Source organism: Reyranella sp., from assembly GCF_004297265.1.
Taxonomy (GTDB): domain Bacteria; phylum Pseudomonadota; class Alphaproteobacteria; order Reyranellales; family Reyranellaceae; genus Reyranella.
In genome coordinates this window covers 1-111,689 of the sequence record NZ_SCUT01000007.1, presented here as the reverse complement: position 1 = coordinate 111,689, position 111,689 = coordinate 1, and the positions used below count along the sequence as shown (strand labels likewise).

General features: G+C 66.2%; 114 protein-coding genes and 1 riboswitch (1 of these 115 running past the window's edge). Of the genes, 50 read left to right on the top strand and 64 right to left on the bottom strand.

All coding sequences use genetic code 11. The features are described from left to right. Positions 1-283, bottom strand: the 5' end (the start) of a protein-coding gene (locus EPO41_RS02305; RefSeq protein WP_296319796.1) for a mandelate racemase/muconate lactonizing enzyme family protein. 854 nt of this gene lie to the left of the window's left edge; only the first 283 of its 1,137 coding nucleotides appear in the window; the start codon lies at positions 281-283; the stop codon falls past the left edge of the window. 60 nt (positions 284-343) lie between these two features. Between EPO41_RS02305 and EPO41_RS02300 the strand changes: the two genes are divergently transcribed. The 9 genes from EPO41_RS02300 to EPO41_RS02260 all read left to right on the top strand — a co-directional run bounded on the left by EPO41_RS02300 (position 344) and on the right by EPO41_RS02260 (position 8,934). Further along, positions 344-1,357, top strand: a complete 1,014-nt coding sequence (locus tag EPO41_RS02300) for an NADP-dependent oxidoreductase (protein ID WP_296319794.1) — start codon at positions 344-346, stop codon at positions 1,355-1,357. Continuing rightward, positions 1,354-2,541: a CoA transferase gene (locus tag EPO41_RS02295; protein ID WP_296319792.1), complete on the top strand. Its 1,188-nt coding sequence runs from the start codon at positions 1,354-1,356 to the stop codon at positions 2,539-2,541. Before EPO41_RS02300 ends, EPO41_RS02295 begins: the two co-directional genes overlap by 4 nt. Before the next feature lie 4 nt (positions 2,542-2,545). Beyond that, positions 2,546-3,607, top strand: coding sequence for an SDR family oxidoreductase (locus tag EPO41_RS02290; RefSeq protein ID WP_296319789.1), 1,062 nt, complete (start codon positions 2,546-2,548; stop codon positions 3,605-3,607). A gap of 100 nt (positions 3,608-3,707) precedes the next feature. Beyond that, positions 3,708-4,322, top strand: coding sequence for a TRAP transporter small permease (locus EPO41_RS02285; RefSeq protein WP_296319788.1), 615 nt, complete (start codon positions 3,708-3,710; stop codon positions 4,320-4,322). Further along, the gene (locus tag EPO41_RS02280) at positions 4,319-5,611 is read left to right on the top strand and encodes a TRAP transporter large permease (protein ID WP_296319787.1); all 1,293 of its coding nucleotides are present in this window, start codon (positions 4,319-4,321) and stop codon (positions 5,609-5,611) included. Before EPO41_RS02285 ends, EPO41_RS02280 begins: the two co-directional genes overlap by 4 nt. A 19-nt stretch (positions 5,612-5,630) precedes the next feature. Further along, positions 5,631-6,692 (top strand): TRAP transporter substrate-binding protein, encoded by a 1,062-nt coding sequence (locus EPO41_RS02275; RefSeq protein WP_296319786.1) that lies wholly within the window; start codon positions 5,631-5,633, stop codon positions 6,690-6,692. Between the two features lie 10 nt (positions 6,693-6,702). Further along, positions 6,703-7,248, top strand: a complete 546-nt coding sequence (locus EPO41_RS02270) for a HutD family protein (RefSeq protein ID WP_296319785.1) — start codon at positions 6,703-6,705, stop codon at positions 7,246-7,248. 11 nt (positions 7,249-7,259) lie between these two features. Continuing rightward, on the top strand, positions 7,260-8,183 hold the full coding sequence (locus tag EPO41_RS02265; protein WP_296319784.1) for a 2-dehydropantoate 2-reductase: 924 nt from the start codon (positions 7,260-7,262) through the stop codon (positions 8,181-8,183). Between the two features lie 7 nt (positions 8,184-8,190). Continuing rightward, a complete protein-coding gene (locus tag EPO41_RS02260; RefSeq protein WP_296319783.1) occupies positions 8,191-8,934 on the top strand; it encodes a substrate-binding domain-containing protein in 744 nt (247 codons plus the stop codon). 123 nt (positions 8,935-9,057) lie between these two features. Here the strand turns inward: EPO41_RS02260 and EPO41_RS02255 are convergent, their stop codons facing one another. Both EPO41_RS02255 and EPO41_RS02250 read right to left on the bottom strand, forming a co-directional pair. Further along, positions 9,058-10,341: an aminotransferase class III-fold pyridoxal phosphate-dependent enzyme gene (locus tag EPO41_RS02255; protein WP_296319782.1), complete on the bottom strand. Its 1,284-nt coding sequence runs from the start codon at positions 10,339-10,341 to the stop codon at positions 9,058-9,060. A 14-nt stretch (positions 10,342-10,355) separates the two neighbouring features. After that, a complete protein-coding gene (locus tag EPO41_RS02250; protein ID WP_295138471.1) occupies positions 10,356-10,706 on the bottom strand; it encodes a hypothetical protein in 351 nt (116 codons plus the stop codon). 49 nt (positions 10,707-10,755) lie between these two features. On the opposite strand from EPO41_RS02250, the gene EPO41_RS02245 reads away from it, so the two are divergent. Both EPO41_RS02245 and EPO41_RS02240 read left to right on the top strand, forming a co-directional pair. Further along, positions 10,756-11,418 carry an HAD family phosphatase gene (locus EPO41_RS02245; protein WP_296319780.1) on the top strand — a complete coding sequence of 221 codons (663 nt, stop codon included), beginning with the start codon at positions 10,756-10,758 and terminating at the stop codon, positions 11,416-11,418. A gap of 63 nt (positions 11,419-11,481) precedes the next feature. Next, positions 11,482-12,297: a MipA/OmpV family protein gene (locus EPO41_RS02240; RefSeq protein WP_296319778.1), complete on the top strand. Its 816-nt coding sequence runs from the start codon at positions 11,482-11,484 to the stop codon at positions 12,295-12,297. A gap of 13 nt (positions 12,298-12,310) precedes the next feature. Here EPO41_RS02240 and EPO41_RS02235 read toward each other — a convergent pair whose 3' ends face one another. Continuing rightward, positions 12,311-13,012 (bottom strand): SDR family NAD(P)-dependent oxidoreductase, encoded by a 702-nt coding sequence (locus EPO41_RS02235; protein ID WP_296320055.1) that lies wholly within the window; start codon positions 13,010-13,012, stop codon positions 12,311-12,313. A 68-nt stretch (positions 13,013-13,080) separates the two neighbouring features. Between EPO41_RS02235 and EPO41_RS02230 the strand changes: the two genes are divergently transcribed. Beyond that, complete coding sequence (locus EPO41_RS02230) at positions 13,081-13,752, top strand: DsbA family oxidoreductase (RefSeq protein ID WP_296319775.1); 672 nt, start codon at positions 13,081-13,083, stop codon at positions 13,750-13,752. Between the two features lie 16 nt (positions 13,753-13,768). Here EPO41_RS02230 and EPO41_RS02225 read toward each other — a convergent pair whose 3' ends face one another. From EPO41_RS02225 to EPO41_RS02210, 4 genes are all read right to left on the bottom strand, one after another. Further along, the gene (locus EPO41_RS02225) at positions 13,769-17,089 is read right to left on the bottom strand and encodes an AsmA family protein (protein WP_296319773.1); all 3,321 of its coding nucleotides are present in this window, start codon (positions 17,087-17,089) and stop codon (positions 13,769-13,771) included. An 89-nt stretch (positions 17,090-17,178) separates the two neighbouring features. After that, the gene (locus EPO41_RS02220) at positions 17,179-17,640 is read right to left on the bottom strand and encodes a YaiI/YqxD family protein (protein ID WP_296320052.1); all 462 of its coding nucleotides are present in this window, start codon (positions 17,638-17,640) and stop codon (positions 17,179-17,181) included. 30 nt (positions 17,641-17,670) lie between these two features. After that, positions 17,671-18,777: an enolase C-terminal domain-like protein gene (locus EPO41_RS02215; RefSeq protein ID WP_296319772.1), complete on the bottom strand. Its 1,107-nt coding sequence runs from the start codon at positions 18,775-18,777 to the stop codon at positions 17,671-17,673. Continuing rightward, positions 18,774-20,309 carry a carboxylesterase/lipase family protein gene (locus EPO41_RS02210; RefSeq protein WP_296319769.1) on the bottom strand — a complete coding sequence of 512 codons (1,536 nt, stop codon included), beginning with the start codon at positions 20,307-20,309 and terminating at the stop codon, positions 18,774-18,776. The genes EPO41_RS02215 and EPO41_RS02210 overlap by 4 nt, the downstream gene beginning before the upstream one ends. 146 nt (positions 20,310-20,455) lie before the next feature. On the opposite strand from EPO41_RS02210, the gene EPO41_RS02205 reads away from it, so the two are divergent. Together EPO41_RS02205 and EPO41_RS02200 are read left to right on the top strand one after the other, a co-directional pair. Further along, the gene (locus tag EPO41_RS02205; protein ID WP_296319767.1) at positions 20,456-21,181 is read left to right on the top strand and encodes an ABC transporter substrate-binding protein; all 726 of its coding nucleotides are present in this window, start codon (positions 20,456-20,458) and stop codon (positions 21,179-21,181) included. Between the two features lie 6 nt (positions 21,182-21,187). Then, a complete protein-coding gene (locus EPO41_RS02200; protein WP_296319764.1) occupies positions 21,188-21,880 on the top strand; it encodes a hypothetical protein in 693 nt (230 codons plus the stop codon). Between the two features lie 3 nt (positions 21,881-21,883). Here EPO41_RS02200 and EPO41_RS02195 read toward each other — a convergent pair whose 3' ends face one another. From EPO41_RS02195 to EPO41_RS02170, 6 genes are read right to left on the bottom strand one after another with little or no spacing between them, the layout of a single operon-like run. Next, entirely contained in the window at positions 21,884-22,630 is a 747-nt protein-coding gene (locus EPO41_RS02195; RefSeq protein ID WP_296319762.1) for an amino acid ABC transporter ATP-binding protein, read from the bottom strand. Continuing rightward, positions 22,614-23,264, bottom strand: a complete 651-nt coding sequence (locus EPO41_RS02190; RefSeq protein WP_296319761.1) for an amino acid ABC transporter permease — start codon at positions 23,262-23,264, stop codon at positions 22,614-22,616. The genes EPO41_RS02195 and EPO41_RS02190 overlap by 17 nt, the downstream gene beginning before the upstream one ends. Then, the gene (locus EPO41_RS02185; RefSeq protein WP_296319758.1) at positions 23,261-23,944 is read right to left on the bottom strand and encodes an amino acid ABC transporter permease; all 684 of its coding nucleotides are present in this window, start codon (positions 23,942-23,944) and stop codon (positions 23,261-23,263) included. The genes EPO41_RS02190 and EPO41_RS02185 overlap by 4 nt, the downstream gene beginning before the upstream one ends. Before the next feature lie 32 nt (positions 23,945-23,976). Then, positions 23,977-24,771 carry a transporter substrate-binding domain-containing protein gene (locus EPO41_RS02180; protein WP_296319756.1) on the bottom strand — a complete coding sequence of 265 codons (795 nt, stop codon included), beginning with the start codon at positions 24,769-24,771 and terminating at the stop codon, positions 23,977-23,979. A 37-nt stretch (positions 24,772-24,808) separates the two neighbouring features. After that, complete coding sequence (rpiB, locus tag EPO41_RS02175; RefSeq protein ID WP_296319755.1) at positions 24,809-25,255, bottom strand: ribose 5-phosphate isomerase B; 447 nt, start codon at positions 25,253-25,255, stop codon at positions 24,809-24,811. Then, positions 25,252-26,001: a FadR/GntR family transcriptional regulator gene (locus tag EPO41_RS02170; protein ID WP_296319754.1), complete on the bottom strand. Its 750-nt coding sequence runs from the start codon at positions 25,999-26,001 to the stop codon at positions 25,252-25,254. The genes rpiB and EPO41_RS02170 overlap by 4 nt, the downstream gene beginning before the upstream one ends. Before the next feature lie 276 nt (positions 26,002-26,277). On the opposite strand from EPO41_RS02170, the gene EPO41_RS02165 reads away from it, so the two are divergent. The 3 genes from EPO41_RS02165 (at position 26,278) to EPO41_RS02155 (ending at position 33,863) form a co-directional block, all read left to right on the top strand. Beyond that, positions 26,278-31,638 carry a HAMP domain-containing protein gene (locus EPO41_RS02165; RefSeq protein ID WP_296319753.1) on the top strand — a complete coding sequence of 1,787 codons (5,361 nt, stop codon included), beginning with the start codon at positions 26,278-26,280 and terminating at the stop codon, positions 31,636-31,638. A 23-nt stretch (positions 31,639-31,661) separates the two neighbouring features. Next, a complete protein-coding gene (locus EPO41_RS02160; RefSeq protein ID WP_296319752.1) occupies positions 31,662-33,530 on the top strand; it encodes an HWE histidine kinase domain-containing protein in 1,869 nt (622 codons plus the stop codon). A gap of 141 nt (positions 33,531-33,671) precedes the next feature. Continuing rightward, positions 33,672-33,863 (top strand): hypothetical protein, encoded by a 192-nt coding sequence (locus EPO41_RS02155; protein ID WP_296319751.1) that lies wholly within the window; start codon positions 33,672-33,674, stop codon positions 33,861-33,863. Here the strand turns inward: EPO41_RS02155 and EPO41_RS02150 are convergent. Continuing rightward, positions 33,860-35,188, bottom strand: a complete 1,329-nt coding sequence (locus EPO41_RS02150) for a histidine-type phosphatase (protein ID WP_296319750.1) — start codon at positions 35,186-35,188, stop codon at positions 33,860-33,862. The two genes, EPO41_RS02155 and EPO41_RS02150, sit on opposite strands and share 4 nt — an antisense overlap. Positions 35,189-35,261: 73 nt before the next feature. Here EPO41_RS02150 and EPO41_RS02145 point away from each other — a divergent pair, with 73 nt between their 5' ends. The 3 genes from EPO41_RS02145 to xth are packed head-to-tail and all read left to right on the top strand — an operon-like array spanning position 35,262 to position 38,311. After that, positions 35,262-35,642: a hypothetical protein gene (locus EPO41_RS02145; protein ID WP_296319749.1), complete on the top strand. Its 381-nt coding sequence runs from the start codon at positions 35,262-35,264 to the stop codon at positions 35,640-35,642. Positions 35,643-35,679: 37 nt separating this feature from the next. Next, positions 35,680-37,536, top strand: a complete 1,857-nt coding sequence (locus tag EPO41_RS02140) for an ABC transporter ATP-binding protein (protein WP_296319748.1) — start codon at positions 35,680-35,682, stop codon at positions 37,534-37,536. Positions 37,537-37,540: 4 nt separating this feature from the next. Further along, entirely contained in the window at positions 37,541-38,311 is a 771-nt protein-coding gene (gene xth, locus EPO41_RS02135) for an exodeoxyribonuclease III (RefSeq protein ID WP_296319747.1), read from the top strand. An 84-nt stretch (positions 38,312-38,395) separates the two neighbouring features. Here the strand turns inward: xth and EPO41_RS02130 are convergent, their stop codons facing one another. Then, a complete protein-coding gene (locus EPO41_RS02130) occupies positions 38,396-38,740 on the bottom strand; it encodes a hypothetical protein (RefSeq protein ID WP_296319746.1) in 345 nt (114 codons plus the stop codon). Between the two features lie 63 nt (positions 38,741-38,803). Then, the gene (locus tag EPO41_RS02125) at positions 38,804-39,226 is read right to left on the bottom strand and encodes an OsmC family protein (protein WP_296319745.1); all 423 of its coding nucleotides are present in this window, start codon (positions 39,224-39,226) and stop codon (positions 38,804-38,806) included. A gap of 138 nt (positions 39,227-39,364) precedes the next feature. On the opposite strand from EPO41_RS02125, the gene EPO41_RS02120 reads away from it, so the two are divergent. From EPO41_RS02120 to EPO41_RS02110, 3 genes are all read left to right on the top strand, one after another. After that, positions 39,365-40,288: a hypothetical protein gene (locus EPO41_RS02120; RefSeq protein WP_296319744.1), complete on the top strand. Its 924-nt coding sequence runs from the start codon at positions 39,365-39,367 to the stop codon at positions 40,286-40,288. A 28-nt stretch (positions 40,289-40,316) separates the two neighbouring features. Continuing rightward, positions 40,317-41,291: a tripartite tricarboxylate transporter substrate binding protein gene (locus EPO41_RS02115; RefSeq protein ID WP_296319743.1), complete on the top strand. Its 975-nt coding sequence runs from the start codon at positions 40,317-40,319 to the stop codon at positions 41,289-41,291. A gap of 163 nt (positions 41,292-41,454) precedes the next feature. Then, on the top strand, positions 41,455-41,604 hold the full coding sequence (locus EPO41_RS02110; protein WP_296319742.1) for a hypothetical protein: 150 nt from the start codon (positions 41,455-41,457) through the stop codon (positions 41,602-41,604). A 257-nt stretch (positions 41,605-41,861) separates the two neighbouring features. Here the strand turns inward: EPO41_RS02110 and EPO41_RS02105 are convergent, their stop codons facing one another. From EPO41_RS02105 to ugpC (EPO41_RS02090), 4 genes are all read right to left on the bottom strand, one after another. Further along, entirely contained in the window at positions 41,862-42,764 is a 903-nt protein-coding gene (locus EPO41_RS02105) for a carbohydrate ABC transporter permease (protein WP_296319741.1), read from the bottom strand. Beyond that, positions 42,757-43,713, bottom strand: a complete 957-nt coding sequence (locus EPO41_RS02100; protein ID WP_296319740.1) for a sugar ABC transporter permease — start codon at positions 43,711-43,713, stop codon at positions 42,757-42,759. Before EPO41_RS02100 ends, EPO41_RS02105 begins: the two co-directional genes overlap by 8 nt. Positions 43,714-43,778: 65 nt before the next feature. Next, positions 43,779-45,110 (bottom strand): extracellular solute-binding protein, encoded by a 1,332-nt coding sequence (locus EPO41_RS02095; RefSeq protein WP_296319739.1) that lies wholly within the window; start codon positions 45,108-45,110, stop codon positions 43,779-43,781. Between the two features lie 48 nt (positions 45,111-45,158). After that, the gene (gene ugpC, locus EPO41_RS02090; RefSeq protein WP_296319738.1) at positions 45,159-46,211 is read right to left on the bottom strand and encodes a sn-glycerol-3-phosphate ABC transporter ATP-binding protein UgpC; all 1,053 of its coding nucleotides are present in this window, start codon (positions 46,209-46,211) and stop codon (positions 45,159-45,161) included. 210 nt (positions 46,212-46,421) lie between these two features. On the opposite strand from ugpC (EPO41_RS02090), the gene EPO41_RS02085 reads away from it, so the two are divergent. The 4 genes from EPO41_RS02085 to EPO41_RS02070 all read left to right on the top strand — a co-directional run bounded on the left by EPO41_RS02085 (position 46,422) and on the right by EPO41_RS02070 (position 48,622). Beyond that, positions 46,422-46,820, top strand: a complete 399-nt coding sequence (locus tag EPO41_RS02085) for a DoxX family protein (RefSeq protein WP_296319737.1) — start codon at positions 46,422-46,424, stop codon at positions 46,818-46,820. A 106-nt stretch (positions 46,821-46,926) separates the two neighbouring features. Then, on the top strand, positions 46,927-47,910 hold the full coding sequence (locus tag EPO41_RS02080) for a tripartite tricarboxylate transporter substrate binding protein (protein ID WP_296319736.1): 984 nt from the start codon (positions 46,927-46,929) through the stop codon (positions 47,908-47,910). A 15-nt stretch (positions 47,911-47,925) separates the two neighbouring features. After that, positions 47,926-48,264 carry a Lin0512 family protein gene (locus EPO41_RS02075; RefSeq protein WP_296319735.1) on the top strand — a complete coding sequence of 113 codons (339 nt, stop codon included), beginning with the start codon at positions 47,926-47,928 and terminating at the stop codon, positions 48,262-48,264. A 13-nt stretch (positions 48,265-48,277) separates the two neighbouring features. Continuing rightward, entirely contained in the window at positions 48,278-48,622 is a 345-nt protein-coding gene (locus tag EPO41_RS02070; RefSeq protein WP_296319733.1) for a Lin0512 family protein, read from the top strand. Positions 48,623-48,638: 16 nt separating this feature from the next. Here EPO41_RS02070 and EPO41_RS02065 read toward each other — a convergent pair whose 3' ends face one another. The 6 genes from EPO41_RS02065 to EPO41_RS02040 all read right to left on the bottom strand — a co-directional run bounded on the left by EPO41_RS02065 (position 48,639) and on the right by EPO41_RS02040 (position 53,643). After that, positions 48,639-48,863, bottom strand: coding sequence for a hypothetical protein (locus EPO41_RS02065; RefSeq protein ID WP_295138524.1), 225 nt, complete (start codon positions 48,861-48,863; stop codon positions 48,639-48,641). Positions 48,864-48,932: 69 nt separating this feature from the next. Next, positions 48,933-49,460: a UGSC family (seleno)protein gene (locus EPO41_RS02060; RefSeq protein ID WP_295138526.1), complete on the bottom strand. Its 528-nt coding sequence runs from the start codon at positions 49,458-49,460 to the stop codon at positions 48,933-48,935. Between the two features lie 11 nt (positions 49,461-49,471). Then, the gene (locus tag EPO41_RS02055; protein ID WP_296319732.1) at positions 49,472-50,527 is read right to left on the bottom strand and encodes a hypothetical protein; all 1,056 of its coding nucleotides are present in this window, start codon (positions 50,525-50,527) and stop codon (positions 49,472-49,474) included. A 113-nt stretch (positions 50,528-50,640) separates the two neighbouring features. Beyond that, the gene (locus EPO41_RS02050) at positions 50,641-51,561 is read right to left on the bottom strand and encodes a LysR family transcriptional regulator (protein ID WP_296319729.1); all 921 of its coding nucleotides are present in this window, start codon (positions 51,559-51,561) and stop codon (positions 50,641-50,643) included. Positions 51,562-51,586: 25 nt separating this feature from the next. Continuing rightward, the gene (locus EPO41_RS02045; RefSeq protein WP_296319727.1) at positions 51,587-52,675 is read right to left on the bottom strand and encodes an LLM class flavin-dependent oxidoreductase; all 1,089 of its coding nucleotides are present in this window, start codon (positions 52,673-52,675) and stop codon (positions 51,587-51,589) included. A 2-nt stretch (positions 52,676-52,677) separates the two neighbouring features. Continuing rightward, positions 52,678-53,643, bottom strand: coding sequence for a tripartite tricarboxylate transporter substrate binding protein (locus EPO41_RS02040; RefSeq protein WP_296319725.1), 966 nt, complete (start codon positions 53,641-53,643; stop codon positions 52,678-52,680). A 96-nt stretch (positions 53,644-53,739) separates the two neighbouring features. Between EPO41_RS02040 and EPO41_RS02035 the strand changes: the two genes are divergently transcribed. Further along, a complete protein-coding gene (locus EPO41_RS02035; RefSeq protein ID WP_296319723.1) occupies positions 53,740-55,353 on the top strand; it encodes a gamma-glutamyltransferase in 1,614 nt (537 codons plus the stop codon). A gap of 4 nt (positions 55,354-55,357) precedes the next feature. Here EPO41_RS02035 and EPO41_RS02030 read toward each other — a convergent pair whose 3' ends face one another. Further along, positions 55,358-55,822 (bottom strand): CBS domain-containing protein, encoded by a 465-nt coding sequence (locus tag EPO41_RS02030; protein WP_296319721.1) that lies wholly within the window; start codon positions 55,820-55,822, stop codon positions 55,358-55,360. 89 nt (positions 55,823-55,911) lie between these two features. Between EPO41_RS02030 and EPO41_RS02025 the strand changes: the two genes are divergently transcribed. The 11 genes from EPO41_RS02025 (at position 55,912) to ugpC (EPO41_RS01975) (ending at position 67,508) form a co-directional block, all read left to right on the top strand. Then, entirely contained in the window at positions 55,912-57,507 is a 1,596-nt protein-coding gene (locus EPO41_RS02025) for an ABC transporter substrate-binding protein (RefSeq protein WP_296319719.1), read from the top strand. Between the two features lie 98 nt (positions 57,508-57,605). Beyond that, entirely contained in the window at positions 57,606-58,541 is a 936-nt protein-coding gene (locus EPO41_RS02020) for an ABC transporter permease (RefSeq protein WP_296319717.1), read from the top strand. 29 nt (positions 58,542-58,570) lie between these two features. Further along, positions 58,571-59,392: an ABC transporter permease gene (locus EPO41_RS02015; RefSeq protein ID WP_296320049.1), complete on the top strand. Its 822-nt coding sequence runs from the start codon at positions 58,571-58,573 to the stop codon at positions 59,390-59,392. A 10-nt stretch (positions 59,393-59,402) separates the two neighbouring features. Further along, on the top strand, positions 59,403-60,380 hold the full coding sequence (locus EPO41_RS02010; protein WP_296319715.1) for an ABC transporter ATP-binding protein: 978 nt from the start codon (positions 59,403-59,405) through the stop codon (positions 60,378-60,380). Continuing rightward, positions 60,373-61,350 (top strand): oligopeptide/dipeptide ABC transporter ATP-binding protein, encoded by a 978-nt coding sequence (locus EPO41_RS02005; RefSeq protein WP_296319713.1) that lies wholly within the window; start codon positions 60,373-60,375, stop codon positions 61,348-61,350. Before EPO41_RS02010 ends, EPO41_RS02005 begins: the two co-directional genes overlap by 8 nt. A 15-nt stretch (positions 61,351-61,365) precedes the next feature. Beyond that, positions 61,366-62,583, top strand: a complete 1,218-nt coding sequence (locus EPO41_RS02000; RefSeq protein WP_296319711.1) for an adenylate/guanylate cyclase domain-containing protein — start codon at positions 61,366-61,368, stop codon at positions 62,581-62,583. A 66-nt stretch (positions 62,584-62,649) separates the two neighbouring features. Next, entirely contained in the window at positions 62,650-63,132 is a 483-nt protein-coding gene (locus EPO41_RS01995) for a Dps family protein (protein WP_296319709.1), read from the top strand. Between the two features lie 129 nt (positions 63,133-63,261). After that, the gene (locus EPO41_RS01990; RefSeq protein ID WP_296319707.1) at positions 63,262-64,587 is read left to right on the top strand and encodes an extracellular solute-binding protein; all 1,326 of its coding nucleotides are present in this window, start codon (positions 63,262-63,264) and stop codon (positions 64,585-64,587) included. Positions 64,588-64,612: 25 nt separating this feature from the next. Continuing rightward, on the top strand, positions 64,613-65,542 hold the full coding sequence (locus EPO41_RS01985; RefSeq protein ID WP_296319705.1) for a sugar ABC transporter permease: 930 nt from the start codon (positions 64,613-64,615) through the stop codon (positions 65,540-65,542). A gap of 16 nt (positions 65,543-65,558) precedes the next feature. Next, complete coding sequence (locus tag EPO41_RS01980) at positions 65,559-66,410, top strand: carbohydrate ABC transporter permease (protein ID WP_296319703.1); 852 nt, start codon at positions 65,559-65,561, stop codon at positions 66,408-66,410. Positions 66,411-66,416: 6 nt separating this feature from the next. Next, the gene (gene ugpC, locus EPO41_RS01975; protein WP_296319701.1) at positions 66,417-67,508 is read left to right on the top strand and encodes a sn-glycerol-3-phosphate ABC transporter ATP-binding protein UgpC; all 1,092 of its coding nucleotides are present in this window, start codon (positions 66,417-66,419) and stop codon (positions 67,506-67,508) included. Positions 67,509-67,610: 102 nt separating this feature from the next. Here the strand turns inward: ugpC (EPO41_RS01975) and EPO41_RS01970 are convergent, their stop codons facing one another. From EPO41_RS01970 to EPO41_RS01925, 10 genes are read right to left on the bottom strand one after another with little or no spacing between them, the layout of a single operon-like run. Beyond that, complete coding sequence (locus EPO41_RS01970) at positions 67,611-68,465, bottom strand: HAD family acid phosphatase (RefSeq protein ID WP_296319699.1); 855 nt, start codon at positions 68,463-68,465, stop codon at positions 67,611-67,613. Beyond that, on the bottom strand, positions 68,462-69,421 hold the full coding sequence (gene add, locus EPO41_RS01965; RefSeq protein ID WP_296319698.1) for an adenosine deaminase: 960 nt from the start codon (positions 69,419-69,421) through the stop codon (positions 68,462-68,464). Before add ends, EPO41_RS01970 begins: the two co-directional genes overlap by 4 nt. Beyond that, the gene (locus EPO41_RS01960; protein ID WP_296319696.1) at positions 69,418-70,209 is read right to left on the bottom strand and encodes a phytanoyl-CoA dioxygenase family protein; all 792 of its coding nucleotides are present in this window, start codon (positions 70,207-70,209) and stop codon (positions 69,418-69,420) included. Before EPO41_RS01960 ends, add begins: the two co-directional genes overlap by 4 nt. Then, complete coding sequence (gene deoA / locus EPO41_RS01955) at positions 70,206-71,528, bottom strand: thymidine phosphorylase (RefSeq protein WP_296319694.1); 1,323 nt, start codon at positions 71,526-71,528, stop codon at positions 70,206-70,208. Before deoA ends, EPO41_RS01960 begins: the two co-directional genes overlap by 4 nt. Positions 71,529-71,530: 2 nt before the next feature. Further along, positions 71,531-72,322, bottom strand: a complete 792-nt coding sequence (locus tag EPO41_RS01950; protein WP_296319693.1) for a purine-nucleoside phosphorylase — start codon at positions 72,320-72,322, stop codon at positions 71,531-71,533. A 2-nt stretch (positions 72,323-72,324) separates the two neighbouring features. After that, on the bottom strand, positions 72,325-72,714 hold the full coding sequence (locus EPO41_RS01945) for a cytidine deaminase (protein WP_296319691.1): 390 nt from the start codon (positions 72,712-72,714) through the stop codon (positions 72,325-72,327). 1 nt (position 72,715) lies between these two features. Beyond that, positions 72,716-73,636 (bottom strand): ABC transporter permease, encoded by a 921-nt coding sequence (locus EPO41_RS01940; RefSeq protein ID WP_296319687.1) that lies wholly within the window; start codon positions 73,634-73,636, stop codon positions 72,716-72,718. A gap of 1 nt (position 73,637) precedes the next feature. Beyond that, positions 73,638-74,735, bottom strand: coding sequence for an ABC transporter permease (locus tag EPO41_RS01935; protein WP_296319685.1), 1,098 nt, complete (start codon positions 74,733-74,735; stop codon positions 73,638-73,640). Continuing rightward, complete coding sequence (locus EPO41_RS01930; RefSeq protein WP_296320047.1) at positions 74,732-76,258, bottom strand: ABC transporter ATP-binding protein; 1,527 nt, start codon at positions 76,256-76,258, stop codon at positions 74,732-74,734. The genes EPO41_RS01935 and EPO41_RS01930 overlap by 4 nt, the downstream gene beginning before the upstream one ends. Further along, positions 76,255-77,262 carry a BMP family ABC transporter substrate-binding protein gene (locus EPO41_RS01925; RefSeq protein WP_296319681.1) on the bottom strand — a complete coding sequence of 336 codons (1,008 nt, stop codon included), beginning with the start codon at positions 77,260-77,262 and terminating at the stop codon, positions 76,255-76,257. The genes EPO41_RS01930 and EPO41_RS01925 overlap by 4 nt, the downstream gene beginning before the upstream one ends. A 132-nt stretch (positions 77,263-77,394) precedes the next feature. Between EPO41_RS01925 and hydA the strand changes: the two genes are divergently transcribed. Then, positions 77,395-78,840, top strand: coding sequence for a dihydropyrimidinase (gene hydA, locus EPO41_RS01920; RefSeq protein ID WP_296319679.1), 1,446 nt, complete (start codon positions 77,395-77,397; stop codon positions 78,838-78,840). 157 nt (positions 78,841-78,997) lie between these two features. Here hydA and EPO41_RS01915 read toward each other — a convergent pair whose 3' ends face one another. From EPO41_RS01915 to EPO41_RS01900, 4 genes are read right to left on the bottom strand one after another with little or no spacing between them, the layout of a single operon-like run. After that, on the bottom strand, positions 78,998-79,693 hold the full coding sequence (locus EPO41_RS01915; RefSeq protein WP_296319677.1) for an isochorismatase family protein: 696 nt from the start codon (positions 79,691-79,693) through the stop codon (positions 78,998-79,000). A gap of 40 nt (positions 79,694-79,733) precedes the next feature. Continuing rightward, positions 79,734-80,897, bottom strand: coding sequence for an LLM class flavin-dependent oxidoreductase (locus EPO41_RS01910; RefSeq protein WP_296319675.1), 1,164 nt, complete (start codon positions 80,895-80,897; stop codon positions 79,734-79,736). Positions 80,898-80,925: 28 nt separating this feature from the next. Further along, a complete protein-coding gene (locus tag EPO41_RS01905; protein WP_296319673.1) occupies positions 80,926-81,708 on the bottom strand; it encodes an SDR family NAD(P)-dependent oxidoreductase in 783 nt (260 codons plus the stop codon). A 25-nt stretch (positions 81,709-81,733) separates the two neighbouring features. Beyond that, positions 81,734-83,185 (bottom strand): amidase family protein, encoded by a 1,452-nt coding sequence (locus EPO41_RS01900; RefSeq protein WP_296319670.1) that lies wholly within the window; start codon positions 83,183-83,185, stop codon positions 81,734-81,736. A gap of 136 nt (positions 83,186-83,321) precedes the next feature. Between EPO41_RS01900 and EPO41_RS01895 the strand changes: the two genes are divergently transcribed. Both EPO41_RS01895 and EPO41_RS01890 read left to right on the top strand, forming a co-directional pair. After that, positions 83,322-84,536, top strand: coding sequence for a CoA transferase (locus tag EPO41_RS01895; protein ID WP_296319668.1), 1,215 nt, complete (start codon positions 83,322-83,324; stop codon positions 84,534-84,536). Positions 84,537-84,712: 176 nt separating this feature from the next. Next, positions 84,713-85,672 carry a tripartite tricarboxylate transporter substrate binding protein gene (locus EPO41_RS01890; protein WP_296319666.1) on the top strand — a complete coding sequence of 320 codons (960 nt, stop codon included), beginning with the start codon at positions 84,713-84,715 and terminating at the stop codon, positions 85,670-85,672. Here the strand turns inward: EPO41_RS01890 and EPO41_RS01885 are convergent. Both EPO41_RS01885 and EPO41_RS01880 read right to left on the bottom strand, forming a co-directional pair. After that, a complete protein-coding gene (locus EPO41_RS01885; RefSeq protein ID WP_296319664.1) occupies positions 85,659-86,879 on the bottom strand; it encodes an MFS transporter in 1,221 nt (406 codons plus the stop codon). The genes EPO41_RS01890 and EPO41_RS01885 overlap by 14 nt on opposite strands. Beyond that, a complete protein-coding gene (locus tag EPO41_RS01880) occupies positions 86,876-89,116 on the bottom strand; it encodes an arylsulfatase (RefSeq protein ID WP_296319663.1) in 2,241 nt (746 codons plus the stop codon). The genes EPO41_RS01885 and EPO41_RS01880 overlap by 4 nt, the downstream gene beginning before the upstream one ends. A gap of 89 nt (positions 89,117-89,205) precedes the next feature. Here EPO41_RS01880 and EPO41_RS01875 point away from each other — a divergent pair, with 89 nt between their 5' ends. From EPO41_RS01875 to EPO41_RS01845, 7 genes are all read left to right on the top strand, one after another. Continuing rightward, positions 89,206-89,970, top strand: coding sequence for an alpha/beta hydrolase (locus EPO41_RS01875; RefSeq protein ID WP_296319661.1), 765 nt, complete (start codon positions 89,206-89,208; stop codon positions 89,968-89,970). A gap of 5 nt (positions 89,971-89,975) precedes the next feature. Beyond that, a complete protein-coding gene (locus EPO41_RS01870) occupies positions 89,976-90,695 on the top strand; it encodes a DNA-3-methyladenine glycosylase I (protein WP_296319657.1) in 720 nt (239 codons plus the stop codon). A 2-nt stretch (positions 90,696-90,697) separates the two neighbouring features. Beyond that, on the top strand, positions 90,698-91,444 hold the full coding sequence (locus EPO41_RS01865; protein WP_296320044.1) for an aspartate/glutamate racemase family protein: 747 nt from the start codon (positions 90,698-90,700) through the stop codon (positions 91,442-91,444). Positions 91,445-91,455: 11 nt separating this feature from the next. Next, positions 91,456-92,298, top strand: a complete 843-nt coding sequence (locus EPO41_RS01860) for a fumarylacetoacetate hydrolase family protein (RefSeq protein ID WP_296319655.1) — start codon at positions 91,456-91,458, stop codon at positions 92,296-92,298. Further along, on the top strand, positions 92,282-93,526 hold the full coding sequence (locus EPO41_RS01855) for an MFS transporter (protein ID WP_296319652.1): 1,245 nt from the start codon (positions 92,282-92,284) through the stop codon (positions 93,524-93,526). Before EPO41_RS01860 ends, EPO41_RS01855 begins: the two co-directional genes overlap by 17 nt. Beyond that, a complete protein-coding gene (locus tag EPO41_RS01850) occupies positions 93,526-94,365 on the top strand; it encodes an NADPH-dependent oxidoreductase (RefSeq protein WP_296319651.1) in 840 nt (279 codons plus the stop codon). Before EPO41_RS01855 ends, EPO41_RS01850 begins: the two co-directional genes overlap by 1 nt. Before the next feature lie 95 nt (positions 94,366-94,460). Further along, complete coding sequence (locus EPO41_RS01845) at positions 94,461-95,948, top strand: ABC transporter substrate-binding protein (protein ID WP_296319649.1); 1,488 nt, start codon at positions 94,461-94,463, stop codon at positions 95,946-95,948. A 7-nt stretch (positions 95,949-95,955) separates the two neighbouring features. Here EPO41_RS01845 and EPO41_RS01840 read toward each other — a convergent pair whose 3' ends face one another. From EPO41_RS01840 to EPO41_RS01765, 16 genes are all read right to left on the bottom strand, one after another. Continuing rightward, entirely contained in the window at positions 95,956-96,609 is a 654-nt protein-coding gene (locus EPO41_RS01840; RefSeq protein ID WP_296319647.1) for a heme-binding beta-barrel domain-containing protein, read from the bottom strand. Between the two features lie 67 nt (positions 96,610-96,676). After that, entirely contained in the window at positions 96,677-96,997 is a 321-nt protein-coding gene (locus tag EPO41_RS01835; protein ID WP_296319645.1) for a DUF2218 domain-containing protein, read from the bottom strand. Then, the gene (locus EPO41_RS01830; protein ID WP_296319644.1) at positions 96,994-97,584 is read right to left on the bottom strand and encodes a PadR family transcriptional regulator; all 591 of its coding nucleotides are present in this window, start codon (positions 97,582-97,584) and stop codon (positions 96,994-96,996) included. Before EPO41_RS01830 ends, EPO41_RS01835 begins: the two co-directional genes overlap by 4 nt. A gap of 116 nt (positions 97,585-97,700) precedes the next feature. Further along, on the bottom strand, positions 97,701-97,997 hold the full coding sequence (locus tag EPO41_RS01825; RefSeq protein ID WP_296319642.1) for a hypothetical protein: 297 nt from the start codon (positions 97,995-97,997) through the stop codon (positions 97,701-97,703). Positions 97,998-98,037: 40 nt separating this feature from the next. Then, positions 98,038-99,228: a mandelate racemase/muconate lactonizing enzyme family protein gene (locus tag EPO41_RS01820; RefSeq protein ID WP_296319640.1), complete on the bottom strand. Its 1,191-nt coding sequence runs from the start codon at positions 99,226-99,228 to the stop codon at positions 98,038-98,040. A 21-nt stretch (positions 99,229-99,249) separates the two neighbouring features. Further along, positions 99,250-99,876, bottom strand: a complete 627-nt coding sequence (locus EPO41_RS01815; protein WP_296319637.1) for a 2-dehydro-3-deoxy-6-phosphogalactonate aldolase — start codon at positions 99,874-99,876, stop codon at positions 99,250-99,252. Continuing rightward, positions 99,873-100,760 carry a 2-dehydro-3-deoxygalactonokinase gene (locus EPO41_RS01810; RefSeq protein WP_296319635.1) on the bottom strand — a complete coding sequence of 296 codons (888 nt, stop codon included), beginning with the start codon at positions 100,758-100,760 and terminating at the stop codon, positions 99,873-99,875. The genes EPO41_RS01815 and EPO41_RS01810 overlap by 4 nt, the downstream gene beginning before the upstream one ends. Then, a complete protein-coding gene (locus tag EPO41_RS01805) occupies positions 100,744-101,544 on the bottom strand; it encodes a YkgJ family cysteine cluster protein (protein WP_296319634.1) in 801 nt (266 codons plus the stop codon). The genes EPO41_RS01810 and EPO41_RS01805 overlap by 17 nt, the downstream gene beginning before the upstream one ends. Further along, complete coding sequence (locus tag EPO41_RS01800; RefSeq protein WP_296319632.1) at positions 101,541-101,843, bottom strand: hypothetical protein; 303 nt, start codon at positions 101,841-101,843, stop codon at positions 101,541-101,543. The genes EPO41_RS01805 and EPO41_RS01800 overlap by 4 nt, the downstream gene beginning before the upstream one ends. Positions 101,844-101,865: 22 nt before the next feature. Then, entirely contained in the window at positions 101,866-102,321 is a 456-nt protein-coding gene (locus tag EPO41_RS01795; RefSeq protein WP_296319630.1) for a hypothetical protein, read from the bottom strand. Positions 102,322-102,511: 190 nt separating this feature from the next. Then, positions 102,512-102,919 (bottom strand): hypothetical protein, encoded by a 408-nt coding sequence (locus EPO41_RS01790; RefSeq protein ID WP_296319628.1) that lies wholly within the window; start codon positions 102,917-102,919, stop codon positions 102,512-102,514. A 105-nt stretch (positions 102,920-103,024) separates the two neighbouring features. Beyond that, the gene (gene argE / locus EPO41_RS01785; protein ID WP_296319626.1) at positions 103,025-104,194 is read right to left on the bottom strand and encodes an acetylornithine deacetylase; all 1,170 of its coding nucleotides are present in this window, start codon (positions 104,192-104,194) and stop codon (positions 103,025-103,027) included. Between the two features lie 52 nt (positions 104,195-104,246). After that, positions 104,247-104,873, bottom strand: coding sequence for a GTP cyclohydrolase I FolE (gene folE, locus EPO41_RS01780; RefSeq protein WP_296319624.1), 627 nt, complete (start codon positions 104,871-104,873; stop codon positions 104,247-104,249). A gap of 26 nt (positions 104,874-104,899) precedes the next feature. Next, the gene (gene apaG / locus EPO41_RS01775; protein WP_296319622.1) at positions 104,900-105,292 is read right to left on the bottom strand and encodes a Co2+/Mg2+ efflux protein ApaG; all 393 of its coding nucleotides are present in this window, start codon (positions 105,290-105,292) and stop codon (positions 104,900-104,902) included. A gap of 60 nt (positions 105,293-105,352) precedes the next feature. Beyond that, on the bottom strand, positions 105,353-106,261 hold the full coding sequence (locus EPO41_RS01770; protein WP_296319619.1) for a cation diffusion facilitator family transporter: 909 nt from the start codon (positions 106,259-106,261) through the stop codon (positions 105,353-105,355). 14 nt (positions 106,262-106,275) lie between these two features. Continuing rightward, the gene (locus EPO41_RS01765; RefSeq protein ID WP_296319617.1) at positions 106,276-106,749 is read right to left on the bottom strand and encodes a PaaI family thioesterase; all 474 of its coding nucleotides are present in this window, start codon (positions 106,747-106,749) and stop codon (positions 106,276-106,278) included. Positions 106,750-106,827: 78 nt separating this feature from the next. Here EPO41_RS01765 and EPO41_RS01760 point away from each other — a divergent pair, with 78 nt between their 5' ends. After that, on the top strand, positions 106,828-107,277 hold the full coding sequence (locus EPO41_RS01760; protein WP_296319615.1) for a MarR family winged helix-turn-helix transcriptional regulator: 450 nt from the start codon (positions 106,828-106,830) through the stop codon (positions 107,275-107,277). On the opposite strand, the gene EPO41_RS01755 is transcribed toward EPO41_RS01760, so the two are convergent. The 4 genes from EPO41_RS01755 to EPO41_RS01740 all read right to left on the bottom strand — a co-directional run bounded on the left by EPO41_RS01755 (position 107,274) and on the right by EPO41_RS01740 (position 111,336). Next, the gene (locus EPO41_RS01755; protein WP_296319613.1) at positions 107,274-107,885 is read right to left on the bottom strand and encodes a TenA family protein; all 612 of its coding nucleotides are present in this window, start codon (positions 107,883-107,885) and stop codon (positions 107,274-107,276) included. The genes EPO41_RS01760 and EPO41_RS01755 overlap by 4 nt on opposite strands. Continuing rightward, positions 107,885-109,096, bottom strand: coding sequence for an O-succinylhomoserine sulfhydrylase (metZ, locus tag EPO41_RS01750; RefSeq protein WP_296319611.1), 1,212 nt, complete (start codon positions 109,094-109,096; stop codon positions 107,885-107,887). The genes EPO41_RS01755 and metZ overlap by 1 nt, the downstream gene beginning before the upstream one ends. 73 nt (positions 109,097-109,169) lie before the next feature. Then, a riboswitch (SAM riboswitch) is annotated at positions 109,170-109,246 on the bottom strand. Between the two features lie 70 nt (positions 109,247-109,316). After that, positions 109,317-111,005, bottom strand: coding sequence for a thiamine pyrophosphate-binding protein (locus EPO41_RS01745; RefSeq protein WP_296319609.1), 1,689 nt, complete (start codon positions 111,003-111,005; stop codon positions 109,317-109,319). Between the two features lie 16 nt (positions 111,006-111,021). Beyond that, the gene (locus tag EPO41_RS01740) at positions 111,022-111,336 is read right to left on the bottom strand and encodes an NIPSNAP family protein (protein ID WP_296319607.1); all 315 of its coding nucleotides are present in this window, start codon (positions 111,334-111,336) and stop codon (positions 111,022-111,024) included. Positions 111,337-111,689 lie beyond the last annotated feature (353 nt).

Below are 111,689 nucleotides of genomic sequence, written 5' to 3'. Positions count from 1 at the left end.
TGCCGACGCCCAGGTGATAGATAGCGTTGCGCACCCGGGCCTCAACATGATCGAAGTCGAAGATGCTGCGGCCCAGGAACATCGGTTCGAGCATGCGGAAATACTCCCGCGTCACATGAGGATTGCCGAAGGCCTCGCCGATTCCCGTCACGCCCTGGTCGGTCTCGACCTCGACCAGCCCGCCCTGTCGGCGGAAGCCGCCGCCGCGCGACATGCCGTAGGCTTTCTCCGGCGCGAAGGCATATTCGAGTCCGATGAACGAAAGACGGCGGATCGTCGGCATGGCAGCTCCTGCAAAACCCGCGCTATGGTGGGCCCCAAAGCAAATCGGAGGCAACCGCTCATGACCATCCCCAAAACGCACCGCCGCGTCGTCCTCGTGCGTCGCCCACCCGGCGAGCCCGCCGAATCCGATTTCCGCGTCGAGGAAGTGCCGGTGCCCGAGCCGCGCCATGGCGAGGTTCTGGTGAAGGTGCATTACCTCTCGCTCGATCCCTATCAGCGTGGCCGCATGCGCGATGCCGCCTCCTACGCCTCGCCCGTGGGTCTCGGCGAAGTGATGACCGGCGGCACGGTCGGCGAGGTCGTGGTCTCGCAGAACCCGGACTTCAAGGTGGGCGACATCGTCGAGGATCGTCTCGGCTGGCAGGAATACGCGATCGGCGGCGGCCCGGCCCTGCGCAAGGTCGATCCCTCGCTGGCGCCGATCTCGACGGCCAATGGCGTACTGGGCATGCCGGGCATGACCGCCTATTTCGGCCTGCTGCATGTCGGCCAGCCCAAGCCCGGCGAGACGGTCGTGGTGTCGGCGGCCTCCGGTGCGGTCGGCCAGGTCGTGGGCCAGATCGCGAAGATCATGGGCTGCCGCACCGTCGGCATCGCCGGCGGCGCGAAGAAGTGCGCCTTCGTGAAGGACGAGCTCGGCTTCGATGCCTGCATCGACTACAAGGCGGAAAAGGACCTCGACGCCGCGCTGCGCGCCGCCTGCCCCAACGGGCCCGACGTCTATTTCGACAATGTCGGCGGCGAGATCACCGACGCCGTCCTGCGCAACATCAACTTCTTCGGCCGGGTCGCGCTCTGCGGCTCGATCTCGCAATACAACGCGACCGGCGCCTCGATGGGGCCGCGCCTGCTCGGCACCTTCGTCGGCAAGCGCGTGATGGCGCGCGGCTTCATCGTCACCGACTTCGCGCAGCATTACGGCCCGGCGATGCGCCAGATGGGCGAATGGATCCGCGACGGCCGGCTCAAGTACCGCGAGGACATCGTCGAGGGCATCGACAAGGCGCCGCGCGCCTTCATCGGCCTGCTGCGCGGCGAGAACTTCGGCAAGATGCTGGTGAAGCTCGCATGAGCTACGACGCGCCCTTCGCCGGCCTAAAAGTCGTCGACCTGAGCCAGGGCATCGCCGGCCCCTATTGCGCGATGCTGCTGGCCCAGCACGGCGCCGAGGTGATCAAGGTCGAGGGGATCGGCGAGGGCGACTGGGCGCGCACCCTGGGCGTCCACTACGAGAGCCACAGTGCCTTTTCGATCATCGGCAACATGGGCAAGCGCAGCCTGTCCGTCGACCTGAAGAGCGACGCCGGCAAGGAGATCGTGTGGCGCCTGCTGAAGGATGCCGACATCTTCCTCGAAGGCTTCCGGCCGGGCGTCATCAAGCGGCTGGGCTTCGACTATGAAGCGGTGTCGGCGCGCGTGCCCCGCCTGCTCTACGTGTCGATCTCGGGCTTCGGCCAGACCGGCCCGCTCTCCGAACGGCCGGCGATGGACCCGGTGCTGCAGGCCTATACCGGCCTGATGGCGGAGAATCGCGGCGAGGACGGGATTCCCCATCGCGTGCCGGTGATCGTCGTCGACATGTCGACGGCTCTCTATGCCTTCCAGGCCGTGAGCGCGGCGCTCTACGCCCGGCGCGACGAGACGAAGGGGCGCTACATCGACGTCAGCCTGATGCAGTCGGCGACGGCGCTGCAGTCGATCCGACTCATGGCGTGCCATCTCGAAGGCGGCACGATGAAGCCGGGCGGCGTGCCCGGGGGCGTGTTCAGGACGGCGGACGGCTGGATGTCGATCCTCGCCCTCAAGGACAGCGACTGGCAGAGCCTGTGCCGCGTGATGGAGGTCCCCGCCCTGGCGCATGAGGAACGCTTCGCCACCCCGGCGGCACGGCTCGCCAACGAAGCGGCGCTCTACGCGATCGTGCGACCGATGATCGAGGCCAAGTCCTCGGCGCACTGGAGCGAGAAGCTCACCGAGGCCAGGCTGATGCACGAGCGGCTGAACAGCTACGCCGACTTCATCAACCAGCCGCACGTCAAGGAAACCGGCCTGATCCACTGGCTGGAACAGGCCGGTGTGCCGACGAAAGTACCGGTCCCCGCCCTGCCCGGCATGCTGCCGCCGGAACCGGGCACGGCGCGCGCCGAGGCGCCGGTGCCCGGCCAGCACAGCCGCGCGATCCTGGAGGAGCACGGCTATTCGGCAAGCGAGATCGATACGCTGGTCGCCGGCGGCACCGTCGCGGCAACGAGGTAGGAACATGCGGAAGAAAGCCGTCGTCGTCGGCGCCCTGGGCGTCATCGGCCGCTACATCGTCGAGCGGCTGGTGGCCGAGGGCGACTGGCAGGTCATAGGACTCTCACGCCGGCCGGAGAAGAACGGGCCGCGCTATCGCCATGTCTCCGTCGACCTGCTCGACCTCGACGACGTGGCCGCGAAGCTCGCGGACCTGCGCGACGTCACGCATGTCTTCTACGCCGCCTTCCAGCCGGGCACCGGCAACGCGGCAGGCTATGCCTCGGTGATCGCGCCCAACCGCGACATGCTGGTGAACTCCGTCACCGCCATCGCCAGGGCGTCGGCCAGGCTGCAGCGCGTCGTGCTGGTCACCGGGACGAAATACTACGGCACGCATCTCGGCCCGCTGAAGACGCCGATGCGCGAGACGGATCCGCGCCACATGCCGCCCGATTTCTACTTCGACCAGATCGACTGGCTGACCGGCTTCCAGCGCGGCAAGCGGTGGAATTGGACCGAGTTGCGCCCCCAGACCCTGTGCGGCTTCGCGCCCGGCACCGCCATGAGCATCATGCCCGCCATCGCCGTCTATGCCGCAATCTCGAAGGAACTCGGACTTCCGCTGCGCTTTCCCGGCAAGCCCGGCGCGTACGGCACGATCTACCAGGTGACGGAATCCTCGCATTTCGCCAGCGCAGCCCTGTGGGCCGCCACCGAGAAGCGCGCGGCCAACCAGGCCTACAACATCACCAACGGCGACTATTTCCGCTGGCGCAACGTCTGGCCCCGCATCGCCCAGGTCTTCGACATGAAGGTGGGCGAACTGCAGACCATCAGCCTGACCCAGCACATGGCCGACAAGGCCGAACTGTGGGCCGCGATGACGAAGAAGTACCGGCTGAAGAAGTTCGACTTCGGCCAGCTCGTGGCCTGGCCCTTCGCCGACTATGTGTTCGGTTCGGACTGGGACGTGATGTCCGATGTCACCAAGAGCCGGCTGCATGGCTTCCACGAGGTGGTCGACAGCGAGACCATGTTCGGGCGCCTGCTGACCCGCTTCCGCAAGGAGAAGATCGTGCCCTAGCGGGCCGTGCAGCGACGGACTACAAGGAAACATGGCCCGGACATTGCTCGGGTCATGATGGCCGCGGGGGCGCCATCGTTCGGGGGAGCAAATTCGCAAAATGAGTGAGTCGTCCAGCCTGCTGCCGCCCGAACCATGGCCTCAGCGCATATCGCGCATCCTCGCCTGGATCGGCGGCGCCATCATCCTCATCGGCTGCAGCGGGCTCATCACCATCGACGTCATCACCCGCTTTCTCTTCAAACGCGGCATGGTCGAGAGCTTCGAAGTGTCAGGCTACGCCCTGGCCGCCTGCATCGGCCTTGGCCTCGGCTTCGCCACCACCTCCAAGACGCATATCCGCGTCGACATTCTGCTCGATGCCTTTCCGCGACCCGTCCGCGTTGCATTCGACCTGCTCGCCGCCCTGTCGCTGGCGCTGCTGGCCGTCGCGCTCGCCTGGTTCTGCTGGGGCACGGTCGCCCAATCCATGGCGATGAATGCAAAATCGGTGTCCACCCTCCAAACCCCGATGGCACTGCCGCAGTCGATCTGGTGGGTCGGCATCTTCTGGTTCGCCTGTGTTGCCGTCCTGCTGCCCGTCCAGGCCGCGTTGCGCCTTCTGGCAGGTGACGGCCCGGGCTTCGATTCCCTGATCGGCAGCCTGCGCGTCGCCGAGGAAATCACCCAGGCCGGGGTGGAACAGGTCCCGCCAGCGAACGGATCGCCGCGATGATCGGCACGGCCTTCACGTTGCTCGTCGTCCTGGTGGGGATCAGCCTGCCGGTCGCGGTGGCGCTCGGCCTGATGGCCTATGTCCTCTCGGAGCGCTACGCCTTCTTTCCGATGACCGGCGCGATCGGCGAGCTCGCCTGGAACTCGTCGAACGACTTCATCCTGATCGCCGCGCCGATGTTCATCATGATGGGCGAACTGATGCACCGGTCGGGCATGAGCGAGCGCCTGTTCGCGGCCCTGACGCCGTGGTTCGCGCGTATTCCCGGCCGCCTCGTCCATACCAACATCGCGGCGAGCGCGATCTTCGCGGCCACCTCGGGCTCCTCCGTGGCCACGGCCGCCACCATCGGCACGGTGGCCATCCCCAACATGGACAAGGGTGGTTACAACCGGCCCCTGTTCCTGGGATCGATCGCCGCCGGCGGGACGCTCGGCATCCTGATCCCGCCGTCGATCAACATGATCATCTATGCCGTGCTGACGGACACGTCGGTGGCCGATCTCTACGCGGCAGGCTTCATCCCCGGTTTCATGCTGGCGGGACTGTTCTCCCTGATGGTGCTGGCGCTCTGCCTGTTCCGTCCGCAATGGGCCGGCCCCAGGCAGGACACGTCGAACCTCTGGCACGACCGCATCTCGGGCCTCAAGAACCTGCTGCCGCCGCTCGGCCTGTTTCTCGTCGTCGTGGGGTCGATCTATGCCGGCATCGCCACGCCGACAGAGGCCGCGGCTCTGGGCCTCATGGCCACGCTGGGCCTGGTCGCGGCCAACGGCCAGCTCACCGTACCGGTCCTGCTGCGGGCCTTCGAGGGCACGGTGCGGACGACCTGCATGGTGATGCTGATCGTGATCGCGGCCTTCTTCCTCAACTTCGTCATGGTTTCGATCGGCCTGGTCAAGGCCATCACCGACACGGTGCTGGCGCTGGGTCTCTCGCCGCTCGGCATGCTGGTCGCCATCGTCGTGTTCTACCTGATCCTGGGCTGCTTCATGGAGACGCTGTCCATGATGATCGCCACCACGCCGGTGGTGGTGCCCGTGATCGTGGCGCTGGGCTACAGCCCGGTCTGGTGGGGCATCGTCTTCGTGATCCTGATGGAGGCCGCGCTGATCACCCCGCCGGTCGGCCTCAACCTCTATGTGGTGCAGGCGGTGCGGCGCACCGGCGCCTTCTCCGACCTCTGCATCGGTGCGCTGCCCTTCGTCGTGATGATGATCGTCATGATCGGCATCCTCATTGCCTTTCCCCAACTGGCGCTGTGGCTGCCAGCCCTTCTCAAGGCCTGACTTCTCAAAGGAGGATTGCATGTCCCTGAAGAATCTCGTCACGGCGGCGGCCCTCGCCGGCTCGTTCGCCATCGGTAGTGCCGTGGCACAAACGCCGCCGGCCCTGCCCTCGACCTCGTTCAACGTCGTGGGCAGCATCGGCGGCCTGTCGATGTACACGAATCGCGAGGTGCCGTTCTGGACGGTGACCGTGCCGAAGGAATCGGGCGGCGCGATCAAGGTGCAGGTCAAGCCCTTCACCGAACTGGGCTTCAAGGGCGCCGAGATATTTCGTCTCGTCTCCAGCGGCACGCTGCAGTTCGCCACCACCGTGCTGAACTACAATTCCGGCGAAGTGCCGATGAACGAAGCCGCCGACCTGGTGGGCCTCGTCGGTTCCGTCGAGGAACTCGAGAAGGTCATCGAGGCGATCCGTCCGGCCTATGCCAAGTTCCTCGAGGAGAAGCACGGCATCAAGCTGCTGGGCTTCGGTACCTACCAGGCGCAGGTCCTCTACTGCCGCGATGCCTTCGTCACGATCGCCGACCTGAAGGGCCGCAAGATCCGCGCCTCGGGCGCCTCGCAGCAGGCGTTCGTCACCCATATCGGCGCCTCGCCGCTCAACATCGCCTTCGCCGAGGTCCAGCCGGCCCTCGCCAGCGGCGTGGTCGATTGCGCCATCACCGGCGCGCTCTCGGGTTACAAGTCGAAGTGGCACGAGGCCGCGAAATTCATTTCGCCCATGCCAGTCAATTTCGGCGTCGCCGCCCAGCTCGCGAATCTGAAGTGGTGGAATACACTCGACCCCAAGGTTCAGGCCTTCCTGCAGACCGAGCTGAACAAGCTCGAAAAGTCGATCTTCGAGCAGGCGCGCACCGAGACGCAGACCGGCCTCAACTGCAACACCGGCACCGGCCCCTGCAGCGAGGGCGCACCCGCCACCATGAAGCTGGTGCCCGTCACGCCCGCCGACGAGGCCCTGCGCAAGGACGCGCTCACCAAGGCGATCCTGCCGTCCTTCGCCAAGCGCTGCGGCCCGGACTGCGTCAAGACCTGGAACGATACGGTCGGGAAGACGCTGAACGTCACGCTCGCGCCGTAACGGGCGGCCCATGATCACCCTGCTCGATCCTGCGAGCTATCTCCGCACGCCGTGGAAGAACGGCGGCGGCACGACCGTCGACATCGCCTTCTCGGGCGATGTCTGGCGGTTCGGCCGCACCCCGATCGTGCAGCCCGGGCCCTTCTCCGACTATACGGGGTACGATCGCGTCCAGGTCCTCGTCTCCGGCAGCGGGTTGGTGCTGCAGACGCCGCAGGGCGAGATCGACGTGCGCCAGCCCTTCCGGCCCGTGCGCTTCACGGGCGAGACCCCGATCGTGAGCCGGCTGGAGGCCGGGCCGGTGGAAGTCGTCAACCTCATCGGCGCCCGCGCCCGGGTGAAGGTCGACATCGCCGTCCTCGACGAGGACCGCACGCTCGTCCTGCAGCCCGGCACGCACATTGCCTACAGCCCCCACGGTGATGCGACGGTGGCGGTGCAAGGCGAGGAGCGCAAACTGGCTTCGGATTATGCGCTGCGCCTGGACGTCACCGGGCCGACACGGCTGAGCGGCATCGTCGGCTGCCTGCTGGTCGGCAGCGTCACCCCGGCATAGGAGACGGTTCGATGCGGATTGCGGTTGTCGGCGCCGGCGGCGTCGGAGGCGGCTATGGGGCGGCGCTGGCGCACGCCGGCGCCGACGTCACCTTCATCGCGCGCGGGGCCCATCTTGCGGCGATGAAGAAGGACGGGCTGCGGATCGAGAGTGTCCGTGGCAACACCCATCTGCAGCCGACGACAGCCACGGAGAATCCGGCCGAGGTCGGCCCGGTCGACTATGTGCTGTTCTGCGTGAAGCTATGGGACGTCGAGAGCGCCGGCGAGGCGATCAAGCCGATGGTCGGACCCGACACCGCCGTCATCACCCTCCAGAACGGCGTCGATGCCCACGAACGATTGATCCCGATCCTCGGCGCCCGCGCCGTCATGCCGGGCGTCGCCAATATCAGCGCCACGATCGCGGAGCCGGGGTTGATCCGCCAGACCGGCACGGTGATGCGCATGGTATTCGGCGAGCCGGACGGCAGCCGCAGCCCGCGCGCGGTCGCCTTCCAGGAGATGTGCAAGAAGGCTGGCATCGAGGGCGTCCTGAGCGAAGCCATCATGACCGACCTCTGGATCAAGTTCGTCCTGCTGGCCTCCAACGCCGGCGTCATGGCGCTCACCCGCCTGCCGGTCGGCAAGCTGCGCGACGATGCCGACATCAATACGATGTTCGGCGCCGCTTACGAGGAAGTGGCCGCGGTCGGCCGCGCCCTGGGCGTCACCCTGCCCGCCGACATCGTCGAACGGACCTTCAACTTCAACCGCAATGCCCCGCCGCACCTGATGGCGTCGATGGCGGTCGACCTGCTGCGCGGCAACCGGATCGAGTTGCCCTGGCTGTCGGGCAAGGTCGTCGAACTGGGCCGGAAGCACAATGTCCCGACACCGACACACGCGCTGATGTATGCTGCATTGAAGCCCTACATCATGGGCACGCCAGACTGAGGAAACCATGCGCGTCCTGCTCGTCCTACTTTTCGCCCTTGTCGCAGGAAGCGCCTCGGCCGACGACCTCAAGCTGCTGACCGCCGGCGCCTATAAGCCGGCGGCCATCGAGATCGTCGCCGACTTCGAGAAGAAGACCGGGCACAAGGTGACGATCGAAAGCGGCACGACCGGGGCCCTGCAGAAGCGCGTCGCCGCCGGCGAGTATTTCGACGTGGTGGTCATCCCGCCGATCCCGATGGCGCAGTTCCTGGGAAACCGCATCGACGAGAGCAGCGCCAAGGAACTGGCCCGCGCCGGCGTCGGCATGGCCATCAAGCAGGGTGCGCCGGTGCCCGACATTTCCGAGCCCGACGGCTTCAAGAAGGCGCTGCTGGCGGCGCGCGCCATCGCCTACATCGATCCGGCCTCGGGCGGGTCGAGCGGCATCTACGTCGCCCAGCTCTTCCAGCAGATGGGGATCGCCGATCAGCTCAAGTCCAGGAGCGTGCTGGTCCAGGGCGGACTGGCTGCCGAGCAGATCGTCAATGGCAAGGCCGACGTCGCCCTGCAGCAGAGCAGCGAGCTGATGGGCGTGCCGGGGGTGCAGTTCGTCGGCCCGATCCCGCTGATGCTGCAGAACTACACGATCTATTCCGGCGGCGTGTCCGTGGCCTCCCGCAACCGCGCCGCGGCGGACACGCTCCTGCTGGCGCTGGCCAATCCCGAAAACGGCAAGCTCCTGAAGTCGAAGGGGCTGGATAGTCCGTAGGGCGGGATGAGACGAACGGTCCCTCACTTCGTTCGGAATGACTATTTTTCCGGATTGGCGCAGTGCGCCGCGGATGAAAACAGTGTCATCCCGAACGTAGTGAGGGACCTTTGAGTCAGCGGCTCACTTGATCTCCTTGAGCGCCTCCTCCCACGCGCCGATCGTGTGATCGATGTCGGCCTGGGTGTGCGCCACGCTGACATAATACTTGCTGTCGCCCTTCATGATGCCGCGGGCGCGCAGGGCCTGGTTGAAGCGCTTCAAGATCGCGGTGTCGGCCTTCAACGTGTCGCGATAGTCCTTGATCGGCTGGTCGGTGAAGATGATGTCGAACAGCGGCGGCTCGCCGATCACCTGCGCCTTGAAGCCGTGCTTCTTCAGCAGTTCCGACAGCGTGTCCATCAGCCTGCGGCCGTTGGCGAAGACGCCCTCGTAGGTGCCCGGGCGCTTCAGCACCTCGAGCGTGGCGAGGCCGGCGACGGCGGCCACCGGATTGCCCGATAGGGTGCCCACCTGGAAGATGAAATCCTCGTCGGTCATCGCCAGGCGATCGAAGTGCTTCATGATGTCGGCGCGGCCGGCGATGGCCGCCAGCGCGAAACCGCCGCCCACGATCTTGCCCAGGGTGCAGAGATCGGGCGTGACGCCGTAATATTCCTGGGCGCCGCCATAGGCGAAGCGGAAACCGGTCACGACCTCGTCGAAGATCAGCGGGATGCCGTGCTCGGCCGTCACCTCCCGCAGCGCCTGCAGGAAGCCGGGCTTCGGCGGGATCAGGCGCTGGAACGGCTCGACGATGACGCCGGCCAGCTCGTCCTTCTGCTCCTCGATCAGGCTCCGCACCATGTCGATGTCGTTGAAGGCCGCGACCACCATCTCGTCGGCCACCGACTTCGGGATGCCGGCCGAATCGAGTGTGCCGCGTGGGAAATTGCCGGGGTTCTTGGGCGCCAGGGACACCAGCGCATAGTCGCTCATGCCGTGATAGCCGCCCTCGAACTTCAGGATCTTGTCGCGCTTGCGGAAAGCGCGCGCGGCGCGCATCGCATAGAGATCGGCCTCGGTGCCGGAGCAGACGAAGCGCACCTGCTCGGCGCAGGGAACCGCGTCGACGATCGCTTCGGCGAGCGCGATGCCGTGACGGTTGTTGCCGAAGAAGGTCGTGCCGAGCGGCACTTGCGCCTGCACCGCCGCCGTGACCTCCGGATGGGCATGGCCGATGAACATCGGGCCGGAGCCCAGCAGGAAGTCGACATATTCTTTGCCGGCCTCGTCGTAGATCCGGCCGCCCTTGCCCTCCTTGAGGATCACCTCGGCCGGCATGTTGCCGAAGCTGCCGCCCGGCAGGACGCGGCGCGCCTGTTCGACGAGCTGGTTGGTGGGATCGACGGGTGTCTGGACGTTCATGGGATACCCTTACGCTATTCGATGGGGACAAAGATGGAGTGACGGAGCTGGCCGTTGATCGCCTTCGAGAAGTGGCCCTTGCCGTGCGTGTCCTCGACCAATATCACCTCGCCGGCGCCGATGATGCGCGTCTCGCCGTCGCTGGCCTGGATGGAAACACCGGCGTCGAGGTTGATGATGTACTGCCGGCGCGGCGCCGGATGCCATTCGTAATCGTAGGTGCCGGGCGTCTCGCGAAAAATGATGCCGGTCGCCGGCAGCGTCGCCGAGGTCTTGCCGCCGCGCCCTTCGTTCTTCCATTCGATCTCGATGTCGCGGAAGTGGGTCTCGCCGTCGGCGTCGACATACAGGTTATGGATACGCATGAATTTTTCTCTCCCTTGCCCTCTTCGCCGGGCAGCTTAGAACGAAAGCATGCTGAAGAAACCCGTTGAAGCCGTGCTTTTCGACATGGACGGTCTGCTGATCGACACCGAAGCCGTCTACATCGATGCGCTGCAGGACGCAGCGCGCGATCTCGAAATCGAGATGACCCTGGCGTTCTGTCATTCGATGATCGGCGTCTCGGCCCGCGAATGCGACGTCATGATCCAGAATTTCTATGGGCCCGACTTCCGCATCGATCATTTCCGCGAGCGCTTCTCCGGCCATGCCAGGCGGCGGCTGGAGAGCCATCTGCCGGTCAAGTCCGGCGTCGTCGAGATGCTCGACTTCCTGGCGGCCCGCGGCCTGCGCCTCGCCGTCGCCACCGGCTCGGGGCGCCTCACCGCGGAGCGTCACCTCGGGCGCGCCGGTCTCATCGATCGCTTCGCCGCGGTGGCAACGCGCGACGACGTCCAGAACGCCAAGCCCGCACCCGACGTCTATCTCGAAGCCGCCCGCCGCCTCGGCGTGACGCCGGAGCGCTGCATCGCCTTCGAGGATTCCAATGTCGGCCTCACCGCCGCCCATGCCGCCGGCACGATGGCCTTCATGGTGCCGGACATCCTGCCGCCGCTGCCCGAAGTCCGCGCCAAGTGCCTGCGTGTGTTCGAAGACCTGCACGCGGCGCGGCTGATGCTCGAAGAGTCGCTTTAATTCACAGCGACTGATCCACTGGCCCGCTGGGCGCGTAGAGGAGCGTCAACAGCGGAGTTGCCCGTGCGCTTGCTACGTTTTCTCGTCTCCTGCCTCGCAGTCGTCACGGTGCAAGCTGGAACGGCCCATGCCCAGCCCACGAGTATCGGCAGCGAGCCTGCGGGCCCGCCGCCGAAGGATTGGACCTTCGACATCGGGCCGGGCGTGGTGATCGCCCCGTGGTTCGAAGGCAGTGCGAACTATCGCGTGCTGCCGATTCCGAATCTCGACCTGCGCTACCAGCGCGACAAGGTCTTCATCTCGGCGCGCGACGGCATCGGCGCCACGCTGCTGGACGTGTCCGGCTTCAAGGCCGGCCCGATCTTCCGCTATCGCTTTCCGCGCAACCAGGGCGATGGCGGCTATCTCTACGGCACGGGCAACGTCCCCTTCACGATCGAGGGCGGCGCCTTCCTGCGCTACGACCAGCCCTTCTTCGCCGCCAAGGTCGAATTGCGGCGCGGCATCGGCGGGAGCAACGGCCTGATCTTCGACGCACTGGTCGACGGCAAGCTGCGGCTCAGCGACAGCGTGTTCCTGTCCGGCGGACCGCGGCTCTCGGTGACCGATGGCACCTTCAACCAGGCCTATTTCGGCATCACCGCGTTGCAGTCGATCAACTCGGGGTACGCGCAATACTATCCCGGTGCCGGGCTTCGCAGCGTCGGCGTCGGGGCGAGCGCGTTGTGGCGCATCCACGATCAGCTGAGCTTCGTCGCCTTCGGCAGCTACAACTACCTGGCCGACACGGTCGCCAACTCGCCGATCGTCACGGGGCCCGGCGGATCCCGGAACCAGTTCGTCGCCGGCGCCGCGCTTACCTGGCGCTTCTCCTGGTAGCGCGCCTGCCGGGCTAGAATCTCTCCACCCAGGGCCGCACCTCGACCTCCCAGCTCCAGGCGCTGCGGTGCTGGTTCAGCACGTGCCAGTAGGTCTCGGCGATGGCGTCGGGATCGAGCAGGCTGTCGGGCTTGTCGTCGGGCACCGGCCGCGCGGCGCTGCGGATGCCGCCGTCGATCACGAAGTGGGCGACGTGGATGCCCTTGGGCGAAAGCTCGCGCGCCATGGATTGCGCGAGGCCGCGCAGCGCGAACTTGCCCATGGCGAAGGTTGCCGAGAGCGCGAAGCCCTTCACGCCCGCGGTAGCACCCGACAGGAGAACGGCGCCCTCGCCCTTGGGCAGCATGCGCTTAACCGCCTGCTGGGAGACCAGGAAGGCGCCGAAGGCACTGATCTCGATGGCCCGCTTCACGTCGTCGGGCGCCAGGTCGACCAGCGCGCCGCGCACGCGGCTGCTGGCGTTGTAGACCACGACATCGGGGGTACGACCGGCCGCGTCCAGCGCCTCGAACAGGGCCGAAACATCCATGGGCTCGGCGGCGTTGCAGGCGTGAATGGAGGCGCCTGTCTCCTTCGCAAGTGCAGCAAGCTTGTCGGTCTGCCGGGCCGCCAGGGCGACCGATAGGCCGTTCTTCGCAAACAGGCGGGCCAGCGAGGCGCTGAGACCGGGACCGGTCCCGACGATCAGGGCAGAGCGGTATTTCGGCATGTGCAGGGGTCCTCTCGTTGCCGGGGATTCCCGGCAGGTATAGGCTTCCCGTCAATAGGGAAGGAAATAAAGCCATGGACCAGGTCCAACCGACCGGCCGCATCGACGTCATCTCCGACGTGATCTGCCCCTGGTGCTACATCGGCAAGCGCCAGCTCGAACGCGCGCTCGATCTCCTCGCCACTCAGCATTGCCGGGTCGCCGTCGCCTGGCACCCTTTCCAGCTCAATCCCGATATGCCCACCGAGGGTGTCGAGCGTACGAGCTACCGCATCGCCAAGTTCGGCAGCCTCGAACGGTCCAGACAGATGGACCAGCGCATCACCGAGACCGCCGCCACGGTCGGGCTCGAATTCCATCTCGACCGGATCACACGCACGCCCAATACCGTAAACGCCCATCGCCTGATCCGCTTCGCCGGCCCGCGCGGCGTGCAGGACGTGGTCGTCGAGGAACTGTTCGAGAGCTATTTCTGCAAGGGCGCCGACATCGGCGATTCGAAGATTCTCGCCGACATAGCGGCCGAAGCCGGGCTCGACCGCGCCGAGGTGCTTGCCATGCTGGCCAGCGACGAAGGCCGCCGCGAAGTGCTGGCCGGCGACCAGATGGCACGCAACGCGGGCATCCAGGGCGTGCCAAGCTTCGCGCTGCAGGGCCACGTGCTGTTCTCCGGTGCGGTGCCCGCCGAGGAGATGGCGCAGACCTTCCGTCGCGCCTGGGAAATCCTGAAGAACCGCGCGGCTTAGGACAGAAGCTTCATCGTCATTTCCCGCGGATGCTCATCGTCGGCGCAGAGACGGGCCCGCTTACCGTCATCACATAGTCGGTCGCACCGTTCGAACCCGCATCGAGCGCGATGGTGGTCTCTGTCGTCGCCGCGGTCAGGCTGGTGCGGCTGTTGATTCGCGCCGTCGCGTTCGGACCCTTCAACGCGTGGTTCTGCAGGTTGATCTCGCCATTGGACAGGGTGATGTCGCCTTCGATGGTGCTCTGCGCGTTGATGAAGCCCGAGATGACCGCCGAGTTGAAGCCCATCTCGGTACTGAAGAGGCTGCCGATGCCGGTCGCGAAGGAGGCGAAGCCCAGCGACCCGCCGGCGACGGAGGGATAGACGACGCCCGAGAGATGGCCCTGGCCCGTCAGGGAATCGCGGATCTGCCCGGGCGAATTCCCGTGCCCCTGCAGCGCGATCCTCATGACGTTGATCTTGCCGTCGACCGCCACCTTCAGGTGCTCGTTGCCGAAGACGTTCTGACCGGCGGCACCGCGAAGCATCTCGCCGACATAGATGCCCTGCAGCGTGCCCGCGACGTCGACCGTCATCGTGTCCTTCGAGGCGTCGACCGTGCCCGCGAAGTCGACGGCGCCGCTGTAGAATTGGCCGGTGAGCTTGGAAACCTTGAAGATGCCATTGCGCAAGGTTGCGTTCATGTCCGCATAGGTGACCTTGAGTGCCCCGACCTCGATGGCGCTGGTCTCCAGGTTGAGCGTGGCGTCGAAGGCGCGCAGGCCCGAGAGGTCGATTTGCTTGTCCGTCGCGGCGCGCTGCCCCTTCGAGGGCAGCGGCACCGCTTCGGCGTTTGCGCCGGCCGGAGCGGCCGGCAACGCCGGCGTGGGCACCGCAGCGGGGGGCCCATCGGTGACGCCCAGCCAGTCGTCGAGGTCGAGCGTGCCGGGGATGCGCAGGTTGGCCGCGAAGCTGGGCCTCGCCCCCAGGGTGGCGTCGATACGCCCCGACATCTGCGTGCCGATCGCCGTCAGGTTACCCTCAAACGAAGCCCGCTGGTCATTGCCCTTGAAGGCGCCCTCGGCGGCCAGCCCGCCCAGCCCTGTCTGCGGCTTCCCGGTGGCCACCGACACCAGCCCGCTCGCATCCTGTGCCTGCACGCTGAAATTCGAGAGGTCGAAGGCGAACTTGTCGCCCAGCACCAGCGAACCGGTGGCTCGGGCGGTCGCGCCAGCCGCGGTGACCGATGCGTTGCGCAGGGTCAGCGCCTCCGTCGTGCCGGCGACGCTGCCGCCTGCCGTCGAGGCGCCGAGCTTGCCGTTCAGGAACTTCGGCATGCCGGCATAGACCAGCAGCTTGTCGGTATCGGGCATTGTGGCATTGAAGGTGAAGTCGAATCGCGGCGCGGTGCCGAAGTCGGCGACTTGCCCCTTGAGGTCGAACTTTGCACCGAGGAGCTCCGCCACCTTGAGTGCGTTCACCTTCAAGAGATTGCCCTGCACGGAGAGGTCCGCGTCGACGCCGTTCAGCGTCCCCCCGCGGAACACGAGCTTCGCGACCTTGGCCTTGAGTCCGAGTATGGGCAGGGTCTTGTCGGGCGTTGCGGGAGCGGCGGTCGGTGCAGGCGCCGGTGCCACCGATGTGGCAGGCTCCGCGACGACCGAAGGCTCGCGAGGCTGCGGCAGGTAGGCATCCAGGTCGAAACTGTCGAGTTGCACCGAGGTCGCCAGCGTGAGCGGCCGGCCGAAGGTGATGCTGCCGCTGCCGGTCGCGCGCTGGCCGTCCAGGTCCATCGCGAGATCTGATATCTGCAGGCTGTTGGGCGTCGAGGCGACCTTGCCCTCGATCGCCAGCGTCTGGAGTTTGCCGGCCGGCACGCCCGACGTGTCGATCTCCAGCCAGGCCAGCGTCTCGCGCAAACGCGGACCGGCCAGGCTGAATTGCCCGGCGGATTGTATGGGAGGGGCGGCAGCCTGTTTGGGCGCCGGCGCAGCCGGAGCCACGGCCGCGGCGTTCGCCTTCAGAACCATGTCGCCCGGCAAGGTGGCGCTGAGGCGCGGCACGGCGATGATGCCGTTGCGGATCTCCACGGCAAGCCCGACGTCGCGCGCCAAACCCTTGCGATAGGCGACTTCCTTTGCATCGACCGACAGCAGGACGGTGAACCCGGGCGGGAACGGCGACAGTGAGTCGGAAGAGGGTGCGGCGCTTGCCTTGGCCGGGGCGGCAGGCGCGGCGGCCGGGGCGGCAGGCGCGGCGGCTGGGGCGACAGGCGGTGGCGTGGACGGAGCTGCGACGGGCTTCGGCCGGAAGGCGCCGGGGTTGGACAGCAGCGCGAGCCATTTCTCGGCATCGACCCTCGGCAGGGACAGGTGGCTCTCGAGTGACGGGTTGGCGCCGGGGACCAAAGTGACGCTGCCCGACACGCTCTCACTGCCGATCGACATCCGGAAGTCGGTGAGCGCCAGCTTCTCGGCCGAGAGGTCGATATCGCCGTCGAAAGCGAACGGGCCGATCGCCGCGGTGTCGAAGGCGGGCGCTTCCTGGCCGCCCGCCCGCACCAGGCTGGCGATGAAATCGGTCAGGCCGCCGGTGGCGAGAGAGACCTTGCCCTTGATGTCGGCATCCGGCGCGATGCGGCTGACATGGCCGTCGAAGTTCAACGTGCCGCTCTGTACCTTGAGCTTGAAGGACATATCACTGCCCTTTTCCATCGGCGCGCCGACCTTCGCCATCAGCGACAGCGGGACGCCGTTGACGGTCGCGGTGGCGTCGAAGTCGAACGGCCCCTGCAAGGAGCCGACGGACGCCAGGGCCTCCAGATTCTCCGCCCTCAGCGTCTGGCCCGTCTTCGGATTTGTGTAGCTGAGGGTCCCTTCACGGATCTTGACGGTGCCGATAGCGAGATGGAGGCCGCTGCTCGGCGCCCCGGCTGGCTGGGCGGCGCCGGCACCGGGATGGAACTCCCAGTTGGGCCGCCCTTCGGCGTCGCTCTCGAGGACGAGGGTCGGCCTGAACAGCGTGAGCCGTTCGATCTCGATACGCCCCTGCAGCAACGCCCAGAAGGACGGCCTCACGCCGACCCAGCGGACATCCACCATCTGGGCGCCCTTGGCACCCACGGCATTGGCGAAATGGACCTGCCGGGCGCTGATGCGCAGCGTCGGGAACACCGTGAGCTTCAGCGGGCCCTCGATCACGAGTTCGCGGCCGGTCGCCTCCTTCACCGCCGCGATCATGGCAGGCTTGTACTGGTCGATGTTCAGCAGCGAGGGCGCCGCCAGGCCGGCAACCGCAACGAGCGCGGAAAACGCCACGACGGCTACGCCGCTCCGGATCCAGGTTCGCTTCTGCATGGCCATCTACTCGTGAACGCCTCGTGCCCGTGAACGCCGCAAGGTGTTGCAGGATGCCTCCGTAGTCTATTGGAGGTCCCGCTCTGGGGCTATTCCAAGGCGGCGCGCCGCCTGAGATGCCTCTGCACGGCCTCGTCGAGCGCCGACAGGAAGCGCGACCGGTCGCGCGGCGCCATTGGCCTGGGCCCGCCCGTGATCTCGCCCATCGCCCGAAGGTTGGACATCAGTTCCCGGTTCGCCATCGCCATGCCGATCGAGGAGCTGGTGAAGGGCACGCCGTTCGAGCCGATGACCGAAGCACCCTTCCTGAGGCTGCGATCGGCGAGCGGGATATCGGCGGTGACGACGATGTCGTCCGGCCCCGCCCGCTCGACGATCCAGTCGTCGGCCGCGTCGAAGCCGTCACTCACGACGACGCGCTCGATCCGCGGATCGCGCGGCACGTTGATGTAGGCATTGGCCACGACGAAGACCTTCAGTCGGTAGCGCTCCGCCACGCGATAGATCTCGGCCTTCACCGGGCAGGCATCGGCGTCGATGTAGATGTCGATTCCAGCCTCCTCACGCTGTTCCCACCGAGCTCAGCTCAGGACGGCGACTTTCTTGCGCTCGATCAGGGCGAAATCGATGGCCGCTCCCAGGCCGGGCCCGTTCGGCACATGCACCATGCCGTCGCGTCCGACGACGATGTCCTTTTCGAGACCGTACTTCTGGGCGCCGTCGGGCAGCAGCACCTCGAAGAACTCGGTGTTGCGGATCGCGGCGATGACATGGAGGTTCGCGACGTTGTTCAGCGAGTTGCCGCCGTGATGGACCTCGTAGTTCATGCGGAAGGCCTCGGCGAGATGAGCCGTCTTCACCAGGGTGGTGATGCCGCCCTTCACCGCCACGTCGCCGCGCAGATAATCGGTGGCCTGCTGCAGGATCCATGGCTGGTACGAATCGAGGCCGGTCTGCGGATATTCGGTGGCCATGATCGGGATCGAGAGATGCTGCTTCAGCTTGGTGTAGTTGTAGATGTCCTGGTCGGCGAGCGGATCCTCGTACCAGTAGAAGCCCATCTCCTCGACGGCGCGGCCGACGCGGATGGCGGCCGGATAGTCGTAGCTCCAGGTCGAATCGAGCATGATCGTGTAGTCGCCGACGGCGCGGCGCACCGCCTCGCAGACCTTGATGTCCTCCTTCCAGCGCGTCGGCGGATGGATCTTGTAGGCGGCCCAGCCATACTCCTTGAACCGCATCGCCTCCTCGGCGTACTCGGCGGGCGAGGCCAGCACGGCGGAGCTCGCGTAGGCCGGCACGGATTCGCGATAGGTCCCGAGCAGGCGATGGATCGGCTGGCCCACGGCCTTGCCGACCAGATCCCACAACGCCACGTCGACCGCGCCGATGGCGCGCACGCCGGCCGAGCGCTGGCGCTTCCAGATCTCCTGGTTGACGTGCTCGCGCTGGAACGGATCCTTGCCGATCAGCACCGGCTTGATGTGGCTGATCAGCCCCTGCCCGTCCGTCGTCGCCGGATTCATCGCCGAGCCCAGGAAGGCGTGGCCCTCCAATCCCTGATCAGTAATGACACGCAGCAATCCCAGCGCGCTCTTGCCCGAGAAGCGGCCGGTATGGGCGCCGTAGGTCGTGGGCGGGATGTCGTCCCAGGCGAACAGGGTCAGCGTGACGTCGGTGATCTTCATTGCTTTGTCTCCCAGACCCGCCGCTCCGGGCCCAGCGGGTCGATGTCGAGGTGGCAGACCGTGTCGAATATCATCGTGGCCCGCAGGTGCGGCGAATAAGTAGGCCACACCGGCAGGCCGGGATGGTTCGGATCGCCGCGCTTCGCGAAGGCGATCCAGGTCCGGCTCATGGTCTCGCCCAGCGCAAGACGCCCGGGATCGTCGCCGGTCAGCTCTGCCGTATCGAGATTGGAGAAGACGAAGGGGATCTCGAGCGTATGGCAGGAGCGCAGCCTGCCGCCCAGCACCGGCGTCTCCCAGGCGAAGAGATAGACGAACACCGGTGCAGCCTTCTGCGCCAGCTTGCGCTCCGCGATCAGGAGCGACGGCGCGCGGATGCCCTGGTCGGAGACGATGGCGATCGCGATCTCATCGGGCCGGAGCCTCGGCTGCGCCTTGCGATAGACCGCCACGATGTCCGCCGCCCGCGCGCCGAGATAGGGCCTGAGCGACTCGGGCAGGCTCTCGAAGGTGGCATCGGCGACCCACGGCATGTGGCCCAGGAACAGGGTCATCTCGTCCTTGTTGCTGCCGATCATCAGCGGCACGTTGATCGAGGGCAGCGGCGCATCGGGCGCGAAAGGCCCGCCCGGGAACAGCGCGCCGTCGATCACCGGGTTGAAACCGAGCCGTCGCCGGTCGGCGAAGGCCGCGCGACTGACGCCCGCCAGCACCTTGACCTGCGCTTCGAGGAGCTTCGCCGCCGGCAGCTCGCGAAGCTTGCCGGCATCGGCCGCATCCAGCCCCAGATGGTCCAGCACCTGGCGCGCCGTCCGGGTGCCGTCCTCGCGATTGGCCATCTGCACGGCCGGTCCGCTCTGGATGATGGCCTTGTGGAACAAGCCCCTGGCCGGCGGCATGGCCATCAGCACGCTCACCTTCGCGCCGCCGCCGGATTCGCCGAAGATGGTGACGTTGTTCGGATCGCCGCCGAAGCGGGCGATATTGTCGCGTACCCACTGGAGCGCGGCGATGATGTCGAGCATGCCCGCGAGGCCCGCATGCTCGAAGCCTTCGGCTGTGTCCTCCAGATGAAGATAGCCGAGCACGCCGAGTCGGTGATTGAACGAGACGACCACGACATCGTCGAGCCGGCAGAGATTGGCACCGTCGGACCAGGGCGAGGAACCCGACCCGGTGATGAAGGCGCCGCCATGGCACCAGAACAGGACAGGCCGGTGCGCCCCTTCGCGTCCGGAGGTCCAGACGTTGAGATAGAGACAGTCCTCGTCGAGCTTCTGCTTTCCGGCGAGCGTGAAGATTCGCAGCAGGTCGTCGGGCAGGGCGAAGACGTTCTGGCTCTGCACGGCCATGTTGCCGTACTCGAGCGCGTCACGAACACCGGCCCAGGGCTCGGGCTTGCGCGGCGGCCGGAAGCGCAGCTCGCCGAGCGGCGGCTCGGCATACGGAATCCCCTTGAAGATCTCTACGCCGCGATCGCGGATGCCACGGATCTGCCCGGCAGTGGTCTCGACGACGATTTCTGCTGTCATGAGTGCCAGTCTAGCGCGAACGGACGGGCCGGCGCTGTGACTGGACCGCATCAATTTCGCCTAGCTGCACCGCAACGCGGCTCGTGAACTGGCAGGACATGCTCATCAACCTACCATCCGATGCCGGTTAGCCATAGACTGCCGGCATGAACGACAAGGTCCGAGCCCAACTTGCCCCCACCGGCGTCCTGCGCGCCGGCATCAATCTCTCCAATTTCCTGCTGGTCACGGGCCGCAGCGACAGCGGCGACCCGACCGGGGTCGCCCCCGACATGGCGCGCGAGATCGCGGCCGCCCTGGGCGTGCCCGTGAAGTACGTGACTTTCAAGTCTCCCGGCGAGCTCGGCGACCAGGTCGGCAAGGACGTATGGGACATCGGCCTGATCGGCGCCGAGCCGCAACGCGCCGAGAAGATCCAGTTCACCGCCGCCTATGTCGAGATCGAGGCGACCTACATGGTGCCCGAAGGCTCTCCCATCAAATCGATCGCCGATGTCGACAGGAAGGGCGTGCGCATCGCCGTCTCCGCCCGCTCCGCCTACGATCTCTGGCTGGTGAACAACATCCGGAACGCCACGCTGGTGCAGGTGAGCGGCCTCGACGCCGCCTATGAGAAGTTCATGTCCGACAAGCTCGAGGTGCTGGCAGGCCTCCGCCCCGGCCTCCTCAAGGATGTCGAGAAGGCGCCGGGCCTGAAGATCCTCGACGGCAAGTTCACCGCGGTCCAGCAAGCCGTCGGCACGGCCAAGCCCAATGTCGAGGGTGCGGCGTTCCTTGCCGACTTCGTCGAGAAAGCCAAGAAGTCCGGCCTGGTCCAGGGCTTCATCGACCGTCACAAGGTCAAGGGTCTCTCCGTCGCGCCGCCCGCCTGACCGTACATGGAACTGAACGTCAAGACGCTCTACCTGATCGGCGGCATCGTCACAGTCGCCAGCGCGGGCGCGGCGCTCCTGACCTGGTACCACCATCGCAATGCGCCGGGCCTTCGTGCCTGGGCAGCAGCCCTGCTGCTGACCGTCCTCGGCGCGCTCATCCTGCGCGTCCGCATCGCCCAGGCCGATCTGGCCCCCGTCCTGGCTGCCGACATGATGATCGTCGCGGGTTTTGCCGCGATGTGGTTGAGCCTGCGTTTCGCCAATCAGGGCCGCACTGACCTGGTCCGGCTGATTGCCATCGCTGTCGGCATCAGCGCAGCCTTCCTCGCTTTGTTCGTCGTCCTGAGAGCCCTCGGTGTGGGACGACAGGCGGCTTCGATCCCCTTCTCCCTGCTCCTCGGTTTGCTGGGACTGGCCTCCGCCTGGGAGATCAGGCGGGGCCGCCACAAGGACGATCTGCACAGCCGGCTGCCGGCGGCCCTCGCCTTCGCAGGTCTCGGGATCGCCCGCGTCGTCCGCGCCGGAGTCCTGGGCTGCGAGGTGGTCCACATCCTGCCGCCGGGCGCTGCAGCGGCGACGCATCCCTACACGCTCTACGCCACGATCGTGTTCACCGTGGTGGTGACCTACGGGCTCGTGATGATGGCCAACGAACAGGCGGGGCGCCGCGAGGCGATGCAGTTCGCCGGGCAGTGACAGCTAGAGTTCGCTGCCGACGAACTGCCTGAACTCGGCCGTCTTCGGATCGGCGAACAATTCGGCCGTCGGTCCGATCTCCCAGACCTTGCCGTGGTACATGAACACGACGAGGTCGGCCACGCGTCGGGCAAACCCCATCTCGTGCGTGACGGTGATCATCGTCATGCCGCGCCGGGCCAGGTCCTCCATCACGGCCAGCACCTCGGCGGTGAGTTCTGGATCGAGCGCCGAGGTGACCTCGTCGAACAGCATGACCTGCGGCTTCAGCGCCAGCGACCGCGCGATGGCGACGCGCTGCTGCTGGCCACCCGAAAGCTGCTCGGGATAGGAGAGCCGCTTGTCGGTGAGACCGACCAGGCCCAGGACCTCGGCGGCGACCTTCCTGGCCTCCTCCTTCGGTTGCTTCTTCACCAGGGTGAGCGCCAGGGTGATGTTCCGTTCGACCGTGAGATGCGGGAAGAGATTGTAGCTCTGGAACACCATGCCGACGTCGCGCCGCAACTGGGCGCGCGCCTCGCTGCCCGGCCGGCCGACCGCATGGCCACAGACTTCGATCGTGCCGCCCTGGATCGTTTCCAGTCCGGCAATGCAGCGCAGCAGCGTGCTCTTGCCCGACCCGCTGCGACCGACGATCGCCACGGTCTGCCCCCGCGCCACGTCGAAGCCGACGCCGTCGAGCACGCGCAGCGGCCCGAATTCCTTCACGACGTCCTTGATCCGGATCACGGTGTCACCCTCTACCGGCATGGACCTTCCTCTCGAGATGGCGGCTCGCCAGCGACAGCGGATAGCAGATGGCGAAATAGATCGCGCCGACGATGGCGAAGATCGCGAACGGCTCGAAGGTCGAGTTGTTGACGATCTGCCCGGCGCGCGCCAGTTCGACGAAGCCGATCACCGAAGCGAGCGATGTGTTCTTCACGATCTGCACCATGAAGCCCACGGTGGGCGGCGTGGCGATGCGCACGGCCTGGGGCAGGATCACGTAGGCATATTGCTGGAACGGGTTCAGCCCCAGGCAGTCCGACGCCTCCCACTGGGTCTTCGGCACCGCCTCGATGCAGCCGCGCCAGATTTCCGCGAGGAAGGCCGCGGCGTAGATCGTGAGCGAGAGACCGGCGGCGACCAGCGGATCGAGCTTGAAGCCCACAATGCCCAGTCCGAAATAGGACAGGAACAGGACGATCAGCAACGGCGTGCCCTGGATGATCTGGATGTAGATGCCAGCGAGGCCGCGCAGGAGGCGCGACCGGGCTACGCGCATCAGCGCCAGCGGCAGACCGACCAGTGCGCCGCCCGCGAAGGCGATGAGCGACAGCAGCACCGTCCAGCGCGCGGCCTCGACGAGGTAGAGGATATGGTTGGCGCTGAGCTGGATCACAGCGGCGTGCCCAGCCGGCGGCGGCGTTCGAACAGCACCAGCCCGATCGCCCACAGGGCGAAGCGATACAGCGCCGAAAGGGCGAGATAGACCACCGCCACGATCATGTAGACCTCGAAGCTGCGGTAGGTGTCGGACTGGACGAGATTGGCCGTGGCCGTCAGCTCCTCGGCCGAGATCTGCGAGGTGATGGACGAGGCCAGCATCAGCAGCACGAACTGGCTGGAGAGTGCGGGATAGACCCGTTCCATGGCCGGCAACAGAACGACATGCAGGATCGTTTGCATCTTCGTGAGGCCGAGGCAGTCCGCGGCCTCGAGCTGGGTGCGCTGGATCGACTGGATGCCGGCCCGCATGATCTCGGTGGTGTAGGCGCCCATGTTGACCGTGAGCGCCACGATGGCGGAGACCTCGGCGCTGAGCTTCAGGCCGAGGCTGGAGAGGCCGAAATAGACGAGGAATATCTGGATCAGCAGCGGCGTGTTGCGGATCGTCTCGACATAGATGCCGACCAGCCGCCGCAGGACCGGCCCGCCATAGACACGCGCCAGCGCGCACACCGTGCCCACCACGAAGCCCAGCGCGATCGACGCCACGGTGAGCTGCACGGTGAGCCAGGCGCCCGCCACGAAGTCCGGCCACCTGTCGGCCAGGAAGGCGAAATCGAACTTGTACGACATGGCTCAGCCCGAGCCGCCCCCCTTTCCGCTGGCTACTTCTGGGTCAGGATGACCTCGGGCAGGCCGTTGCCGTGGAACTTCTTGTAGATCTCGTCCAGCTTGCCGTTCTTGAGGTTGGCCAGGATCCACTTGTTGACCTCCTCGACCAGCCGCGTCTCGTCCTTCTTGACGCCGACGGCGAGCTTGAAGGTGTCGAGCACGAACTTGACCTCGACCTGGCGGGCCGGGTTCTTCTTGTCGATCGGCGCGACCAGCAGCTCGGCGGTGGAGAAGATGTCGACCTGCCCGCTCAGGAAGGCCTGCGCCTCGGTGGCATCGTCCTCGTAGCGCACCAGCTTCATGCCCTTGGGCCCTTCCTTGGTGAGTTGGGTGTCGTGCGTCGTGCCGCGCACGGTACCGACGGTCTTGCCGTCGAGATCGGCGAGGCTCTTCACGTTCACGCTCTTGGGCGCGGCGATGACGGTGCGCAGGACGGCATAGCCCAGCGAGAAGTCGATCACCTTGGCCCGCTCCGGCGTGATCGACAGGGTCGAGATCACGAGGTCAGCCTTGCCAGTCTGCAGCGAGGGAATGCGGGACGCGCCGGTGGTCGGCACATGCTCGAACTGGAGGCCCCAATCCTTGGCGAGCAGCTTGGCCGTCTCGATGTCGGAGCCGGTCGGCTGCATCTTGTCGTCGGTCATGCCGTAGGGCGGCACGCCGAGATCGACGGCGATGCGGATCTTGCCCGACTTCTTGATATCATCGAGTGCGTCGGCATTGGCGACCTGCACGGCACCCATCATCGCCACCGCCGCGACCGCGACGGCCGTCATCATCTTTCTCATCGTTTCCTCCATCTCTCTTTTCGTTGTTGTCCGGACTCTAGCGGCCCGCATCCATCTCTGCGAGCTTGGCCACGCGGCGACGGAACTCCTCCGCCGTCGAGAACTTAGCGTCGAGGTAGGCCGCGATCAGGTCCTTGGCGAGCCAGGGACCGACGATCTGCGCGCCGATGCACATCACGTTGACGTCGTCATGCTCGACGCACTGGTGCGCCGAATGAACGTCGTGGCACACCGCGGCGCGGATGCCCTTCATCTTGTTGGCGCCGATCGAGGCGCCGACACCGGTGCCGCACACCATCAGGCCGCGCTCGGCCCTCCCCGAGGTGATCGCCGCCGCGACCTTGCGCGCGATGTCGGGAAAGTCGACCGGGTCGGGATCGTAGGAGCCGACATCATCGACTTCGTGTCCGCGCTCGCGCAGGAAAGCGAGCAGTTCGGCCTTCATCGGAAAGCCTGCGTGATCCGATCCGACGACGATCTTCATGTATCCATGCCCTGTCTTTGATAGGTGGAGATCAGGTTGTTGCGACGCAGCCCGTCGCCGATCGCGAAATGCTCCCGCAGCCGCCGTTCGGCCTCGTCGGGGTTCCGCTCCGCCAGCGCCAGGAAAACCTGGCGATGGGCATCGACGAGGCCCGAGGTGATCGCAGGCTCTCGGAACGTGTCGCGGCGGCGCTCGACATGGCTGCGCATCAGCAGCGGCGAGATCGCCTCGTAGATCTTCATGAGGGCGCCGCTGCCGCTCGCCCGCACGATGGCAAGATGGAACGCGTAGTCGGTGCCGCCACCGCGCTCGGGATCGTCGAGCGAATCGACCAGCGTATCGAGCAGGGCTGCGATGGCCTGAAGATCGCGTTCGCTGGCCCTGAGGCAGGCCAGCCGAATGGCCTGGCATTCGATGGCGATGCGGGCCTGCAGGACGTCGTCGAGGATGTTGGGCTCGGGCGCCAGGCAGAGCGTCAGCGCCTGCCCCAGGACCGAGGCATCGGCCGAGCGCACGTAGGCGCCGCGGCCGTGGCGGATGTCGAGCAGGCCCAGCATGGCGAGCGAGCGCAGCGCCTCACGCAGCACCGGCCGGCTAACGCCCAGCGCCAGCGCCAGCTCGCGCTCGCCCAGCAGCCGATCGCCCGCCTTCAGCTCGCCCGACAGGAGTCGGTCGCGGAAGAAGGTGAAGACGCGGCCGGCGCCGGTCGACGGTTCCTCATTGTCCTGGCGGACGATATCGAGCATTTCCACCTTGGTCAGTCCGTGGTCTGACCACTCTATGATAAGAGCTGCATTCCATGCAACCCAGCGCAGCGATCGGCGTTATGAACCGTTGCGGGAGGTGTGACCGCGTGTGGAACGGGTTCCAGCGGAACCGAAATAAATCCTCACGCTGCGCTCCCATAAGATGGGGGGCTCACCAAGATGACCGCCGACGCTGGCTCTTCACTGGCCAATGGGCCGACTGCCGCCCCTCCTTCATCGCGGCGGGGCCTACCGCCCTCGAGCGACCTTCGCGACTTGCTGGCCGTGCTCGAAGCTGTTCGCGGCGGCGACTTCTCTGCCCGCCTGACCGGCGACCATGACGGCACGCTGGGCAGGATCGCCGCCGTCGTGAACGACATCGCGGCCGGCAACGAGAGCATGGCGCGCCAGCTCGAGCGCATCGGCAAGGCGGTCGGCGAACAGGGCCGCACCCGGCAGAGGGTGAAGTTTGGCCTGTCGGCGGGCGCCTGGGGCGAGATGGAGAGCTCGGTCAACACGCTGATCGACGACCTTGTCTGGCCCACGACCGAAGTGACCCGCGTGATCGGCGCCGTGGCGCAGGGAGACCTGCTGCAGACGGTACGGCTCGATGTCGATGGAAGGCCGCTGAAAGGCGAGTTCCTGCGCGCTGCCACCATCGTCAACACCATGATCAAGCAGCTCTCGGTCTTCACGTCGGAAGTGACCCGCGTGGCGCGCGAGGTCGGCACCGAGGGCAAGCTGGGCGGCCAGGCCAAGGTGAGCGAAGTGACGGGCGTGTGGCGCGAGCTGACGGAGAGCGTCAACTCGATGGCCAACAACCTGACGGCCCAGGTGCGCAACATCTCCGACGTCACCATCGCGGTGGCCAATGGCGACCTGTCGCGCAAGATCACCGTCGACGTGCGCGGCGAGATCCTGCAGCTGAAGGAAGCCATCAACACGATGGTGGACCAGCTGCGCTCCTTCGCCTCGGAAGTGACGCGCGTGGCGCGCGAGGTCGGTACCGAGGGCAAGCTGGGAGGCCAGGCCATCGTGCCGGGCGTCGCCGGCACCTGGAAGGACCTCACCGACTCCGTCAACGCGATGTGCGGCAACCTCACCGACCAGGTGCGCAACATCGCCGACGTCACCACCGCCGTCGCGCGCGGCGACCTGTCCAAGAAGATCACCGTCGATGTGCGCGGCGAGATCCTTCAGCTCAAGGACACCATCAACACGATGGTCGACCAGCTGAACGGCTTTGCCGGCGAAGTGACGCGCGTGGCGCGCGAAGTCGGTACCGAAGGCAAGCTGGGCGGCCAGGCGCAGGTCCCCGGCGTCGCCGGCACCTGGAAGGACCTCACCGACAACGTCAACTCGATGGCGACCAACCTGACGGCGCAGGTGCGCAACATCGCCGACGTTACCACCGCCGTGGCGCGTGGCGATCTGTCCAAGAAGATCACGGTCGACGTGCGCGGCGAGATCCTGCAGCTCAAGGAGACCATCAACACGATGGTCGACCAGCTGAACGGCTTCGCCGGTGAAGTGACGCGCGTCGCCCGCGAGGTCGGCACCGAGGGCAAGCTCGGTGGACAGGCGCAGGTGCCCGGCGTCGCCGGCACCTGGAAGGACCTCACCGACAACGTCAACCTGCTGGCCGCCAATCTCACCACCCAGGTCCGCAACATCGCCGACGTCACCATCGCGGTGGCGGGCGGCGACCTGTCCAAGAAGATCACCGTCGATGCCTCGGGCGAGATCCTGCGCCTGAAGGAGACCATCAACACGATGGTCGATCAGCTCAACTCCTTCGCCGGCGAAGTGACCCGCGTTGCGCGCGAGGTCGGCACCGAAGGCAAGCTCGGCGGCCAGGCGCAGGTGCCCGGCGTCGCCGGCACCTGGAAGGACCTCACCGACAACGTCAATTTCATGGCCACCAACCTCACCGGTCAGGTGCGCAACATCGCCGAGGTGACGACCGCGGTCGCCAACGGCGATCTTTCCAAGAAGATCACCGTCGACGTGCGCGGCGAGATCCTGCAGCTCAAGGACACCATCAACACGATGGTGGATCAGTTGAACGGCTTCGCCGGTGAAGTGACGCGCGTGGCCCGCGAGGTCGGCACCGAAGGCAAGCTGGGCGGCCAGGCGCAGGTGCCCGGCGTCGCCGGCACCTGGAAGGACCTCACCGACAACGTCAACCTGCTGGCCGCCAATCTCACGACCCAGGTCCGCAACATCGCCGAGGTGACGACCGCCGTCGCCACGGGCGACCTGTCCAAGAAGATCACCGTCGATGTGCGCGGCGAGATCCTTCAGCTCAAGGACACCATCAACACAATGGTGGATCAGCTGAACGGCTTCGCGGGCGAAGTGACGCGCGTCGCCCGCGAAGTCGGCACCGAGGGCAAGCTCGGCGGCCAGGCGCAGGTGCCGGGCGTCGCCGGCATCTGGAAGGACCTGACCGACAACGTGAACCTGCTGGCCGCGAACCTGACGACACAGGTCCGAAACATCGCCGAGGTTACCACCGCCGTGGCCACGGGCGATCTGTCGAAGAAGATCACGGTCGACGTGCGCGGCGAGATCCTCCAGCTGAAGGAGACCATCAACACGATGGTCGATCAGCTGAACGGCTTTGCCGGCGAAGTGACCCGCGTGGCGCGCGAGGTCGGCACCGAGGGCAAGCTGGGAGGTCAGGCGCAGGTCCCCGGCGTCGCCGGCACCTGGCAGGACTTGACCGGCAACGTCAACCTGCTGGCCGCCAACCTCACCACCCAGGTGCGCGCCATCGCCGAGGTGGCGACCGCCGTCACCAAGGGCGACCTCACGCGCTCGATCCAGGTCGACGCGCTGGGCGAGGTGGCCGAGCTGAAGGACAAGCTCAACACCATGATCGACAATCTCCGTCTCACGACGGAGCGCAACACCGAGCAGGACTGGCTGAAGACCAACCTCGCCAAATTCACGAACATGCTGCAGGGCCAACGTGATCTCGGCACCGTCGGCCGCATGATCCTGAGCGAACTGACGCCGCTCGTGGACGCCCATCAGGCGGTGATCTATCAAACCGTGGACGACGGCAAGGCCCGGCTGCGGCTTCTTTCCGTCTATGCCGATGCGGTGGGCAACGGACATCCGGAGACATTGCGGGTCGGCGAGGGCCTGATCGGCCAGTGCGCCGCCGATGGACGGCCCATCCACATCTCGACCATGCCGGACGCAGCGCGGCCAATTGCGTCGGGCCTGTTCAGCGCCTTGCCGAAGAGCCTTATCGTTCTGCCCGTGCTGTTCGAAGGCCAGGTCAAGGCGGTGATCGAGCTGGCCTCGCTCAGCACCTTCACCGAGCTGCAGGTCGCTTTCCTCGAGCAACTCACCGCGTCGATCGGCATCGTGCTGAATTCGATCGAGGCCACGATGCAGACCGAGAGCCTGCTGCAGCAATCCCAGAAGCTCGCCGGCGAGCTGCAGAGCCAGCAGGGCGAGCTGCAGCAAACCAACGAACAGCTCGAGCAGAAAGCCGCCCAGCTCGCCGAGCGCAACGCCGAGGTCGAGCGCGCCAACCAGGAGATCGAGCAGGCCCGCCGCGCCGTCGAGGAGAAGGCGTCGGAGCTGGCGCTGACGTCGCGCTACAAGTCGGAATTCCTGGCCAACATGAGCCACGAGCTACGGACCCCGCTCAACTCGATCCTGATCCTTGGCCAGCAGCTCGCAGACAATCCCGAGGGCAACCTGGCGCCGAAGCAGGTCGAGTTCGCCCGCACGATCCATGGCGCCGGCACCGATCTCCTGAACCTGATCAGCGACATCCTCGATCTCTCCAAGATCGAATCCGGCACCGTCACCGTCGATGCCGAGGAGATCTACTTCGCCAACGTGCTGGAAACAGTGGCCCGGCCATTCCGCCACCAGGCCGAATCTCAGGGCCTCACCTTCGAGGTCCAGGCCGATCCCCACCTCCACCGCTCGATCGTCACGGATTCCAAGCGCCTGCAGCAGATCCTGAAGAACCTGCTGTCCAATGCCCTGAAGTTCACCGCCGAGGGCAGCGTGAGGCTGCGCGCCGTACCGGTAACGGCCGGCTGGCGCCCCGACAATGTTGCGCTGAACCAGGCGAGCTCGGTGGTGGCCTTCGAGGTGACCGATACCGGCGTTGGCATCCCGACGGAGAAACAGAAGATCGTGTTCGAAGCCTTCCAGCAGGCCGACGCCAGCACCAGCCGCAAGTATGGCGGCACGGGCCTCGGCCTTGCGATCAGCCGCGAGCTGGCGAGCCTGCTGGGCGGCGAACTCACCCTGCGCAGCACGCCCGGCGTCGGCAGCACGTTCACGCTCTACCTGCCGATGATGTACACCGGCCCGCGCACCGCCGTGCGGCAGCCGGCCCAGGGACCGGGCGCGCAGCCCCTGCCGATCGTGGCGCTGCCCGAGCATCTCGCCGACCAGTTCCCAGACGACCGCCACGAGCTGCAGCCCGGTGATCGCACCCTGCTGATCGTGGAGGACGACCCCAACTATGCCGGCATCATGGTCGACGCCGCCCATGCGGTGGGGCTGAAGGCGGTCGTGACCTCGCGCGGCGCCGAAGCGCTCGACCTCGCCCTGCAGTACAAGCCGGTCGCCATGTCGCTCGACGTTTTCCTGCCTGACATGCTGGGCTGGAACGTGCTCAGCCAGTTCAAGCGGACACTGGAGACGCGCCATATCCCGGTGCAGATCCTCACCATGGACGAGGACCGGCAACAGGGCCTTTCGCGCGGCGCCTTCTCCTATCTCAGCAAGCCCACCTCCAGCGAAGGGCTGAACGCCGCGCTGGCGCGCATCAACGACTACGTCCGCCCGCGTCGCAAGAGGCTCCTGATCGCGGAGGATGACGAAGGGGAACGGCTGAGCATAGCGACCCTGCTCGATCATCCCGACGTCGAGATCACGACGGTAGCCTCGGGCGAGGAAGCGCTGGCGGGACTTCGCACCGAACGGCACGACTGCATGGTGCTCGACCTGCGCCTGCCCGACATGTCGGGCTTCGAGGTGCTGGAGGCCATCCAGGCCGACCCGGCACTCGCAGACCTGCCGGTCGTGGTGTTCACCGGCCGCGACCTGACCGCCGAGGAGGAAGGCCGGCTGCATTCGATGGCGCGCAGCATCGTGGTCAAGGGGGCCGCGTCGCCCGAGCGGTTGTTCGACGAGACCTCGTTGTTCCTGCACCACGCCGCAGCGGCGCTGGCACCGGAGAAGCAGCGCATGCTGGAGCGCCTGCACGGTTCCGACGAGGTGCTGGCGGGCCGCACCGTGTTGGTTGTCGACGACGACGCGCGCAACATCTTCGCCCTGTCGAGCGCGCTGGAGCGGCGCGGCATGCGGGTGCTGACGGCGACGACCGGCCACGAAGCCATCTCGATCCTCGAATCCTCGCCCGACGTGTCGATCGTGCTGATGGACATCATGATGCCCGAGATGGACGGCTACGAGACCATGGCACTGATCCGCAGCAAGCCGGCCCTGCGCCGTCTGCCCATCATCGCGCTGACCGCCAAGGCGATGAAGGGTGATCGCGAAAAATGTCTTGAGGCCGGCGCGTCGGACTATCTCGCGAAGCCGGTGAACACCGAGCAGCTCTTTTCGGCGCTGCGCCTCTGGCTGCATCGCTGATCTTGGCCGAGGCACCAGCCCCCATGGACAAGGTCGACATCCTGCTGATCGACGATCAGCCGGCCAAGCTGCTGAGCTACGAGGTCATCCTCGGCGAGCTGGGCGAGAACCTCGTGAAGGCCAACTCGCCGCACGAGGCGCTCGGACTGCTGCTGAAGCTGGAGAACGTCGCGGTCGTGCTGATCGACGTGGTGATGCCGCAGATCGACGGCTTCCAGCTCGCCGCCATGATCCGCGAGCATCCGCGCTTCCAGAAGCTCGCCATCATTTTCGTCTCGGCGGTACAGATCGCCGAGACCGACCATCTGCGCGGCTACGAGATCGGCGCCGTCGACTACGTGACGGTGCCCGTGGTGCCGGAGGTACTGCGCGCCAAGGTCCGCGTCTTCATCGAGCTGTATCGCAAGACCCGCGAACTCGAGGCGATGAACGAGGAACTCGAGAAGCGCGTCGCCGAACGCACCGCCGAACTCGAGGCGCAGACCGAGCAGCTGCGCCGCAGCGAGGAGCGCCGGTCGATCGCGCTCAGCGCCGGCGACATGGGTTCGTGGGAAGTCGATATCGCCTCCGGCCACGTCGAGTGGGATGACGGACCCTATCGAATCTTCGGCGTCGACCGCGCCACCTTCGAGCCCACCGTCGAGCGCATCGAAGCGATGATTCATCCCGAGGACCGCGAGAAGAACGCGGTCGCCACCATCGTTGCAGCGGGTGACAGCCGGTTTCAGGTCGAGTTCCGCGTCATCCGGCCGAGCGGCGAGGTCCGCTGGTGCTACGGGGCCGGCGTGATCACGCGCGATTCCGACGGCATCGCCGTGCGCATGAACGGCGTCACCGTCGACATCACCGAGCGCAAGCGTGCCGAGGAGCGCCAGCTCGTGCTGGCGCGCGAGGTCGATCATCGCGCCAAGAACATGCTGGCCGTCGTCCTGTCGGTGTTGCGCCTCACCAAGGCCAGGAGCACCGCGGAGTTCGTCTCGACCGTCGAGGGTCGCATCCATGCGCTCGCCGCCACGCACAATCTGCTGTCGGCGACGCGCTGGCAGGGCGCCAATCTCAGCCAGATCGTCGACGAGGAACTGGCGCCCTACCGTACCGACCACCGCCAGCGCATCGAGTCCGGCGGTCCGCCGGCCATGCTGCTGCCGGCAACCGCGCAGGCTGTGGCGCTCGCGGTGCACGAACTCGCCACCAACGCCGCCAAGTATGGCGCCCTGTCGACGGAGAACGGCCACCTTCGCCTCGTCTGGAAGATCGACGATCAGGCTTTGGTCATCGACTGGATCGAGACGGGAGGGCCGCCGGCGGTCGAGCCCAAGTCGCTGGGATTCGGCCTGTCGATCGTGCGCTCCTCGATCGAGGCGCAGTTCCGCGGCGGCGTATTCTACGACTGGCGGCCGGAGGGCCTGCATTGCCGCCTCTCCATTCCACGCGCCCAGATCGTCGGCCCTGCGCCGGCGCAGAAGCCGTTGGTGGAAGGCCCACGCGAGACGCCGAGCCATCGGCCGCGCAGCCTCGCCGGCCGGCGGCTGTTGATGGTCGAGGACGAGGTGCTGGTGGGCATGATGGCCAAGCGCATCCTGGAGGACCTCGGCGCCACCGTCATTGGGCCCTATGGTGGCCTGGCCGACGGATTGGCCGCCGCGCGCAGCGAACGCTTCGACGGCGCACTGCTCGACTTCAATCTCGCGGGCGAACTGGCCGATCCGCTTGCCGACCTGTTGATCGCGCGGGGCATCCCCTTCGTGTTCATCACGGGATACCAGCGCGACAGCATCGACCGGCGCTATGCCAACGTTCCCGTCCTGGCCAAGCCGCTTGAAGCCGAGACGCTGGAACGGGTGCTGGCGTCGTTGCTCGAGCCGCGCTCACACCTCGCGCGCAGAGGTTAGGCGGCACCGCCGGCGAAACAGGGCGAAGTCGGGGCGGTTCCCGGCGTAATCGAGGTCTGCGCCGTCAACTTTCGCATCGCCCTGCCGTTATCACCGTCCAACACGGAGGTGATAGCAGACATGGCAAGAGATATCCGAACTATGCCCAAAGGCCTGATCGCGCCGCTTACCCAGGCCGCTCTTGCCTCACTGCGTGCGCTGGCCGAAGGCACGGCCCCGTCGATGCCGGATGAGCATCGCGCACGCCTCCTCCACCTGGCGCTGATCGAAACCGGCGCGGAAGGCGATGCGATCACCGCACTCGGCCGCGAACGGCTGATATCCGATCGCTAGTAATTGCCGGCCGTCGCTGTCACGCACCCGGGATCGACAGCCGCCTTCACGATCTTGAGAAAGGATTCGAGAGGGCAGGCATTGTTCACCAGGTCCGCCGAACAGGCCGGCAGCGCAACCTGCACCATGCCGGGCGGATCGCGGTAGTTGAGCGGCGCCCGACGGCGCATCTCATCCAGCGTCTGCGTATAGTAGGCAATCCGCACGTAGCGCTTTTCGCTCCTCACCTCGCGAAACTGCTCGAAGGCCAGCGCGCCACCCGGGGAAGCTTCGCCCGGGAGGAAGCCTGGAATCTGCCAGGTGAGGTCGAGCAAGGCGGCGACGTTGTGGATGTTGCTCTCGTGGCCCACCAGGAAGCCCAGGCGCACCGGCTGCCCGGTGGCCGCGTGGCCTGGGAAGTTGTGACCGTTGACCAGGATCGAGCCGATCAACGAGAGGAGGTTCGAACCGCGCTGCTGGGCGATGGGTTTCGTCTTCTGCGTGAGATCTTGGTCCAGCTGGTGGAGCGTGAGGAGTTCGCGCAGCGTCGCATCGTGCGCGAGCCGTCCCCAGGCGACTTGATCCTTGGGCATGCCGTCAGCCGACTGCATGAGGAAGTTCTCTGCCGCCGTCGAGGCGTAGCCGATCGGACCACGCAGCCGCACCCCGTCCTCTGTGCCGCTCACGATGCTGGTCGGCATGCCGGCTTCGCCGCAACTGCCGCCGCCGGCGCCCTTGGTGGCGGCGGCCGGACAGAGGACCGACTGCATCATGGAAATCGAGGCGGCGTAGTCGCGCCCTATCGATGCGAAGCTTCCCCCCAGGCGCGAAAGGACGGCGGCGCGATTGGCCGCAAGATCCATGGGGCAGGACGCGGTGGGCTGCGGATTGAAGAGGGGATCCGGCACCGTGAAGTTCGCCTGGTTGCGCAGGGGCAGGTTGGCGCAGCGTGGATACATGCCGGCCAGCAGCGCCGCGCCCGACGTGCGTGTCCGCTGAGAGAGATCGGTCCAGGCCGCGACGGTTCCGACGGTCGGGCAATCGTCCGCCTGGACCAGCCCGCGCCCGCCGTACAGCACACGGTAATAGGTCCCCATCAGCCGCAACAGCTCCTCGCCCCGGGGCGACAGGAAGCCGGGTTCGACCGGCCAGGTGGGCCAGGGCGTCGCACTGTATCTGTCGAGCTGCTCGTTGGGCTCTGTCGGCGAGCGCACACCGTGCCGGTTGACCAGGATCGCCCGTTCGATCTGCCAGCCCGGCGGCGTCGGCAGGATCTCGGCGCTGGCCGGCGCCAAGGCAGCCAGAAGCGAGGCAACGAGGACGACGGTAAAGACTCGGATGCTCATGATACTCCCCCGGAGGCCGCACTATGCCGTCTCCGGGTCCCGCCCGTCATCCGTTCCGTGCTAGAATTCCCTCATGCCCGTGCAGTGGACGATCTCGCATGCCGACCGGCTCGTCGTCGCCGTCGCCAGGGACACGGTGACGGTCAGCGACATCGAGCGCTATTTCGCCGGCATCACCACCGACGGCGCGATGGGCTATCGCAAGATCTTCGAGATCACGAAGACGCCCGGGGCGCTGAGTGACGAAAACCTGCGCGCGCTCGGCGCCCGGGTGGTGCTCTATGCCCAGCATGGCCAGGTCGGGCCCCTGGCGATCGTCGCCGCTTCGGACAGCAGCTTCGAGCAGGCAAAGACCTTCGCCGCAGCCGCCACGGCGCGGCGGCCCCTCGCCATCTTCCGGGAGCTTCACCTCGCACGACAATGGCTGGATGCGCAGCGCCTGCCGGATGACTGAGTCGGAACCCGCGCCCGCTTCCCGGGGTTGAGCCGGAATGCCGTCACCGTCGACGATTGGCGCCAGCTCGTTCCGCGAGCGCGTCGGCGCACTCAGGAACCTGCGGCCCTTCCTCGCCATGGTCTGGACCACCAGCCCGCCCCTGGCGGCGACCACGATCGTGCTGCGCCTGATGCGCGCCCTTCTGCCAGTGGCGACGCTCTACATCGGCAAACTGATCATCGACGACGTCGTGATGCTGGTTCAGCTGCCCGACAAGCCGGCGACCTTGCAGCAATGGCTGGACAGCGGCCATCTCAACCGGCTCGGTCTGCTGCTCGGAGCCGAGTTCGCGGTGGCGGTGCTGGCCGACGGGCTGGGCCGTATCGTGTCCCTGCTCGACGGGCTGCTGGCCGAGCGGGTAAGCACCAGCTCGAGCGTTCGGCTGATGGAGCATGCCGCGACGCTCGACCTCGAGGATTTCGAGGATGCGGAGTTCCAGGACCAGCTCGAACGCGCCCGCCGCCAGACCAGCGGCCGCATGACCCTGATGAGCCAGCTCTTCTCCCAGGCGCAGGACCTCGTCACCGTGGCCAGTCTCGCCGCCGGCCTGATCGTCTTCGCGCCGTGGCTGATCGTGCTGCTGATCGTGGCGCTGGTGCCCGCCTTCCTCGGCGAGGCGCATTTCAACGCCAAGAGCTATTCACTCGACTTCGGCCGCACGCCAGAACGTCGGGAGCTGGACTATGTCCGCCAGACCGCGGCCAGCGTCGAGACCGCCAAGGAAGTGAAGATCTTCGGCCTGCACGACTTCCTGGTCGACCGCTATCGCCGGCTCGCCGCGTCCTTCTACGAGGCCAACCGCCGCCTCGCCTTGCGACGGGCCGCCTGGGGCGGGCTGTTCACCACCATCGGCACGATCGGCTACTACTTCGCCTACGCCTACATCGCCTGGCGTACGCTGACCGGCGAGTTCTCCGTCGGTGACCTGACCTTCCTCGCGGGCTCGTTCCGTCGCCTGCGCACCCTCCTCGAATCGCTGCTGAGCGGCTTCTCCTCGGTGGCCGGCCAGGCGCTCTATCTCGACGATCTCTTCTCGTTCTTCGAGGTCCAGCCGGAAATCCTCTCGCCGCCCAATCCCCTGCCCTTTCCCAAGCCGATCCGCGAAGGCTTCGTGTTTGAGGATGTCGGTTTCATCTATCCCGGCGCCGAGCGCTGGGCGGTGCGCCACCTCTCCTTCACCCTGAAGGCCGGGGAAGTCGTGGCGTTGGTCGGCGAGAACGGCGCCGGAAAAACCACGCTGGTCAAGCTGCTGACGCGGCTCTACGACCCTGACGAGGGCCGCATCCTGCTCGACGGCCGCGACCTGCGCGACTACCGGCTCGACGAGCTGCGCGGCAGCATGGGCGTCATCTTCCAGGACTTCGTCCGCTACAACCTGCCGGCCGGCGACAATATCGCGGTCGGCCGGATCGAAGCGCGGGCCGACCGCGAAAGGGTCGCGCGCGCCGCGAACCGCAGCCAGGCCGACGAGGTGATCGCCCGCTTAGCCCGCGGCTACGACCAGATGATCGGCAAGCGCTTCAAGAACGGCGTCGAACTGTCGGGCGGCGAATGGCAGAAGATCGCCATCGCCCGCGCCTACATGCGCGAGGCCGAAGTCCTGATCCTCGACGAGCCGACCGCCGCCCTGGACGCGCGCGCCGAATTCGAGGTCTTCCAGCGCTTCAAGGAGCTGAGCCGCGGCAAGACCGCGGTGCTGATCTCCCATCGCTTCTCCAGCGTCCGCATGGCCGATCGCATCCTGGTGCTCGCCGAGGGCAAGGTCGAGGCGCAGGGCACGCACGAGGAGCTGATGGCGCAACAGGGCCGCTACGCCGAACTCTTCGAGCTGCAGGCGGCGGGGTATCGCTAGCACCATGAAGATCGCCACCTTCAACGTGAACAATGTGAACAGGCGGCTGCCCAACCTGCTCGCCTGGCTGAAGCGCGCCAAGCCCGACATCGTCTGCCTGCAGGAACTGAAGGCGGCCGACGAGGACTTTCCCGCGGCCGATCTGCGGCGAGCGGGCTACCCTGCGGTCTGGCAGGGGCAGAAAACCTGGAACGGCGTCGCCATCCTGGGGCGCAGGTCCGAGCCGGTCCTGACGCGCAAGGGCCTGCCCGGCGATCGCAGCGACGTGCAGAGCCGCTACATCGAGGCCGCCGTAAAGGGGCTGGTCGTCGGCTGCCTCTATGCACCCAATGGCAATCCGCAGCCCGGCCCGAAGTTCGACTACAAGCTGGACTGGCTGCGCCGCCTGCAGCGGCACGCGAAGTCGCTCCTGAAGAGCGGCGCGCCGGTCGTGCTGGCGGGCGACTACAACGTCGTGCCGAGCGACTTCGATATCTATTCGATGCGATCCTGGAAGGACGATGCGCTGGTCCAGCCGGCGCCGCGGGCGGCGTTCGGGAAGCTGCTGGCGCAGGGCTGGACCGACAGCCTGCGCACGCTCCATCCCGACGAGCCGATGTACACGTTCTGGGACTACAAGCGGCACCGCTGGGAGCGCAACGCCGGCCTGCGCCTCGACCATCTGCTGCTCAGTCCCGATCTCGCCCCGCGCCTCGTGCGCGGCGGCGTCGACCGGGAAGAACGCGGGCGGGACAGTCCCAGCGACCATGCGCCGGCGTGGATCGAGCTAAAGTAGCGCTGTGGTCGTTCTTTCGTCGGCGCTCCCGGACATTGCCAAAGGCAATGTCCTGCCGCTCCTCGGGCTGAGCCTTGCTCAGCCCTACATCGCCGGCGGCAGTTCCTTCAGGGCCTGCGTGGCGATCGGCATCATCTTCTCGCAGAAGTCCTTCTTGTTCTTCTCCGCTTCCCTTTCCATCGTGTCGTAAGTCTTGTCGAGCTTGCGGTCGGCGATGTCGAGCTGCTTCTCGGCCCATTCGATCCAGAATTCGAGTCGCGTTTCCTGATCCTTGGTCATGTCGAGATCGCAGGTGTCGACAGCCACGGAAATCGCGTAGAGGCCAATCACCATCTTCTCGGCATCTTCCTTCTTGAGCGTCGTCTGGGCGGTAGCCGCGGCGAGCGGCAGGACCAGCAACGCCAGAAAAGAGGCCAACGCACGAACCATCGAAATCTCCCCCCGGTTGCGGGGCGCCGCTCGAAGCGGCGCGCCCGTTTTGATGGCCGGAGACTACTTCAGAGTCTTGTGGAGCGTAATCTCGGCATTGAGCAACTTGGAGACCGGACAACCCTTTTCCGCCGCCTCGGCCAGCTTGTCGAAGGTCGCCTGGTCGAGGTTCGGCACCTCGGCCACCAGGGTGAGGGCCGACTTGCTGATCTTGAAGCCCGCGCCGTCCTGGTCGAGCGAGACGGCCGCCTCGGTCTCGAGCAGGGTCGGCGTGAAGCCCGCGGTCTGCAGCTGGAACGCCAGCGCCATGGTGAAGCAGCCGGCATGCGCGGCGGCGATCAATTCTTCGGGATTGGTGCCCTTCTCGCCCTGGAACCGGGTCTTGAAGGAATAGGGCGTCCCGGACAGGACGCCGGAATCGCTGGTGATGTCGCCGGTGCCGTCCTTGCCGGTGCCGCGCCAGTGGGCCTTTGCCTTGCGGATCATCTGTCGTCTCCTTGGGTGGTCGATGGCGCACCATGCCCCGCCCGTATGACAGAAGCGATTCCTCCCTTGGTATAGGGGGAGCCGCTCAGGGACCGGATCGTCTGTGCTATCCTCGACCATTGGCGAGGAGATGAGTTCATGCGGATAGTTTTCGCGGCGCTGTTGTCGGCACTGCTGTTGATCGGGCTTGCGACCGGCACCTGGGCGCAGAACGGGCTGGAGCGCTTCGAAAAGGAGATCAAGCCCCAGTTCGAGCTCAAGACGCTGAGCTATGCCGGCGCCGAGCCGCTCGGGCCCTCCGGCTTCGTCCTGAAAGACGTCGTGGCCGTCGTCCCGGCCAACGCCGCGACCGGCGACAAGGAAAGCACGATCAGGATCGACAGGGTGACGGTCGAGGACCTCGACTTCGACCGCCTCAGGAAGGATTCCAAGGACGATCGTGCCCCGCGGTTCGCCAGGCTCAGGATGGAGGGCATGACCGGCGACGACGAGATGTTCACCGCGCTCGAGCCCTACGGCGTGCCCAAGGTGCCGTTCGACATCGCCCTCGACTATCGAATCGATCCGGCCGCCAAGGTCCTGACCGTCAACATGCTGGAAGTGACCCTGCGCGGTCAGGCCAGCTTTGCCCTGTCGATGATCGTGGATGGGGTGAGCGACGACACCGACATGGACACCGCCAAGGACGAGGGCCGGCTGCGCCGCGCCTCCTTTACGATCGACGACAAGGAACTGCTGGGCAAGTTGGTCCCCGCCGTCGCCAGCGAGGAAGGCATCAAGTCCGAGGAGCTGATCACCACCGCGCTCGACGCGCTGGCCGGCTTCGCCCAGGCCCAGACCGGGGAGACCCTGAAAGCGCTCGACGCCCTTGCTTCCTTCGTCGGCGACTGGAAGGCGCCCAAGGGCCCGCTGGTGCTGGGCGTGAAGCCCACCAAGACAGCGGGCCTCGACGACCTCGACAAGATCATGGTGCCCGACGCGCTCTCGACCCTCTTCGGCTTCACCGCGACCTATCCCGGCACGCGGGGCGGTGCGGCCAAGGCAGGCTCCAAGGGCAAGTAACCAATCAAAGACGCGAATGGAGGAAACGATGAAGCGGCGAACCCTTCTGACCGGCGCGGCGATGCTGCCGCTCGGCCTTCCGCTCCAGGCCCAGGAGGCCTATCCGTCGCGGCCGATTACCATGATCGTGCCCTTCCCGCCCGGCGGCGTGGCCGACATCACCGGCCGGCCGACGGCGCATGTCATGGGCAAGCTGCTCAAGCAGTCGGTCGTCGTGCAGAACAAGGGCGGCGCCGGTGGCTCGGTCGGCACGGCGCAGGCCGCGCGCTCCGCGCCGGACGGCTACACGCTGCTGATGGCGCTGTCGTCGATCTCGGTCCTGCCGGTCGCCGATCGCCTGCAGGGCCGCGCGCCCGCCTACGAACTCGACCAGTTCGCGCCGATCGCCCTGATCAGTGCCGACCCCACGGTCCTGGTCGTGCGGGAGGACGGACCCTACAAGACGCTGAAGGATCTGGTCGACGCCGCGAAGGCCAAGCCCGGGACCATCAATTACGGCTCCTCGGGCGTCTACGGCACGCTGCATGTGGCGATGGAGATCTTCGCCGACGCCGCGGGCATCAAGCTGTTCCATATTCCCTATCAGGGCGGCGGCCCGGCGGTCGCGGCGCTGCTGGGCGGCCAGATCGACGCCCTCGCCTCGGGCCCGTCGGCGGCCATCGGCCAGATCAAGGCCGGCAAGATGCGCGCGCTCGCGGTGTGGGGCGACAAGCGCCTCGCTTCGATGCCGGATGTGCCGAGCATGAAGGAGCTGGGTTACGACGCCACCTTCTACATCTGGTCGGGACTCTTCGCGCCCGCAGCCACGCCGTCACCTGTCCTCATGACGCTGCGGGACGCGGTCCGGCGCACGGTCGAAGACCCGGAATTCAAGGAGGCGATGGCCAAGGTCGAAACGCCAATCGCCTACCTCGACGCGCCCCAATTCAAGGACTTCCTGGACAAGGACGCGGCTCGTCTGAAGGTCGCCGTGGAGCGCATCGGCAACGTGCCGGAGAAATAGAGGCGCAACGGCGTGGACGCGTGTGCGTCCCCATATGGCACCCTGAATTCTCTCGAGCCCTGCAGATCCAGAAACGGCAGGGCGTGCAACCCCCTTCCCGAGGGAGGCGTTCTCTAAACAGCGATCGTCATTTCGGCGGTCGCGGCGAACATGGAGAAACGCCATGAACGACCAGAAGCAGAATCCCTCGCAGCAGCAGGATCGTGATCGCCAGCAGCGCGAGCAGGCGCAGCGCGAGCAGCAGCAGCGGCAGAACCAGCAGCCCAACCAGAAGCCTGGCCAGCCGCAGCAGCCGCAGAACAAGGACCACTAGTCCCTGCTTCGCCGAAGCCGAATGCCCGCCTCACGGCGGGCATTCGTTCTTCCGCTCTTCAGGAAAGGCTTACAAATGAAGTTGCATGCAGCGGATCCGCCGCGCGAAGTTCCCGCCGTTCCACCGGCTCCGGGCAAGGTCGACCCCATCCCGCCCGAGATGCCGCTTCCGCCGGGCACGCCTGCGCCGGAGGACATGCCTACACCCGTGCCTCATCCACAGGGCCCGCCGGGTCCCGTTGCCTGAGGCGAAGGACGCTACTCCTTCACCGCCCCGGTGAGGGAGGAGACGTAGTAGTCGACGAAGAAGGAATAGAAGATCGCCACCGGAAGCGATCCCAGCAGCGAGCCCGCCATCAGGGAGCCCCACTGATAGACGTCGCCCGACACGAGTTCGGTCAGGATGGCGACCGGCACCGTCTTCTTCTCGCTGCTCTGGATGAACGCGAGCGAATAGATGAACTCGTTCCACGACAAGGTGAAGGAGAAGATGCCGGCCGAGATCAGGCCGGGTACGGCGAGCGGGAGCGTGATGCGCCGCAGGATCTGCAGGCGCGTCGCGCCGTCGATCAGGGCGCATTCCTCGAGCTCGTACGGGATCGACTTGAAGTAGCCGATCAACAGCCAGGTGCAGAACGGCACCAGGAAGGTCGGGTAGGTCAGGATCAGCGCCAGCGGCGTGTCGAACAGACCGAGCTGGTAGACCGTCGTCGCCAGCGGGATGAACAGGATCGACGGCGGAACCAGATAGGCGAGATAGATGCCCAGGCCGACATACTGGCTGCCCCTGAAGCGCAGGCGCTGGATGGCGTAGGCCGCCAGCACGCTCGACAGCAGTGACAGGAAGGTCGAGCAGACCGCCACGCCCATCGTGGTCATCAGCCACTTCGGGTAGGAGGTCTGGAACAGCAGCTTGTAGATGTGGTCGAGCGTCGGGCTGCCGATCAGGAACGGATTGTAGGTCTTGTAATCGTACAGCTCGGCGTTCGGCTTGAAGGCGGTGATCCCCATCCAATAGAACGGAAAGAGCAGGATGATCACGAAGCAGATCAGCGGCAGGTAGATCGTCACCATCCGCCGGCCGCGGCTCTCCCAGACCATATCCTCGGCGGGAGCGGTCGAACTGGCCGCAGTCGGTGCCGTCGAAGCGGCGTCAGTCATTGGCCTCTCCCTGCTGCCACTTGCGGCGCGCGAGCGCGAAGTAGCTGAACAGCGTGGCGAACACGAGGAACGGGATCATGGCGACGGCGATCGCGGCGCCCTCGCCCAGCTCGCCACCGGCGATGCCGCGCTGGAAGGCGAGCGTCGCCATCAGATGGGTCGAGTTGATCGGACCGCCGCGGGTGATGGCGTAGACGAGCTGGAAATCGGTGAAGGTGAAGATGATCGAGAAGGTCATCACAATCGCCAGGATCGGCAGCAGCAGCGGGAAGGTGATGTAGCGGAAGCGCTGCCATGCCGTGGACCCGTCGAGCAGGGCCGCCTCGTAGAGCGACGGCGAGATGGTCTGGAGGCCGGCCAGCAGCGAGATCGCCACGAAGGGGATGCCGCGCCAGATGTTGGCGGCGATCAGCGACCAGCGCGCCGGCCAGGTCGTGCTGAGGAAGTCGAAGGGCTTCTCGCGGACGCCCAGCACGTCGGTGGCAAAATAGGAGATGATCGAGAACTGCGGGTCGTAGATCCACCAGAAGGCCAGCGCCGACAGAACGGTCGGCACGATCCACGGCAGCAGGATGATCGCGCGCAGCAGATTCTTGAGCGGCAGATGGCGGTTCAACAGCAGCGCGAGCCAGAGGCCCAGTGCGAACTTCCCGAACGTCGCGACGGCCGTATAAAAGACGCTGTAGAAGACCGCGGTCCAGAACTGCGGATCCTCGAGCAGGTATTCGAAGTTCTCGAAGCCGATCCACTTGCCGGTGCGGCCGATCTTGGTGTCGGTGAAGGACAACCAGATGCCGAGCCCCAGCGGATAGGTGAGGAACACCGTCAGCAGGCCCATGGCCGGCAACAGGCACATGAAAATCAGGAACGCCTTGTTGTCGAACAGGCGCGCCAGCCGACCCTGCTGTATCCGGGTCCGGTTCCAGTCGGTCATCGTGGCGACGGTCATCTTCCCTCCGGAGAGCGGGAGAGCGGCGCGACCGGCGAACCGGTCGCGCCCTTCCCTGTCAGGCCCTAGCGGTAGTAGCGGCGCGTGCGGCGCTCCGCTTCCTTGGCGGCATCGGCCGGCGTGGCCTGGCCCGAGGCCACGGAGGCGAACATCTGCACCAGGATGTATTCGGCCGCGACAGTGCCGGCCGCCTGGGTGATCGGACCCTTGTAGCCGCTCCAGAAGCGGTTGTTCATGGTGCTGCGATAGATCGCGATCTTGGGATCGCTCGTCCACACCTTGCTCTTGTCGTAGGCGTTGAGCGGATGCGACCAGTAGCCCAGGCAGCCGGTCAGCCACGGATCGTACTGCTCGGCCTCCATCATGAAGGTCAGGTAGGCCTTGGCGGCGTTCGGGAACTTGGTGTGCTTGAACACCATGGCGTTCAGCACCGTGGCGCTCATCGGCGCCGAGCTCGCCACGCCCTGGGTCAGCAGCGCGTGCTCGGTGTCGTCGGCGATCGCCTTGGTGGCCGGGTCGTTCTTCAGCGCGAAGTACATCGACACGCCGTTGGCCGTGAAGAACAGCTCGTTCGACGCATAGGCCCGGTTGTTGCTGATATCGTTCCACGACATCGTGCCCGGGATGAAGGTCGGATAGAGTTCCTTCACGAAGTTGAGCGCGTTGACGGTTTCCTTGCTGTTGATGATGACCTTGCCGTCCTCGTCGACCAACGCCCCGCCATGGCTCCACAGCATCCAGTTGGCGAAGCCGTTCGCGTCGCCCACCGCATTGCCGAGCGCGAAGCCGGCCGGCTTCTTGATCTTCTGCAGCTGCTGGCAGAGCTTCAGCAGGTCGGGAAGCGTGGTCGGCACCTTGTCGAAGCCGGCTTCCTTCACCGCCGAGGCGCGATAGACCAGCGGGCCGCCGGTGCCGCCCATGGGGATGCCGATCCAGTTGTTGGTCTTGGCCTTCTTGCCGAACTTCTCGCCGAGGAACATCCAGCCGCCGTACTTCTTGCCGAGATACTCGGCGACGTCGGAAAGCTCGATCACCTTGTCGGCGTAGATATGCGGATCTTCCGCCCAGCCCAGGACGATGTCGGGACCGGCGCCGGTGTTGGCCGAAACGGCGGTCTGCTGGCGAATGTCCTCCCAACCCACCAGGTCGACCTTGACCTCGACCCCGGTCTCCTTGGCGAACTTGGCGCTGTTGGCGCGGAAGATCACTTCGTCGGGCTCGACGAAGCGCGCGGGCCGGATCAGGCGGAGCGTTGCGCCCTTCTCGATCGGCAGCTTGGGCGCCGGCACGTCCGCCTTGGGAATCTCCGACTGCGCGTTGGCCTTGCCGGCCATCGCCATCGCCGCCGCGGCAGCACCGAGAATGATCGACTCACGACGCTTGATGATGAACGCCATTCTTGTTTCCTCCTGATTGACCTTTGGTTTGTCTTCTTTTCCCCGTTCTCAGAGGCGTTGGCCCGACTGCTGGTCGAACAGATGGACCAGGGCGGGATCGGGCCTCACGGGCAGGATCTCGCCGGGCTTCGCCGTGACACGCTCGCGGAAGGCGCCGATTACCGACTGGCCGCCGATCCGCATCAGGACCTGGGTTTCCGACCCGGTCGGCTCGACCACCTGGACGGTGGCCGGGATGCCACCGGGATCGAGCATGAGATGCTCGGGCCGCACGCCGTAGACGGCGGGGCCGTCGGCCGCACGGCCGCCATTGGCGGGTAGCGGCCAGGCCGTGCCATCTTCCATGCGGAGCGCGCCGTTCGAGACCGTGCCCTTCACCATGTTCATGGCCGGCGAGCCGATGAAGCCCGCGACGAACAGGTTTGCCGGCCGGTCATAGAGTTCCAGTGGCGCACCGATCTGCTCGATATGGCCGTTGTTCATGACCACGATCTTGTCGGCCATGGTCATGGCCTCGATCTGGTCGTGCGTGACATAGACGGTCGTGACCTTGAGTCGCTGGTGCAGCTCCTTGATCTCCGAACGCATCTGCACGCGCAGCTTGGCGTCGAGATTCGAGAGCGGCTCATCGAACAGGAAGACCTGTGGGTTGCGCACGATGGCGCGGCCCATGGCGACCCTCTGACGCTGGCCGCCCGAGAGCTGCCGCGGGAAGCGATGCAGGAGCTGCTCGAGACCGAGGATCTTGGCCGCTCGGCCGACTTCCTGGTCCATCACCGATTTCGGCGCCTTCGCCAAAGTCAGCGAGAAGGCCATGTTGTCGTAGACCGTCATGTGCGGGTAGAGGGCGTAGTTCTGGAACACCATCGCGATGTCGCGATCCTTGGGCGGGACCGTGTTCACCACCCTCCCGCCGATCGCGATCTCGCCCGAGGTGATGTTCTCGAGCCCCGCCAGCATGCGCAGCAGGGTGGACTTGCCGCAGCCCGAGGGGCCGACCAGAACCACGAACTCGCCATCGGCGATGTCGACGCTTACGCCATGTAGAATCTCTACGGGCCCGAACGCCTTCCGCACTGTGCGGACTTCGACCGTCGCCATACTTCCTCCACGCGCGCGGCCTCTGGCCGCTTATTACTTGTACAACTGCCGGTTCTTTCGACCGGTCGCGCGGGATCATAGGCAAACCGCGCACGAAGCGCGAGTGCTCGCTGACGAATTGGTAACCTGATTACCAGCAATCGCTTGTCGAAAGAGAGGACCGCCTGCAGGATGCTGGAAGTGCAATTTAATCCTGGGAAATTTCTGCAAATGAACCTCGACACTCTAGCTGCGGCATGGGCTCCGCGCTTGCTCAGCATGCTGCGGATCATGAGCGGCCTGCTCCTGCTCCAGCACGGCACCGGCAAGCTGCTGAAATTTCCGGCGGGCGTCGTCCCGGCCAACTTCAACCTCATGTCGATGCCGGGCTATGCCGGCATCATCGAGTTCGTCTGCGGCATCCTGCTGGTCGTCGGGCTGTTCAGCCGCCCGGCCGCCTTCGTCGCTTCCGGCATGACGGCCGTGGCCTACTTCATGGTCCACGCCCCGCTGGGCTTCTATCCGATCCTGAACAAGGGCGAGCTCGCCGCACTCTACTGCTTCGTCTTCCTCTATCTTGCCGCCGCCGGTCCCGGCCCGTGGAGCATCGACGCCGCGCGCAAGAAGTAGCGCTTAACGCGCCTTCCCCGAAACGGTATGGAACGGACGGACGGCTGCCTCGTGCAGCCGTTTCGTTGTGTGCACGACCGACAAGAGAGAAACAGGAGGAGCGTTCATGTCCCAGCCGGTCTCGATCAACCGTCGCCACTTTACCGCCCTGGCCGGCGCGACGGCGCTCGGCCTGCCGATGCTGGCCCGCGCCCAGACCCGCTGGAAGCCCGAGAAGCCGATCACGATCTACAATCCCTTCGCCGCGGGCGGCGTCACCGACGTGCACATGCGTCTGCTCGCCGAGGCCGTGGGCAAGATCCTGGGCCAGCAGATCATCATCGACATCAAGCCGGGCGCCGCCGGCACGCTGGCCCCGGCGATGCTGCTCAACGCCAAGCCCGACGGCTACACCCTGGCCGTGATGAGCATCAACACGCTGCGCTATCCGCACTACCAGCAGACCAGCTGGAATCCGCTCACCGACTTCACCTACATCACCGGCCTGTCGGGCTACACGATGGGGATCGTCGTGCGCTCCGACTCTCCCTGGAAGACCTTCCAGGACATGATCGCCGCCGGCAAGAAGGACCCGGACAAGTACAACTACGGCACCTCGGGCGTCGGCGGCACCGGCCAGCTCATGATGATCGAGGTCGAGCAGGCGACCGGCGCGAAGTTCACCCACGTCCCCTACAAGGGTGGCGCGGAGTGGATGCAGGCGTTGATGGGCGGCGAGATCCAGTTCATTGCCGACGCGGCCCAGTGGGCGCCCTTCGTCGACGACGGCAAATGCCGCATCCTGGCCTTCGCCACCGAGAAGCGCATCCCGCGCTATCCCGACGTGCCGACAATGATCGAGCTCGGCGTCAACGTGGTGGGCCAGAGCCCCTACGGCCTGCTCGGCCCCAAGGGCATGCCGCCGGCCATCGTCGACACGCTCTACCAGGCCTTCAAGCAGGCCTCGACCGAGCCGAAGGTGATCGAGTATCTCGCGAAGTTCATCCAGGTGCCTTGGGAAAAGAATCCCGCCGAGTTCCGCGCCTTCGCCGAGAAGTATTATGTCGACGTGAAGCCGCTGCTCATCAAGGCGGGCCTCGCGAAGTCCTGAGAAGGAGTCATAGCCATGGCGTTGAAGAAGGTGGCCCTCGAGATCGGCATGGGCACCGATATCAGGGGCGGCGACTACACCAAGGCCGCGGTCCGCGCCCTGCGGGACGCGCTGTGGCACAACTCGCTCACCATCGCCACGGCACTCGGCAAATCGAGCGACGACATGGTCGTCGAGGTCCTGATCGGCGTGCCCAAGCCCGATCAGGTCGACACGGCGCAGGTGCTGGCGGTGCTGCCGCACGGCACCGGCACGGTGAAGGTGTTCGAGGGCGGCCTCGAGATCGAGAACGAGGCCGGCACGGACAAGACGGTGATCGCGCAGGCGGCCGCCATCGTCCGCCTGGACCTGTAAGAGGACCAAGACCATGACTGCCAAGCGCGTAATCCTCGAACTCGGCACCGGCAACGACCTGCACGGCGGCGACTACACCAAGGCCGCCCTGCGCGCGGTGCAGGACGCCCTGCACCATTCCTCACTCGCCATGATCCGGGCGCTGAAGATCAACACCAGGACCGGCATGTTCGTCGACGTCACGATCGGCGTGCAGCAACCCGACAAAGTCGACGCGGAGAAGGTCAAGGCCTCCCTGCCCCACGGCATCGTGACCGTGAAGGTGGTGAAGGGCGGCCTCGACATCGCCGATCCGGAAAACAACGATCCGGCGGTGATCGCCAGCGCCGCCATCGCGGTCCGGATGGAGATCCCCTGACGGAGGGAAAGCGCGCTCAGCCGCGCGCGGCACGGCCCATGAACAGGAGGCCGGCACCCGCGATCACGGCGACGATGCCGGCGATGGTGGGAATGGGGATGGTGCGCTGTTCGTCGGCCGTGACCTTCAGCGGGCCGGCATCGACGATGGTCTTGCGCTCGGTGAAGGAGATATTGTCGATCGCCAGACCGGCAATGCCGATCACGATCAGAAGAACACCCAAAATCGCCATCGGCTTCATGCCGTGAACTCCCGTTATTGGTTCCCTCGGGCAACGCAAAATGCTGCCCGAGGTTGCCTTTTGGGGAGTTCAGGCCTTCGGCCGGACCAGCATCGCCAGGCCCTGCTCGATGGCCGTGCGCGCCATGTCGCGGAGCTGGTCGTCGGTCGCGCTGCTGACCGGGTGACCGATCTGGGCGAAGGCATAGCCCGGCATACCGAGCACGCGGCTCATCATCTCCGCCGCGCTGGCAAACCGGGTCGTCATCACGCTGAAAGCAGGAACTTCCAGTCGTTCAGCGGTAACTGAGTCGTGCAGACTGCACGATGAGCAGGACCCTCAATCCCCCAAGCCGGAGACGACGGCATCCCAGCCCTTGATCTCCGCCACGATGTGCGGGTCGGCCGGCGCGCTGTAGTTCGACTTGGTGCGGCTCACCACGTTGGCGACGCCATACTCCTCGCGCAGGATCTGGTCGAGATGCCGGAAGAAGCCCTTGGTGCCTTCCTTGCCGTTCGAGATGAAGCCGACCGTCTTGCCTTCCAGCGTGTCGAGACGCGGGGCGAGCCGGCCGGCCGGCGGGGCGGTGCCCGGCGTGGGGTCGAGAACTTCGAACATGGTGTTTCCTCCTACTTCTTGGGCGGTTCGCAATCGACGCACACGCCGATCGGCAGGGTGACGGCATAGCTCTTGTTGCCGAGCCAGGGCGGAATGACGGCGCCGAAGCCACCGGCCGGGCCGCCGGCCGCCACGACCAGGAGCTGGTCGGGCGAATCCATCGCGGTGTAGACGCTGTCGCCGCGATCACGGACTACGGCGCCCTTGCCGACATCGGCCCATTCGCGACGATGGATGCGCGCGCGCTCGTGGATGAAGGTCGCGATGTCGGCCTTGGTCCAGCCGCCCGCCTGCAGATGCTCGCGCAGCTGCTTGGGAATGATCAGCGCGTAGTTGCCGGGATGGATCGAGTAGTGGCGCATGTTGGCGCGCATCTCGGCCGCGAAGGTCTCGAGGATCTCCTCCGGCTTCGTGGTCCATTCGTTCATGAGCTGGCGCGGCGCGCCCGCCGCCATCACGGTGACCGACGATGCGCCCTTCGGCACGCCGCGATGCTCGGCCAGCGGCAGCCACGTCGTATCTTCCTCGTCCTCCGCGACGCAGTAGCTGAACTTGCCGGGATGGCCGAGGGTCGAGCGGTCGATCACGCCCGGCCGGTCGTCCAGGAGGTTGATCAGGCAGAGCCGGATGGCACGTCCGATGACCGCCGTGGCGCGATCGGAGTTGGCAAGCGCGTTGAACGAGCCGCTGGCGCCGATCTCCAGGCGAATCGGGCCGTTCAGGATGACCAGCACCGCGCAGCCGCCGGTGCTCGCCGTCGCGCCGTGCATCAGGAATTCCTCCTGCATCATGGCGGTCCAGGCCGTCACGACGACCGGGAAGTGCATCGGCAGGCAGCCCGCCATGACGGCGTTGATCGCGAGCTTCTCGGCTGTGATGGCGAGACCGCGCACGGGCTCGATGCCGATCAGCTGGTCAGGCGGCATCATCACCCATTCGAGGCATTCCTGAACCGCCTCGCGCGTCGGCGGCACGATGGGCAGGCCGTCGGTCCAGCCGTTGGAATGATAGAGTTCCTGGACCGCCGAAATGCTGTCGGCCGAATAGGACCTGGATGCAAACTGCATGGCGTTCCTCCGCCGCTCCGCGCACGGGACGCCGGAGGGCTTTCGGCCAGAATAGCCTTCCGAGCGCCTATGCCAACCGCAACCTGATAGCCGGCATTATTCCACCTGATGCATCAAAGGCGAACCGCCTTGGGCCAGGACCGCCGCGCAAGGGCGAGGAAGCCGGCGGCTGCGGGGGAAGGCTCGCGTTCCCTCAGGAGCACGATGCCGAGACGGCGCGAGAGTTTCGGTTCTCCCAGCGGAATGGCGCGCAGATCGCGACCCAGGAGGAGGCCGGTGGCGCCGGTCGGCACGATGGCGAGGCCGACGCCGGCCCGGACGCAGCCCATCAAGGTGGCGAACTGGCTGACGATGACGATCTGGCGCAAGGTCAGGCCTGCCACCGCAGCCGCGGCGTCGACCGTGCGGCGGGTCCGCGAATCGCTGGGCAGAGCCACCAACGGCTCGTCGCGCAAGTCGGCGAGCAAGACGTTGCGTCGGGCGGCCAACCGGTGGCGGCGCGGCACGACCAGGCAGAAAGTCTCGCGCTGCAGCGCTTCGCCCGAGATCGCGTCGGGCAGTTCGTCGACATAGGTGAGGCCGAGATCCGCGGCGCCGCTGCGCACCGCCTCGAGCACGCTGCCATGGACGCCTTCCTGGACATGGATCTCGATGCCTGGCCTGTCGGCGCGGTAGGTCGCAAGCAGCAACGGCAGCGTCCCGCTCGCCACCGACATGATGCTGGCGATGGCGAGCCTTCCGCGCTGCTCCTCGGCGACCTCGCGGATGGAGCGCACCGTGATGCGCAGGTCGTTCAGCATGCGCTCCGCCACCGCCGCGAACTCGCGACCGGCCGGCGTGATCTGCACATGCCGCGTGCTGCGCTCGAACAGGCGCACGCCCAAGGCCGTCTCGATCCGCTTGATCGTGCGGGTCAGCGCCGGCTGCGAGATGCGCAGCCGCGACGCCGCGGCGATGAAGCTGCCATATTCCCCGACAGCGAGGACGGCCTCGAGTTGGCGGGCGCTGAAATCCGGCAGGGTCGGCTGGGCCATGGCCGCCACCCTACGCAGACGGAAGTTACGCCGCCAGCATGCGCTCGCGATTGCGCTCGCGCAGGATCGGCATGATCCATTTGCCGAACCGCTCCGCCTCCTCGTCGTGCAAGTAGCCCGACAGGCAGAAGGAATGGCAGCCGAGGTCAATGAACTTCTGCAGCGTGTCGGCGCACTGCTCGGGATCGCCGACGATGGCGATGCCGGCGCCAGGGCGGACCTGGGTGATGCCGGTCCACAGATGCGGCTCGATGGTCTCGCCGATCGCCGCCAGCTCGCGCACGCGGCGGTTGGCTTCTGAAGTCGCGAAGCGTTCCTTCACGAAGGCCTTCTGCGCCTCGCTCGCATGCTCGACCAGCCCGTGGGCGAAGTCCCAGGCCTCCTTCTCGGTCTCGCGGCAGACGACCTGCAGGCGCATGCCGAAACCGATCTCCTTCTCGCGCCCATGGCGTGCGGCCATCGACTTGATCTCGGCCATGTTGGCGCGGATGCGCTCGTAGGTGTCGCCCCAGAAGAGATGCACGTCGGAGTGCTTCGCCGAAATCTCCCAGGCCTGCTTCGAACCGCCGCCCAGATAGAAACGCGGATGCGGCTGCTGCAGCGGATAGGGGCGGATCTGCGCGCCCTTCAGCTGGTAGAACTTGCCGTCGAAATTCACCGGGCCCTTCGTGGTCCACAGCGCCTTCAGGATCGAGACCTCCTCGTCCATGATCTCGTAGCGCTCTTCCTTGCCCCACTTGATGCCTTCGGAGGCGTTCTCGGCCTCGCTCTGGCCGGCGATCAGGTTGATGCAGATGCGGCCGCCCGAGAGCTGGTCGAAGGCCGTGATCATCTTCGCGAGCAACACGGGGTTGATGTAGCTCGGCCGCGCCGCCACCAGCATGCGCATCGACTTGGAGCGCGCCACCATCATCGCGCTGGTGATCCAGGCCTCCCAGCAGGCCGTCTGGACCGGCACCAGCATGTACTCGAAGCCCGCCGCCTCGGCCGCGCCGACGATCTTGTCGAACAGGTCGAGCGACGGCGGCACCTGTGCGCTCGGCAGTCCATAGGCGGTGGTGTCACCCGCGGTGGGCAGGAACCAGCCGAATTCGAGGCGCTTCTTCTCCATCATCTTCATTCCTTCTCGATGCCGGCGGCTTTGGAGAGCCGGCCCCATTTCTCGATCTCGGACTTGATGAAGGGCCGGACATCCTCCGGCGCCTTGCGCTGCGGCTGGAACGAGATGCCGCGCAGGCGCTTGATCACCTCGGGATCGGTCACGATCTCCTGCACCGCCGTGTCGATGCGCGCCACGATCTCCGGCGGGGTCTTCGACGGCGCCATGATCACGAACCAGGCGTCGAGCGCGAACTGGCCGAGCCCCGCTTCCTGGAAGGTCGGCACCTCGGGCAGCAGCGACGAGCGGGAATCCGACGCCATCACCAGCGCCTTCACCTTGCCCGCCTTCACCTGCGGCACGGCGATGGCCACGTCGGCAAAGGTCATGTCGATCTGGCCCGACAGGAGGTCGGCCAGCGCCTGCGGCGCGGACTTGTAGGGCACGTAGGTGATGTCGGTGCCGAGACGCTCCGCCAGCGTCGCCGTGATCACACGGGCCGAGGGTGTGCCGGCACCGGAAGTCAGCGGCGGCCTGGCCTTGGCGCGCTTGATGAAGTCGGCGAGCGTGTCCATGCCGGCATCGGCCCGCACCAGCAGGACGAACTGGATGAAGCCGTAGAAGCCGGCCGGCGCGAAATCCGTCAGCGAATCGTACGGCACCGACTTCATGAGGTTGGGATTGCCGGCATGCGTCGCGGCCGTCGCGATCATCAGCGTGTAGCCGTCCGGCGGCGCCTTGGCGACGTAGTTGGCAGCGATCGAGCCGTTGCCGCCGCCCTTGTTGTCGACGATCACCGGCTGGCCGAGCTTGGGCGCCAGGTATTCCGCCATGACGCGGGCCAGCGTGTCGGTGGCGCTCCCCGCCGCGTAGGGCACAACGATGCTGAGCGGCTTTGCCGGCCATGATTGAGCGCGTACGGGAGATGCAGCTGCGGACGCTGCGGCGAGGATCGTCAGGGCTTGGCGCCGACCGATTGTCATGCCGGCCTTTATGCTAGCGGCAGCACCGATGCGCAATTGACGCTGGTCGAAGCGCGAAAGAGGCGGCACGATCCGCGCGCCTCAAAGGGAGATCTCATGCTGCAACACGGCAGGCGTCCGACAATCGCATCGCGGCACGGCATGGTGGCGGCGGCCCATCCACTCGCGGCGGCGGCCGGCGCGCGCATCCTGTCGAACGGCGGCAACGCCTTCGATGCGGCGGTCGCGACTGCAGCGGCACTGAACGTCGTCGAACCCTATATGTCCGGCCTCGCGGGCCGCGGCGTCGCCACCTGCTACATCGCCAGCGAGAAGCGAGTCCGCACGCTCGACTTCGTCGGCCCGATCTCGAAGAACTTCCCGATCGACAAGCTCAGCAACCGCGCGCAACTGCAGCGCGGCGCGGTCGCCGTCGGGGCGCCGGGCAATCTCGCCGGCTGGTGCGAGCTGAACAGCAGCCACGGCAAGAAGAAGCTGCCGGAACTGTTCGCGCCGGCGATCGCCATCGCGCGCGACGGCTTCCAGCTGATCGAGTTCAACCTCGAGGAAATGCAGGCCGTCGCGGGCGACCTCGCGGCCCACAAGGCACTGCATCCGGAATGGTCGCGGGTCTATACCGGCGGCGCCGGCACCGTGAAACCGGGGTTCGTGCTGAAGCAGCCCGACCTCGCGCGCACGCTCGAGGCGCTGGCGAGCGAAGGCCCGGGTCTGCTCTACGGCGGCGCGCTCGGCCAGAAGATCCTCGACCGGCTGACCGAGCTGGGCGGCTGCATGATCATGGACGACCTGCTGGCGGCCAAGGCGACCTGGCGCGACCCGGTCTCCGTCGCCTATCGCGGCCGCACCGTCCACGTGCCGCCGCCGCCCTGCGAGGGTTTCCAGTTCCTGCTGACCCTACGCATCCTGGAAGGCTTCGATCTCGCTGCGATGAAGCGCAATTCGACCGAGCATCTCGACACGGTGCTGCGCGCCGTCCGGCTCGCCGCCGGCGTGCGTATCGCGGCGGGCGTGCCGGCGCCGCAGAAGCTGGCCGAGATCCTGTCGGACGCGCATGTCGAGACGCTGCGCGCCCGGGTGCGCGACGGCAAACCGGTGATCGGCCCGACCGAACAGTGGACCCCGCCGCAGCAGCCCGTCTCGCCCACCGACGAGAGCCACACGACGTCCTTCTCGATCGCCGACAGCGAGGGCAACCTGATCTGCCTGACCCAGAGCCTGGGCAGCGTCTTCGGGTCGGGTGTCGTGGTCCCCGGCACCGGCCTCTGTCTCAACAACTTCCTCTACTGGGCCGACGTGAACCCGCAGAGCCCCAACCGCGTGAAGCCGGGCGACCAGCTGCCGATGTGCATGGCGCCGTCGATCTCGACGAAGGACGGCGCCCCGATCCTCGCGCTGGGCACGCCGGGCAGCTACGGCATCCTGCAGACCCAGCCGCAGGCCATGGTCCAGTACGTCGATTTCGGCCTGCCGCTGCAGCAGGCGATCGAGGCGCCGCGCGGCCGTCTCACCGACGGCGCCGCGGTACTGCTCGAATCGCGCCTTTCGCCCGAGGTCCATGCCGATCTGCGCAAGCTCGGCCACGACGTCACCACCGGTCCGGAATGGACCTGGAGCGTGGGCGGCATGCAGGGTGTCGCGATCGACCCCGTAACCGGCATCTTCGCCGGCGGCTGCGATCCCCGACGCGACGGCTACTGCGTTCCGGCCTGAGCCGCTACTTGAGCGGCCGCGACGGCTCGGAAATCTCGGCCACGGCGGCGCCGACACGACCCGCCGCTGCCGCGTCCGGTTCCGTGGCGATGTCGCCCAGGGCCACGATGCCGGCGAGGTTCTTGTCGCGGTCGAGGACGGCGAGGCGCCTGATCTGCAGCACCTTCATGCGTTCGAGGACTTCCTCCGTCTGCTCGTCGCAGAAGGCATAGGCGACGTCCTCGGTCATGCAGTCCTTTACAAGGGCGTCGACCGGCGACCAGCCGGCCGCCACGGCGCGCACGACGATGTCGCGGTCCGTGATCGTGCCGACCAGACGCTTTCCGTCGCAGACCGGCAGCGAACCGACGCCGATGGCCTCCATCGCCTCGGCGGCTGCCTGGATAGAGGCGTCAGGCGCGATGGTCTCGACCTCGCGGGTCATGATCTCGGATACCTGCATAAGCGGGTAATGCGACTCTTCAGACATGGTTGCGGCCGTCCTAGGCATTCCTCTTGCACAGAGGCGCAAGGCACGATGGAATGCGTTCCAACGAAAACGTCATGAGGGGATGGTTGATGCGTAAACTGGCATGGCTCGCGGCCGCGGCGATCGCCGTCATGGGCGCCGGGGCGGCGGACGCCCAGCAGACACCACGCAAGGGCGGCACGCTGCGCATGACGGCGCCCTACGCCGCAAGCTTCGGCAGCCTCGACCCGCACGTGACGCCCCGGGCCCAGGACGACATCGTCGGCAAGTCGTTGAACCGCACGCTCTACAACTGGAATACCGCCGCCAACAAGCTCGAGCTCGAGCTGGCCAAGTCGGTGGCGGTGTCGGCCGACGGCCTCACCTACACCTACAAGCTGCGTGACGACGCCTTCTTCCATAACGGCCGCAAGATGACGGCCGACGACGTGATCTTCTCCTTCACCCGCATCATGGATGGCAGCAAGGGCTATCCGGGCGCCCGCTATGTCCGCCTGATCAAGGGCGCGGTCGATGTCGAGAAGGGCGCGGCCAAGGAAATCTCGGGCCTGAAGAAGATCGACGACTTCACGCTGGAGATGACGATCACCGATCGCGTCGACCCCGGCTACTACTTCTTCGGCGGCTCGACCGCGATCCTGCCCAAGGAAGAGGTCGAGAAGGGCAATTATGCCTCCAATCCGGTCGGTCTCGGTCCCTTCAAGTTCAAGGAGCACATCCCGGGCTCGCGCGTCGTGATGGAGCGCTTCGACAAGTTCTACAAGCCGGGCAAGCCCTATCTCGACAAGCTCGAGGTGCTGATCATGGCCGAGGCGGCCGCCCGCGACGTCGCCTTCCGCAACAAGGAGATCGACACCTCGATCCTGGGTCCGGCGCAGTACGTCGCCTATCGCGCCGATCCGCAGCTCTCGAAGGGCATCCTGGAAGTGGCCGAGATGTTCACGCGCTCCATGCACATGAATCTCGGCTCGATCAAGCCGTTCCAGGACAAGCGCGTGCGTCAGGCGATCAACTATGCGATCGATTCCAACCTGATCATCTCGCGCCTGGTCAAGGACAAGGCCTATCGCGCCACGAGCTGGCTGCCGCCGTCGTCCGCCGCCTTCGACAAGACCATGAAGCCCTATCCCTACGATCCCGAGAAGGCCAAGAAGCTGCTGGCCGAAGCGGGCTTCCCCAACGGCTTCGAGTTCGAATGGACGACCAGCCAGAACGAGAGCTGGGGCCTGCCGATCGTCGAGGCGGTGATCCCGATGCTGGCCAAGGTCGGCATCAAGGCCAAGCCCAAGCTGGTCGAGGTCACGGTGCTGACCGAGCTCCTGATGAAGGGCGACCACCAGGCGCTGATCGCGTCGAGCCTGACCGGGCCGGATTCGCTGGCGACCCTGCGCTGCTACTACTCCAAGACGCCGCGCACGGCCTGCAACTACACCGGCTTCAACAACGCCGACTTCGACAAGCTGCTCGACGATGCCGCCCAGGAAGGCGACATGGCCAAGCGCGACGAGATCCTGAAGAAGGCCAACAACCTGCTCTACGACGAGGCGCCGGTCTGGTTCTTCAACTACAACAAGGCGGTCCTGGCCTTCCAGCCGTGGGTGCACGGCCTGCAGGCCAACCCGACCGAGATCACGCATCAGTACCCGGAAGACATCTGGGTCGACGCAAGCTCGCCGGCGAAATAACGGCGAACGAAGAAAGCTGAAGGATTCCTCGCTGCCGCTCGGGATGACAAAGGCGCTGTCATCGAGAGCTGTGGCGAGGGTCCTCTAGAATCCCTGCAATGCTTCTTGTCCTCGGCCGCCGCCTCGCCAACGTCATTCCGACGCTCCTCGCCGTCGTGGCACTCGTCTTCCTGCTGTTCTCCGTCCTGCCCGGGAGCTTCATCTCCGGCATGAACGAGGACGGACGCTCCACCATCGACCCCGCGGTCATGGAACGCATGCGCAAGGAAATGGGCCTCGACGATCCGCTGGTCGAGCGCTTCGCCAAATACGTCGCCGCCACCGCCACGGGTGACCTCGGCACCTCGTTCCGCACGCGCGAGCCGGTCACCAAGATGCTGGCCGGACGCATCTGGCCGTCGCTGAAGCTGGTTCTCGCGGCCATGGTCTTCGCCATCCTGGTCGGCGTCACCCTGGGCTTCCTGGCCGCGCTGAAGCCCGGCAGTCTCATCGACACCGCCGCCATGGTCGGCGCCATTTCCGGCCTCTCGCTCAGCCAGTTCTGGTTCGGCCTGATGCTGATGTACCTGTTTGCATTGAAGCTCCAGTGGCTGCCGAGCTTCGGCTATGGCGACGGCGGCCTGCGCAACCTCATCCTGCCGGCCATTGCGCTGGGCGTCGGCCCGATGGCCCTGCTCGCCCGCACCACGCGCGCCGCGGTGCTCGACGTGCTCAACGCCGACTTCGTCCGCACCGCCCGGAGCAAGGGCATGAGCGAGCGGCGGGTCGTCGAATGGCACGTGCTGCGCAACGCGCTGGTCCTCGTCATCACCATCGTGGGCCTGCAGTTCGGCTCGCTGATGGGACAGGCGGTCGTCGTCGAGAAGCTGTTCGCCTGGCCGGGCGTCGGTTCGCTGATGGTCGACTCGGTGTTCCAGCGCGACATGCCGACGGTCCAGGGCTGCATCCTGATGATCGTGCTGTTCTTCCTCGTCATCAACACGCTGGTCGACATCGCCTATGTCGTGATCGACCCCCGGATCCGGTACCGATGAGCCTCGCTCTCAAGCTTCCCCGACTGCGCCTGAAGGGCGGCGCCTCCCTCTGGGTCGGCGGCGGCCTGGTGGCCATCGCCATCCTCTCGGCGATTCTGGCGCCGTGGATCGCGCTGACCGACCCGGTGCTGGACGCCAACCTGATGAACGCCGAGATCCCGCCCTGCTGGGAGTTCCCCTTCGGCACCGACGCGCAGGGCCGCGACATCTACTCGCGCATCGTCTGGGGCGCCCGCGTGTCGCTGAGCGTCGGCATCATCAGCCAGATCTGCAACAGCCTGATCGGCGTGACCCTCGGCCTCACCGCGGGCTACTGGGGCGGCTGGTGGGACGATGTGGTGAGCGGCCTCACCAACCTGATGCTGGCGATCCCGTCGCTGGTCTTTGCTCTGGCCATCATGGCCATCCTCGGGCCCGGCCTCGTCAGCCTCGTCATCGCACTCGGCCTCACCAGCTGGTCCTATTCCTGCCGCATCGCGCGCGCCCAGGTCCTGTCGCTGAAGAGCCAGGGGTACATCCAGGCCGCGCGCATCCTGGGCTATGGCGACCTGCGCATCATGTTCACGCAGATCCTGCCCAACATCCTGGGGCCGCTGATCGTGATCGCGACCCTGGGCATGGGCGGCGCCATCCTGGCCGAAGCGGCACTGTCCTTCCTCGGCCTCGGCATCCGCCCGCCTTTCCCGAGCTGGGGCAGCATGCTGTCGGAGGCGCGCGACCAGATCACGACGGCGCCCTGGCTGTCGGTGTTTCCGGGCCTCGCCATCTTCTTCACCGTCCTCGGGCTCAACCTCCTGGGCGACGGGCTGCGCGACTATCTCGACCCGCAGTCGACGACGCGGCGCGGATGAGGACACGCGCATGACCACGCCCCTTCTGAAGGTCGAGAACCTGCGCATCGCGCTGGCGGGCGACGGCGTCACCTATAACGCCGTCGAGAATGTCTCGTTCGAGATCGGCCGTGGCGAGGCCTTCGGGCTGGTGGGCGAATCGGGCTGCGGCAAGAGCATCACCGCGCTGTCGGTGATGGGCCTGCTGCGCCGGCCGCTGTCGCTGGCGGGAGGAAAGATCGTCCTCGACGGCCAGGAGATCCAGAACGTCTCCGCGGCCGAGATGCGGCGCCTGCGCGGCAGGCGCATCGCCATGATCTTCCAGGAGCCGATGACGGCCCTCAATCCGCTGTCGCCGGTCGGCCGGCAGATCGCCGAGATGTTCGTGCTGCATCAGGGCGCCAACTGGAACGAGGCGATGGACCGCGCCGAGGACGCGCTGCGCCAGGTCCGCGTCCCCTCGCCCGAGCGGCGCATCAGGGACTATCCGCACCAGCTCTCGGGCGGCATGCGGCAGCGGGTGATGATCGCGATCGCGCTCGCCTGCGGCCCCGACCTGCTGGTCGCCGACGAGCCGACGACGGCGCTCGACGTCACGGTGCAGGCCGAGATCATCGACCTGATGGCCGAGCTCTGCGCCGCCAAGGGCACGGCGATCCTGATGATCAGCCACGATCTCGGGCTGGTCGCCAACATGTGCAAGCGGGTCGCCGTCATGTATGCCGGCCGCATCGTCGAGAGCCAGGTGGCCGACGCGATCTTCGCCACACCGACCCATCCCTATACGCAGGGCCTGATCGATTCGCTGCCGCGGCTCGGCGAGCGGGCGCGCCGTGGCCGCCAGAAGCTGCGCGAGATCTCGGGTGTCGTGCCCTCGATCGCCAATTATCCCTCCGGTTGCCGCTTCAATCCACGCTGCCCCGCCGTCACCGAGGTCTGCCGGTCGGTCGTGCCCGAGGCGACACCCCTGCCGGCCGAAGGATTCGTGAGGTGCCATCACCATGGCTGAGGGCCTGCTTTCGCTCGACGACCTGGCGGTCCATTTCAAGGTCGGCAACGCGCTGGGCGGCGGCATCAAGACCCTGAAGGCGGTCGATGGCGTGACGCTCGACGTGAAGCCCGGCGAGTGCCTGGGACTGGTGGGCGAATCGGGCTGCGGCAAGTCCACGCTTGCGCTCGCCATCATGGGCCTGCTGCCGCCGACGCGCGGCACGATCGGCATCGACGGCCAGCAGATCTCCGGCAGCACGCCGCCGGACCGCATGAGGATGGCGCGCACGGTGCAGATGGTCTTCCAGGACCCCTACGCCTCGCTCAATCCGCGCCAGACGGTGCGGCGCACGCTCGCCGATCCGCTCCGCCTGCACGGCGTCACCGACAAGGCGGAGGTCGAGGCGCGGGTCATCGACATGATGGCCAAGGTCGGCCTGCGGTCCGAGCAGGCCGACCGCTATCCGCACGAATTCTCCGGCGGCCAGCGTCAGCGCATCGGCATCGCCCGCGCCCTGATCCTGAAGCCCAAACTGGTGCTGTGCGACGAGCCGGTGTCGGCGCTCGACGTCTCGATCCGCGCCCAGATCATCAATCTCCTGCTCGAACTCAAGGACGAGATGGGGCTGGCCTACATCATGATCAGCCACGATCTCGGCGTGGTCGAGCATGTCAGCGACCGCGTGGCCGTCATGTATCTCGGCCGCATCGTCGAACAGGGCGGCTGGCAGGAGATCTTCGAGAACCCGCGCCATCCCTATACGCGCGCACTGATCGCGGCGATCCCCGACCCGTTCCATCGGGCCGCCATCAGCGCCGACGCCAAGGCGCGCGGCGAAATCGCCAGCGCCCTCAACCCGCCGCCGGGTTGCCATTTCCATCCGCGCTGCCCGCTCAAGGCCGACATCTGCACGGCGGAGTATCCCGCGTTCGGCGAAGTGTCTCCGGGCCATCGTGCGGCTTGTCATTTCCGCGACCGCGTGAGTTGATGGGGCAATAGCCCCATGACCCTCCTCGACACCGACATTCTTCTCGACTGGCTCCTTCGCCGTGGCCTCGACGGTCTCGACGAGGCCGAGTTGCTGCGTGAATTCTGCGAGAAGTGCCGCGAGGCCGGGCTGATGGTGTCACGCGCCCTGTCCTTCATCGACACGCTGCACCCGGTCCACGAGGGGCGGATCTACCGCTGGAGCGACGATTCCATCGAGGAAGAGGCGGCTACAGACTATGCCCGCACCGACCAGGGCGGACCCGCCGCCGAATCCTGGCAACGCAGCCCATTCTTTCATCTGCTGGAAACCGGCGGAGAAGAACTGCGCCGCCGCATCGGCTTCGGCGAAGAGCCGGACTTCCCCATCATCCAGGAAATGAAGGACGCCGGTCACACCGACTACATCGTCTTCATCCATCGCTTTGCCGGGAACACCAAGATCGGCGACATGGACGGCGTCTATTCGGCGTGGTCGACACGCCATTCCGAGGGCTTCAGCGACGCCAACATCGTCGCGCTGCGCCGCCTGGTGCCGGCGCTGGCGCTTGCCATCAAAAGCGCCGCGCTGGCACGCGTCGCCGACACGCTGGTCCAGGTTTACCTGGGACGCGATGCCGGCCGGCGCGTGCTGGAGGGCAGCATCCAGCGCGGCGTCGCCGATCGGGTCGAAGCCGCCCTCTGGTTCTCCGACCTGCGCAGCTTCACCGCCATCACCGACACTGCGAAGCCCAGCGAGATCATCCCGCTGCTGAACGACTATGCCGAGGCGGTGATCACCTCGATCCACGAGGCCGGCGGGGACGTGCTGAAACTGATCGGCGACGGCACACTGGCGGTCTTCCGCGCCGACGACGCGGCCGAGGCCTGCCGGTGCGCGCTTCGCGCCGAGGAAAACCTGCGGGCCCGCACGAAGGAGCTGAACGAGCGCCGCCAGGCCGAGGAGCATCCGATCACCAACGTCTATATCGGCCTGCATATCGGCGAGGTCTTCTACGGCAACATCGGCAGCTTCGACCGTCTCGACTTCACGGTCGTGGGGCCCGCGGTCAACGAGACCAGCCGCATCGCCTCGATGTGCCGCTCGGTCGACCGGCCGGTTCTCATCTCGTCGACCTTCGCCGAGGCTCTTCCCGCAGAGGAACGCGCCCGTCTGGTCTCCGTCGGCCGCTTCGCGCTGCGCGGCGTCGGCAGGGCGCAGGACCTGTTCACCATCGATCCCGGGCTTCTCTGATCTTTGGTATGCTTGCCGATATCGCAGGCACTGCTACGTTCGCGCCTGATTTCAGAGGAGCAGCCCATGGCCAAGTCACCCGCCATCTCGATCGGCATCAAGGAAGTGGACCGTAAGAAGATCGCCGAGGGTCTGAGCCACTTGCTGGCCGACACCTACACGCTTTATCTCACGACGCACAATTTCCACTGGAACGTCACGGGGCCGATGTTCACGTCGCTCCACACGATGTTCATGACCCAGTACACCGAGCTCTGGAACGCGGTCGATCCGATCGCCGAGCGCATCCGCTCTCTGGGCTATCCCGCTCCCGGCTCCTACGGCCAGTTCGGCAGGCTGAGCTCGCTGGCCGACGCACCGGCCAAGCCGCCGAAGGCGCTCGAGATGGTCAGCATCCTCGTCACCGGCCACGAGGCGGTGGCGCGCACCGCGCGCGGCATCTTCCCGGTGGCCGACAAGGCCGGCGACGAGCCGACCGCCGATCTGCTGACCCAGCGCCTGACGGTGCACGAGCAGTCGGCCTGGATGCTGCGTTCGCTTCTTGAATAAGATTCGACAGGCGATATTAAATCCCGCCTGTAAAAATTCCGTATCCCGGCTTGCGCCACGTCCTCCCGGATGCCTACGATGTCCGCAATACAAAGCCGTCCAATGAGGCGGCAGTCCTGGGAGGACAACATGGCCAAGACCAAGCGTCGTAGCGTGCTTAAGCTTGCCGGCGGCGCTGCCGCTGCGTCCATGGGCGGCATGGCCGCTATTCTGGCAACGGGCCGCATGCCGGCCTTTGCCCAGCAGAGAACGGTTCATTGGCTGAAGTGGGTCGACTTCGTGCCGGCGACCGATGCGCTCCTGAAAAAGGAGATGATGCCCGAGGCCGAGAAAGCGCTGGGCATCAAGATCAATCTCGAGACGGTGAACGGCAACGACCTGCAACCGCGGATCACGGCTGGCATCCAGTCGGGGGCCGGGGCCGACCTGATCATGTCGTTCAACAGCTACACCCACCTTTACGCCAACAGCGTCGTCGACGTCAGTGAGATCGCCGAGGAAGTCGGCAAGCGCGAAGGCGGCATCTTCCCGTACGCAAAGGCGATCTGCAGCAACGGCAAGATGTACATGGGCATGCCGTGGGCCGTGATCGGCGGCATGATCGCCTACCGCAAGTCCTGGTTCGAGGAAGTCGGCGTAACCGCCTTCCCCGACACCTGGGAAGGCTATCGCGATGCCGCCAAGAAACTGAAGGCCAAGGGCCGTCCGTTCGGCCAGACCCTGGGTCATACATTCGGCGACGCACCGGGCTTCACCTACCCCTACCTCTGGTCGTGGGGTGGCAAGGAAATCGACGCCGGCGGCAAGGTGGTTATCAACAGCAAGGAGACCGTCGAGTCGGTGAAGTTCATGCAGGCCCTGTGGAAGGAGGGCATGGACGAAGGCGGCCTCGCCTGGGACGACACCAACAACAACCGGGCGTTCCTGTCGCAGACCATCTCGGCCACCCTGAACGGCGCCTCGATCTATATCGAGACCCTGCGCAAGCCCGATCAATATAAGACGGAAAAGGGCCTGCCGATGAACAAGGACATCCTGCATGCGCCCCTGCCCAAGGGCCCGGCGGGACAGTTCGGCTTCCATCTGCTGCAGTCGAACATGCTGATGAAGTACTCCAAGAACCAGGATGCTTCGAAGGCGTTCCTCAAATGGATCCACGCCGAGGCGAACTACAGGAAGTTCTTCGAATCACAGAAGGGCTTCGCGACGCCATGCACCGCCAAATGGGAAACCGACAAGCTGTGGGACGTCGATCCCGTCATGGCGCCGTTCAAGGTGGCGGCCCGTCTCGGCCAGGCCATCGGCAACGCCGGGCCGCCGGACGCCAAGGCCCAGGAGGTCCTCTCGAAGTACATCGTCACCGACATGTACGCGAAGGCTGTCCAGGGCATGCCCGCCGAGGAAGCGGTGAAGTGGGCCGAAGCCGAACTGAAGAAGGTCTACGTCTCAAGCTGAACAACCGCGCTCGAGGTAACCTTCCATGGCCGTGACGGCACTTTCGGCGGCGGAGAGCAAACGCCTCTCCCCGCGCTTGCGCAGGCTCGAGGACGAGCGCTGGCTTGCGATGGCGCTCCTGACCCCGACCGCGGTCCTGCTCGGCCTGTTCATCGCCTATCCCTTCTTCGAAGGCGTGCTGCTGTCGCTCAGCAGCACGCGCGTCGGCGATCCCGGCCATTTCGTCGGACTGAAGAACTTCCACAAGATCTGGGACGACAGCATCTTCCGCACGACGGTGTGGAACACCTTCTGGTACACGGGGGTGACGACCGTGTTCAAGCTGGCGCTGGGCCTGTGGCTGGCGATCCTGCTCAACCGGCATTTCAAGGGCAAGGCGATCGTTCGCGCCTTCATCCTGCTGCCCTTCATCATTCCCACGGTGCTCTCGACCTTCGCCTGGAAGTGGATGTTCGACCCGACCTTCAGCGTCATCAACTGGACGCTGTTCCAGCTCGGTTTCATCACCACCCGCATCAACTGGCTGGGCGATCCCGACCTCGCCATGACGTCGATCATCGTCATCAACATCTGGCGCGGCGTCCCCTTCTTCGCAATTACCCTGCTGGCCGGCCTGCAGACCATCAGCCCCGAGCTGCACGAGGCCGCGGCGATCGATGGCGCCCGTCCGTGGGCGCGCTTCTGGCACGTGACCTGGCCACTGCTGATGCCCGTCACCCTCGTCGTGGTGCTGTTCTCGGTCATCCAGACCTTTGCCGACTTCCAGCTGGTCTACGTCATGACCGGCGGCGGTCCGGCCAACGCCACCCATCTCTTCGCCACCTATGCCTATCAGCTCGGCATCGGCACCGGACTGCTGTCGGAGGGCGCCGCGATCTCGCTCGCGATGTTCCCTTTCCTCTTCGTCATCGTCGTGGTCCAGCTTCTCTACATCCGCAGGGTGGAAACCAGATGAGCCGGGAGACCCGCTGATGATCGAGGGCGCCCTCTGGAGACGATGGGTCTTCTACAACATTCCGTTGATCCTGTTCGTCTTCGTGCTGCTGTTCCCGTTCTACTGGATGATCGTGACGACCTTCCGGCCCGACGGCGAACTCTACCTGCCCTGGAACGCGCCGAACTACATGCCGTTCTGGACCAACAACCCGACGATCGAGCACATCCTCTATCTGTTCGAAGAGACCAGCTTCATGCGCTGGATGTTCAACACCATGTTCATCGCACTGGTGTCGACGGTGATCTCGCTGTTCTGCGGCGTGCTGGCGGGCTATGCGCTGGCCCGCCTCAACTTCCCCTATGCCGGAGGCCTCGGCACCGCGATCTTCATCACCTACCTGGTGCCGCAGACTCTGCTGTTCATTCCGCTGGCGGAGATCATCCGCAACTTCCAGCTCGGCGACACGCCGTGGTCGCTGATCCTCACCTACCCGACTTTCCTGATCCCCTTCTGTACCTGGCTGATGATGGGCTACTTCAAGGCCATCCCGAAGGAGCTGGAGGAGTGCGCGCGGATCGACGGCGCCTCGCGCTGGAAGGCGATGCTCTACATCGTCATCCCGGTCGCGGTGCCCGGCATCCTGTCGTCGGGAATCATCGCCTTCACGCTCTCGTGGAACGAGTTCATCTACGCCCTCGTCTTCCTGTCCTCGCCGGACCAGAAGACCGTTCCCGTCGGCGTCACGTCAGAGCTGATCCGTGGCGACGTGTTCTTCTGGGGGCCGCTGATGGCCGGCGCCCTGCTGGGCTCGATCCCGGTTGCGATCGTCTATTCATTCTTCGTCGAACATTACGTCTCGGGCCTCACCGGCTCGGTCAAGGGGTAGCGCATCATGGCCGAGGTCAGTATCCGCAAGCTCAACAAGATGTTCGACGTCACCCATGTGGTGAAGGACGTCGACCTGGAAATCCGCGACAAGGAGTTCGTCGTCCTGGTCGGCCCCTCGGGCTGCGGCAAGACCACGACCCTGCGCATGGTGGCCGGGCTCGAGGCCATCAGCTCGGGGCAGATCCTGATCGATGATTCGGTGGTGAACGAGGTCCCACCGATGGACCGCGACATCGCCATGGTCTTCCAGAACTATGCGCTCTATCCGCACATGAGCGTGGCCGGCAACATGGCCTTCGGACTGAAGATGCGGAAATTCGCCAAACCGGAGATCGAGACCCGGATCAAGCGCGCCGCCGCCATCCTCGGCATCGAGAACCTGCTGGAGCGCAAGCCGCGGCAACTTTCCGGAGGCCAGCGCCAGAGGGTCGCGCTGGGCCGGGCGATCGTGCGCGATCCCAAGGTCTTCCTGTTCGACGAGCCGCTCTCCAACCTCGACGCCAAGCTGCGCGTGCAGATGCGGGTGGAGCTGAAGAAGCTGCACGAGCGGCTGGGCACCACCGCGATCTACGTCACGCACGACCAGGTCGAGGCGATGACGCTGGGCGACCGCGTGGTGGTGATGAAGGACGGCTGGGTCCAGCAGGTCGGCGACCCGCTCGAACTCTACAACACGCCGGCCAACCGCTTCGTGGCGGGCTTCATCGGCTCCCCGGCCATGAACTTCATCGAGGCGACGCTCGGCGAGAACAACGGCACCGTCATCGCCGAGGCGCCCGGCCTGCGCCTCACCTTGCCCGGCTCACTGGCCGCCCGGGCCCGCACCCGGGCCGGCCGTGCCGTCACGCTCGGCATCCGGCCGGAGGACGTTCACATCGCGACCGACAGGGATTCACCCGAGTTTTGCTTCGATGCCACCGTCGAGGTCGTGGAGCAGCTCGGCTCCGAGATCCTGCTCGACACGCGGGTCGGTCCGGCAACCGTCGTCGCCAGCGTCGAGCCCACGATGCGCATCCGCAGCAACGACCGGCTGCGCCTGTCGCTGAAGCCCGAACGCCTGCACCTGTTCGACGCGGAGACCGAGGCGGCGATCTGAGTGGTCAAGGGAGCGCGCAACTCCAGTTGCGCTCATACCTTGCTGACCGACGGCGCTTGAGCGCCACTGGAGTGGCGCGCTCCGATGAGGACGCTTGCCCGCCTACGGCGTCGGCCCGCTCCACGACTCCAGCACGTCCCACTTCGCCTTGCGCTGCTCCTCGCGCGGCTTCTTGAAGTCGTGACCGTAGGGCGACGTGTCGAACGAACCATAGGTCGGGTTGGCCAGCATCAGCCACTGCTTGCCCCAATAGGGCATGCCGGCCTCGAATGCCTTGATCCGGTCGGCCTCGCTGCTGCGATAGCGGTCGTCGAAGTCGCCCAGGTTGTCGCCGATGTTCAGCAGGACGCGATAGTCCTTCGCGATCGCCGCGCGGCGCGTGCTCTTGGCGCCGGCCCATTCGGGCTTCTCGCCCTGCATCAGGAACGTGTCGACGTTTCCACCCATGGCAAAGCCGAGCTTCTGCATGTTCTCGCGCGTATCCGTCTCGGTCTCGGCGCCGCGGTTGGTGACGTAGAAGACCTTCACGCCCTTCGACTCGGCGTACTTCGTGAACTCGACGGCACCCGGGATCGCAGCCGAAATCCGGGCCGCGCAGAACTGGTTCCAGGTCTTCGTGCTGAAGCTCTGGTCCGCCCGCATCAGCCAGACCTCGTACTTGGAATTGTCGAGCACCGTCTCGTCGACATCGAGAACGACCGCCGGCGGCAGGTTCTGGAAGTCGCCTTTCTGCTCGCCCGGCGCCGCCGTCCAGCTCCGGTCGGCCAGCGCTTCGTCGAGCCGCAGGCGCGCCAGGGCATACACGGTGAGCGCATTGGCCTTGTATTCGACGGAACGCTGGATCCACAGGTTCGCCAGCAGCATGTCGTGCGCTGGCGGGACATCCTGGGCACGGACCGCGCCCCCGGAGAGGACGGCGAGCAGAAGACCAAGGATCAGGGAGGTGCGTGCGGTCATGGCGATATCCTCTCCAGCAGTTGCCGCCTGGTCGCCTCGTCGGCAAAGGAGGCCTCGATCGTGGTGCGCGCGATCGCCGCCAATTGTCCCTCGTCGAGCCCGGCCAGATCGTATTCGGCGCCGAGCGTGGTGTGGAAGAAGGGTGGATCGTCGGAGTTCAGCGTGACCCTGACGCCTGCCGCGATCAGCCGATGCAGCGGATGCGAGGCCCGGTCGGGATAGAGGCCCAGGGCCACGTTGCTGCCCGGACAGACCTCCAGGACGACGCCGCGCCGCGCCAGCTCCTCCATCAACGCCGGATCGTCGGCCGAGCGCACGCCATGGCCGATGCGCGTCACCGGCAGGTCGCGGATCGCGGCCCATACGCTCTCCGGCCCCACGACCTCGCCGGCATGGACGGTGCAGCCATAGCCGTTGTCGTGCGCGAGACGGTAGGCCGGCGCGAAGTCGACGGGCGCGAACTTGGCCTCGTCGCCGCCCATGCCGAAGCCCACGACATAGGGATGCGGCTCGGCCAGCATGGCGCGGACCATCGCTTCGGCCCGCTCCGGTCCGAGATGGCGGATGCAGATGATGATGATGCGACCGACGATACCGAACTCGCGGCGCGCGTCGTCGATGCCCTGCGCCAGCGCCTCGAGCCAGCTTGTGTAGGAGATGCCGAGCGCGGCCGGCCGCTCGGGCGAGCAGAACATCTCGACATAGACCGCGCCCTCGCGCGCCGCCCCGGCGAGGTAGCTGTAGATCACGTCGCGGAAGTCGCGCGCCTTCTTGAGGGCGGTGCAGACGCGGTCGTAGGAGTCGAGGAAACTCCAGAAGTCCTTCCAGGCGTAATGCCCCTTCTCGTCAAACAGGTTGGGCGGCAGGATGAGGCCGTTTCGTTCGGCCAATTCGACGGCCAGCTTCGGCGGAATCGAGCCTTCGAGATGGCAGTGGATTTCGGCCTTGGGAATCACGCAAATCCTCGGAGCGGCAGGTCGGGTCGTTGCAGCCAGTTGTCCTTCGGATAATCGGCCCGACCGTCGATCAGGTGCAAGGTGTAGGCATGACGCGGCCGCGGCGAGCGGTTGGGCATGCTGGCATGCGGCAGGAGTCCATGCAGGACGATCAGGGTGCCACGCCGGACTTCCAGCGCGACCGGCTCGACCTCCGGCCAGGGCGTGGCGTCGAGCGTCCGGCTGACCAGTTCACCGTCCCGATAGCCGAACCACTGCCGCAACGGCCCGCGATGGGCGCCCGGAAGGGCGACCAGGCAGCCATTGTCGCGGTCGGCATCGTCAAGGGCGATCCAGAAGCCCGTGACGCTGGGCGGCTCGGTGCGCAGGAAGGTCGCGTCCTGATGCCAGGCGACCTCGGCGCCGACATGCGCGTGCTTGAACAGGTACATCGACTGCAGCAGCAGTGGCGCTTCGAGACCGAGTTCGCCAGCCAGCGCCGCCAGCCGCGGCTGGCGCGAGAAGCGGTCGAACACCGGATCGAGATCGTGCAGCGCATGGCCGATCTTGTTCAGCCGGTCCGACGCCTCGGCCTCGACGAAGAAGCGGATGGCGCCGCCCGACTCGCGAAAGTAGCGGTCGCTTGCATGGGCCTGATCGGCGGTCGAGAAAACCGTGGGCGCGGCGCCCGGGTCGAAGCCCGCCGCGAGTTCGGCAGCGCGCGTCTTGAGGGCTTCGCACTCCTCGATCGGGACGAAATCCGGCAGGACCGCAAAGCCATCGCGCGCGTAGGCGTCGAGGTCGATCACAGCGCGACCCGTTCGAGGATCGCCGGCCTTTCGGGCGGCGCGTGCTCCTCGATGCGGACGGCGCGGCGGATCAAGGCGATCGCCGCGTCGGCGTCGGCCTCGCTGGCGGCATGCACGAGGCAGAGCGGTTCGCCGCTCCGGATCCGCCGGCCGACATCGACGAATTCGGTGAGGCCGACCGATGCATCGATGGCGTCGTCGGCATGACGGCGACCGCCGCCCAGTTCGACGACGGCGATACCCACCTGGCGGGCGTCCATGCCGGCGACATGGCCGGATCGCTCGGCCGTACAGGCTTTCACCACCGGGGCATGGCCGAGATAGCGGGCACTGTGTTCGAGGAAATCGTCAGGGCCACCCAGTGCCGAGACCATGCGGGCGAAGGTCTCGGCGGCGCGACCGTCGGCCAGCGCGCTCTCGGCCCTGGCCCGGCCCTCGCCGGCGTCCGCCGCCAGTCCGCCCAGCGCCAGCATCTCGCCGGCCAGCGCCATCGTGACCTCGTGCAGGCGCGGCTCGCACACGCCGCTCCCTGTGAGATAGGCGACGGTCTCCGCGACTTCGAGCGCATTGCCGACGTCGCGGCCCAGCACCCGGTCCATGTCGGTGATCAGCGCCACCGTCGGCAGGCCGGCGCGGTTGGCGACATCGACCAGGCTTTGGGCGAGATCGCGCGCCATCTCCTCGGTGTCGCAGAAGGCGCCGGAACCGCACTTCACATCCATCACAAGCCCGTCCAGCCCCTCGGCGACCTTCTTGCTGAGGATCGAACTCACCAGCAGCGGGATCGATTCTACGCTGCCGGTGACGTCGCGGGTTGCATAGAGGCGCCGGTCGGCCGGCGCGAGATCGTCGGTCTGGCCGATCACGGCGCAGCCGACCTCGCGCACGACGCGGCGGAACGTGTCGATGTCGGGCTGTACGTCGTAGCCGGAGATCGATGAGAGCTTGTCGAGCGTGCCTCCGGTATGGCCGAGTCCGCGACCGGAAATCATCGGCACGAAGGCGCCGCAGGCGGCCACGATGGGCGCCAGCATCAGGCTCACCTTGTCGCCGACGCCGCCGCTCGAATGCTTGTCGATCACCGGGCCCGGCAGGGCGAGGTCGCGCCAGTCGAGCATGATGCCCGAACGCGCGAGGCCGAGCGTCAGCGCAACCCTCTCCGGCACGCTCATGCCGCGGAAGAACACGGTCATTGCAAAGGCCGCGACCTGGCCCTCGCTCAAACTGCCGTCGCGGATGCCGCGCACGACGAAGGCGATCTCTTCGGCGGAGAGTTCGTGCCCGTCGCGCTTCCGGCGGATGATTTCCTGGGGCAGCATGCTCAGGCGCAGCGTTCGAGGAAGGTGCGCAGAACGAGCCGCACCTTGTCGCCCGCCGCGGCCGCCACCGAGAGGGTCTGCTCATGGGCGAGCGCACCGGGCACGAGGCCCGCGGCATAGTTCGTCACCAGCGACAGGGCCGCGACCTTGAGGCCGGCATGGCGCGCCAGGATGGTCTCGGGAGCCGTCGACATACCGACGGCGTCCGCGCCCAGCACGCGCGCCGCGCGGATCTCGGCCGGCGTCTCAAAGCTCGGCCCGCTGAAGAAGATGTAGACGCCCTCGTGGCACACCACGTTCGCGGCCTTCGCCGCTTCCAGCAGCTTCGACCGCAATGTCGGATCGTAGGCATCGACCATGTCGACGAAACGGCGATCGCCCGTTGCCACGCCGAACAGCGGATTGATGCCGGCGATATTGATGTGATCGCTGATCGCCATCACCGACCCCGGCGGCATGTCGAGGCGCAGGCTGCCGGCCGCATTGGTCTGCAGCAGGGTCTCGCAACCCAGTCCGGCCAGGGCCTCGATGGCCCCCTTCATCTCGTCGGCCTTGCCGCGTTCGTAATAGTGCGCGCGGCCCTGCAGCACGGCGACAGGCGTCGAACCGACATGGCCCAGCACCAGCCGCCCCGCATGCCCGCCGACGGTCGGCCGCGGAAAGCCCGGCAGGTCGGCATAGGGAATGGCCGCGACTTCCGCCACCTCCTCGACGAAGCCGCCGAGGCCCGAGCCGAGGATCAAGGCGACCTTCGGCCTAAAGCCCGGGGCGGCGCGCTCGAGAACGTCGTTCACGGTCAGGCGAAATGCTGCGGGCCGAAGGACATCGGCAGGAGCTGCCCCAAGGTCATCGTGCGATGCAGCCCGTCGGGGCCGCAGAGATGGACCGGCACGTCGTCTCCCGCGAACTCGCGCAGCTTCTGCCGGCAACCGCCGCAGGGTGTGATGACTTCAGGACCGGGACCGACCACGACGCATTCCAGGATGCGCTTGTTGCCCGAGGCGATGAGAGCGGCGATGGCGCCCGCCTCCGCACAGAGCCCCTGCGGATAGGCCGCGTTCTCGACGTTGCAGCCGCCATGGATGGAGCCGTCCTCGGCGCGCAGGGCGGCGCCGACATGGAACTTCGAATAAGGCGCATGGGCGCGCAGCATCATCCGCTGCGCCAGGTGGAGAAGGTCGTTCATCTCAATGCTCCTTCTCGTAGGGCACGCCGGCCGCCTTCGGCGCGACGGTGCGGCCGATGAAGCCGGCCAACAGGAATAGGGTCAGAAGATAGGGCAAAGCCTGGATCAGTTGCACCGGGACTTCGCCGACATGAGGCAGCTTCACGCCCTGCAGGCGGATGGCGATCGCATCGAGCAGGCCGAAGGCGAGGCAGGCGCCGAACGCCGGAACCGGCCGCCAGCGCCCGAAGATGATGGCCGCCAGGGCGATGAAGCCTTGCCCTGCGGTCATGTCGCGGCTGAACCCGGCATTCTGCGCGATCGACAGGTAGGCGCCGGCCAGGCCGGCGAACAAGCCGCAGATCAGCACCGCGCGGTAGCGCAGCCACGACACCGAGATACCGGCGGCATCGACCGCCAGCGGCACCTCGCCCACGGCGCGCAGCCTGAGGCCGAAGCGCGTGCGCTCGATCACCCACCAGGCAAAGGGCACGGAGAGAAGCGCGACATAAACCAGGATGTTGTCGCCGGCGACCGGGAAGAAGATCGGGTTGAGGCGCTCCGTCCCGGCCAGCGGCGGCGTCTGGCCGCCCCGTCCGAACCACGCCGTGCCCAGCACCACGGTGAGGCCCATGGCCAGGATGTTGATCGCGATACCGCTCACGACCTGGTTGCCGCGATGGGTAATGCAGGCGAAGCCGTGCAGGAGCGCCAGCACCTCGGCGGCGAGGATCGCAGCGCCGACCCCGGCCCAGGCGGAACCGGTCAACGACGCCGTGGCCGCGGCGAAGAAAGCCGCCATCAGCATCTTGCCCTCGAGCCCGACATCGATGATGCCGCTCTTCTCGGAGAACAACCCGCCCATGGCGCAGAGGACCAGCGGCGTCGCAACCCGCAGGGTGGCGGCGAGCGTCGCGATGACGAGGGTGAGCGCCTCCTCCACGTCAACCTCTTCGCGCGAACAGCGCCTGCAGCCACGGCCGCGGCAGATGGACGAGCGCACCCGAAAACAGGATCACCAGACCCTGGATCACCACCACCATCTCGCGGGTGATCTTGGGAATCTCGAAGTTCAGTTCAGCTCCGCCCTGCTGCAACGCGCCGAACAGCAGCGCCGCCAGCACGATGCCCAGCGGATGGCCCCTCCCCATCAGCGCCACCGCGATGCCGGTGAAGCCATAGCCGGCCGCGAAGTCGAGGACGAGCCGGTGGTGAACGCCCAGCAGCTCGTTGACCGCGACGCCGCCGGCCAGCGCGCCGGACAGGCACATGGCCAGCATGGTCGCGCGCTTCAGGTTGGTGCCGGCATAGAGGGCCGCTTCCGGATTCTGCCCCATGGTGCGCAGCCCGTAGCCCCAGGGCGTATGCCACAGGAAGATCCAGACTCCGACGCAAGCCAGAAGCGCCAGCAGCAGCGACAGGTTGAGCGCCGACGGCGCGACGGCGATGCCGATCCACTGCAGCGCGGCCTGCATCGACGGCACCGAAGCGGAGGCCGCGAAGCCGCGGCTCTGCGGCGTCATCGACCCCGGCGCGATCAGCACGTTGACCATCAGATAGACCATCAGGGCCGAGGCCACGAAGTTGAACATGATGGTGGTGATGACGATGTGGCTGCCGCGCCACGCCTGCATCCAGGCGGGAATGGCGGCCCAGGCCGCGCCGAAGGCCGCAGAGGCAAGGATGGCAAGCGGGACCATCAGCAGCCCCGGCAGGAGGCCATCGAGCGCCAGCACGGCGAGACCACAGCCCAACCCGCCGATATAGGCCTGCCCTTCACCGCCGATGTTGAACAGGCCAGCATGGAAGGCCACCGCGACGGCGAGGCCGGTGAAAATGAAGTTGGTGGCGTAGTAGAGCGTGTAGCCGATCGACTCGGAGGAGCCCACGGCGCCCAGGACCAGCAGCTTCAGGGCGTGGAACGGATCGACGCCGATGACCGCCACGATCAGCCCGACAAGGAGAAACGCCATCGCGATGTTAGCCAGCGGCAGCAGGCCGATCTCGACCCAGCCGGGCAGCGGACGGCGCGACGCGCTCATGCCGCCCGTGCGCCCGCCATCATCAGGCCCAGCGCGCGCTCGTCCGCCTCGCCGGCCGCGACCTCGCCCACGATGCGCCCGCCAAACATCACCAGGATGCGGTCGGCCAGCGACAGGATCTCTTCCAGTTCGACCGACACGACCAGCACCGCGCAGCCCGCGTCGCGGCTCTTGACCAGCTCGCGGCGGATGAACTCGATGGCGCCGATGTCGACGCCGCGCGTCGGCTGCCCGACCAGCAGCACCCTGGGATTGCGCGCCATCTCGCGCGCCAGGATCAGCTTCTGCTGGTTGCCGCCGGAGAAGTTCGCCGAGCGCAGGCCCGGTGTGCGCGGCCGCACGTCGAAGCGCTCCATGAGATCGGAGCAATACTTGCCGACGGCCGGACCGTCCATGAGGTAGTTGTGGCAGAACGGCTCTCGATCCTGATAGCCGAGGATCGAGGTCTCGGAGGCGAGGAAGGCCGGCACGAGTCCCTGCCGCAACCGGTCTTCCGGCACATGGGCCACCCCGAGATCCCGCATCTCGGCCGGGTCGACGGGATGGGCAGCATCGACCTTGCGCCGGCACACTTCCATCTCGCCGCCGGTCGGCGGCCGGATGCCGGAGAGGACCTGCAGCAGTTCGGTCTGGCCATTGCCGGAAACGCCGGCGATGCCCACGATCTCCCCCGCCCTCACCTCGAGTGAGATGTCGTCGAGCAGGCGGACGCCGCGGCCGTCGACCAGCGACAGGTGCCGCGCTGCCAGCATCGTCTCGCCTTTCCGTGCCGGCGCCTTGTCGAGATCGAAGCGCACCTTGCGGCCGACCATCAGTTCAGCGAGTTCCTCGGCCCCGGTCTCCGTCGTCCGCCGCTCCGCCACCACCTCGCCGCGGCGCATGACGATCACCTTGTCCGTCACCGCCAGGATCTCGCGCAGCTTATGCGTGATCAGCACGACCGTGACGCCGCGGTCGCGCAGCAGGCGCAGGATCTGCATCAGCCGGTCGGTCTCCTGCGGCGTGAGCACGGCACTGGGCTCGTCCAGGACGAGGATGCGAGCGCCGCGAAGCAGCACCTTGAGGATCTCGACCCGCTGCTGTTCGCCCACCGACAGGTCGGCGACGCGCGCATCGGGATCGACGGCCAGTCCGTATTCACCGGCGAGCCGCGCCAGTTCGGCCCGAGCCGCCGCCAGTCCGCCGGCCAGCAACGCCCCGCCTTCGGCCCCCAGGATCAGGTTCTCCAGCACGGTGAAGCTGTCGATCAGCATGAAATGCTGGTGGACCATGCCGATGCCGTGGTCGATGGCGTCGCGCGGGCTCGCCATCTCGACCGGACGTCCATCGATCAGGATCTCACCGGCATCGGCACGATGGAGTCCGTAGAGGATGCTCATCAGGGTCGACTTGCCGGCGCCGTTCTCGCCGACGATGCCGGTGATGCTGCCTCGTTCCACCCGAAGCGACGCACCGCGCACTGCGTGCACGCTGCCGAACGACTTGTCGATTCGCCGAAGCTCGATGGCAGCGTCGGCCGTCAGCTCTTGCACGAATTGTTGCTCATATAGTCGTGGACGACGATCTGGCCGGAGATGATGCCGGCTTTGGCCGCCTCGACCGCGGCTTTCATCTGCGGCGTGATGAGCTTTTCGTTGTCCTTGTCGAGCGCCCAGTCGACGCCGCCTTCCTTGAGGCCCAGCACCTGTACGCCCCCCTTCCACTCCTTGTTCCGGGCGGCGTTGAAGCTGTCGTAGGCCGCGAGATCGACGCGCTTCAGCATCGAGGTCAGCATGTTGCCGGGATGCAGGTGGTTCTGGTTGGAGTCGACCCCGATGCCCAGCTTGCCGCGGTCCTTGGCCGCCTGGAGGATGCCCAGGCCGGTGCTGCCGGCGGCGGCATAGACGACGTCCACGCCGCGATCGAACTGGCCCTTGGCCAGCTCGGCGCCGCGGCCCGGATCGTTCCAGGCGGCGGGCGTCGTGCCGGTCATGTTGGTGATCAGCTCGGCATTGGGACTGGCGTATTTGATGCCCTGCTCGAAGCCGCACTGGAAGCGGCGTACCAGCGGGATGTCCATGCCGCCCACGAAGCCGATCTTTCCGGTCTTCGAGGCCATTGCCGCCAGCACGCCGACGAGGAAGGAGCCTTCCTGCTCCTTGAACACGACCGACTGGACGTTGGGCAGGTCCACCACGCTGTCGATCACGGTGAAGTGGATGTTGGGGAATTCCCGGGCGACCTTGTCGAGAGCGACCGCCTGCGCAAAGCCGACCGCGATGATCGGATCCTGGCCGCGCTGGGCGAAGCGACGCAACGCCTGCTCGAACTGGGTCTCGTTGCTGGGCTCGAACTCCGCGACGGCGATGTTCGTCTCCTTCCTGAAGCGCTCGGCGCCCTGCCAGACTCCCTCGTTGAAGGATTTGTCGAACTTGCCGCCGGTGCTGAAGACGACGGCCGGCTTCACGGCGACGGTCTGTGCCTGCGCGAGAGCGCCGAGGCCGACGGCCGCCAGCACGGAGATCAGGGAGCCAACCCAGCGTTTCATTGCGATTCCCATGTTGCTGGCGAGAGTTTGGACCGGGCCGCGCCCCCGGTCTAGGTGAAGACGGGGCGACCGGAGACGGGCACGGGACTTGCTATAGTGCGGCAAATGGGAATGCGGCAAACGGGAGGGAAAATGGCCGAGTACGATCTCGTCATCCGCAACACGACGATTGCCACGGCCTCAGACGTGGTGAAGGGCGATATCGGGATCGTCGGCGGACGGGTGGTGGCGCTGGGCGAACGGCTCGACAAGGGCCGCCGCGAGATCGACGCGACCGGCCTGATCGCCGTGCCCGGCGGCATCGACGCGCATGTCCACTTCGACCAGGACACGGCAGACGGCTCGGTCTTCTGCGACGATTTCGAGAGCGGCAGCCGTGCCGCTGCGGCCGGCGGAACCACGACCATCATTCCCTTTGCCTACCAGAACAAGGGCCAGCCCCTGCGCGACGCGGTGAACAAGTATCATGCGCGCGCCGAAGGCAAGTCGCTGATCGACTATGCGTTCCATGTGATCCTGTCGGACGCCAGCGAGAAGATCATGGGCCAGGATTTCACCGCCCTGGTCGCCGACGGCTACACGTCGTTCAAGGTCTACATGACCTACGACGACGTGAAGCTGACCGATCGCGAGATGCTCGATGCGCTGGCGGCCGCCCGCCGCGAGCAGGCGATGCTCATGATCCATGCGGAAAACTCCGACTGCATCACCTGGCTGACCGAGCGGCTGGAGCTGAAGGGCATGACGGCCGCGAAGTTCCATGCGACGTCGCGGCCCTTCGTCGTCGAGCGCGAGGCCACGCACCGCGCAATCTCGCTGGCCGAGCTGCTCGACGTGCCGATGCTGCTGGTCCACGTCTCGGCCAAGGAGGCGATGCACGAGATCCAGCGCGCCCAGGCGCGCGGCCTGCGAGTCTATGGCGAGACCTGCCCGCAATACCTGTTCCTCAGCGAAGAGGATTTCGAGAAGCCCGGCGACGAGGGCGCCAAGTGCGTCTGCTCGCCGCCGCCACGCGGCACCGACAACCAGGAGCATATCTGGACCGGGCTCGCGGCCAACACCTTCCAGGTCCTCTCGTCCGACCACGCCGCCTTCAAGTTCGACGATGTGCGCGGCAAGAAGCTGCCCGGCGCCGCGCAGAGCTTCCGCAAGATTCCCAACGGCGTGCCCGGGGTCGAGACGCGGCTGCCTCTGCTCTTCTCCGAAGGTGTCAACAAGGGCCGCATCAGCCTGCAGCAGTTCGTGGCGCTGAGTTCGACCAACGCCGCCAAGATCTACGGCCTGCATCCCCGCAAGGGCACGATCGCGGTCGGCTCGGACGCCGACATCGTGCTGTGGGACCCCGAACGCCGCGTGAGCCTCACCAACTCGATCCTCCATCACAATTGCGACTACACGCCCTACGAGGGGCGCGAGCTCACCGGCTATCCGGTGATGACCCTCTCGCGCGGCGAGGTGGTGATGGAGGAAGGCCGCATGAGCGGCTCCGCCGGCCGTGGCCGCTTCCAGAAGTGCGACCGCCCCGAAGCCGCCCGCCCCCGCGGCCGGCCGCTGATCGATCCGTCGATCTTCGATTGACGCATCTGCAGAGATGAATCGCTTCGCCCAACACCAACCTCATGCTGAGGAGGCTGCGCAGCAGCCGTCTCGAAGCATGGGTTACACACACCACGCCTGTTGCCCATCCTTCGAGACGCCACGCTACGCGTGGCTCCTCAGGATGAGGTGGGTTTGATTAACCTGAGACGCGAAAACTCTCGGTCACAGGCTCATAGCCATCCAGGAAATCGACCACTTCGGCCACCGGCAGGACATCGGCGTATTTGGCCATCATGTCGTAGAGGTTCGCGTAGTGCGGGCTCTCGTGCTTGTCGGAGACGCATTCCTCGGGAACGATCGTGCGGAAGCTGCGCGAAAGGCTGTCGACCACGGTGGCGCGCACGCAGCCCGACGTCGAGCCGCCGGTGACGATCAGCGTATCGACCTGGTGAAAGGTGAGCAGCGAGCCCAGGTTCGTCTCGAAGAAGGCGGATGCCATGCGCTTGTTCATGACGATGTCATGGTCGCGGTCGACGTCGCAGCGATCGTCGAGTTGGGCCCGCCGGTCGCCGGCCTTGATGCTTCGCAGCCTCTCGGACATGTCGGCGCGCGTTCCCCAGACGCCGCAATCCTCGCCCGAGTCGAGATAGGCGACGAAGGTCCAGATGACCGGGCAGCCGCGGGAGCGCAGCAGGCGCGCCAGCCTGTTCACATGCTCGATCTGCCGGGGATCGGTCTCGTAGGCCGTCGCGAACTCGGAAGGCCGCGTGTAGGCGTTCTGGAGATCGATGTTCACCAGGGCTGGCTTGCGCCCAAAGCCGAAACGGCGCCGCTGCGGATCGGCTTTCAGCGCCTCGTAGAGTTCGCGTGCCGTCTTGGTCGAGGTTTCCATGCCCGACACTCCCACGGCAGTGCCCGCGAACGCCAGAGGTCTATCGGAAGCGCGGCATCACCTTGGTCCAGAAGGTCTCGATCGACTTCATCAGGACCGGATGCGGCACCAGGCTGTTGTAGGTGTAGCAGAAGACCCAATCGACAGGCTGCCGCTTCTGCTGCACTTCCATGCCGCGCAGCACGGTATCGACCGTGCCGACATAGGCGTAGCCCTGCGCAATCACCTCCTCCGGTGTGGGAAACCGGCCGGTCTTGGGATCGGCCATGCCCTTGCGGAAGCCGAAGGGCTCGAACCAGGCGCGGCCGGAGAACTGTCCTGAATCCTGCCACAGCGCCATCGCCTCCTCGTCGGTGTCGGCGATGATGACATCGCGCAGCACGCCGGTGCCCTGCCCCTTGGGCCTGCCCGAGACCTCGGCATAGACGCTGTAGAGCTTGTCCTCGTGGAAGGGATGCATCGGCGGCAGGATCGGCGTCACGTTCTCCTTCGCACAGAACCGAACGGTGTTCTCGGAGCTGGCGAAGGGCTGGAACAGCGGCGGGTGCGGCTTCTGAAGCGGCTTCGGCACGACGCCGACCGACTTCAGGATGCCGTTCTCGACGCCCTTGCCCCATTTCTCGGTCGTATCCAGCGTCCACGGCGTCGGCCCGGCCGGGATCTTCCAGAACCTGCCGTCATGGGTGAGCATCTCCTCTGTCCAGCATTTCTTGACGATGCGGAAATTCTCCTCGAACGCCAGGCGATTGGCGTTGTCGATCTCGTCGTGCTGGTTGGGCAAAGCGCCGTGAATGCCGTGCGTCTGCTGCGCCATGATGTCGACCCAGCGCCGCTGGTAGCCGCGTGCGAAGCCCGCATTGGCCCGGCCGCCGGTCATATGGTCGAGCATGGCGATATCCTCGGCCACGCGGATCGGGTTCGAGGCCGGCAGCACGATTCCCAGCTGTCCGACGCGGATGCGCTTGGTCTGCATCGCGAAGTAGAGGTCGAGCAGGACCGGGTTGTTGGAAAGCTCGAAGCCCTCGATGTGGAAGTGATGCTCGGTGAAGCTCACCGAATCGTAGCCGAGATCGTCGGCCAGACGGATCTGCTCGGACAGTTCCTTCAGCATGCGCTGGTAGAAGTCGGGCCGCATGCCGGCCATGCCGGTCTCGATCTCCGCCCGGCTGGCGATGCTCGGCAGATAGAAGAGCGATGCCTTCATTTCACTCCCTTTCACTTCATCTTGTTTTTCACTTCGACTTCGGTGTCGCGGCGACTCCCGGCACATGGTTGAGGACCGAATGGACGAGGCCGCCATCGACCAGCAAGGATTGCCCGGTGATGTAGCTGGCCTGCGGTCCCAGCAGGAAGGCGATGGCATCGGCGATATCGCCCGGCTTGGCGACCCTGCCGAGCGGCACCATCCTGGCGCGGCCGCGCGCCAGGATGGGCTTGCTGTAGATCGCGTCCGTCATCGAGGTATGGACGAAGCCCGGGCAGACGGCGTTGGCGCGGATGCCGTCGGGCGCCCATTCCTGGGCCATCATCTCGGTCAGCATGATCAGCGCCGCCTTGGTCGGGCTGTAGGCGCCGGTCGGAAGCTGCGGCACGACGCCCGCCATCGAGGCCAGCATCACGATGGCACCGCGGGAGCGCTTGAGATGCGGGTGGGCGGCCTTGGCCAGCAGCCAGTTGGCGCGCAGGTTGATGTCGAACACGCGGTTCCAGGTCGCAAGGTCGAGATCGACCAGCTTCGCGGGCGCGGTGATGCCGGCATTGCCTACCAGCGCATCGATGCCACCCATCGACTTGACGGCGGCGGCGATCACCTTGGCGGGCTCCGTCGGCTTGGCCATGTCGGCCTTGAGCGTACGCACCTTGCAGCCCGAGGTGCGCAGGTTGGTGGCCAGCGCCTCGAGCTCGTCGAGATAGGCCACGTCGCACAGCGTCATCGCCTCCGCGCCATCGGCCGCCAGTTTCAAGGCGGTCGCGCGACCGATGCCACGGCTCGCGCCGGTAATGACGACCCGCATTGTTTCCTCCCCTTTATGGCCCGTCTTATGGGGAGGATGGTGGCACGGTTCCCGGCTTGGGGTCGATGGGGAGGAGTCGATCGAAGCCGACCATTTTCTCGTAAAGCGCGGCGGCCTGAAGGAGCGCCGCCTCGCCGCGCGGCTTGCCGACGAGCTGCAGGCCCACCGGCCGGCCGAAACTGTCGAAGCCGCAGGGAACGGCGATCGCCGGGCTGCCGGTCACGGTGATGGCGGAGTTGAGCGTCGAGCCCGACATATAGTTTTCGAGCTTCTTGCCGGCGATGGTCGCCGGCGCCCGCAGGTTGACGTCGAAGGCGGCGGTCGGCGCGCCGGGCGTCACCAGCAGGTCGTAGGTCTGGAAGAAGGCGAACATCCGCCGATACAGCGCCGCGCGCTCCCGCTCCGCCCAGGCCAGCTGGCTCGTGGTCTGCTTCAGGCCGAGTTCGGTGTTCCAGATGATGTCGGGCTTGAACTTGTCGCGGTGCTGCTGGATCTGCAGTTCGCGGTCGACGAGGAATTGCTGGCTGCGAAACGCCATGAACACTTCATCGACCGGCCCGAAATCGGGCGAGACCTCCTCGACGATGCAGCCCAGCTCCTCGAAGCGTTGCGCCATCTTCGTACAGATCTCGCGGATCTCGCGGTCGACCTCGAACCGGCCGCCAAAGTCGATCGTGAAGGCCACCCGCTTCGGCAGCACGGGATTGGCCACCGCCGCGCTGAACGACACGGCGGGGGCGTCGAAGGTCATGGCGTCCTGGGGACAGAAGCCCGCCATCGTGTCGAGGAACAGCGCCAGGTCGGCGACGTTGCGCGCCATCGGACCCTGCACCGACTGCGGCGAATAGAGATTGTTCGAGGTGCCGCGCGTCACGCGTCCCGCCGACGGGCGGAGGCCGACCGTCGAGCAGTAGGTGCCGGGCCGCCGCAGCGAGCCGCCATGGTCGGAGCCATGCGCCAGCCAGACCTCGCCGGTCGCCACCGAGACCGAGCCGCCGCCCGTGGAGCCGCCACAGGTGAGCGAGGTGTTCCAGGGATTGCGCGTCCGGCCAAAGACTTCGTTGAAGGTGCTGCCGCCCGCGCCGAACTCCGGCGTATTCGACTTGCCCACCACGATGCCGCCCTTGCGCTCGATGCGCTCGACCAGCGGATTGGATTTCTCCGGCACGTGGTTGGCGAAGATCGGGGAGCCGTAGGTGGTGCGCACGCCCGCCACGTCGGTCAGGTCCTTGATCGACACCGGAAGACCGGCCAGCCAGCCCGCTTCGCCGTCGGCATCGTTGGCCTTGCCTTCCATGATCCGCTTGGCGTGGTCGCGCGCGCGGTCGAGGCACAGCGTCGGCATGGCGTTCACGGCGGGCTCGACCTGGGCCATGCGCGCCGCCGAAGCGTCCACCAGGTCGAGGGGCGAAATCTCCTTCTTCCTGAGGCGCGAAACGGCCTCGACTGCGGTAAGACGCCAAAGTTCGTTGCTCATGTATTGCCTCCGGCCAGCAGTGTGCCAGCCTTCGCGGGCGCCTGTCTGCCTTCCCTGTCCAGCAAACCGAATTGGCTGGCTTGACCGTTCTGCATGAGGCAGCACTCCTGCTCTCGCCCACCCGAGGAAACGCACAATGACAACGAACGAAGTACAGCCGGCCGGCCCACTCAAAGGTTTGCGCATCGTCGACATCTCGACGGTTGTGGCCGGCCCGTTCGCGGCGGGTCTGCTGGGCGATTACGGCGCCGAGATCGTGAAGGTCGAGATGCCGGGCGTGGGCGATTCGCTGCGCGCGCTGGCGCCGCACAAGGACGGCGTACCGCTCTGGTGGAAGGTCACCAACCGCAACAAGAAGGGTGTCACGCTCGATCTTCGACTGCCGGAAGGCCGCGAACTGTTCGCGAAGCTGGTCGCCGATGCCGACGTGCTGGTCGAGAACTTCCGCCCGGGTACGCTCGACGGCTGGGGCATTACGCGGGCCTGGCTGCAGGGCCTCAATCCGCGCCTCACCATTCTAAGGGTCACCGGCTTCGGCCAGGACGGACCCTATGCCGGGCGTCCGGGCTTCGCGCGCATCTTCGAGGCGATGAGCGGCTTCACGCAGATCTGCGGCGAGGAGGACGGACGGCCGCTGCATCTCGGCTATCCGATCTCCGACGCCGTTGCGGGCCTGTTCGGGGCGCTGGGAATCCTGGCCGCGCTGCACGACCTCGCGCGCAACCCCGAGCGCCGCGGCCAGGAGATCGACTGCTCCGCGACAGAAGCGATGATGCGCACGCTCGAGTTCCTGGCGATCGAGTACGACCAGCTCGGCGCCGTGCGCACGCGGTCAGGCAATCGCAGCCAGTATGCCGCGCCGGGCAACGTCTATCGCACCGCCGACGACAGGTGGGCGTCGATCGCGGCCTCGACCCAGAGCATCTTCGTGCGGCTCTGCGCGGCGCTCGACCTCAAGCACCTGCTGGAGGATCCGCGCTTCGCCCTCAATCCGGCGCGGGTGAAACACTATCGTGAGCTGGACGAGATCGTCGGCGCGGCCATCGGCAGGCTGACCCTCGCCGAGCTGCGCGAGACCTTCACCCGTCACGAGGTCGGCTTCTCGCCGATCTACGACATCGCCGACGTTTTCGCCGATCCGCAGTTCCAGGCCCGCCAGGCGATCGTGAGCGTGCCGGACGCGGAGCTGGGCTCGGTGCGCATGCAGGGCGTGGTGCCGCGCTTCTCCGAAACGCCGGGCGCCGTCCGCCATGCCGGTCCGGCGATCGGTCAGCACAACGAAGAAGTCTATGGCGGCCTGGGCCTGTCCGGGGCGGAGATCGCGGCGCTGAGGGCGCGCAAGGTCATCTAGCGAACCGTCGAAAAGGCCGGGTCCACCCCGATAAACGAAATAAACGCAATAAACGAATCAAACGAAAGAAAAAAGCAAAACGCGACTTCAGGTATCATGGTACCGCAGCCGGGCCGATTTTGCTCGCCGGGCGCCTGCAAAAACCCTAATCCAGCAGCCTGCCAGGGAGAATCACGATGCTACGACGTACGTTTGGCGCACTTTCGATCGCTACCCTGGCTGCGCCGGCGGCCCATGCGCAGGGCGAGAAGGTCGCGAAGCTGGTGGTCGGCTTTCCGGCCGGCCAGGCGACCGACATCGTCGCCCGGCTGCTCGCCGAGGCGCTGAAGCCCGAGCTGGGCGAGACCGTCATCGTCGACAACAAGCCCGGTCAGGGCGGCAGCATCGCGCTCGGCCTGGTCGCCCGCGCGACGCCGGACGGCAGCACCTTCGTCCTGTCGCCGCTCGCTGCCCTGGCCATCAATCCGCACCTCTACAAGAACGTGACCTACCGGAGCCTGACCAGCTTCGAGCCGGTGGCGCGCGTCTGCGACCTGCCGATGGTGCTGGTGGTGCATCCGTCGCTACCGGTGAAGACGCTGCCCGAGCTGATCGCCTACGCCAGGGCCAATCCGGACAAGCTCAGCCATCCCTCGTCGGGCAACGGCACCTTGAGCCATGTTGCGATGGAGGAGCTGAAGACAAAGGCCGGCATGCGCATCCTTCACGTGCCCTATCAGGGCAGCCCGCCGGCGATGAACGACCTCGTCGCCGGCACGGTGCAGGTCGCCATGGATACCGTCACTGTGACCAGGCCGCATATCGATGCCGGTCGCCTGCGCCTGATCGCCGTCAGCACGCTCGACCGCCTGACCTTCTTCCCCGACACGCCGACCATCGCCGAGCAGGGCTTTGCCGGCCTCGAAGCCAGTGCGTGGCTGGCGGTCCTCCTGCCGGCGCAGACGCCCGCCGACAAGGTCAGGCGGCTGTCGGACGCTGTCGTGAAGGTGGTTGGTCTGCCGGACATCCAGAAGAAGTTCCTGGCCGTGGGCGCTATTCCGCATGCCATGGACGCGGCCCAGTTCGCCGCGTTCCTGAAGAGCGAGGATCAGCGCTGGAGCAAGGTGATCGCCCAGTCCGGCATCAAGGCAGACTGACCATCTGCCGCCGGCGCTGAGCCGTGTAGAGGATGCCCAGCAGCATCAGGTTGAGCAGGTTGAAGGCGAGCGCCGACTGAAAGGCCGAGGTGTAGGAGAGCGTCGCGTCGAAGATGAAGCCGCCCAGCCAGCCGCCGGCCGCCATGCCCGCCATGGCGAACAGCATCACGACTCCCAAGCGCCATCCGGCGATGGTCGGGCCGTAGAGGAAGCGCAGGTTGAGCGCATAGCCCTGGACGATGGCGATGAAGGGAATGCCGTGCAGCAGCGACAGCACGTAGATGCCGTTGATGTCGCGCACGTAGAGGAAGCCGACCAGCGAGCCGATCTGGATCACCGAGCAGAGCAGGCTGACGGGCAGCGGTCCGATGCGCTGGGCGAGGCGCGCCATGACGAAGGTGGCGACGATGGCCGAGACCAGCACCAGCGACACCGCCTCGGTGCCACGCGCCGCCGGATAACCGAGGTCGCCGCAGAACGCCACCATGTGCACGAAGGGGATCGCCATGGCGGCGCAGCAGCAGAAACCGGCCGCCGACAGCAGCACCATGATCGTCGAGGACGGCAGCGGCAGATGCACTTTCTCCTCGCGCCGCCGCCCGCCCGGCCCGCGCAGGGTCGGTGCCGCACGGACGTAGAGAGCGCCCAGCAGCAACAGCACACCGGACACCAGCCCGTAGACCAGCAACGTATCGCGCCAGCCGATCTCCGGCAGCAGCAGACGATAGACCTGCGGCCAGACCGAACCGGCCACGGCCGGGCCGATCGAGATCAGCGCGACGGCCATGTTGCGTCGCTTCTCGAACCAGCCCTGCACGTTGTTCATCGCCGGCGTGAAGGTGCCGGCATTGCCGAAGAAACCCAGCAGCATCGCGTAGCCGGCGTAGAGCGCGATCTCACCACCGCGCGAGGCGACCCAACCGCCCAGGGCGATCGAGACGCCGGCGATCAGCAGCGGCACCCGCGGGCTGGTGCGGTCGGCGAGCCAGCCCATGAACACGCCGCCCACGCCCATGCCGAAGAAGCCCACCATGTAGGCGAAGGACGGCACGGCGCGCTGGTCGCCGAAATCGGCCGCCATCTCCTTGAGGCCGACCATGGGCAGATAGATGCCGCCGCCGCCCAGCGCGACGCAGGCCATCGACACCAGCGCCAGCCGCCACGCATAGGCGCTGTCGATGCCCCTCCCCGGGCGGGCTTCGCTCACTCGCGCGCCAGCGCCGCCGCAGCCGCCTTTTCGGCATCGAGCACCTGGTCGTCGTCCATCAGCACGGTGACCTTGCGCAGCTTGCCGGTGAAGGCGAACGGCGCCTCGTAGTGCGACACCGGGCTCGACCGGTCGCGGCCGATGTCGAGGCCCGACCAGGAAATGAAGCTCACGAAGCCGTTCTGGGTATCGAAGCTGCCCGCCGGCTCGCCGTCGATCAGGATCGTGGCGAGATTGCGGCCCTGGTTGCGGCGCATGCGCACCGCCAGCTTGCGGTTGCCCGCCGGCACCGGACGATCGGAGACGATCAGGTGATGCTCGCCGCCAATGTTCATGTCGTAGGCGAGCTTGCCGTCCTTCATGTAGAGCGAATAGCCGGTCGTCATATCGCCATGGGCGATCAGAACACCCTCGGTCATCGGCCCGTCGACATGGACGTCGGCCTCGATCGTGTAAGTGCGGTTGCGCACGTCGGGCGCCACGTCAGTCGGGACATGGCCCATGCCGGCGTGAAAGACGAAGCGGTTGCGCGGGCCGTGGAAGCGCTTGGCATTGTCGGCGAAGCGCGGCGCGAAGCGGTCGTCGAGCGGCAGCACCTTGTGCGCCTCGGCCTGCCGCCACCATTCCTCGATCATCGCCTTCAACCGCTCCGGCTCCTTCTCGGCGAGGTCGTTGGTTTCGTTGAAATCCTGGTCGAGGTGGTAGAGTTCCCACTTGTCGTTGGCGAAGTCGGCCCCCGGCGGATGGAACGAGACCGCCTTCCAGCCGTCCTGCACCAGGCCGCGATGGCCGAACATCTCGAAATACTGCGGCTTGGTCTTCGACTTCACCTTCGCGTTCTTGAGGCTCTTCGCGAAGCTGGTGCCTTCGAGCGGCATCTGCTTCACCCCGTTGACCACCTTGGGCGGCTTGATGCCGACGACGTCGAGCAGGGTCGGCACCAGGTCGCTGGCGTGGCAGAACTGATGGCGCAGCTCGCCGCGCGCGGCGATGCCCTTGTCCCAGGCCATGACCAGCGGATCTCGGATGCCGCCGCCATGCGTGTTCTGCTTGTAGCGGCGCAGCGGGGTGTTGGCCGCCATCGCCCAACCCCACGGGAAATTGGAATGGGTGTCGGGTCCGCCGATATCCTCGATGCGCGCGATCTTCTCCTCGAGCGATTCGCGGCGAAGGTTGTAGGGACCCATGGCGTTGATCATGCCGAACGGGCCGCCTTCCTGGCTGGCGCCGTTGTCTGACATGACAATGACCAGGGTGTCGTCGAGCTGGCCGGCGCTTTCGAGGAAGGCCATCAGGCGGCCAATATGCTGGTCGGCATGGTCGAGCATGGCGGCGTAGGCGGCCTGCAGCCGCGTGAACATACGGCGCTCCGGCTCGGCCACCTCCGCCCACGCCCGCACCGAATCGTTGCGCGGCGGAAGCAGCGTGCTCTTAGGCACGACGCCCATCTCGATCTGCCGTGCGAGGCGCTTTTCGCGCTCTACGTCCCAGCCTTCGGCGAATACCGAATCGTACTTGGAGACGAGGTTGAAGGGCGCCTGGTGCGGCGCATGGCAGGCACCAAAAGCGACCCAGGTGAGCCACGGAATCTCGGCATTGTCTGCGGTGTGGTCTGCGAGATAGCGGATCGCCTGGTCGACCAGGTCCGATGTCAGGTGATAGCCGGTGGCGAAGGTGCCCGGCGGATCGACCGGCGTGTTGTCGCGCACCAGCTCGGGCGCGTACTGGTCGGTCTCGGCATCCATGAAGCCGTAATAGCGGTCGAAGCCGCGGCCCAGCGGCCAGCCGTCGAACGGGCCGGTGGCGCCGGACTCCGTGAGCGGCGTCACGTGCCACTTGCCCAGCATGTAGTTGCGATAGCCGTGCGGGCGCAGCATCTCGGCGATGGTGCCCGCCTCACGGCTGATCTTGCCGCGATAGCCGGGATAGCCGGAATCAAAGTTGGCGAGGCAGCCGACGCCGACCGAATGATGGTTGCGGCCGGTGAGCAGCGCGGCGCGCGTCGTCGAGCACATGGCGGTGGTGTGAAAGCCGGTGTAGCGCAGCCCGCGCTTGGCGATGGCATCGATCGCGGGCGTGTGGATCGGCGAGCCGTAGCAGCCGAAGTCGGAGAAGCCGACATCATCGAACAGGATGACCAGGATATTCGGGGCGCCTTTTGGCCGCTTGGGCGCTTCCGGCCAGTGGGGCTGTGACTCCTGAACCGTCTTGCCGATCTTCCCCTGATGTCCCGTCATGCGCTTCCTCTTTCGTTGCCCGCGGTTGTCCGACACTTGGGCAGCGCGATCAACCTTGTCGCAGTTCATGCCACTTGTTAGGGAAAGTCATGGCTCACTTCACCTCCGATGGGCTCGACCTCGCCTATGACGAATTCGGTCCCGCCGATGGCCGCAAGGCGATCGTGCTGGTGCACGGCTTCTCCGCGAACCGCCACGAGAACTGGAAGCGCATGGGCTGGTACGACGCCATCGCCGCCAAGGGGCTTCGCGGCTTCGCGCTCGACAATCGCGGCCACGGCGAGAGCGCCAAGCCGCACGATCCGAGCCTCTACGACCGCGAGGCGATGGCCCGCGATGTATTTGCATTAATGGACCATGCCGGCGTCGAGCGCGCGCATGTCCTGGGCTTCTCGATGGGCTCGCACATCGCCCTCACGGCGGCCCTGCTCGATCCCGGCCGCATCGACCATCTCGTGGTCGCGGGCGTCGGCGGCAAACTCTTCGATCCGCCTCGCACCGAGGGCGCGATGGCGGAGGCCATGGAGGCCGACAACCCCGACGATATCGCCGACCCGATGCTGAAGAGTTTCCGCCACTTCGCCGACGAGCAGAAAGAGGACCGGCTGGCCCTGGCCGCCTGCTCGCGCGGCCCGCGCCTCCCGCTGACCCGCGATTCGCTGATGGCGATCCGCCGCCCGACGCTCGTGGTCGCCGGCGCGCGCGACCAGCTGGCCGGCCCGCCGCAAGGTCTGTCCGAGGCCATTCCAGGCGCCAAGGCCGTGACGCTGCCGGGTTGCGATCACTTCTCCTGCATCGGCCATCCGATGTTCAAGGCGACCGTGTTCGACTTCTTCGATGGTTGGCTCGAGTAGCCGCCGTGGCGCGCGTCAGATTCAAATCGATCCAGGCGCGTGCCGCCAGGCGCAAGGGCGGCGAGAAGGTGCTGGCCTCCCTGCTGCCGAAGAAACGCGACAACAAGGCTTTGGCGAAGCTGACAGACGACCGCGTGCTGGCCGAGATGGCGCGGCGTGTCTTCTGCGCCGGCTTTGTCTGGAGCGTGATCGACAAGAAGTGGCCGGGCTTCGAGGAGGCGTTCCTCGGTTTCAATCCAAAGCGGCTCCTGTTCCAGCCCAGCGAATTCTGGGAGAAACTTACACAGGACACGCGCATCGTGCGCAACCCGGCCAGTATCCGGTCGGTGCGCGACAATGCGAAGTTCGTCACCGACATCGCGGCGGAGCATGGCAGCTTCGGCAAGTTCCTCGCCGCCTGGCCGGCCGACGACCAGATCGGCCTGCTCGAAATCCTCGCCACGCGCGGCTCCCGCCTGGGGGGCTTCTCAGGCCAGTACCTGCTGCGGTTCCTCGGGCGCGATTCCTTCATCCTGACCGGCGATCTCATGATGTGCCTGCGGGATGCCGGCGTACCGATCAGCGAGAAAGGCACATACAAGAAGGACCAGAGGCTCGCCCAGGCGCAGATCAATGAGTGGGCCAGGGAAAGCGGCCTGCCGCTCACCCACATCTCGCGAATCTGCTCGATGTCGATCGGCGAGAATCACGATGCCGCGCGCCTCGCGGAAAACATGCGGACGTGACCATGACGAATATCCTGCTGATCAATCCCAACACGACGAAATCGATCACCGATCTCGTCCTCAGGACGGCGAAAGGTTTCGCCTCCAAGGGCACGCGCCTGCGGGCCCTCACCGGTTCCTTCGGCCCTCGATACATCGCCTCGCGCGCGGCCTACGCCATCGCGAGCCATGCCGCGCTCGACGCCTATGCCAACGATCGCGGCCCGAAGGATGCGGTCGTGCTGGCCTGCTTCGGCGATCCCGGCCTTGCGGCGCTGAAAGAGGTCAGCCCGGTGCCGGTCGTGGGCATGGCTGATGCGTCGATCCTGCAAGCCTGCGCCATGGGGAATCGGTTCTCCATCGTCACCGGCGGCGAGCGCTGGAAGTCGATGCTGGAAGAGTTCGTAGCAGGCCACGGACTCACCTCTCGCCTCGCCTCCGTGCGCACCGTGGCGCCGACCGGCGCCGACATCGCCCGTAACCCCAAGGCCGCCATGGAATTGCTGGCAAAAGGCTGCTCTGCCTGCGTCGAGGAGGACGGCGCCGACGTCGTCATCCTGGGTGGCGCGGGCCTGGCCGGCCTTGCAGCGAAGCTGAAGCCGATGGTCGACGCCCCTCTTCTCGACGGCGTCGCCTGCGCCATCTCAATGGCCGAAGGCCTGGCGCTGCAACAGCCGGCGAAAGCCAGGAATGGTGCACTTGCGAAGCCGGGCGCCGTCGACAGCATCAAACTCTCCAAAGGTCTTTCGAAGCTGCTGCAATCGCCCTAGGGTCGATCCCCATGCGGTTGGTCAGCTTTCGCCATGCGGGCGCGAACAAATTCGGCGCGGCCGTCGAGGGCGGCGTCGTCGACTTGTCTTCACGCACCAGCGGGCGCTGGTCCGGCCTGCGTGACGTCATCGCCGCGAAGGCGCTCGGCGAACTCGCTGCGGCGGCAACGGGTGCGCCAGCCGATCTCAAGCTGGAAGATGTCGAGTTGCTGCCGGTCATTCCCGATCCCGGCAAGATCCTCTGCGTCGGCCTCAACTATGCGAGCCATGTCGGCGAGGTCGGACGCCAGATGCCGACGGTCCCCAGTGCCTTTTTGCGCCTCCACAACACGCTGGTGCGCCATGGCGGCGACATCGTGCGGCCGCGCGCCTCGACCCACTTCGACTACGAGGGTGAACTCGCCATCGTGATCGGCGAACGCTGCCGGCACGTCCCGCGCGCCCGCGCCCTCTCCGTGATCGCGGGCTACACCTGTTTCATCGACGGCAGCGTGCGCGACTTCCAGAAGCATTCGGTGTTCGCCGGCAAGAACTTCCCCGCGACCGGGCCGCTGGGTCCGTGGATGGTCACGGCGGATACGATCGCCAATCCGCAGCGGCTGGAACTGACGACGCGGCTGAACGGCACCGTGGTGCAGCACGACACGACCGATCACATGATCTTCGATGTCGCGACCATCATCGAATATCTCTCGACCGTGACCTGGCTCGAGCCCGGCGACATCATCGCGACCGGCACGCCCGACGGCGTCGGCGCCGGCCGCAAACCGCCACTCTGGATGAAGGCGGGCGACAGGCTGGAAGTCGAGATCTCACGCATAGGGACCTTGGGCGTCAATGTCATCGACGAGTAGCTCTTTCGACCTGCCGGCCAGCGACGCCGGCACCGATGCGAAGAAGGCCCGCGAATTCAAGGTGATCGCGCTGATCGCCGTGGCGCATTTTGTGAGCCACGTGCACATCATGCTGCTGCCGCCTCTGTTCGGCGAGGTGAAGGAGGCTTTCGGCGTCGGCTATGTCGAGATCGGCCTGGCGCTGACGGCCTTCAACGCCGCCTCGGCCCTGCTGCAGACGCCGGCCGGTTTCCTGGTCGACAGGGTCGGCCCGCGCGCCATGCTGACCGGCGGCCTCGTCCTCGGCGGCCTCGCGGTCACGGCGGCCGCGCTTCTGCCGGGCTACTGGTTCTTCGTCATTGCCTACGGCTTCCTCGGGCTTGCCAACACCGTCTATCACCCGGCCGACTATTCGATCCTCTCGGCCACCATCGATCACAAGCGGATCGGCAAGGCCTTCTCGATCCATACCTTCGCAGGCTATCTCGGCTCGGGCGTCACGCCGGCCCTGGCGCTGGCCTGCGCGGCGATGTGGGGCTGGCGCGGCGCCTTCTTGGTCGTGGCCGGTCTGTCGATCGCGACCGCCTTCGTGTTGATCGTAGCCGGCAGCATCCTGCCGCGCATCTCGCACAAGCCCGGTCAGGCACCCGCGAAGAGCGAGCAGAAGGTCGGCCTCGACCTGCTGCTGAGCGCACCGATCCTGCGCAACCTGCTGTTCTTCTTCTGCCTCGCCATGGCCAATGGCGGCATCCAGACCTACACCATCGTCGGCATGGCGAAGATCCACGGAACGCCTGCCGACATCGCCAGCATCGCGCTGTCGGGCTTCCTGCTGTTCAGCGCCGGCGGCGTGCTGCTGGGCGGCATCATCGCCGACCGCACGCCGCACCATGAGCGCGTGGCGGCCGTCGGCTTCGCCTGCACCTCGACCATGGCGATCCTGATGGCCTGGGTGAACATGCCCGCCGCTCTGCTGATCGGCGTCATGTCGGCGGGCGGCCTGCTCAATGGCATCATCCAGCCGTCGCGCGACATGATGGTGCGCGCCGTCACGCCGCCCGGCTCGTTCGGCAAGGTGTTCGGCTTCGTCAGCACCGGCTTCAACCTGGGCGGCATGGTCGCCCCGCTGCTCTATGGCTTCCTGATGGACCATGGCGAGCCGCGCGCCATCTTCATGATCGTCACTGGCTTCATTTTCCTGGCGCTGGTGACGGCGATCACCCGCCGCAAACCCGAGAGCATTGCCTGATGGATTCCCTGACGCCCGCCACTTCTCCCAAGACGGAAGCCCTCGCCCGCCGTTACGGCGCCGATGTCCTGCCCGCAGCCGGACCATGGAACGAGACCATCGCCACGATGCTCGACCATCGCTCGGTGCGCAGCTACAAGCCCGATCCCGTGCCGACCGGCGCGCTCGAAAGCATGATCGCCGCCGCTCAGTCGGCCGCCACCAGCTCCAACATGCAGTGGTGGTCGGCCGTCGCCGTGACCGATCCCGCCAAGAAGAAGGTGCTGGCCGAAGTCGCCGGCGGCCAGAAGCATATCGAGCAGTGCCCGCTGTTCATCGCCTGGATCGCCGACATGTCGCGCAACCAGCGCATCTCGAACGCGACGAAGACGCCATTCGAGACCATGCCCTGGCTCGAGACGTTCATGGTTGCCTCGATCGACGCGGCGCTGGCGGCCCAGAACGCGGTGGTCGCCGCGGAATCGATGGGTCTGCGCACCGTCTATATCGGCGCCATGCGCAACGATCCCATCCGCGTTGCCGAGCTGCTGGGCCTGCCGCCGCAGGCCGTGGTGGTGTTCGGCCTCTGCGTCGGCTACGCGACCGAAAAGGGCGAAGGCGAGGTGAAGCCCCGCCTGCCGCAGTCGGTCGTGCTGCACACCGAGCGCTACGACGCGAGCAAGGAAGAGGCTCTGCGCGCCGCCTATGACGCCGAGATGAGCAAGTTCTCGGCCCGCCATGAGCTGCAGGCCGCGACCTGGACACAGCGGGTTCTGAATCGCCTCGGCCCGATCAAGGCGATGAACGGCCGCGAAACCCTGCGCGCCGCGCTGGCGAAGATGGGTTTCGAGGTGCGGTAGGCCGAGCTTCGCTCGGCCTCATGGCACGCCGCGTGCTGGAGTGCCGGGACGGTCAGGACGGAGGCAACATGCGGCGGACGGCTCATCGTTTTCTCATGGCAGTCGCTTTCTGTGCGGCAGCGAGTACCGCCTCGGCACAGGGGCATCTCAGGATCGGGATCGGCGACGATCCCGATGTGCTCGATCCCAGCCTGTCGCGCACCTATACCGGCCGCATCGTCTTCGCCTCGATCTGCGACAAGCTGTTCGACATCGACGAGAAGCTGGCGATCGTGCCCCAGCTTGCGCTCGGTCATGAGACTTCGGCCGACGGCAAGACCGTCCTCATCAAGCTGCGGCCCGGCGTGAAGTTCCATGACGGCGAGCCGTTCGACGCGGCGGCGGCCAAGTACAGCCTCGAGCGCCACCTCACCCTGAAGGGCTCGTTCCGCAAACCCGAGATCGGCATCGTCGAGAGCGTCGACGTGGTCGACCCGCTGACCGTCAAACTCAACCTGAAGCAACCCTTCTCGCCGCTGCTGGCGCAGCTCACCGACCGGTCGGGCATGATGGTTTCGCCCAAGGCGGCAGAAGCGGCGGGCGACAAGTTCGGCCTGAAGCCAGTCTGCGCCGGCCCCTACAAGTTCGTGGAGAGGGTCCAGCAGGACCGCATCGTCGTCGAGAAATTCGCCGACTACTGGAACAAGGACCAGGTCTTCATCGACAGGATCACCTACCTGCCGATCGTCGATACGACCGTGCGCCTGGCCAATCTCCGCTCCGGCGGCATCGACCTCACCGAGCGCATCCTCGCAACCGACATCCCGACCGTGCGCGCCGATCCCAAACTCAAGCTCGCCAACTCGGTGTCGCTCGCCTGGTTCGGCCTGATGATCAACCAGGACAATGGACCGAAGTCGAACAATCCGCTGGGAAAGGACCCCAGGGTGCGGCGCGCCTTCGAACTGGCGCTCGATCGCGACGCCATCAACCAGGTCGTGTTCAACGGCGAGTTCGTGCCGGGCAACCAGTGGGTCAGCCCGCAGAGCCCGTACTATCAGAAGGATTTTCCGATCCCCAAGCGCGACATCGCCAAGGCGAAGGCGCTGATGAAGGAGGCCGGCATCACCGGCAAGCTGACCCTCGACTACATGGTCAACAACGCGCCGGAGTCGCGCGCCATCGCCGAGGTCGTGCAGTCGCTGGTCGCCGAGGCGGGCTTCGACCTGAAGCTGCGCGTCGTCGAGGTGGCGACCGCGCTGAAGGCCGGCGAGGATGGCGACTTCCAGGTCTATGCACTGACGTGGAGCGGCCGCAGCGATCCCGACGGCAATTCAGTGGTCTTCCAGACCTGCGGCGCGCCGCAGAACATGGGGAAGTACTGCGACAAGGAACTGGACGGCTGGCACCAGGAAGCGCGGGCCGCGACCGAACTGGAGGCGCGCAAGGCGATCTATCGCAAGGTCACCGAGCGCTTCCTCGACAAAGGCTGGATCTTCTACCTGTACCACCCGCAGAATCTGGCGACCCATACGGTCCGGCTCGAAGGGTTCCGGCCGGTGCCGGACGGGCTGCTGCGCGTGGTCGGCCTGAAACTGAAATAGCCGCCGGTCAGTCGAACTTGCCGCTCTTCAGCCGGTCCACCATCGGGTTCTGGGCCGGCGCCGCGACGCGCCGCAGCGTGTTCGTGTCGCGATGGTCGAAGGCCGGCGTCTTGCCGCGCACCGCAAGGTCGGTGCGTGTCACGTAGGTCCAGCTGCCGTCATCGTTGAACGTGATGTCGATGCGGTAGTAGTCGGTGCGGAACGCCTGCTCGAGGAAGGTGGTCGAGCAGATGCCGAAGCGCGTGTCGCCGCGTTTGGCTTCCACGGAAATCGTCTTGTCGTCCGGCTTCGCCGTCCCGCCCGCCAGCACGACCTGCCCACGCGGAATCGCGATCGATTGCATGATCATGCCGGTGGCCGGCTCCCACAGCCAGTAGCCCACCTGGTCATGGAAGGTGATGGCTTCCTCGTCGGTGTTGATATGGATGTGGTAGCGCAGCCCGTAGAGCAGCTGCGGACCGTTGGGCTGCGGGTCGATCGGCTCCATCCGGATATGTTCGCGGAAGTTGCGCTGCTCGGGGCCCGCCGCCTTGGGCGCGATGTCGATCCCCTTGTCGGACTCCCATTCGCCGGCCAGGCGGGCCAGCGGCCCCAGGTTGGCCAGCGTATCCGGCGAAAAATCCTCGGGCTCGGTAAAGACGTCTTCAGGAATGGTCGACATGGGGTCCTCGGGCTGCACTCGTGCGGAATGTGCAAGTCCGCCCCTGCGTTAACAAGCGCGCGGCTTGTCACGCATCGTGCCAGTCGAAGGCGAGCGGCGCCTCGCGGAAGGCAAAACGATCGAGGTGGCGCGAGACGGCGCCCTTCAGCGCCTCGAGCTGTCCTTCCACGCTCGCCTCGAGGCGACATTCCAGGGCGTCGGCATGCGCCTCCAGCAGGAGCGTCGCATCGCCGGGCCAGTCGGCGCCGCGGGCGTTGCGCGGGAACACCACCCTGCCCGTCTCCGGCGTGAACTCGACCTCGAGATTGTGGCTCCAGTGCTTGCAGAGCTGCTGGAGGTAGCGGCTGCCGTTGGCGGTCGGCACGCGCGCGGTGCTGGCGATGTTCATAGGCGTTCGATCTTCTGCGCAGCTTCGTCGATGATGGCGGCCGCGTCGTAGACCGTCTGCTTTTGCACGCCATCGCGGCTCAGGCGATTGATCAACGCCTCGCGAAGATTGCCCATGGCCCGGCGCACGGGCGCCGAGTCGGTGCGCTCCTGCAGGCTGGCGAGCTCCGCCAGCCGCGCGAACAGCGCGTCGACTTCGGCCTTGCGCTCGACCAGATGGGTGGTGCCGTCCGGTGTGACCGCAAAGGCCTTGCGGGCCTTTTCCGACTTGGTTTCGGCGATATGGCCCATCTCGTCGAGCAGGGTCAGCGTCGGATAGACCATGCCCGGACTCGGCACGTAGCGCCCGCCGGTCAGCTCCTCGATGGCGCGAATGAGTTCGTACCCGTGCCGCGGTTCGTCGGCGATCAGCTTGAGCAGGACGAGACGCAGCTCGCCCGAGTCGAAGACCCGCCGGCGGCCACGCCCGCCTCGGCCTTCGTCCGAATCGCCGTGCCAGCCGTGGCCCGGCCGACCATGGCTTCGCCGGCCGAAATGGTGCCGGTGGGCCTCTTCGTTTCGATGATGGTGATGATGGAACGTTCTCATGGATCGGTCTTTGATATGATTAAACATATTTTAGATATATCTTTGTCGTTCTTAAATTCAAGGCCCGACGGAGTCTTTTTCCGTTACAATCTCAATCTCTATTTAAAATCAGCCCCTTAGCGGCGCCCGGCACGATTGACCGGACCACCGCCGTTTGCAGGCCCATCCACGGCGTCCCTAGTCACGCCGGCTCCCGGCGCGCCCACACCGACGCCGGGCGCCACGCCGACGCCGGGCGCGCCCGCACCGACTCCCGGGGTCACGCCGACCCCAGGTGCGCCCGCGCCGGGATGGGCGGCCGGTGCCCAGACACAGCCACGCGGCACACCTTCCGCGCGGCAATAGACCTGGGCTTCCGCTGAAGTCGCGATCAGAGCCAGACCGAGCGCCATACCGTAGATCGTGCGAACCATGATTATCTCCCCTCAAGCCGCAACATCGCGCGACGGCCCTCTACTGCGCAACCACGTAAGTCCTGGGCGGATGCCGGCCCATCGCCGCTTCGTCGGGCTCGACACCCCATCCGGGTCCCTTCGGCAGGATGTAGTCGCCGTTCTCGAAGAGCGGTGGATTGTCTACGATCTCGTCGCGCCACGGCACGCCGTCGATGTCGATCTCCATGATGCGGAAGTTCGGCACGGCGGCACAGAAATGCGCCGAAATGGCGCTGGCGAGATGGCCGTAGAAATTGTGCGGCGCTACGTTCACCTCGTAGACATCGGCCATCGAGGCGATCTTCAGCGACTCGGCGAAACCGTTCCAGATCACGTCGACGATGGCCGTGTCGAAGGCATAGGCCTCGAGGTACGGGCGGAAGTCGCGGCGCTCCAACAGGGTCTCGCCCGAAGCAATGGGACACGGCGCGTGTTCGCGGATCTTCGCGATCGACTTCGGGTCGTGGATGTCGAGTTCGAGCCAGGTGAGGCCGGTCGGTCCGACGGCCTCGGCGATGCGCTTGAAGCCCTCCGTCCGGAAATGGAAGTTGGTGTCGAGCATGATGCCGACATCGGGACCGACACCGGCGCGGAACGCCTCGACGGTCTTTGCAGCGCTGCGCGCGATGAAGGCGTCCCAGTTACGCTCGGGGAAGCCCTTGCCGACGACGAAGCCCGGACGATAGGCGCGCAGCTTGCCGTCGACCTCCATGGCGATGTTGGTCTTGCAGGCGGTGAAGCCCTTCTTGCGCACCTCCTCGCCCGTCCGCGCCATGTCGTCGTAGGAGCGCACCGCCGGCGTGCCGCAGAGATCGGGATTGCGCATGCGGTACGAACCGCAATGCGACCAGTAGACGGGAATGCGGTCGCGCAGCTTGCCACCGAACAGTTGATAGACCGGCACGCCCAGAGCCTTGCCCTTGATGTCGAGCAGCGCGTTCTCGATGGCGGCAATTGCCTGCCGCACCACGCCACCGCGCGACTGCGTCGACTTGGTGGCCAGCACGGCATTCACCAGCTCGATGTCCATCGGGTCGATTCCGATCACGCTCGGCATCAGGGCCTCGATGACGCCCGAGAGGCCGGGGCTGCCGAAGCTCTCATTGTATTCCGACCAGCCGACCGGACCGGTGTCGGTCACTAGCTTCAGGAACGAGAAGAGACGCCAGCCGGCGTCGCAGCGGAAAATCTCGTAGCTCTTGATCTTCATGTTCCTCTCCAGTTTCTTTGTTTATTTGCGCCATGCTGACACGATGGCAGCCGCCTTGGCCCTAACCGTCGCCGCGTCGTCGCCTGGCTTGTAGAGCGACGAACCGAGACCGAAGCCCGCCGCGCCGGCCACACGCCAAGCATCGAGATTGTCCGCCCCGATTCCACCGACCGGTATCAAAGGCGTGCCTTTTGGCAGAACCGCCAGCAACGCCTTCACCACCGCAGGCGACACCAGCTCGGCGGGAAACAGCTTCAATCCGTGAGCGCCCGTCTTCAGGGCCGCGAAGGCTTCCGTGGGCGTCATGATACCGGGCAGGCTCGCCATGCCGAGCCGCACCGTCTCCTCGACGACTTCGCGATCGAAGTTCGGCGCGACGACCAGCTCGCCGCCCGCCGAAGCCACATCCCGAACCTCGGCGGCCGTCAGGACCGTGCCCGCGCCGACCACGGCGCCAGGGAAGCGCCTGCGCAGCGCAGCGATACTGTCGAGCGGTTGCGGCGAGTTGAGCGGCACTTCGATCAGCCGAAAGCCCGCCTCGACGAGCACGTCTCCGATCACGGGCGCCTCTTCGGGCTTCAATCCTCGCAGGATGGCGACGAGCGGAAGTTCGCGCATCGCTTCCCTGAACCTGTCGACGGTGGTCATCCCCGCAAAGCCCTCAAGCCTGCCCATGTCGCCTCGGCGCCGAAGCTGCGCACCCTGGCGCCCTTCGCTCCAAGGGCCAGAGCATAGCGGGCCGTCAGCGCCGGTGCGCCGATGAGGATGACCTCGCGGCCGGCCGGCAATTCCTGGCTGCGAAGCTCCTCGCCAATCAGCAGGCCAGAGAGATAGCTGGCCGACTCCGCCAGCGACAGACGGTCGAACAAAGCGAGTGCCCGGACACCGAAGGCGGTGTGCAGGAGCCCTTCCCCTTCGCCGGCGCGTGCCAGGCCGCGCAGGAACATCGCCTCGTCGAGCGGCGCATCGGCCTGGAGGGTCCGCGCGAGGATCGAATGCTGGCTGAGCAGACCGTAGAACTCGCCGGTCATGCAGGTCCGGAAGCCCGTGACCCGCCCGTCCCGCACCGTGGCCCATTTGCTGTGCGTGCCGGGCAACACGAACAGCCCGTCGGTGAGGCCGGCCAGCCGCATCGTCCCGAAGATCTGGACCTCCTCGCCGCGCATCACGTCGGGCACCTCGCCCTGCTCGACACTGAGCCCAGGCACCAGCGCGATCCGCCCCGGTTCGATCCAGTGGAGATACCGCTTCAGCTCTTCGGGTCCAGCCGGACAGGCGGCATAGGGTGCCTCGACCCAACCCTGCCGGCTGCCGGCCATGCCGGAGATCAGGCAGACGCTGCCGGCTGGCTTCATCCAGTCGGCGAACAGCGAGTCGAAGACGCCGGCAAAATCGCCGTGGGGCACGTTGAGGATTCCGAGCGGCGCGCTCTTCTCCTCGAGCACGCGGCCCGCCTCGTCGAGGCGGGCACCGCGCAGCGAGCTCGTGCCCCAGTCGACGGCGATCAACGGCACTTCATTCACTTCGCCCACGGTCGGTATGGTCGGCGCTCTGAAAGCGCGAGAAGACGTCACGCAGTATATCGGGAGCCGTCCGAGCAGGCACCCGTGAAGGGACCTGCTCGACGTATCGCAGGGCATAGACAAGCGGCATCCAGGACACGCCCGCATCTTCACTGTCGGCCAGCAGCAACGCCCGCGAAGGGCGTGCCGGCAGCGCGACCATCTCGATGGTGTTGGCCGTCGGCGATGCACAATTGGCCGCGGGCGACGTCACGAGATATTGCCGGCAACTGAGCGGCCTGTCGGGATGGATCGAGCACGCCTCGTCCTCGAGAAAGGGACAGGCGACCCCTTGCCGGAAGTAGCGCATGCCGAGGTCGACGGTCGACTCACTGACATCCTGTCTTGCGGCATCGATCTCTGCGGTCAAGCCGCAGGCCTGAAGCGCTTGCAATGCGGCATCGAAGCGGCGGCGAATTTCGTCGCGCCGCGGCTTGGGCATGGCGGCGATCAGCGCGGCGAGCGCGCGCGCCTCGGCTTGCGAGATCGGCACGAGCTGGCGACAACAGGCCCCGCAGCCCGCTCGGCAGGAAACGGTACGCCCCGCCGCTTGCGCCTCCTCGACGCCCCGATCGACGACGAAATCGGTCACCCCGCGGAGGATCGGCAGTATGTCCTCGAAGCCGACCAAGTCGGGAGGCACGGCCATTTCGACCGTGACCGGCTCCCCGCCCAGGACCAGCACAACCCGCCCGACGACCAGCGCGTGGCGTGCCGGATCGCCTGCCACGAGCTGCAGCGTTGCTTCGCTCAACGCCGCTGGGTCTGCGGCAGGGCGGTTGCCGGGCCGGCCGACGAAGGCAACGCGGTGGATGCCCCGGCTTTGTCGGTGCGGCAGTACTTGTCGCCCTTATACTCGACCAAAGTCCCCTTGCCGGCGACGCAGCTGTTGGCCGCCTTGGCATCGCTGGGGTTGAACTTGTGGTAGTTGGATTCACCGGAAAGACCGTCGATCTTCAGAAAGATCGCGTCCGCCGCCTGTGCCGGCACGACGACCGTACCCAGGTCGAAGGCGACCGCTCCCATCACGATTAGACCGAGTTCCTTGCGCATGCTGCTCTCTCCTCGTGGGCGATTAACGGGTAGCCGGCTTCTGCCCCGATGGCGATTCCAGCGTCATGGCCTCGCGACAGACCTTCTGACCATTGGCCGTCGCCACCATCACCGGCTTGACGGTGAGGTTGGATGCCGCCGTCGCCGCCGTCTGATTGGTGATGTTCGGCGGATACTTGACGGTGAAGGAATAGGTCCCCGGATTGGGCAGCTTGAAGGGTATCTCCTCGCCAGCATGGAGGAGGCCGATCACCTGGTCGTGCGCGACCTGCTGGTTAGCGACGTTGGTGAAGATGAATCGGTAGCTCGCCGTGTTCGGCCCAACCTTGACGATGATGTTGTAAGCGTTGCCGTGCCGGATGAAGCAACCGGCCTGGAAGCCCAGTATCTGCGGGTTCGGTGCCTGTGCTTCAGCCGTCCCCGTCGGCAGAGCGAGCATCGCCACACCCGATAACACGGCCCGAATCCTCGGCAGCATCGCTCCCCGCTCCTCCCGCGAAGCATCGCGAGAGCATGATAATCGCATACATCGTGAGTGCTTTGTTAGTCCAAATCGCGGCGCTTTCATGCCGTCAACACGCAGTCCGACGAGCGGCGAACGATTGCACGAGCGATAGCGAGCACCTGCTGATCGGCGACAATGCCTCTCGCGGCTGAACTCCCAGGAGTCAGACCGCCAGCGCCTGGCCGAACGCTTTCCGGATCAGCTCGGCCTCCTCCTCCGGCAGCCAGCGCGTCATCTGCGGGACCACGGTCTCGATCATGTCGCCGGAGCTTTCGACATCGCCTTCGAGGCGGACGATGTCGCCTGACCGTTTGCCCGGCGCCTTGACCTCGATGAAGCCGACGAGCGCATTCCGCATCGTGACGGCGTAGTCGGGACGGGTGCGATCCTCGGCGAGGCTCGTCTCACCGACGAGGCCGACGGCACCGGCTGGAAAGCCTGCAACGAGCGCGAGTTCGGCGATGAGGACTTCGAACGGCCCGCGCAGCTGGTCCTCGGGAGCGCCATCGACGGCGACGTTGGAAGGCTTGGCCGTGGTGCTCTTGCCGAAGGCCGCGACAGCCTCTTTCAACGCGGAAACGATGGACTACCCCCGCATCGCGCGCATGCCGATGCGGCGGGTAATCTAGCCATTTCGAAGACGCAATGACAACTTGCGGTCGCAGTGCCGGACCCGTCAGTCCCGGCAGGACCACTCCAGCATGCGCTTCATGAATGCCTCGCCGGCATCGATCTGCGAGGCGAGGATGAATTCGTTGGGCTGGTGCGCCTGGGCGATGTCGCCTGGACCGCACACGACCGTCGGCACGCCCAGCACCTTGCGGAAGATGCCGGCTTCGGTCGCATAGACCACCGCGCCGACCGTGTTGGAGCCGGACCAGCTGCCCGCCAGCGCTTTCGCGTCGTCGTTGCCTTCGGGCGAAAAGGCGGGAGTCGAGGCGCGCAGCTCGGTCTCGATGGCGGCCGCCGGATGCTTGGCTTTCATCTTCGGCAGCAGCTCGTCCTTCAGCCACTTCTTGGCACGCTCGCCCAGCTCCTCGATCGGCCGCGTCGGCAGCTCGCGATAGCCCCACAGGACCTCGCATTCGCGCGCCAGGATGTTGCCGGCGGTGCCGCCGATGACGGTGCCGACGTTGAAGGTCGCCGCGGCGGGCATGAACTCGCTGTCCTTCGGCGCAGCGGCCTCGAGTTCCTCCTGCACGGTGTTGAGATAGTGGATGAATTCGCCGGCGAAGTGGATGGCGCTGACACCGAGATGGGTCATCGAGGAATGGGCCTCGAAGCCGGTGAACTTGGTAACGTAGCTCTGGCTGCCCTTGTGGGCGTGCACCACGGTCATCATGGTCGGCTCGCCGATGATGATGACGCGCGGCTTCGGCACCTCGGTCGCCATGCGGGCGGCCAGCGAATGCGCGCCGAAGCAGCCGATCTCCTCGTCATAGGAGAGGGCGAAGTGGATCGGCTTCTTGAGCGGCGCCTTCAGGAACTCCGGCAGCATGGCGAGGCCGATGGCGTAGAACGCCTTCATGTCGCAGGTGCCGCGGCCGTAATACTTGTCGTCCTTCAGCGTGAGCGTCCATGGATCGGTGACCCAGGGCTGGCCATCGACCGGCACGACATCGGTATGGCCCGACAGGACGACGCCGCCCGGCACGTTCGGACCGATGGAGGCGAAGAGATTGGCCTTCGAGCCGTCCTCGTTGGGCACCAGCTTCGACGACACGCCGTGCCCCTTGAGATAGGCCTGCACGTATTCGATCAGGGCGAGGTTGGAATTGCGCGAGGTGGTGTCGAACGCCACGAGCCTGCGCAGCATTTCGATGGAATTGACGTTCTCTCCGGCCATGATGTCCCTTGTTCACTCTATTCCGACCTCTCCCCGAGGGAGGAGGCGGACGCTACACCGACGTACGCCCGATCATGCTCAGGAATTCGCGCCGTGTCTCGCCATTGTCGCGGAAGGCACCCAGCATGCGGCTGGTGACCATCGTAACATCGGATTTGTGAACGCCGCGTGTCGTCATGCACTGGTGCGCCGCCTCGATCACGACAGCCACACCGCGCGGCTGCAGCACTTCCTGTAGCGTGTTGGCGATCTGCGCCGTCAGCTTCTCCTGGATCTGCAGGCGAAGGGCATAGGCATCGACCACACGGGCGAGCTTGCTGATGCCCACCACGCGCTTGTCCGGCAGATAGCCGACATGGACCCGGCCGATGATCGGCACCATGTGATGCTCGCAGTGCGATTCCAGCCGGATGTCGCGCAGGGCAACGACCTCGTCGTAGCCCTCGACCTCCTCGAAGGTCCGTTGCAGCATGTCGCGCGGGTCCTGGTCGTAGCCCGCGAAGAACTCCTCGTAGGAGCGCACGACGCGGTCAGGCGTGCCGGCCAGCCCCTCGCGGCCGGGATCGTCACCGGCCCAGCGAATCAGCGTGCGGACGGCTGCCTCGGCCTCCTCGCGCGAGGGCCGGGGCAGGCCGGTGGCGAGCGAAACGATTTCGCGCGGCTTCGCCATCTTGTTCATCGTCTTTCTCCCATGATCGGCGCGACCTAGTTGAGGCTGCGCTGCGCCGTCGGCGCATCGAGCGAAAAGGTCGGAATCTCGATGTCGAACTTCACCCCCGCCTCGTCCACCATCTGATACGTGCCGCCCATGATGCCGGATGGCGTGGAGAGGGGCGTACCGGAAGTGTACTCGAACACCTCGCCGGGACGCAGCAACGGTGTCTTGCCCACGACGCCGGGGCCCTTGACCTCCTGGAGGCGGCCGAGGCCGTCGGTGATCTTCCAGTGCCGGCTACGCAACTGTACCGCGACATCGCCACCGTTCCGGATGCGCACCGTATAGGCCCAGACATATTGTGACTTCTCGGGCTCCGACTGGTCGGGCAGATATTGCGGCTCGACCGTCACCTGGATGGCACGGGTGGTGGCTTTGTACATGCTCGCGCAAATTCCTTCTGCCACTGACATGGGAGTTTCCGTTCAAAAGGTCAAACCCGTCTACAGCCACCTGGGGTCGGCGGTGAAGTCGATCGTCAGCCAGCGGTGTGGACCCTCGCCGCCGATCGCCTCCGCAATCTCGCGCCGGATCGCATCGGCCTTTCCCACACTGTCGATCGGGGTTTGCGGCGGGACGGCGATGTGGATCTCGATGAACTGGGCGCGCCCCACCTTGGCGACATAGCTGGTGTAGGTGTTGAAACCGTGCCGGACGACCGCTTCGTCCATGACCTCACGGACACGCGCGTCGAGAGCCGGCGGCGTGATGAGAAGGATTTCCTGCAACGCCTTGCGCACCGTGCGGATCGGCACGAAGACGAGGACCAGCGTCAGGAGCGCCAGCACCGCCGGGTCAACGTACGGCGCAAGATACTCGTATGCCGTCCCCTTCAGCATGCCGGCGATGGCGAAAGCCACGAACAGGGCCGAGGTGATTGCTCCGCTCATCAGCCAGCTCTGGGTATCGAGCCGCACGAAATCGGAGCCGATCCGGCGATTGAGATGCCGCTCGTAGAAGTACATGCCGAAACAGGCGACGCAGACCAGAACGGCGTAGGCCAAAGCCCAGTCGAAGTCGAGCTGCCGGCCGCCGGCCAGCAAGCTGTCGACCGCGTTCAGGAAGGCATAGAAGCAGAGCAGCATCAGCGTGCCGCCGTTGAAGGCCAGCACCATCGGCTCGATGTGCCAGTAGCCGAACTGGAAGCGCCGGTTCTCGGTGACGCGGGTGACGAGGCGCGACACGAACAGCGCCAGACCCGACATCGCGGCATCGATAGCGGCAAACACGCCGTCGAACAGGATCGACATCGACCCCGACAGCAGGCCGAACAGCACGCCGAAGGCCGACACCCCGATGGTGACGGCAATGGAAAGTTTCAGGAGCCTTTGTTCGGCGGCCGCATTCTGCATGCCGACAGACTAGGCTAAATCGGGAAGATCAGGCAGGTCGTGGTGCCATGGGCAAGCAGCTTGCCGGAAGCGTCGGTCAGGCGGCCCTCGGACGTCGCGATGCGGGAGCCGACATTGATGACCTTGCCCTCGGCGCGAACGGGACCGGTCCTGTCGGTCATCGCGCGCACATAGTTCACCTTGATCTCGACGGTGGTGTAGCCGCTGCCGGCCTTCAGCATCGTGTGGATGCAGCAACCCATCACCGAGTCGAGCAAGGTGGCCGCGATGCCGCCATGGACCGTGCCCAGCGGGTTGTAATGGTCGAAGACCGGCGTATAGCCGAACAGAACGCGCCCGGCTTCGACTTCCAGCAGATTGAAGCCCAAGGCCCGGGAGATCGGCGGCGCCGGATAGCGTCCCTCCAGCAGGCCCTTGAAGAGATCCAGCCCGTCCAGCGTGCGCGCCTGCTCGATCGGCACCACGCCAAATCCCGCTTCTGCAGCCATGCCCGTCTCCATCAGATCTTATGTGCATATACACATTCAGGCTTTGCCGGCGCAAGGAGCGGCGATAATCTCCCTCCCATGACAGCCGATTTTCCTGCGGTCCGCCTGTCGCCCGCCGAGTGCACCTGCTTTCGCGTGCGCAGCGCGGCGCGGCGCGTCACCCAGATCTACAGCCGGCACCTGGCGCCGACTGGCCTGCGCATCTCGCAATTCTCGCTGCTGGGTTACGTGATCTCGCGCGGCCCCGTCAGCATCAGCGAACTGTCCGAACTTCTCGCGACGGACAGGACGACCCTGACCCGCAACCTGCGGCCGCTGCTGACGTCGGGCGTGATCGAGCGCGCCGCCGCGGGCGACAAGCGCCGGCACGAGTTGGTCGCGACGCCGGCAGGCCGAGCCCTGTTCAAGCGCGCACTGCCGCTGTGGGCCGAGGCCGAGCAGGAGGTGCGCACGGCGATGGGCACGAAGCTGACCGCCGACCTGCACGGCGCCCTCGACCGCTCGATGGAGAAACTGGCGCCGCTCTAGACGTGGGCGGCAAAGAAGCCGAGTTCGAGTTCCATGGCGCGGCGGTAGTTGGAGCGCACCGCTTCGCTATCCTCGGCATGGAGATCGAGCAGGGCTTCGAGCTGGGCGGCCAGCGCCTCAAAACCCGGATCGGCGTAAGTCTTCACCCACTCCGAATAGAGCTTGGCCACGCTGTTGGCCGCCAGCGAACGGCCGAGGAATGCATAGAGCCGCATGCACGGCGTCATCGCGGCGATCGTCTCGCCGAGATTGCCGCGCCGCGCCGTCTCGAGAAGGAAGTCGACATAGGCGCGAGTCGCCTCGATGGGGGCCACTCCTTCGAGGTCGACCCGCCAGCGCTCGGCGTAGCCCCTGTGCAGCTTCAGCTCCTGCAGCACGCCCGCAATCAGGCCGGCGAATCCGTACTGGTCCTCGCGCGCGCGCGAATTGGCGAGGCAGAAGGCATAGGCGCGCGCGAAGGCCTCGAGGAAATAGGCGTCCTGCGCGACATAGCCCTTGAAGCACTCGATCGGCAGCGAGCCGTCACGCAGCCCGCGCACGAAACCGTGCGACAGGATGCGCGAGGCGAGGTCCGAATTCGCCGCCCACAGGTCGGCGGAAAGCGGCATCAGCCCCCCAGCGCCTGCATGAGGTCGGCGATGATGTCCTCGGCATCCTCGAGGCCGACCGAGATGCGGATTGTGCCGTCGGTGATGCCGAGCTTCGCGCGCTCCTCGGCGCCGATGCGCATGTGCGTCGTGGTCGCCGGATGGGTGACGAGGCTCTTGGCGTCGCCGAGATTGTTGGAGATGTCGACGAGTTGCAGGCGGTTCAACGCCGCGAACGCGGCCTGCTTGCCGGCCTTGACGTCGAACGCCACGACGCCGCCGAAGTCGGACATCTGCTTCGCCGCCAGGGCATGCTGCGGATGGTCGGGACGGCCGGGATAGAGCACGCGGCCGATCGCCGGATGCGCGGCCAGCGCGTCGGCGATGCGACGGGCATTGGCGCAATGGCGCTCGACACGCAGGCCGAGCGTCTCCAGGCCCTTTACCAGAACCCAGGCATTGAACGGGCTGAGCGACGGGCCGGTGTTGCGGATGATCGGCTGCAGCTTGTCGAGGATGAACTCCTTCGAGCCCAGCACGGCGCCGCCCAGGGTGCGGCCCTGGCCGTCGATGTACTTGGTGGCGGAGTGGACCACAACGTCGGCGCCGAACTCGAGCGGCCGCTGCAGGATCGGCGTGGCGAAGGCATTGTCGAGCACGACCTTGGCGCCGGCCTTGTGGGCGAGATCGCACACTGCCTTCACGTCGACGATGTCGAGCATCGGGTTGGACGGCGATTCGAAAAGCACCGCCTGCGTCGGCTTGGAGAGCGCCTTCTCCCACTGCGCGAGATCGCCGCCGTCGACCAGCTCGCTCTGGATGCCGTACTTCGGCAGCAGGTCGGCCACGATGTAGTGGCAGGAGCCGAACAGCTGGCGCGCAGCGACGATGCGGTCGCCCGACTTGAGCAGCGCCAGCAGCGCGAAGAACACCGCCGACATGCCGGTCGAGGTGGCACGGCAGGCCTCGGCGCCCTCCAGCGCAGCGAGCCGGTTCTCGAACATGGTGACGGTCGGATTGCCGAAGCGCGAATACTGGTAGTGGTTGCTCTCGCCCTTGAAGGTGGCTTCGGCCTCCTCCGCGCTGGAATAGGCATAACCCGAGGTCAGGAACAGCGCTTCGGACGTCTCGTCGAAGTTGCTGCGGATCTGGCCGCCGCGCACCGCGCGGGTCTGGGTACGCCATTTCGAAACGTCGGCTTGCGCCTTCTTCGCCGGAATCGAACCGTCCATCTCACTCTCCTGTCTCGCCGCGCGCCGTCCAGCTGCGCAAACGAAAAGCCCCCGACCTGGAAGGACGGGGGCTTTGCGGGCACCTCCGACCTTTTAGCGATGTTTAACGTGGTCGCAAGCCGGTCGGCTCAAATCTCCACGGACCGCCTCTATAAAGGCGGCAACGGCCGGACGCAAGCCCGTCTACAGGACTTGCGCCCGGTCTTTCGCGTGCCTGCGCCTAGTGCTTCTGCTTGGCCAGCGCCTGCTCTCGGAGCTTGCTCATGGTGATCCGCGAGGTGATCGCCTCCGCGTCCGTCTTCACATGGATGATCGAGGGCTTGCCGGCGCCGAGGGCTCGTTCGAAGGCCGCCTCGAAGTCCGCCGTGCGCTCGACCGTCTCGCCGTGACCGCCGAAGGCGCGGGCATAGGCCGCGAAGTCGGGGTTCTTCAGCTCGGTGCCGTGGACGCGCGTCGGATACTCGCGCTCCTGGTGCATGCGGATCGTGCCGTACATGCCGTTGTCGACCACGATGAACACGACATTCGCCCCGTGCTGGACGGCGGTCGCGAACTCCTGCCCGTTCATCAGGAAGCAGCCGTCACCGCTGAACGACACGACGGTGCGGCCGGGCGCGGCGATCTTGGCCGCCACCGCCGACGGGACGCCGTAGCCCATCGAACCGTTGGTCGGCGCGAGCTGGGTGCGGAAGCCGCGATACTGGAAGAAACGGTGCACGAAGCCCGCATAGTTGCCCGCGCCGTTGGTGACGATGACGTCATCGGGCAGGCGCTTGTTCAGCCAGCCCACGATCTCCGCGAGATTCGCCGAGCCCGGCTGTGGCGTCGGCTCGATGTTCTTCAGATAGTCTGCGCGCGCGGCCGCGACACCCGCCTTCCACGCGGACACATCGACCGGCTTCATCGCCTTCGCGGCCGCCGCGAACTGCGCCATGCCCGAGTTGATCGGCAGGGTCGCCTGATAGACGCGGCCCAGCTCCTCGGCGCCCGCATGCACGTGCACCATCTTCTGCGCCGGCACCGGCAGGTCGAACATGGTGTAGCCGCCGGTGGTGGCCTCGCCGAGGCGTGGACCGATCGCGATGATGAGGTCGCTCTCCTTGATGCGCTTGCCGAGCGGCGGGTTCACGCCAAGACCGAGATCACCGACGAAATTGTCGTGACGGTTGTCGATCAGGTCCTGATTTCGGAACGCCGTCGTCACCGGCAGGTGGTTGGCCTCGACGAACGCCTTGATGTCGGCGCAGGCCTTGGCGTCCCAGCCGCCACCGCCCAGGATGACGAGCGGCTGCTTCGCCGCGGCGAGCAGTTCGCGGAATGTCGCCATGTCCTCGGGCGCCGGCGCGCCGCGCGCGACCTTGTAGGGGCCGGCATCGGCGACCTCGACCTCGTCGACCAGCATGTCCTCCGGCAGGGCGATGACCACCGGACCGGGCCTGCCGTTCATGGCGCGATGGAAGGCCTGGCTCACGATCTCGGGGATGCGGCGGGCGTCCTCGATCTGGGTCACCCACTTGGCCATCTGGCCGTACATGCGCCGGTAGTCGATTTCCTGGAACGCCTCGCGCTCGGCCTGTTCGCGCGCAACCTGCCCGACCAGCAGAATCATGGGCGTCGAATCCTGGAAGCCGGTATGCATTCCGACGCTGGCATTGGTGGCGCCGGGCCCGCGCGTGACGAAACAGACGCCGGGCTTGCCGGTCAGCTTGCCGTAGGCCTCCGCCATGTAGGAGGCGCCGCCTTCCTGGCGGCAGATCACATAGCGGATGGAATTGCGTTGGGCGTAAAGCGCGTCGAGGGCGGCCAGGTAGCTTTCACCGGGCACACCGAAGATCGTGTCGGTGCCGTGGATACGCAGTTGGTCGATCAGAACCTGCGCGCCGCTGCGGCGCGGGTATGCGGTAGCCATGTTGGACGTCTTTCCCTTACTTCGTGGGTGAGAAGGTGGTGGGCACCAATATCTTGTTGTTCATGGTCTTCATATATTCTCGGCTCTTCTGCAAATAAGCCTGCCACGCAGGATCGGCAGCCATCGCCGCGCGACGCTTCGTGCGATCCGCGAGGTCGGCGTAGCCCCAGATGTGAACGATCTCGTTCACGTTGCCGATCTCGGTCGTGTAGTAGCCGACGAGATTGCCGAGATGCTTCAACTGGACGGGCAGGCCTTCCTTTTCGTAGAGCGCGAGGAAGTCGCGCAGGCGTCCCGGCTGGAGTTCGTAGGTTCGATGGTCGACGATCATTTCGCAATCCCTCCCGATTCAGTGGCGATTGTGTGCCGCGATTCGTTATGCCTCAACCCTGCGACGAGGTGGACTCAAGCGTTGATTCAGCGCATAAGTGCTGCATTGCGACACTAGCCGACGAGCATCATCACGAGTCTCGGCCCACAGTCGCGGAGCGCGATACCGGTCAACGTCTTCCCGTGAGCTACTTGGTCATCTGTCAAAGGTCATCGAAACGCTTGGACGCATCCGTCCAGCAAGCGCGCGCCGGACTCCGCTCGATCCTTCCTCTAGCCCAGAGCCTTGAATGAGTCGCAAATTGTTTGTGGGCAACCTGCCCTATTCGGTCACGTCTGAGCGTCTGTCTGAAG

Bases quoted from the DNA above. Each gene is read 5' to 3' on its own strand.
- EPO41_RS02300 (WP_296319794.1), top strand. From the start codon at position 344: ATGACCATCCCCAAAACGCACCGCCGCGTCGTCCTCGTGCGTCGCCCA.
- EPO41_RS02295 (WP_296319792.1), top strand. From the start codon at position 1,354: ATGAGCTACGACGCGCCCTTCGCCGGCCTAAAAGTCGTCGACCTGAGC.
- EPO41_RS02290 (WP_296319789.1), top strand. From the start codon at position 2,546: ATGCGGAAGAAAGCCGTCGTCGTCGGCGCCCTGGGCGTCATCGGCCGC.
- EPO41_RS02285 (WP_296319788.1), top strand. From the start codon at position 3,708: ATGAGTGAGTCGTCCAGCCTGCTGCCGCCCGAACCATGGCCTCAGCGC.
- EPO41_RS02280 (WP_296319787.1), top strand. From the start codon at position 4,319: ATGATCGGCACGGCCTTCACGTTGCTCGTCGTCCTGGTGGGGATCAGC.
- EPO41_RS02275 (WP_296319786.1), top strand. From the start codon at position 5,631: ATGTCCCTGAAGAATCTCGTCACGGCGGCGGCCCTCGCCGGCTCGTTC.
- EPO41_RS02270 (WP_296319785.1), top strand. From the start codon at position 6,703: ATGATCACCCTGCTCGATCCTGCGAGCTATCTCCGCACGCCGTGGAAG.
- EPO41_RS02265 (WP_296319784.1), top strand. From the start codon at position 7,260: ATGCGGATTGCGGTTGTCGGCGCCGGCGGCGTCGGAGGCGGCTATGGG.
- EPO41_RS02260 (WP_296319783.1), top strand. From the start codon at position 8,191: ATGCGCGTCCTGCTCGTCCTACTTTTCGCCCTTGTCGCAGGAAGCGCC.
- EPO41_RS02255 (WP_296319782.1), bottom strand. From the start codon at position 10,341: ATGAACGTCCAGACACCCGTCGATCCCACCAACCAGCTCGTCGAACAG.
- EPO41_RS02250 (WP_295138471.1), bottom strand. From the start codon at position 10,706: ATGCGTATCCATAACCTGTATGTCGACGCCGACGGCGAGACCCACTTC.
- EPO41_RS02245 (WP_296319780.1), top strand. From the start codon at position 10,756: ATGCTGAAGAAACCCGTTGAAGCCGTGCTTTTCGACATGGACGGTCTG.
- EPO41_RS02230 (WP_296319775.1), top strand. From the start codon at position 13,081: ATGGACCAGGTCCAACCGACCGGCCGCATCGACGTCATCTCCGACGTG.
- EPO41_RS02225 (WP_296319773.1), bottom strand. From the start codon at position 17,089: ATGCAGAAGCGAACCTGGATCCGGAGCGGCGTAGCCGTCGTGGCGTTT.
- EPO41_RS02215 (WP_296319772.1), bottom strand. From the start codon at position 18,777: ATGAAGATCACCGACGTCACGCTGACCCTGTTCGCCTGGGACGACATC.
- EPO41_RS02210 (WP_296319769.1), bottom strand. From the start codon at position 20,309: ATGACAGCAGAAATCGTCGTCGAGACCACTGCCGGGCAGATCCGTGGC.
- EPO41_RS02205 (WP_296319767.1), top strand. From the start codon at position 20,456: ATGAACGACAAGGTCCGAGCCCAACTTGCCCCCACCGGCGTCCTGCGC.
- EPO41_RS02200 (WP_296319764.1), top strand. From the start codon at position 21,188: ATGGAACTGAACGTCAAGACGCTCTACCTGATCGGCGGCATCGTCACA.
- EPO41_RS02195 (WP_296319762.1), bottom strand. From the start codon at position 22,630: ATGCCGGTAGAGGGTGACACCGTGATCCGGATCAAGGACGTCGTGAAG.
- EPO41_RS02185 (WP_296319758.1), bottom strand. From the start codon at position 23,944: ATGTCGTACAAGTTCGATTTCGCCTTCCTGGCCGACAGGTGGCCGGAC.
- EPO41_RS02180 (WP_296319756.1), bottom strand. From the start codon at position 24,771: ATGAGAAAGATGATGACGGCCGTCGCGGTCGCGGCGGTGGCGATGATG.
- rpiB (WP_296319755.1), bottom strand. From the start codon at position 25,255: ATGAAGATCGTCGTCGGATCGGATCACGCAGGCTTTCCGATGAAGGCC.
- EPO41_RS02170 (WP_296319754.1), bottom strand. From the start codon at position 26,001: ATGCTCGATATCGTCCGCCAGGACAATGAGGAACCGTCGACCGGCGCC.
- EPO41_RS02160 (WP_296319752.1), top strand. From the start codon at position 31,662: ATGGACAAGGTCGACATCCTGCTGATCGACGATCAGCCGGCCAAGCTG.
- EPO41_RS02155 (WP_296319751.1), top strand. From the start codon at position 33,672: ATGCCCAAAGGCCTGATCGCGCCGCTTACCCAGGCCGCTCTTGCCTCA.
- EPO41_RS02150 (WP_296319750.1), bottom strand. From the start codon at position 35,188: ATGAGCATCCGAGTCTTTACCGTCGTCCTCGTTGCCTCGCTTCTGGCT.
- EPO41_RS02145 (WP_296319749.1), top strand. From the start codon at position 35,262: ATGCCCGTGCAGTGGACGATCTCGCATGCCGACCGGCTCGTCGTCGCC.
- EPO41_RS02140 (WP_296319748.1), top strand. From the start codon at position 35,680: ATGCCGTCACCGTCGACGATTGGCGCCAGCTCGTTCCGCGAGCGCGTC.
- xth (WP_296319747.1), top strand. From the start codon at position 37,541: ATGAAGATCGCCACCTTCAACGTGAACAATGTGAACAGGCGGCTGCCC.
- EPO41_RS02130 (WP_296319746.1), bottom strand. From the start codon at position 38,740: ATGGTTCGTGCGTTGGCCTCTTTTCTGGCGTTGCTGGTCCTGCCGCTC.
- EPO41_RS02125 (WP_296319745.1), bottom strand. From the start codon at position 39,226: ATGATCCGCAAGGCAAAGGCCCACTGGCGCGGCACCGGCAAGGACGGC.
- EPO41_RS02120 (WP_296319744.1), top strand. From the start codon at position 39,365: ATGCGGATAGTTTTCGCGGCGCTGTTGTCGGCACTGCTGTTGATCGGG.
- EPO41_RS02115 (WP_296319743.1), top strand. From the start codon at position 40,317: ATGAAGCGGCGAACCCTTCTGACCGGCGCGGCGATGCTGCCGCTCGGC.
- EPO41_RS02110 (WP_296319742.1), top strand. From the start codon at position 41,455: ATGAACGACCAGAAGCAGAATCCCTCGCAGCAGCAGGATCGTGATCGC.
- EPO41_RS02105 (WP_296319741.1), bottom strand. From the start codon at position 42,764: ATGACTGACGCCGCTTCGACGGCACCGACTGCGGCCAGTTCGACCGCT.
- EPO41_RS02100 (WP_296319740.1), bottom strand. From the start codon at position 43,713: ATGACCGTCGCCACGATGACCGACTGGAACCGGACCCGGATACAGCAG.
- EPO41_RS02095 (WP_296319739.1), bottom strand. From the start codon at position 45,110: ATGGCGTTCATCATCAAGCGTCGTGAGTCGATCATTCTCGGTGCTGCC.
- ugpC (WP_296319738.1), bottom strand. From the start codon at position 46,211: ATGGCGACGGTCGAAGTCCGCACAGTGCGGAAGGCGTTCGGGCCCGTA.
- EPO41_RS02085 (WP_296319737.1), top strand. From the start codon at position 46,422: ATGAACCTCGACACTCTAGCTGCGGCATGGGCTCCGCGCTTGCTCAGC.
- EPO41_RS02080 (WP_296319736.1), top strand. From the start codon at position 46,927: ATGTCCCAGCCGGTCTCGATCAACCGTCGCCACTTTACCGCCCTGGCC.
- EPO41_RS02075 (WP_296319735.1), top strand. From the start codon at position 47,926: ATGGCGTTGAAGAAGGTGGCCCTCGAGATCGGCATGGGCACCGATATC.
- EPO41_RS02070 (WP_296319733.1), top strand. From the start codon at position 48,278: ATGACTGCCAAGCGCGTAATCCTCGAACTCGGCACCGGCAACGACCTG.
- EPO41_RS02065 (WP_295138524.1), bottom strand. From the start codon at position 48,863: ATGAAGCCGATGGCGATTTTGGGTGTTCTTCTGATCGTGATCGGCATT.
- EPO41_RS02055 (WP_296319732.1), bottom strand. From the start codon at position 50,527: ATGCAGTTTGCATCCAGGTCCTATTCGGCCGACAGCATTTCGGCGGTC.
- EPO41_RS02050 (WP_296319729.1), bottom strand. From the start codon at position 51,561: ATGGCCCAGCCGACCCTGCCGGATTTCAGCGCCCGCCAACTCGAGGCC.
- EPO41_RS02045 (WP_296319727.1), bottom strand. From the start codon at position 52,675: ATGATGGAGAAGAAGCGCCTCGAATTCGGCTGGTTCCTGCCCACCGCG.
- EPO41_RS02040 (WP_296319725.1), bottom strand. From the start codon at position 53,643: ATGACAATCGGTCGGCGCCAAGCCCTGACGATCCTCGCCGCAGCGTCC.
- EPO41_RS02035 (WP_296319723.1), top strand. From the start codon at position 53,740: ATGCTGCAACACGGCAGGCGTCCGACAATCGCATCGCGGCACGGCATG.
- EPO41_RS02030 (WP_296319721.1), bottom strand. From the start codon at position 55,822: ATGTCTGAAGAGTCGCATTACCCGCTTATGCAGGTATCCGAGATCATG.
- EPO41_RS02025 (WP_296319719.1), top strand. From the start codon at position 55,912: ATGCGTAAACTGGCATGGCTCGCGGCCGCGGCGATCGCCGTCATGGGC.
- EPO41_RS02020 (WP_296319717.1), top strand. From the start codon at position 57,606: ATGCTTCTTGTCCTCGGCCGCCGCCTCGCCAACGTCATTCCGACGCTC.
- EPO41_RS02010 (WP_296319715.1), top strand. From the start codon at position 59,403: ATGACCACGCCCCTTCTGAAGGTCGAGAACCTGCGCATCGCGCTGGCG.
- EPO41_RS02005 (WP_296319713.1), top strand. From the start codon at position 60,373: ATGGCTGAGGGCCTGCTTTCGCTCGACGACCTGGCGGTCCATTTCAAG.
- EPO41_RS02000 (WP_296319711.1), top strand. From the start codon at position 61,366: ATGACCCTCCTCGACACCGACATTCTTCTCGACTGGCTCCTTCGCCGT.
- EPO41_RS01995 (WP_296319709.1), top strand. From the start codon at position 62,650: ATGGCCAAGTCACCCGCCATCTCGATCGGCATCAAGGAAGTGGACCGT.
- EPO41_RS01990 (WP_296319707.1), top strand. From the start codon at position 63,262: ATGGCCAAGACCAAGCGTCGTAGCGTGCTTAAGCTTGCCGGCGGCGCT.
- EPO41_RS01985 (WP_296319705.1), top strand. From the start codon at position 64,613: ATGGCCGTGACGGCACTTTCGGCGGCGGAGAGCAAACGCCTCTCCCCG.
- EPO41_RS01980 (WP_296319703.1), top strand. From the start codon at position 65,559: ATGATCGAGGGCGCCCTCTGGAGACGATGGGTCTTCTACAACATTCCG.
- ugpC (WP_296319701.1), top strand. From the start codon at position 66,417: ATGGCCGAGGTCAGTATCCGCAAGCTCAACAAGATGTTCGACGTCACC.
- EPO41_RS01970 (WP_296319699.1), bottom strand. From the start codon at position 68,465: ATGACCGCACGCACCTCCCTGATCCTTGGTCTTCTGCTCGCCGTCCTC.
- deoA (WP_296319694.1), bottom strand. From the start codon at position 71,528: ATGCTGCCCCAGGAAATCATCCGCCGGAAGCGCGACGGGCACGAACTC.
- EPO41_RS01945 (WP_296319691.1), bottom strand. From the start codon at position 72,714: ATGAACGACCTTCTCCACCTGGCGCAGCGGATGATGCTGCGCGCCCAT.
- EPO41_RS01935 (WP_296319685.1), bottom strand. From the start codon at position 74,735: ATGAGCGCGTCGCGCCGTCCGCTGCCCGGCTGGGTCGAGATCGGCCTG.
- EPO41_RS01925 (WP_296319681.1), bottom strand. From the start codon at position 77,262: ATGAAACGCTGGGTTGGCTCCCTGATCTCCGTGCTGGCGGCCGTCGGC.
- hydA (WP_296319679.1), top strand. From the start codon at position 77,395: ATGGCCGAGTACGATCTCGTCATCCGCAACACGACGATTGCCACGGCC.
- EPO41_RS01915 (WP_296319677.1), bottom strand. From the start codon at position 79,693: ATGGAAACCTCGACCAAGACGGCACGCGAACTCTACGAGGCGCTGAAA.
- EPO41_RS01910 (WP_296319675.1), bottom strand. From the start codon at position 80,897: ATGAAGGCATCGCTCTTCTATCTGCCGAGCATCGCCAGCCGGGCGGAG.
- EPO41_RS01905 (WP_296319673.1), bottom strand. From the start codon at position 81,708: ATGCGGGTCGTCATTACCGGCGCGAGCCGTGGCATCGGTCGCGCGACC.
- EPO41_RS01900 (WP_296319670.1), bottom strand. From the start codon at position 83,185: ATGAGCAACGAACTTTGGCGTCTTACCGCAGTCGAGGCCGTTTCGCGC.
- EPO41_RS01895 (WP_296319668.1), top strand. From the start codon at position 83,322: ATGACAACGAACGAAGTACAGCCGGCCGGCCCACTCAAAGGTTTGCGC.
- EPO41_RS01890 (WP_296319666.1), top strand. From the start codon at position 84,713: ATGCTACGACGTACGTTTGGCGCACTTTCGATCGCTACCCTGGCTGCG.
- EPO41_RS01880 (WP_296319663.1), bottom strand. From the start codon at position 89,116: ATGACGGGACATCAGGGGAAGATCGGCAAGACGGTTCAGGAGTCACAG.
- EPO41_RS01875 (WP_296319661.1), top strand. From the start codon at position 89,206: ATGGCTCACTTCACCTCCGATGGGCTCGACCTCGCCTATGACGAATTC.
- EPO41_RS01865 (WP_296320044.1), top strand. From the start codon at position 90,698: ATGACGAATATCCTGCTGATCAATCCCAACACGACGAAATCGATCACC.
- EPO41_RS01860 (WP_296319655.1), top strand. From the start codon at position 91,456: ATGCGGTTGGTCAGCTTTCGCCATGCGGGCGCGAACAAATTCGGCGCG.
- EPO41_RS01855 (WP_296319652.1), top strand. From the start codon at position 92,282: ATGTCATCGACGAGTAGCTCTTTCGACCTGCCGGCCAGCGACGCCGGC.
- EPO41_RS01850 (WP_296319651.1), top strand. From the start codon at position 93,526: ATGGATTCCCTGACGCCCGCCACTTCTCCCAAGACGGAAGCCCTCGCC.
- EPO41_RS01845 (WP_296319649.1), top strand. From the start codon at position 94,461: ATGGCAGTCGCTTTCTGTGCGGCAGCGAGTACCGCCTCGGCACAGGGG.
- EPO41_RS01840 (WP_296319647.1), bottom strand. From the start codon at position 96,609: ATGTCGACCATTCCTGAAGACGTCTTTACCGAGCCCGAGGATTTTTCG.
- EPO41_RS01835 (WP_296319645.1), bottom strand. From the start codon at position 96,997: ATGAACATCGCCAGCACCGCGCGCGTGCCGACCGCCAACGGCAGCCGC.
- EPO41_RS01830 (WP_296319644.1), bottom strand. From the start codon at position 97,584: ATGAGAACGTTCCATCATCACCATCATCGAAACGAAGAGGCCCACCGG.
- EPO41_RS01825 (WP_296319642.1), bottom strand. From the start codon at position 97,997: ATGGTTCGCACGATCTACGGTATGGCGCTCGGTCTGGCTCTGATCGCG.
- EPO41_RS01820 (WP_296319640.1), bottom strand. From the start codon at position 99,228: ATGAAGATCAAGAGCTACGAGATTTTCCGCTGCGACGCCGGCTGGCGT.
- EPO41_RS01815 (WP_296319637.1), bottom strand. From the start codon at position 99,876: ATGACCACCGTCGACAGGTTCAGGGAAGCGATGCGCGAACTTCCGCTC.
- EPO41_RS01800 (WP_296319632.1), bottom strand. From the start codon at position 101,843: ATGCGCAAGGAACTCGGTCTAATCGTGATGGGAGCGGTCGCCTTCGAC.
- EPO41_RS01795 (WP_296319630.1), bottom strand. From the start codon at position 102,321: ATGCTGCCGAGGATTCGGGCCGTGTTATCGGGTGTGGCGATGCTCGCT.
- argE (WP_296319626.1), bottom strand. From the start codon at position 104,194: ATGGCCGGAGAGAACGTCAATTCCATCGAAATGCTGCGCAGGCTCGTG.
- folE (WP_296319624.1), bottom strand. From the start codon at position 104,873: ATGAACAAGATGGCGAAGCCGCGCGAAATCGTTTCGCTCGCCACCGGC.
- apaG (WP_296319622.1), bottom strand. From the start codon at position 105,292: ATGTACAAAGCCACCACCCGTGCCATCCAGGTGACGGTCGAGCCGCAA.
- EPO41_RS01770 (WP_296319619.1), bottom strand. From the start codon at position 106,261: ATGCAGAATGCGGCCGCCGAACAAAGGCTCCTGAAACTTTCCATTGCC.
- EPO41_RS01765 (WP_296319617.1), bottom strand. From the start codon at position 106,749: ATGGCTGCAGAAGCGGGATTTGGCGTGGTGCCGATCGAGCAGGCGCGC.
- EPO41_RS01760 (WP_296319615.1), top strand. From the start codon at position 106,828: ATGACAGCCGATTTTCCTGCGGTCCGCCTGTCGCCCGCCGAGTGCACC.
- EPO41_RS01755 (WP_296319613.1), bottom strand. From the start codon at position 107,885: ATGCCGCTTTCCGCCGACCTGTGGGCGGCGAATTCGGACCTCGCCTCG.
- metZ (WP_296319611.1), bottom strand. From the start codon at position 109,096: ATGGACGGTTCGATTCCGGCGAAGAAGGCGCAAGCCGACGTTTCGAAA.
- EPO41_RS01745 (WP_296319609.1), bottom strand. From the start codon at position 111,005: ATGGCTACCGCATACCCGCGCCGCAGCGGCGCGCAGGTTCTGATCGAC.
- EPO41_RS01740 (WP_296319607.1), bottom strand. From the start codon at position 111,336: ATGATCGTCGACCATCGAACCTACGAACTCCAGCCGGGACGCCTGCGC.